General features: G+C 41.5%; 119 protein-coding genes, 1 other RNA gene, 1 pseudogene and 1 other annotated feature (2 of these 122 cut by a window edge). Of the genes and pseudogenes, 84 read left to right on the top strand and 37 right to left on the bottom strand.

Annotation, left to right across the window (positions count from 1 at the left end; translation table 11 throughout):
* The 4 genes from recJ to dtd all read left to right on the top strand — a co-directional run.
* Positions 1-2,299 carry the 3' portion of a single-stranded-DNA-specific exonuclease RecJ gene (gene recJ / locus KXZ66_RS14240; RefSeq protein WP_128740599.1) on the top strand. 62 nt of this gene lie to the left of the window's left edge, so the window shows 2,299 of its 2,361 coding nt (coding positions 63-2,361); its start codon lies beyond the left edge, outside the window; it ends in the stop codon at positions 2,297-2,299.
* Between the two features lie 5 nt (positions 2,300-2,304).
* On the top strand, positions 2,305-2,817 hold the full coding sequence (locus tag KXZ66_RS14235; protein ID WP_003229745.1) for an adenine phosphoribosyltransferase: 513 nt from the start codon (positions 2,305-2,307) through the stop codon (positions 2,815-2,817).
* 167 nt (positions 2,818-2,984) lie between these two features.
* Positions 2,985-5,189, top strand: coding sequence for a GTP diphosphokinase (gene relA / locus KXZ66_RS14230; protein WP_003229747.1), 2,205 nt, complete (start codon positions 2,985-2,987; stop codon positions 5,187-5,189).
* A 12-nt stretch (positions 5,190-5,201) separates the two neighbouring features.
* Positions 5,202-5,642, top strand: a complete 441-nt coding sequence (gene dtd, locus KXZ66_RS14225) for a D-aminoacyl-tRNA deacylase (RefSeq protein WP_004398689.1) — start codon at positions 5,202-5,204, stop codon at positions 5,640-5,642.
* Between the two features lie 27 nt (positions 5,643-5,669).
* Here dtd and KXZ66_RS14220 read toward each other — a convergent pair whose 3' ends face one another.
* Complete coding sequence (locus KXZ66_RS14220) at positions 5,670-7,226, bottom strand: N-acetylmuramoyl-L-alanine amidase family protein (protein ID WP_029727135.1); 1,557 nt, start codon at positions 7,224-7,226, stop codon at positions 5,670-5,672.
* Between the two features lie 132 nt (positions 7,227-7,358).
* Here KXZ66_RS14220 and KXZ66_RS14215 point away from each other — a divergent pair, with 132 nt between their 5' ends.
* From KXZ66_RS14215 to KXZ66_RS14195, 5 genes are all read left to right on the top strand, one after another.
* Complete coding sequence (locus tag KXZ66_RS14215) at positions 7,359-7,529, top strand: YrzK family protein (RefSeq protein ID WP_004399157.1); 171 nt, start codon at positions 7,359-7,361, stop codon at positions 7,527-7,529.
* 59 nt (positions 7,530-7,588) lie between these two features.
* Positions 7,589-7,821: a binding site (T-box leader), on the top strand.
* Between the two features lie 89 nt (positions 7,822-7,910).
* Positions 7,911-9,185, top strand: a complete 1,275-nt coding sequence (gene hisS / locus KXZ66_RS14210; protein ID WP_038829644.1) for a histidine--tRNA ligase — start codon at positions 7,911-7,913, stop codon at positions 9,183-9,185.
* A 13-nt stretch (positions 9,186-9,198) separates the two neighbouring features.
* Positions 9,199-10,977, top strand: a complete 1,779-nt coding sequence (aspS, locus tag KXZ66_RS14205) for an aspartate--tRNA ligase (protein ID WP_015714438.1) — start codon at positions 9,199-9,201, stop codon at positions 10,975-10,977.
* A 60-nt stretch (positions 10,978-11,037) separates the two neighbouring features.
* A non-coding RNA gene (ssrS, locus tag KXZ66_RS14200) (6S RNA) lies at positions 11,038-11,230 on the top strand.
* 81 nt (positions 11,231-11,311) lie between these two features.
* Complete coding sequence (locus KXZ66_RS14195; RefSeq protein WP_014480428.1) at positions 11,312-12,076, top strand: tRNA threonylcarbamoyladenosine dehydratase; 765 nt, start codon at positions 11,312-11,314, stop codon at positions 12,074-12,076.
* 39 nt (positions 12,077-12,115) lie between these two features.
* Here KXZ66_RS14195 and KXZ66_RS14190 read toward each other — a convergent pair whose 3' ends face one another.
* Positions 12,116-13,381, bottom strand: coding sequence for a replication-associated recombination protein A (locus KXZ66_RS14190; protein WP_014480427.1), 1,266 nt, complete (start codon positions 13,379-13,381; stop codon positions 12,116-12,118).
* 202 nt (positions 13,382-13,583) lie between these two features.
* Between KXZ66_RS14190 and cymR the strand changes: the two genes are divergently transcribed.
* From cymR to KXZ66_RS14150, 8 genes are all read left to right on the top strand, one after another.
* Positions 13,584-14,000: a cysteine metabolism transcriptional regulator CymR gene (cymR, locus tag KXZ66_RS14185; RefSeq protein ID WP_003225879.1), complete on the top strand. Its 417-nt coding sequence runs from the start codon at positions 13,584-13,586 to the stop codon at positions 13,998-14,000.
* 18 nt (positions 14,001-14,018) lie between these two features.
* Positions 14,019-15,158, top strand: a complete 1,140-nt coding sequence (locus KXZ66_RS14180; RefSeq protein WP_014480425.1) for a cysteine desulfurase family protein — start codon at positions 14,019-14,021, stop codon at positions 15,156-15,158.
* A 30-nt stretch (positions 15,159-15,188) separates the two neighbouring features.
* On the top strand, positions 15,189-16,304 hold the full coding sequence (gene mnmA / locus KXZ66_RS14175) for a tRNA 2-thiouridine(34) synthase MnmA (protein ID WP_004398509.1): 1,116 nt from the start codon (positions 15,189-15,191) through the stop codon (positions 16,302-16,304).
* 85 nt (positions 16,305-16,389) lie between these two features.
* Positions 16,390-17,010: a tetratricopeptide repeat protein gene (locus KXZ66_RS14170; RefSeq protein WP_202926392.1), complete on the top strand. Its 621-nt coding sequence runs from the start codon at positions 16,390-16,392 to the stop codon at positions 17,008-17,010.
* Positions 17,011-17,034: 24 nt separating this feature from the next.
* Positions 17,035-19,431, top strand: coding sequence for an SF1B family DNA helicase RecD2 (locus tag KXZ66_RS14165; protein ID WP_014477509.1), 2,397 nt, complete (start codon positions 17,035-17,037; stop codon positions 19,429-19,431).
* A gap of 55 nt (positions 19,432-19,486) precedes the next feature.
* The gene (locus tag KXZ66_RS14160) at positions 19,487-20,011 is read left to right on the top strand and encodes a PRC-barrel domain-containing protein (protein ID WP_072173323.1); all 525 of its coding nucleotides are present in this window, start codon (positions 19,487-19,489) and stop codon (positions 20,009-20,011) included.
* Between the two features lie 11 nt (positions 20,012-20,022).
* Positions 20,023-20,214 carry a hypothetical protein gene (locus KXZ66_RS14155; RefSeq protein WP_003225893.1) on the top strand — a complete coding sequence of 64 codons (192 nt, stop codon included), beginning with the start codon at positions 20,023-20,025 and terminating at the stop codon, positions 20,212-20,214.
* A 21-nt stretch (positions 20,215-20,235) separates the two neighbouring features.
* On the top strand, positions 20,236-20,367 hold the full coding sequence (locus KXZ66_RS14150; RefSeq protein WP_003229780.1) for a YrzQ family protein: 132 nt from the start codon (positions 20,236-20,238) through the stop codon (positions 20,365-20,367).
* A 34-nt stretch (positions 20,368-20,401) separates the two neighbouring features.
* Here the strand turns inward: KXZ66_RS14150 and KXZ66_RS14145 are convergent, their stop codons facing one another.
* The 4 genes from KXZ66_RS14145 to KXZ66_RS14130 are packed head-to-tail and all read right to left on the bottom strand — an operon-like array spanning position 20,402 to position 23,356.
* Positions 20,402-21,058 (bottom strand): amino acid ABC transporter permease, encoded by a 657-nt coding sequence (locus tag KXZ66_RS14145; RefSeq protein ID WP_003229784.1) that lies wholly within the window; start codon positions 21,056-21,058, stop codon positions 20,402-20,404.
* A gap of 16 nt (positions 21,059-21,074) precedes the next feature.
* Complete coding sequence (locus KXZ66_RS14140) at positions 21,075-21,725, bottom strand: amino acid ABC transporter permease (protein WP_038829647.1); 651 nt, start codon at positions 21,723-21,725, stop codon at positions 21,075-21,077.
* Positions 21,726-21,785: 60 nt separating this feature from the next.
* Entirely contained in the window at positions 21,786-22,607 is an 822-nt protein-coding gene (gene glnH, locus KXZ66_RS14135) for a glutamine ABC transporter substrate-binding protein GlnH (RefSeq protein WP_049141079.1), read from the bottom strand.
* Positions 22,608-22,627: 20 nt separating this feature from the next.
* On the bottom strand, positions 22,628-23,356 hold the full coding sequence (locus KXZ66_RS14130; protein ID WP_032726290.1) for an amino acid ABC transporter ATP-binding protein: 729 nt from the start codon (positions 23,354-23,356) through the stop codon (positions 22,628-22,630).
* A gap of 155 nt (positions 23,357-23,511) precedes the next feature.
* Between KXZ66_RS14130 and KXZ66_RS14125 the strand changes: the two genes are divergently transcribed.
* The 13 genes from KXZ66_RS14125 to KXZ66_RS14065 all read left to right on the top strand — a co-directional run bounded on the left by KXZ66_RS14125 (position 23,512) and on the right by KXZ66_RS14065 (position 36,794).
* On the top strand, positions 23,512-24,573 hold the full coding sequence (locus tag KXZ66_RS14125; protein WP_033881628.1) for an AI-2E family transporter: 1,062 nt from the start codon (positions 23,512-23,514) through the stop codon (positions 24,571-24,573).
* Positions 24,574-24,903: 330 nt separating this feature from the next.
* Positions 24,904-27,540: an alanine--tRNA ligase gene (alaS, locus tag KXZ66_RS14120; protein WP_015714431.1), complete on the top strand. Its 2,637-nt coding sequence runs from the start codon at positions 24,904-24,906 to the stop codon at positions 27,538-27,540.
* Between the two features lie 84 nt (positions 27,541-27,624).
* On the top strand, positions 27,625-27,891 hold the full coding sequence (locus KXZ66_RS14115) for an IreB family regulatory phosphoprotein (RefSeq protein ID WP_003225903.1): 267 nt from the start codon (positions 27,625-27,627) through the stop codon (positions 27,889-27,891).
* Between the two features lie 7 nt (positions 27,892-27,898).
* The gene (ruvX, locus tag KXZ66_RS14110; protein WP_003229795.1) at positions 27,899-28,315 is read left to right on the top strand and encodes a Holliday junction resolvase RuvX; all 417 of its coding nucleotides are present in this window, start codon (positions 27,899-27,901) and stop codon (positions 28,313-28,315) included.
* Between the two features lie 17 nt (positions 28,316-28,332).
* The gene (locus KXZ66_RS14105; protein WP_003246199.1) at positions 28,333-28,614 is read left to right on the top strand and encodes a DUF1292 domain-containing protein; all 282 of its coding nucleotides are present in this window, start codon (positions 28,333-28,335) and stop codon (positions 28,612-28,614) included.
* Positions 28,615-28,744: 130 nt separating this feature from the next.
* A complete protein-coding gene (gene mltG / locus KXZ66_RS14100; protein ID WP_049141080.1) occupies positions 28,745-29,827 on the top strand; it encodes an endolytic transglycosylase MltG in 1,083 nt (360 codons plus the stop codon).
* A 151-nt stretch (positions 29,828-29,978) separates the two neighbouring features.
* Positions 29,979-30,632 carry an O-methyltransferase gene (locus KXZ66_RS14095; RefSeq protein ID WP_014480416.1) on the top strand — a complete coding sequence of 218 codons (654 nt, stop codon included), beginning with the start codon at positions 29,979-29,981 and terminating at the stop codon, positions 30,630-30,632.
* Positions 30,633-30,637: 5 nt separating this feature from the next.
* Positions 30,638-31,567: a peptidase U32 family protein gene (locus KXZ66_RS14090; protein WP_046160679.1), complete on the top strand. Its 930-nt coding sequence runs from the start codon at positions 30,638-30,640 to the stop codon at positions 31,565-31,567.
* An 18-nt stretch (positions 31,568-31,585) separates the two neighbouring features.
* Positions 31,586-32,854, top strand: a complete 1,269-nt coding sequence (locus KXZ66_RS14085; RefSeq protein ID WP_003229802.1) for a peptidase U32 family protein — start codon at positions 31,586-31,588, stop codon at positions 32,852-32,854.
* Positions 32,855-32,860: 6 nt separating this feature from the next.
* On the top strand, positions 32,861-33,496 hold the full coding sequence (gene udk / locus KXZ66_RS14080; RefSeq protein ID WP_003225916.1) for a uridine kinase: 636 nt from the start codon (positions 32,861-32,863) through the stop codon (positions 33,494-33,496).
* Positions 33,497-33,746: 250 nt separating this feature from the next.
* Positions 33,747-34,220, top strand: coding sequence for a transcription elongation factor GreA (gene greA, locus KXZ66_RS14075; RefSeq protein ID WP_004399078.1), 474 nt, complete (start codon positions 33,747-33,749; stop codon positions 34,218-34,220).
* A 53-nt stretch (positions 34,221-34,273) separates the two neighbouring features.
* Positions 34,274-36,028: a peptidoglycan D,D-transpeptidase FtsI family protein gene (locus KXZ66_RS14070; RefSeq protein ID WP_024572771.1), complete on the top strand. Its 1,755-nt coding sequence runs from the start codon at positions 34,274-34,276 to the stop codon at positions 36,026-36,028.
* A gap of 64 nt (positions 36,029-36,092) precedes the next feature.
* Complete coding sequence (locus KXZ66_RS14065) at positions 36,093-36,794, top strand: YrrS family protein (protein WP_038829651.1); 702 nt, start codon at positions 36,093-36,095, stop codon at positions 36,792-36,794.
* A 36-nt stretch (positions 36,795-36,830) separates the two neighbouring features.
* On the opposite strand, the gene KXZ66_RS14060 is transcribed toward KXZ66_RS14065, so the two are convergent.
* On the bottom strand, positions 36,831-37,034 hold the full coding sequence (locus KXZ66_RS14060; RefSeq protein WP_014477495.1) for a YrzA family protein: 204 nt from the start codon (positions 37,032-37,034) through the stop codon (positions 36,831-36,833).
* 192 nt (positions 37,035-37,226) lie between these two features.
* On the opposite strand from KXZ66_RS14060, the gene KXZ66_RS14055 reads away from it, so the two are divergent.
* The 5 genes from KXZ66_RS14055 to KXZ66_RS14035 all read left to right on the top strand — a co-directional run bounded on the left by KXZ66_RS14055 (position 37,227) and on the right by KXZ66_RS14035 (position 41,026).
* Entirely contained in the window at positions 37,227-37,868 is a 642-nt protein-coding gene (locus KXZ66_RS14055; protein WP_219144596.1) for a class I SAM-dependent DNA methyltransferase, read from the top strand.
* A 20-nt stretch (positions 37,869-37,888) separates the two neighbouring features.
* Positions 37,889-38,584 carry a 5'-methylthioadenosine/S-adenosylhomocysteine nucleosidase gene (gene mtnN / locus KXZ66_RS14050; RefSeq protein ID WP_009967881.1) on the top strand — a complete coding sequence of 232 codons (696 nt, stop codon included), beginning with the start codon at positions 37,889-37,891 and terminating at the stop codon, positions 38,582-38,584.
* Positions 38,585-38,648: 64 nt separating this feature from the next.
* Positions 38,649-39,572 (top strand): O-acetylserine dependent cystathionine beta-synthase, encoded by a 924-nt coding sequence (locus tag KXZ66_RS14045; protein ID WP_219144594.1) that lies wholly within the window; start codon positions 38,649-38,651, stop codon positions 39,570-39,572.
* A 1-nt stretch (position 39,573) separates the two neighbouring features.
* Positions 39,574-40,713, top strand: coding sequence for a bifunctional cystathionine gamma-lyase/homocysteine desulfhydrase (locus KXZ66_RS14040; RefSeq protein ID WP_072175890.1), 1,140 nt, complete (start codon positions 39,574-39,576; stop codon positions 40,711-40,713).
* A gap of 82 nt (positions 40,714-40,795) precedes the next feature.
* Positions 40,796-41,026, top strand: a complete 231-nt coding sequence (locus KXZ66_RS14035; RefSeq protein WP_003237358.1) for a YrhC family protein — start codon at positions 40,796-40,798, stop codon at positions 41,024-41,026.
* 36 nt (positions 41,027-41,062) lie between these two features.
* Here the strand turns inward: KXZ66_RS14035 and KXZ66_RS14030 are convergent, their stop codons facing one another.
* Entirely contained in the window at positions 41,063-41,545 is a 483-nt protein-coding gene (locus tag KXZ66_RS14030) for a helical membrane plugin domain-containing protein (RefSeq protein ID WP_003229812.1), read from the bottom strand.
* Between the two features lie 18 nt (positions 41,546-41,563).
* A complete protein-coding gene (fdhF, locus tag KXZ66_RS14025; protein ID WP_080481283.1) occupies positions 41,564-44,506 on the bottom strand; it encodes a formate dehydrogenase subunit alpha in 2,943 nt (980 codons plus the stop codon).
* 315 nt (positions 44,507-44,821) lie between these two features.
* Between fdhF and KXZ66_RS14020 the strand changes: the two genes are divergently transcribed.
* From KXZ66_RS14020 to cypB, 7 genes are all read left to right on the top strand, one after another.
* Complete coding sequence (locus KXZ66_RS14020; RefSeq protein WP_003229814.1) at positions 44,822-45,190, top strand: Na-translocating system protein MpsC family protein; 369 nt, start codon at positions 44,822-44,824, stop codon at positions 45,188-45,190.
* A gap of 262 nt (positions 45,191-45,452) precedes the next feature.
* Positions 45,453-46,253: a formate/nitrite transporter family protein gene (locus KXZ66_RS14015; protein ID WP_003229815.1), complete on the top strand. Its 801-nt coding sequence runs from the start codon at positions 45,453-45,455 to the stop codon at positions 46,251-46,253.
* A gap of 388 nt (positions 46,254-46,641) precedes the next feature.
* On the top strand, positions 46,642-46,791 hold the full coding sequence (locus KXZ66_RS14010) for a YrzI family small protein (RefSeq protein ID WP_004399102.1): 150 nt from the start codon (positions 46,642-46,644) through the stop codon (positions 46,789-46,791).
* Positions 46,792-46,947: 156 nt separating this feature from the next.
* A complete protein-coding gene (locus KXZ66_RS14005) occupies positions 46,948-47,106 on the top strand; it encodes a hypothetical protein (RefSeq protein ID WP_003229817.1) in 159 nt (52 codons plus the stop codon).
* 187 nt (positions 47,107-47,293) lie between these two features.
* Positions 47,294-47,836 carry a class I SAM-dependent methyltransferase gene (locus KXZ66_RS14000; RefSeq protein WP_014477486.1) on the top strand — a complete coding sequence of 181 codons (543 nt, stop codon included), beginning with the start codon at positions 47,294-47,296 and terminating at the stop codon, positions 47,834-47,836.
* A gap of 221 nt (positions 47,837-48,057) precedes the next feature.
* Positions 48,058-48,642 carry a transcriptional regulator FatR gene (fatR, locus tag KXZ66_RS13995; protein WP_021480200.1) on the top strand — a complete coding sequence of 195 codons (585 nt, stop codon included), beginning with the start codon at positions 48,058-48,060 and terminating at the stop codon, positions 48,640-48,642.
* A 15-nt stretch (positions 48,643-48,657) separates the two neighbouring features.
* A complete protein-coding gene (gene cypB, locus KXZ66_RS13990) occupies positions 48,658-51,822 on the top strand; it encodes a bifunctional cytochrome P450/NADPH--P450 reductase CypB (RefSeq protein WP_128738069.1) in 3,165 nt (1,054 codons plus the stop codon).
* A 243-nt stretch (positions 51,823-52,065) separates the two neighbouring features.
* Here the strand turns inward: cypB and KXZ66_RS13985 are convergent, their stop codons facing one another.
* The 5 genes from KXZ66_RS13985 to KXZ66_RS13965 form a co-directional block, all read right to left on the bottom strand.
* On the bottom strand, positions 52,066-52,356 hold the full coding sequence (locus KXZ66_RS13985) for a YrhK family protein (protein ID WP_087614863.1): 291 nt from the start codon (positions 52,354-52,356) through the stop codon (positions 52,066-52,068).
* A 133-nt stretch (positions 52,357-52,489) separates the two neighbouring features.
* Entirely contained in the window at positions 52,490-54,394 is a 1,905-nt protein-coding gene (gene oatA, locus KXZ66_RS13980; RefSeq protein WP_021480198.1) for a peptidoglycan O-acetyltransferase OatA, read from the bottom strand.
* A 111-nt stretch (positions 54,395-54,505) separates the two neighbouring features.
* The gene (rsiV, locus tag KXZ66_RS13975) at positions 54,506-55,363 is read right to left on the bottom strand and encodes an anti-sigma-V factor RsiV (protein ID WP_049141086.1); all 858 of its coding nucleotides are present in this window, start codon (positions 55,361-55,363) and stop codon (positions 54,506-54,508) included.
* Positions 55,363-55,863, bottom strand: coding sequence for an RNA polymerase sigma factor SigV (sigV, locus tag KXZ66_RS13970; protein WP_049141087.1), 501 nt, complete (start codon positions 55,861-55,863; stop codon positions 55,363-55,365). The genes rsiV and sigV overlap by 1 nt, the downstream gene beginning before the upstream one ends.
* Positions 55,864-56,056: 193 nt before the next feature.
* Positions 56,057-56,884 carry a TrmB family transcriptional regulator gene (locus tag KXZ66_RS13965; protein WP_004398526.1) on the bottom strand — a complete coding sequence of 276 codons (828 nt, stop codon included), beginning with the start codon at positions 56,882-56,884 and terminating at the stop codon, positions 56,057-56,059.
* Between the two features lie 154 nt (positions 56,885-57,038).
* Between KXZ66_RS13965 and KXZ66_RS13960 the strand changes: the two genes are divergently transcribed.
* Positions 57,039-57,671, top strand: coding sequence for a LysE family transporter (locus KXZ66_RS13960; RefSeq protein ID WP_049141088.1), 633 nt, complete (start codon positions 57,039-57,041; stop codon positions 57,669-57,671).
* Positions 57,672-57,764: 93 nt separating this feature from the next.
* On the opposite strand, the gene KXZ66_RS13955 is transcribed toward KXZ66_RS13960, so the two are convergent.
* The gene (locus KXZ66_RS13955) at positions 57,765-59,153 is read right to left on the bottom strand and encodes an amino acid permease (RefSeq protein WP_049141089.1); all 1,389 of its coding nucleotides are present in this window, start codon (positions 59,151-59,153) and stop codon (positions 57,765-57,767) included.
* Between the two features lie 38 nt (positions 59,154-59,191).
* Entirely contained in the window at positions 59,192-59,332 is a 141-nt protein-coding gene (locus KXZ66_RS13950) for a hypothetical protein (protein ID WP_121517033.1), read from the bottom strand.
* Positions 59,333-59,888: 556 nt separating this feature from the next.
* On the opposite strand from KXZ66_RS13950, the gene levR reads away from it, so the two are divergent.
* From levR to sacC, 7 genes are all read left to right on the top strand, one after another.
* Positions 59,889-62,696, top strand: a complete 2,808-nt coding sequence (levR, locus tag KXZ66_RS13945; RefSeq protein WP_049141090.1) for a transcriptional regulator LevR — start codon at positions 59,889-59,891, stop codon at positions 62,694-62,696.
* Between the two features lie 180 nt (positions 62,697-62,876).
* Positions 62,877-63,317 carry a PTS fructose transporter subunit IIA gene (gene levD / locus KXZ66_RS13940; RefSeq protein WP_049141091.1) on the top strand — a complete coding sequence of 147 codons (441 nt, stop codon included), beginning with the start codon at positions 62,877-62,879 and terminating at the stop codon, positions 63,315-63,317.
* On the top strand, positions 63,317-63,805 hold the full coding sequence (gene levE, locus KXZ66_RS13935; RefSeq protein WP_049141123.1) for a PTS fructose transporter subunit IIB: 489 nt from the start codon (positions 63,317-63,319) through the stop codon (positions 63,803-63,805). The genes levD and levE overlap by 1 nt, the downstream gene beginning before the upstream one ends.
* A gap of 16 nt (positions 63,806-63,821) precedes the next feature.
* Positions 63,822-64,628, top strand: coding sequence for a PTS fructose transporter subunit IIC (levF, locus tag KXZ66_RS13930; protein WP_014477476.1), 807 nt, complete (start codon positions 63,822-63,824; stop codon positions 64,626-64,628).
* Positions 64,629-64,649: 21 nt separating this feature from the next.
* On the top strand, positions 64,650-65,477 hold the full coding sequence (gene levG / locus KXZ66_RS13925) for a PTS fructose transporter subunit IID (RefSeq protein WP_003229834.1): 828 nt from the start codon (positions 64,650-64,652) through the stop codon (positions 65,475-65,477).
* Positions 65,478-65,593: 116 nt separating this feature from the next.
* Positions 65,594-65,725 (top strand): hypothetical protein, encoded by a 132-nt coding sequence (locus KXZ66_RS22625; RefSeq protein WP_223497671.1) that lies wholly within the window; start codon positions 65,594-65,596, stop codon positions 65,723-65,725.
* Complete coding sequence (gene sacC, locus KXZ66_RS13920) at positions 65,664-67,667, top strand: levanase (RefSeq protein WP_250540493.1); 2,004 nt, start codon at positions 65,664-65,666, stop codon at positions 67,665-67,667. Before KXZ66_RS22625 ends, sacC begins: the two co-directional genes overlap by 62 nt.
* A 43-nt stretch (positions 67,668-67,710) precedes the next feature.
* Here sacC and yraA read toward each other — a convergent pair whose 3' ends face one another.
* The 3 genes from yraA to KXZ66_RS13905 all read right to left on the bottom strand — a co-directional run bounded on the left by yraA (position 67,711) and on the right by KXZ66_RS13905 (position 69,729).
* A complete protein-coding gene (gene yraA, locus KXZ66_RS13915) occupies positions 67,711-68,220 on the bottom strand; it encodes a cysteine protease YraA (protein ID WP_003229836.1) in 510 nt (169 codons plus the stop codon).
* A gap of 134 nt (positions 68,221-68,354) precedes the next feature.
* Positions 68,355-69,404, bottom strand: a complete 1,050-nt coding sequence (gene adhA / locus KXZ66_RS13910; protein ID WP_049141093.1) for an NAD(P)-dependent alcohol dehydrogenase — start codon at positions 69,402-69,404, stop codon at positions 68,355-68,357.
* A gap of 130 nt (positions 69,405-69,534) precedes the next feature.
* A complete protein-coding gene (locus KXZ66_RS13905) occupies positions 69,535-69,729 on the bottom strand; it encodes a carboxymuconolactone decarboxylase family protein (RefSeq protein ID WP_041850119.1) in 195 nt (64 codons plus the stop codon).
* Between the two features lie 182 nt (positions 69,730-69,911).
* On the opposite strand from KXZ66_RS13905, the gene adhR reads away from it, so the two are divergent.
* On the top strand, positions 69,912-70,334 hold the full coding sequence (adhR, locus tag KXZ66_RS13900; protein WP_004398725.1) for an aldehyde stress transcriptional regulator AdhR: 423 nt from the start codon (positions 69,912-69,914) through the stop codon (positions 70,332-70,334).
* A gap of 261 nt (positions 70,335-70,595) precedes the next feature.
* Here the strand turns inward: adhR and KXZ66_RS13895 are convergent, their stop codons facing one another.
* The 5 genes from KXZ66_RS13895 to KXZ66_RS13875 are packed head-to-tail and all read right to left on the bottom strand — an operon-like array spanning position 70,596 to position 72,913.
* Positions 70,596-70,895 carry a spore coat protein gene (locus KXZ66_RS13895; protein ID WP_003246006.1) on the bottom strand — a complete coding sequence of 100 codons (300 nt, stop codon included), beginning with the start codon at positions 70,893-70,895 and terminating at the stop codon, positions 70,596-70,598.
* A gap of 15 nt (positions 70,896-70,910) precedes the next feature.
* Positions 70,911-71,108 (bottom strand): hypothetical protein, encoded by a 198-nt coding sequence (locus KXZ66_RS13890; protein WP_021480190.1) that lies wholly within the window; start codon positions 71,106-71,108, stop codon positions 70,911-70,913.
* A gap of 18 nt (positions 71,109-71,126) precedes the next feature.
* Positions 71,127-72,263 (bottom strand): zinc-dependent alcohol dehydrogenase, encoded by a 1,137-nt coding sequence (locus KXZ66_RS13885; protein WP_014477471.1) that lies wholly within the window; start codon positions 72,261-72,263, stop codon positions 71,127-71,129.
* An 18-nt stretch (positions 72,264-72,281) separates the two neighbouring features.
* A complete protein-coding gene (locus KXZ66_RS13880; protein ID WP_009967868.1) occupies positions 72,282-72,650 on the bottom strand; it encodes a spore coat protein in 369 nt (122 codons plus the stop codon).
* A gap of 17 nt (positions 72,651-72,667) precedes the next feature.
* Positions 72,668-72,913 carry a spore coat protein F-like protein YraG gene (locus KXZ66_RS13875; RefSeq protein ID WP_003229845.1) on the bottom strand — a complete coding sequence of 82 codons (246 nt, stop codon included), beginning with the start codon at positions 72,911-72,913 and terminating at the stop codon, positions 72,668-72,670.
* 248 nt (positions 72,914-73,161) lie between these two features.
* Between KXZ66_RS13875 and KXZ66_RS13870 the strand changes: the two genes are divergently transcribed.
* The 4 genes from KXZ66_RS13870 (at position 73,162) to KXZ66_RS13855 (ending at position 74,832) form a co-directional block, all read left to right on the top strand.
* Positions 73,162-73,548 carry a VOC family protein gene (locus KXZ66_RS13870; protein ID WP_004398984.1) on the top strand — a complete coding sequence of 129 codons (387 nt, stop codon included), beginning with the start codon at positions 73,162-73,164 and terminating at the stop codon, positions 73,546-73,548.
* A gap of 142 nt (positions 73,549-73,690) precedes the next feature.
* Complete coding sequence (locus KXZ66_RS13865; protein ID WP_119123071.1) at positions 73,691-73,792, top strand: hypothetical protein; 102 nt, start codon at positions 73,691-73,693, stop codon at positions 73,790-73,792.
* A 271-nt stretch (positions 73,793-74,063) separates the two neighbouring features.
* Complete coding sequence (locus KXZ66_RS13860) at positions 74,064-74,423, top strand: SH3 domain-containing protein (RefSeq protein WP_151870133.1); 360 nt, start codon at positions 74,064-74,066, stop codon at positions 74,421-74,423.
* Positions 74,424-74,475: 52 nt separating this feature from the next.
* Positions 74,476-74,832 (top strand): SH3 domain-containing protein, encoded by a 357-nt coding sequence (locus KXZ66_RS13855; protein ID WP_004398671.1) that lies wholly within the window; start codon positions 74,476-74,478, stop codon positions 74,830-74,832.
* A gap of 406 nt (positions 74,833-75,238) precedes the next feature.
* Here the strand turns inward: KXZ66_RS13855 and KXZ66_RS13850 are convergent, their stop codons facing one another.
* Together KXZ66_RS13850 and KXZ66_RS13845 are read right to left on the bottom strand one after the other, a co-directional pair.
* Positions 75,239-76,054 carry an alpha/beta hydrolase gene (locus KXZ66_RS13850; RefSeq protein ID WP_070547575.1) on the bottom strand — a complete coding sequence of 272 codons (816 nt, stop codon included), beginning with the start codon at positions 76,052-76,054 and terminating at the stop codon, positions 75,239-75,241.
* A gap of 136 nt (positions 76,055-76,190) precedes the next feature.
* Entirely contained in the window at positions 76,191-76,454 is a 264-nt protein-coding gene (locus KXZ66_RS13845) for a CD3324 family protein (RefSeq protein ID WP_032726262.1), read from the bottom strand.
* Between the two features lie 442 nt (positions 76,455-76,896).
* Here KXZ66_RS13845 and csn point away from each other — a divergent pair, with 442 nt between their 5' ends.
* A complete protein-coding gene (gene csn / locus KXZ66_RS13840) occupies positions 76,897-77,712 on the top strand; it encodes a chitosanase (RefSeq protein ID WP_151870134.1) in 816 nt (271 codons plus the stop codon).
* Positions 77,713-77,993: 281 nt separating this feature from the next.
* Here csn and KXZ66_RS13835 read toward each other — a convergent pair whose 3' ends face one another.
* Complete coding sequence (locus KXZ66_RS13835) at positions 77,994-79,097, bottom strand: 2-methylaconitate cis-trans isomerase PrpF family protein (protein WP_015714391.1); 1,104 nt, start codon at positions 79,095-79,097, stop codon at positions 77,994-77,996.
* A 143-nt stretch (positions 79,098-79,240) separates the two neighbouring features.
* Here KXZ66_RS13835 and KXZ66_RS13830 point away from each other — a divergent pair, with 143 nt between their 5' ends.
* Both KXZ66_RS13830 and KXZ66_RS13825 read left to right on the top strand, forming a co-directional pair.
* The gene (locus KXZ66_RS13830) at positions 79,241-80,110 is read left to right on the top strand and encodes a LysR family transcriptional regulator (protein WP_015714390.1); all 870 of its coding nucleotides are present in this window, start codon (positions 79,241-79,243) and stop codon (positions 80,108-80,110) included.
* A gap of 114 nt (positions 80,111-80,224) precedes the next feature.
* Positions 80,225-81,541 (top strand): citrate:proton symporter, encoded by a 1,317-nt coding sequence (locus tag KXZ66_RS13825; RefSeq protein ID WP_151870135.1) that lies wholly within the window; start codon positions 80,225-80,227, stop codon positions 81,539-81,541.
* Positions 81,542-81,816: 275 nt separating this feature from the next.
* On the opposite strand, the gene KXZ66_RS13820 is transcribed toward KXZ66_RS13825, so the two are convergent.
* On the bottom strand, positions 81,817-82,797 hold the full coding sequence (locus KXZ66_RS13820) for an aldo/keto reductase (protein ID WP_049141098.1): 981 nt from the start codon (positions 82,795-82,797) through the stop codon (positions 81,817-81,819).
* Between the two features lie 135 nt (positions 82,798-82,932).
* Here KXZ66_RS13820 and sigZ point away from each other — a divergent pair, with 135 nt between their 5' ends.
* The 9 genes from sigZ (at position 82,933) to KXZ66_RS13775 (ending at position 91,709) form a co-directional block, all read left to right on the top strand.
* Positions 82,933-83,463, top strand: coding sequence for an RNA polymerase sigma factor SigZ (gene sigZ, locus KXZ66_RS13815; RefSeq protein WP_021480181.1), 531 nt, complete (start codon positions 82,933-82,935; stop codon positions 83,461-83,463).
* Positions 83,464-83,596: 133 nt separating this feature from the next.
* Positions 83,597-84,352 carry a metal-binding protein ZinT gene (locus tag KXZ66_RS13810; RefSeq protein WP_049141099.1) on the top strand — a complete coding sequence of 252 codons (756 nt, stop codon included), beginning with the start codon at positions 83,597-83,599 and terminating at the stop codon, positions 84,350-84,352.
* A 306-nt stretch (positions 84,353-84,658) separates the two neighbouring features.
* On the top strand, positions 84,659-85,126 hold the full coding sequence (locus KXZ66_RS13805) for a MarR family winged helix-turn-helix transcriptional regulator (RefSeq protein WP_049141100.1): 468 nt from the start codon (positions 84,659-84,661) through the stop codon (positions 85,124-85,126).
* A gap of 151 nt (positions 85,127-85,277) precedes the next feature.
* Positions 85,278-86,687 carry an MDR family MFS transporter gene (locus KXZ66_RS13800; protein WP_049141101.1) on the top strand — a complete coding sequence of 470 codons (1,410 nt, stop codon included), beginning with the start codon at positions 85,278-85,280 and terminating at the stop codon, positions 86,685-86,687.
* 520 nt (positions 86,688-87,207) lie between these two features.
* Complete coding sequence (locus KXZ66_RS13795) at positions 87,208-88,044, top strand: transketolase (RefSeq protein WP_014664745.1); 837 nt, start codon at positions 87,208-87,210, stop codon at positions 88,042-88,044.
* Entirely contained in the window at positions 88,041-88,994 is a 954-nt protein-coding gene (locus tag KXZ66_RS13790) for a transketolase family protein (RefSeq protein WP_049141103.1), read from the top strand. The genes KXZ66_RS13795 and KXZ66_RS13790 overlap by 4 nt, the downstream gene beginning before the upstream one ends.
* A 22-nt stretch (positions 88,995-89,016) precedes the next feature.
* Positions 89,017-89,775, top strand: coding sequence for an SDR family NAD(P)-dependent oxidoreductase (locus KXZ66_RS13785; protein ID WP_049141104.1), 759 nt, complete (start codon positions 89,017-89,019; stop codon positions 89,773-89,775).
* Positions 89,776-89,965: 190 nt separating this feature from the next.
* Positions 89,966-91,306 carry an MFS transporter gene (locus KXZ66_RS13780; RefSeq protein WP_014664742.1) on the top strand — a complete coding sequence of 447 codons (1,341 nt, stop codon included), beginning with the start codon at positions 89,966-89,968 and terminating at the stop codon, positions 91,304-91,306.
* A gap of 253 nt (positions 91,307-91,559) precedes the next feature.
* Positions 91,560-91,709, top strand: coding sequence for a GapA-binding peptide SR1P (locus KXZ66_RS13775; RefSeq protein ID WP_106610757.1), 150 nt, complete (start codon positions 91,560-91,562; stop codon positions 91,707-91,709).
* Positions 91,710-91,795: 86 nt separating this feature from the next.
* Here the strand turns inward: KXZ66_RS13775 and KXZ66_RS13770 are convergent, their stop codons facing one another.
* The 4 genes from KXZ66_RS13770 to KXZ66_RS13755 form a co-directional block, all read right to left on the bottom strand.
* On the bottom strand, positions 91,796-92,497 hold the full coding sequence (locus tag KXZ66_RS13770) for a FadR/GntR family transcriptional regulator (RefSeq protein WP_049141124.1): 702 nt from the start codon (positions 92,495-92,497) through the stop codon (positions 91,796-91,798).
* 512 nt (positions 92,498-93,009) lie between these two features.
* Complete coding sequence (locus KXZ66_RS13765; RefSeq protein ID WP_032726255.1) at positions 93,010-93,717, bottom strand: YrpD family protein; 708 nt, start codon at positions 93,715-93,717, stop codon at positions 93,010-93,012.
* Positions 93,718-94,175: 458 nt separating this feature from the next.
* Complete coding sequence (gene murI / locus KXZ66_RS13760; RefSeq protein WP_128740591.1) at positions 94,176-94,973, bottom strand: glutamate racemase; 798 nt, start codon at positions 94,971-94,973, stop codon at positions 94,176-94,178.
* A gap of 346 nt (positions 94,974-95,319) precedes the next feature.
* On the bottom strand, positions 95,320-96,363 hold the full coding sequence (locus KXZ66_RS13755; RefSeq protein WP_049141106.1) for a nitronate monooxygenase: 1,044 nt from the start codon (positions 96,361-96,363) through the stop codon (positions 95,320-95,322).
* 392 nt (positions 96,364-96,755) lie between these two features.
* Between KXZ66_RS13755 and aadK the strand changes: the two genes are divergently transcribed.
* Positions 96,756-97,619 carry an aminoglycoside 6-adenylyltransferase AadK gene (gene aadK / locus KXZ66_RS13750; RefSeq protein WP_049141107.1) on the top strand — a complete coding sequence of 288 codons (864 nt, stop codon included), beginning with the start codon at positions 96,756-96,758 and terminating at the stop codon, positions 97,617-97,619.
* Positions 97,620-97,834: 215 nt separating this feature from the next.
* Positions 97,835-98,338 carry a DinB family protein gene (locus tag KXZ66_RS13745; protein ID WP_049141108.1) on the top strand — a complete coding sequence of 168 codons (504 nt, stop codon included), beginning with the start codon at positions 97,835-97,837 and terminating at the stop codon, positions 98,336-98,338.
* 489 nt (positions 98,339-98,827) lie between these two features.
* On the opposite strand, the gene KXZ66_RS13740 is transcribed toward KXZ66_RS13745, so the two are convergent.
* Positions 98,828-99,094 carry a hypothetical protein gene (locus KXZ66_RS13740; protein WP_049141109.1) on the bottom strand — a complete coding sequence of 89 codons (267 nt, stop codon included), beginning with the start codon at positions 99,092-99,094 and terminating at the stop codon, positions 98,828-98,830.
* A 25-nt stretch (positions 99,095-99,119) separates the two neighbouring features.
* The gene (locus tag KXZ66_RS13735; protein WP_049141110.1) at positions 99,120-99,917 is read right to left on the bottom strand and encodes a hypothetical protein; all 798 of its coding nucleotides are present in this window, start codon (positions 99,915-99,917) and stop codon (positions 99,120-99,122) included.
* Positions 99,918-100,600: 683 nt separating this feature from the next.
* Here KXZ66_RS13735 and KXZ66_RS13730 point away from each other — a divergent pair.
* The 12 genes and pseudogenes from KXZ66_RS13730 to KXZ66_RS13675 all read left to right on the top strand — a co-directional run bounded on the left by KXZ66_RS13730 (position 100,601) and on the right by KXZ66_RS13675 (position 110,356).
* Positions 100,601-100,972 (top strand): YrdB family protein, encoded by a 372-nt coding sequence (locus tag KXZ66_RS13730; protein ID WP_072174161.1) that lies wholly within the window; start codon positions 100,601-100,603, stop codon positions 100,970-100,972.
* 230 nt (positions 100,973-101,202) lie between these two features.
* Positions 101,203-101,769 (top strand): cysteine hydrolase family protein, encoded by a 567-nt coding sequence (locus tag KXZ66_RS13725; protein ID WP_041850108.1) that lies wholly within the window; start codon positions 101,203-101,205, stop codon positions 101,767-101,769.
* A gap of 222 nt (positions 101,770-101,991) precedes the next feature.
* Positions 101,992-102,183 carry a hypothetical protein gene (locus KXZ66_RS13720; protein WP_162531634.1) on the top strand — a complete coding sequence of 64 codons (192 nt, stop codon included), beginning with the start codon at positions 101,992-101,994 and terminating at the stop codon, positions 102,181-102,183.
* 255 nt (positions 102,184-102,438) lie between these two features.
* Positions 102,439-103,671, top strand: coding sequence for a cytochrome P450 family protein (locus tag KXZ66_RS13715; protein ID WP_151870137.1), 1,233 nt, complete (start codon positions 102,439-102,441; stop codon positions 103,669-103,671).
* Between the two features lie 269 nt (positions 103,672-103,940).
* Positions 103,941-104,216 (top strand): barstar family protein, encoded by a 276-nt coding sequence (locus KXZ66_RS13710; RefSeq protein ID WP_017697606.1) that lies wholly within the window; start codon positions 103,941-103,943, stop codon positions 104,214-104,216.
* Between the two features lie 323 nt (positions 104,217-104,539).
* A complete protein-coding gene (gene azlB, locus KXZ66_RS13705) occupies positions 104,540-105,013 on the top strand; it encodes an azlBCD operon transcriptional regulator AzlB (RefSeq protein ID WP_021480168.1) in 474 nt (157 codons plus the stop codon).
* A 12-nt stretch (positions 105,014-105,025) separates the two neighbouring features.
* Entirely contained in the window at positions 105,026-105,790 is a 765-nt protein-coding gene (azlC, locus tag KXZ66_RS13700) for an azaleucine resistance protein AzlC (RefSeq protein ID WP_038829683.1), read from the top strand.
* Positions 105,787-106,119, top strand: coding sequence for a branched-chain amino acid transporter AzlD (azlD, locus tag KXZ66_RS13695; protein WP_003245988.1), 333 nt, complete (start codon positions 105,787-105,789; stop codon positions 106,117-106,119). The genes azlC and azlD overlap by 4 nt, the downstream gene beginning before the upstream one ends.
* Positions 106,120-106,283: 164 nt before the next feature.
* Positions 106,284-107,606: a branched-chain amino acid transport system II carrier protein gene (gene brnQ / locus KXZ66_RS13690; protein ID WP_021480166.1), complete on the top strand. Its 1,323-nt coding sequence runs from the start codon at positions 106,284-106,286 to the stop codon at positions 107,604-107,606.
* Between the two features lie 196 nt (positions 107,607-107,802).
* Positions 107,803-107,997: pseudogene (locus tag KXZ66_RS13685) on the top strand (tautomerase family protein); the annotation flags it as partial.
* Positions 107,998-108,283: 286 nt separating this feature from the next.
* Complete coding sequence (czcD, locus tag KXZ66_RS13680; protein WP_021480165.1) at positions 108,284-109,231, top strand: CDF family zinc transporter CzcD; 948 nt, start codon at positions 108,284-108,286, stop codon at positions 109,229-109,231.
* Between the two features lie 87 nt (positions 109,232-109,318).
* Positions 109,319-110,356 carry a flavin-containing monooxygenase gene (locus KXZ66_RS13675; protein WP_029318140.1) on the top strand — a complete coding sequence of 346 codons (1,038 nt, stop codon included), beginning with the start codon at positions 109,319-109,321 and terminating at the stop codon, positions 110,354-110,356.
* A gap of 119 nt (positions 110,357-110,475) precedes the next feature.
* On the opposite strand, the gene czcR is transcribed toward KXZ66_RS13675, so the two are convergent.
* Positions 110,476-111,342 (bottom strand): LysR family transcriptional regulator CzcR, encoded by an 867-nt coding sequence (gene czcR, locus KXZ66_RS13670; RefSeq protein ID WP_032726237.1) that lies wholly within the window; start codon positions 111,340-111,342, stop codon positions 110,476-110,478.
* 125 nt (positions 111,343-111,467) lie between these two features.
* Between czcR and KXZ66_RS13665 the strand changes: the two genes are divergently transcribed.
* The 3 genes from KXZ66_RS13665 to KXZ66_RS13655 all read left to right on the top strand — a co-directional run bounded on the left by KXZ66_RS13665 (position 111,468) and on the right by KXZ66_RS13655 (position 114,179).
* Positions 111,468-112,433, top strand: coding sequence for a DMT family transporter (locus KXZ66_RS13665; protein WP_038829688.1), 966 nt, complete (start codon positions 111,468-111,470; stop codon positions 112,431-112,433).
* A gap of 17 nt (positions 112,434-112,450) precedes the next feature.
* Positions 112,451-112,594 (top strand): YrzO family protein, encoded by a 144-nt coding sequence (locus tag KXZ66_RS13660; RefSeq protein WP_017697705.1) that lies wholly within the window; start codon positions 112,451-112,453, stop codon positions 112,592-112,594.
* Positions 112,595-112,874: 280 nt separating this feature from the next.
* Positions 112,875-114,179, top strand: a complete 1,305-nt coding sequence (locus KXZ66_RS13655; RefSeq protein ID WP_049141112.1) for a hemolysin family protein — start codon at positions 112,875-112,877, stop codon at positions 114,177-114,179.
* 156 nt (positions 114,180-114,335) lie between these two features.
* Here the strand turns inward: KXZ66_RS13655 and bltD are convergent, their stop codons facing one another.
* A complete protein-coding gene (bltD, locus tag KXZ66_RS13650; protein WP_041850101.1) occupies positions 114,336-114,794 on the bottom strand; it encodes a spermine/spermidine acetyltransferase in 459 nt (152 codons plus the stop codon).
* A 199-nt stretch (positions 114,795-114,993) separates the two neighbouring features.
* Positions 114,994-115,343 carry the end of a multidrug efflux MFS transporter Blt gene (gene blt / locus KXZ66_RS13645; RefSeq protein ID WP_151870138.1) on the bottom strand. 853 nt of this gene lie beyond the right edge of the window, so only the last 350 of its 1,203 coding nucleotides appear in the window; the start codon falls outside the window, past its right edge; the stop codon is at positions 114,994-114,996.

Genomic DNA, 115,343 nt, shown 5'->3' with positions numbered 1-115,343 from the left:
CACAGAACAATTGCATATAACACCTCTTGTTGCGTCCCTGCTTGTAAAAAGAGGCTTTGATACGGCAGAAAGCGCTAGGCTGTTTTTACATACAAAGGATGCCGATTTTTATGATCCTTTTGAAATGAAAGGCATGAAAGAAGCGGCAGATCGAATAAAACAGGCGATTTCACAACAAGAAAAGATTATGATATATGGCGATTATGACGCCGATGGGGTTACAAGTACGTCAGTGATGCTTCACACGCTGCAAAAACTGTCGGCTCAAGTTGATTTTTATATACCTGACCGTTTTAAAGAAGGATATGGACCTAATGAACAGGCGTTTCGTTCGATTAAAGATCGGGGCTTCTCTTTGATCATTACGGTTGATACAGGAATTGCCGCTGTGCATGAAGCGAAGGTGGCAAAGGAACTCGGACTGGATGTCATCATTACCGATCATCATGAACCGGGACCGGTGCTTCCGGATGTCCATGCGATCGTCCACCCGAAGCAGCCTGGCTGCACTTACCCGTTTAAAGAGCTTGCCGGGGTTGGAGTCGCGTTTAAGCTTGCCCACGCTTTATTGGGTGAACTTCCTGATGAACTGCTTGACCTGGCGGCTATCGGCACCATTGCTGATCTAGTCCCGCTGCATGACGAAAACAGATTAATTGCAACACTAGGACTTGAAAGGCTTCGACGGACAAATCGGCTCGGCTTAAAAGAGCTAATTAAGCTGTCAGGCGGAGACATCGGAGAAGCGAACGAAGAAACAGTCGGATTTCAGCTCGCACCAAGGCTGAATGCCGTCGGAAGAATCGAACAGGCGGATCCCGCTGTTCATTTGCTTATGTCAGAGGATTCGTTTGAAGCGGAAGAGCTTGCCGCAGAAATTGACCAGCTGAACAAAGAGCGCCAAAAAATGGTCAGCAAAATGACGGATGAAGCGATTGAAATGGTTGAACAGCAAGGGCTCGATCAAACTGCAATTGTCGTGGCCAAAGCCGGATGGAACCCGGGAGTCGTCGGGATTGTGGCTTCAAAGCTTGTGGACCGCTTCTACCGACCGGCCATTGTTCTTGGCATTGATGAAGAAAAGGGAATCGCTAAAGGTTCGGCCCGAAGCATCAGAGGCTTTAATTTATTTGAGAGCCTTTCTGAATGCAGAGATATTCTTCCTCATTTCGGCGGCCATCCAATGGCTGCGGGGATGACGCTGAAAGCCGAAGATGTGCCGGATTTGCGAAGCAGGCTGAATGAAATAGCGGACAATACGCTTACGGAAGAGGATTTTATTCCCGTACAGGAAGTCGACCTTGTCTGCAGCGTCGAAGACATTACAGTTGAAAGCATCGCAGAAATGAACATGCTGTCTCCTTTTGGCATGCTTAACCCGAAACCGCACGTTCTCGTAGAAAACGCAGTACTGGAAGATGTCCGCAAGATAGGGGCAAATAAAACTCATGTCAAAATGACGATCAGAAACGAGTCGTCCCAGCTTGATTGCGTCGGTTTTAATAAAGGCGAGCTTCAAGAAGGCATCGTACCGGGTTCAAGAATTTCCATTGTCGGTGAGATGTCAATCAACGAATGGAACAATCGAAAAAAGCCGCAGCTTATGATAAAGGATGCCGCTGTTTCTGAATGGCAGCTGTTTGATTTAAGGGGAAAACGGACGTGGGAAGACACAGTTTCCGCCCTTCCATCTGCTAAACGGGCCATTGTCTCTTTCAAAGAAGACTCAACAACATTACTTCAAACTGAAGACCTTCGCCGAGAAGTGCACGTCATCAGTTCTAAAGATCAAGCAAAGGCGTTTGACCTCGATGGTGCATATATTGTATTACTGGATCCGCCGCCTTCGCTGGACATGCTCGCCCGTTTGCTGGAAGGCAAGGCGCCTGAGCGGATATATTTTATTTTTCTCAATCATGAGGACCACTTTTTATCAACTTTTCCCGCAAGAGACCACTTTAAATGGTATTATGCGTTCTTGCTGAAAAGAGGCGCTTTTGACGTGAAAAAACACGGTTCAGAGCTTGCAAAACATAAAGGCTGGTCCGTTGAAACAATCAATTTCATGACAAAGGTGTTTTTTGATCTCGGTTTTGTTAAAATAGAGAATGGTGTGCTGTCTGTTGTGAGCGGAGCAAAGAAACGCGACTTAACAGACTCACAAACATATCAGGCGAAACAGCAGCTGATGGAACTGGATCAAAAGCTGAATTATTCTTCTGCTGAAGAGCTGAAGGAATGGCTGAATAAGCTGATGAAACAAGATTCAGAGGCTTATGAAAGTACGAGGAGGACATAAAACAGATGGATTTAAAACAATACGTAACAATTGTACCGGATTACCCGAAAGAGGGCGTGCAATTTAAAGATATTACGACACTGATGGATAAAGGCGATGTATACCGCTATGCCACAGATCAAATTGTTGAATATGCGAAAGAAAAGCAAATTGATTTGGTCGTTGGCCCTGAAGCGCGCGGCTTTATTATCGGCTGTCCCGTTGCTTACGCGCTTGGCGTAGGTTTTGCGCCGGTCCGCAAAGAAGGCAAGTTGCCTCGTGAAGTAATCAAAGTGGATTATGGCTTGGAATACGGAAAAGACGTATTAACGATCCACAAAGATGCGATTAAGCCTGGTCAGCGTGTGCTTATTACGGATGACCTGCTTGCGACAGGCGGCACAATTGAAGCGACAATCAAACTTGTTGAAGAACTTGGCGGCGTTGTTGCTGGTATCGCTTTCTTAATCGAGCTTTCTTACCTTGACGGCAGAAATAAGCTCGAAGATTACGACATCTTAACATTGATGAAATACTAAGGATAACCGCATAACGAAAAAGCACTCCATGTCAGGGTGCTTTTTTCCTATTGTTTTGCATTTATTTTATATAATATTTGGCTATTTGAACTTCTGCTCTTTACATCTTTCGTTTTTTTCTTGATAATAAACTACAATACAGTTTACATTTTAAAAAAGGTGATTCCATGGCGAACGAACAAGTATTGACTGCCGAGCAAGTTATAGATAAAGCGCGCAGCTATCTATCTGATGAGCATATCGCATTTGTCGAAAAAGCATATCTGTACGCTGAAGATGCTCATCGCGAGCAATACCGCAAATCGGGCGAGCCATATATTATTCATCCGATTCAGGTTGCGGGGATTCTCGTCGATCTTGAAATGGACCCTTCCACAATCGCGGGCGGATTTTTGCACGATGTCGTGGAAGATACAGATGTGACGCTCGATGACCTGAAAGAAGCATTTTCCGAAGAAGTGGCAATGCTTGTAGACGGCGTAACGAAACTCGGCAAAATTAAATATAAATCTCAAGAGGAACAGCAGGCGGAAAATCATCGCAAAATGTTTGTCGCTATGGCTCAAGATATCAGGGTCATATTGATCAAGCTGGCGGATCGTCTTCACAATATGCGGACACTGAAACATCTGCCTCAGGAAAAACAGCGGAGAATCTCCAATGAAACGCTGGAAATTTTTGCTCCTTTGGCGCATCGTCTCGGGATTTCAAAAATTAAGTGGGAATTGGAAGATACGGCGCTCCGTTATTTGAACCCTCAACAATATTACAGAATTGTCAACCTCATGAAGAAGAAACGTGCAGAACGTGAGCTTTATGTTGATGAGGTTGTCAATGAAGTGAAGAAACGTGTCGAAGAAGTAAATATCAAGGCTGACTTCTCGGGACGCCCGAAACATATTTACAGCATTTATCGAAAAATGGTGCTGCAAAATAAGCAATTCAATGAAATTTACGATTTGCTGGCTGTCCGTATTCTTGTGAACAGCATAAAGGACTGCTACGCGGTGCTTGGCATCATTCACACATGCTGGAAACCGATGCCCGGCAGATTCAAAGATTATATCGCAATGCCGAAGCCGAATATGTATCAATCGCTTCATACAACGGTTATTGGGCCTAAAGGCGATCCGCTTGAAGTGCAGATCCGCACCTTTGAAATGCATGAAATAGCGGAATACGGGGTTGCGGCTCACTGGGCTTATAAAGAAGGAAAAGCAGCCAATGAAGGTGCAACCTTTGAGAAAAAGCTTTCTTGGTTCCGTGAAATTTTAGAATTTCAAAATGAATCGACAGATGCAGAAGAATTTATGGAATCGCTCAAAATTGATTTGTTCTCTGATATGGTGTATGTCTTTACGCCAAAAGGAGATGTAATCGAGCTTCCGTCCGGTTCTGTTCCGATTGATTTTTCTTACCGGATTCACTCTGAAATCGGCAATAAAACAATCGGTGCCAAAGTAAACGGAAAAATGGTTACGCTTGACCATAAGCTTCGGACAGGTGATATCGTTGAAATTCTCACCTCTAAGCATTCCTACGGTCCGAGCCAGGATTGGGTGAAGCTTGCCCAAACATCCCAAGCGAAGCATAAAATCCGTCAATTCTTTAAGAAACAGCGGCGTGAAGAAAATGTCGAAAAAGGCCGTGAGTTGGTCGAAAAAGAAATTAAAAACCTGGATTTTGAATTGAAGGATGTTTTAACGCCGGAGAATATTCAAAAGGTTGCTGACAAATTTAATTTCTCAAATGAAGAGGATATGTACGCGGCGGTCGGTTACAACGGCATTACGGCTCTGCAGGTGGCGAACCGCCTAACAGAAAAAGAGAGAAAGCAGCGCGATCAGGAAGAACAGGAAAAGATCGTTCAGGAAGTTACTGGGGAACCTAAGCCGTACCCGCAAGGAAGAAAACGGGAAGCTGGCGTTCGTGTCAAGGGCATCGACAACCTCCTTGTCCGTTTATCAAAATGCTGCAATCCTGTGCCAGGTGATGATATTGTCGGCTTTATCACAAAAGGCAGAGGGGTTTCGGTCCATCGCGAAGACTGTCCGAATGTCAAAACGAATGAAGCCCAAGAGCGGCTGATCCCGGTAGAGTGGGAGCATGAGTCACAGGTTCAAAAGCGCAAGGAATACAATGTTGAGATAGAGATTCTTGGGTATGACCGCCGCGGATTGCTGAACGAGGTGCTGCAGGCAGTGAATGAAACGAAAACAAATATTTCATCTGTCTCTGGCAAATCGGATCGCAATAAAGTGGCAACCATTCATATGGCGATTTTTATTCAGAATATCAATCACTTGCACAAAGTCGTCGAGCGTATTAAACAGATTAGAGATATCTACTCTGTGCGCCGCGTCATGAACTAAAGGGGTTAGAAAATGAGATTAGTTGTTCAGCGAGTAACAGAAGCAAGCGTTACAGTGGACGAAGAGGTCGTCGGCCAAATTGGACAAGGCCTCATGGTGCTGGTCGGCATCACTCATGATGATACAGAAGATGATGCAGCTTATTTAGCCGATAAAGTTGTCAATCTCCGTATTTTCGATGACAGTGAAGGAAAAATGAATCTGTCTCTTGTAGATATAGGAGGAGAGATTTTATCCGTCTCACAGTTTACGCTTTATGGAGATACGAAAAAAGGGCGCCGGCCGAACTACATGAACGCGGCCAAACCTGATAAAGCTTTAGGTCTTTATGAAAAATGGAATGACCTGCTTCGTGAAAAAGGAATCAAAGTGGAGACCGGAACGTTTGGAGCAATGATGGATGTTCAGCTTACAAACTCCGGACCGGTTACGCTCATTATGGATTCAAAATAAAAAAAAGCTGCCAAAAGGCAGCTTTTTTTATTGGAAGTATTTCTCTAATCCGCTTTCGATCCCATCTGTTACTTTTTCTTGGTATGAATTGCTATGTACAATGGCTTCTTCCTGCGGATGGCTTACATATCCCAGCTCGTACAGCATAGCGGGCTGTCTGTTTTCCCGGAGCACATAATAATCTCCGAATAATACGCCGCGGTCTGGAATGGAAGAACGCTTCACCACTTCTGAGTGGACATCTGATGCGAGTTCCTGATCTTTGGCAGGACTGTAGTAATATGCTGTACTGCCTCTTGTAGAGGTATCCGCATAGCTGTCATAATGAATGCTGATAAAGGCGTCAGCGTTACGGTAGTGAGAGGTAGAGACCCGTGACTGCAGGCTGACAAAGGTATCATCCTGGCGTGTCACATATACATCCGCTCCAGCCGATCTAAGTTTGCTGGCGAGCAGTTTTGCCGTTTTGATCGTCAGGTTTTTCTCGAATTTCCCCGAATACCCGATCGTTCCGCTGTCTTTTCCTCCATGTCCCGGGTCAACAATAATCGTTTTATTGTTTAGAGAGCCGTTTCCAGACGGGGAATCAGAGACTGGCGGTTCACCTGCTTCTTCTGCGCTTTTAGACGTTTGGACCACCCAATTGGCTACATAAGCAGTTTGCCCGTTATCAAGCTTTATTTCATACCAGCTTCCCTTTGAACCGGTAATGGTGTATGAATCTCCTTTGGCAGCACGCTCAACGATTGAAGCTGATGTTGACGCATCACTTCTTAGATTCGTTCCTCCGTACATGATATAGGCTTTTTTAGCGGAGGATGAACTGCCGGCATTTGCTGAATCATCAGCTGGAACAGAACTAGTCAAAAGGTAATGGCTTGCAACCCAGCCTTTTAGCCCGTTCACCTCAATGTGAGCCCAGCCATTTTTCTCGTTGAGAACCGTCAGTTTCGTTCCGCGATCAAGTTTTGTTATAATTGCCGCGTCATGTGAGGCGGAGGCTCTTACATTTAGCGAAGAAACACCGACTGTGCCCGTCGTTGACGCACCGGAATCCTCGGTTTGGTCACTCTCATCAGACGCTGAACTGCTGCCTCCTGATGTGACATATTCAGATGATACCCACCCGGTGGCACTGTGATAGGATATCTTGATCCAGCCCGAATCTTTATCAATGACAGATGCTTGGCTGCCTTGCGGGAATTTGCCGATGACTTCGTAGGAAGTGCCCGGGCCGCTTCTCATCCGCAGATCGGGGTCTGTTGATGTCACAGTGTCACTGCTTCCTGAGGAGCTTGTGCTGGCCTGGTCTTCCTTTGTAATAAGCCAGGAGACTACCCAGCCCTTTTCTCCGGAACCAAGCTGTATCTGCACCCAGTCTCCATCTTCCTTTAAAATCGGATAGCGTTCTCCCTTTTTTACTTCCGCTGTAATGCCGTAGCTAAGCCCAGGGCCGCTTCTGACGTTCATTTCATCTGTTGCGATGACCGCTTCTCCTTGAGCAGCTGTAACGGATGAAAAGGTCGGGAATAGCGCTGCGGTGAAAATAATACATACAATAAGGACAAAGTATTTCTTGTTCATTGTGTCCTCCTTTCTGATGATCATTAAAAAAGCATTCTTGTTTAATATCGTAAAGTCCTTTCTGATTTTTAAATAAAAATAAAATGATTTGTTTATACTAAGCGTAAATACAATCAAAAAGGTGTGCAAATCATGAAATATCATCCAAAAATGGGACGTGCATTTCACGACGGTGAAGCGAATCTGCATTACAGCGATCACGCAGATCCCGATACGACTGGTTATCTTACGGAAACAGCATCTGAATTTGGTCTTATGTCCAAAGAAGCAGCGCTGAGGAAAAACAACCGGAATAAAGCTTGACAGAGAACCCCAATCCCATTATTATAATAGAAATTGAGTACATAGCAAATGATGAAAGATTTGAACCAATAATGGAGAAGAGTAGGTCAGATTGCATGATTAGAGAGGAACCCGCCCCAGGCTGAAAGCGGATCCCATTGCGTCTTTCTCGAAACAACACTCCGGAGGTTTCCTGCTGAACGCGTGAATAACGCCATTAGGCAGTGAACGTGAACCTGCGTTAAAGGATCGAGCGGGAATATGAACGTATTCCAACTAGGGTGGCACCACGGGTATAACTCTCGTCCCTACTATCATGTATAGTAGGGGCGAGAGTTTTTTTCATTTTCATCATTAACGATCATTGGATATTTTATAAGGAATACATAAGGAGGTCTACCTATGGGATATAACATTCCGAGAGGAACACAGGATATTCTGCCTGGAGAATCAGATCGCTGGCAGTATGTTGAACAAATTATGAGAGACACTTGCCGCACTTATCAATATAAAGAAATCCGCACACCGATTTTTGAGCATACAGAACTGTTTGCCAGAGGCGTCGGAGAATCAACGGATATCGTACAAAAAGAAATGTATACCTTCGAGGACCGCAAAGGCAGAAGCCTGACGCTTCGTCCGGAGGGAACAGCTGCTGCGGTTCGCGCTTTTAATGAAAACAAGCTGTTCGCAAATCCTGTACAGCCGACAAAGCTTTATTATGTCGGGCCGATGTTCCGTTATGAACGTCCTCAGACGGGCCGTTACCGCCAGTTTTATCAGTTTGGAATTGAAGCGATTGGTTCGAAAGACCCTGCAATCGACGCTGAAGTAATGGCGCTTGCGATGAGTATTTATGAAAAAGCAGGTTTAGAAAACGTTAAGCTTGTCATAAACAGTCTCGGCGATCAAGATAGCCGCAAAAGCTACAGAGAAGCGCTCGTGAAACACTTCGAGCCTCGCATCGAAGAATTTTGTTCAGACTGCCAGTCCCGTCTGCACACGAACCCGCTTAGAATCTTGGACTGCAAAAAAGACCGAGATCATGAGCTGATGAAATCGGCACCTTCGATTTTGACATATTTAAATGAAGAATCAGCCGCTTATTTTGACAAAGTGAAACAATACTTAAATGATCTTGGCATTTCGTATGAAATCGATCCGAACCTTGTGAGAGGGCTGGATTATTACAACCACACCGCATTTGAAATTATGAGCAATGCGGAAGGCTTTGGCGCGATTACGACACTTGCCGGCGGCGGACGCTACGACGGGCTTGTCGAACAGATCGGCGGACCTGAAGCACCGGGCATCGGATTTGCGATGAGCATCGAACGCTTGCTTGCCGCAATTGATGCTGAAAAAAGAGAGCTGCCTGTTGATAAGGGAATCGACTGCTATATCGTCACACTCGGCGAAAAAGCAAAGGATTATTCTGTTTCATTGGTGTACAAACTGAGAGAAGCAGGCATTTCCAGTGAAATCGATTATGAAAATAAGAAAATGAAAGGCCAGTTTAAAACAGCTGATCGCTTAAAGGCCAGATTTATTGCGATTTTGGGTGAAGATGAGCTTGCCCAAAACAAAATCAATGTAAAGGATGCACAGACGGGCGAACAGATTGAAGTGGCACTTGATGAATTTATACATGTGATGAAGGCAAACCAAAAGGGATAAGGAGTGAAACGCATTGTTTGGAAGAACATATTATTGCGGTGATATAACTGAAAAAGCAATTGGCGAATCTGTAACGCTGAAAGGCTGGGTCCAAAAAAGACGAGACCTCGGCGGATTGATTTTTATTGACTTGCGTGACCGTACGGGAATTGTTCAAGTCGTTTTCAACCCTGATGTGTCAAAAGAAGCGCTTGCTGTTGCGGAAGGCATCAGAAATGAATACGTGCTTGATGTTCAAGGAAAAGTAGTGGCGCGGGAAGAAGGAACAGTCAATCCGAATTTGAAGACAGGTGCGATCGAAATTCACGCTGACGGAGTGACAGTACTAAGTGCTGCAAAGACGCCTCCATTTGCGATTTCTGATCAAGCAGAAGAAGTGTCAGAGGACGTTCGTTTAAAACACCGTTACTTAGATTTGCGCAGACCGGCTATGTTTCAAACGATGCAGATGCGTCATAATGTGACGAAAGCTGTCCGCAGCTTTTTAGATGAAAACGGGTTTCTTGATATTGAAACGCCGATTTTAACAAAAAGCACGCCTGAAGGCGCACGTGACTACTTGGTGCCGAGCCGTGTGCACGAAGGTGAGTTCTACGCGCTGCCGCAGTCTCCGCAGCTATTTAAACAGCTTCTGATGGTATCAGGCATTGAACGGTATTATCAGATTGCCCGCTGTTTCCGTGATGAAGACTTGCGTGCGGACCGCCAGCCTGAGTTCACGCAAATTGATATTGAAATGTCCTTTATGAGCCAGGAAGACATTATGTCATTGGCTGAGGATATGATGGCAAAGATTATGCGTGAAACAAAAGGCGTGGAAATTAAGCTTCCTCTTCCTCGAATGACGTATGACGAAGCAATGAACAAGTACGGTTCTGATAAACCGGATACGCGTTTTGACATGCTTTTGACAGATGTGTCTGACATTGTGAAGGATACGGAATTTAAAGTATTCTCATCAGCTGTAGCAAACGGCGGTGTGGTCAAAGCCATCAACGTAAAAGGCGGTGCCGGAGATTACTCCAGAAAAGACATCGATGCTCTTGGCGCTTTTGCTGCAAACTATGGGGCGAAAGGACTTGCCTGGGTGAAAGTTGAAGCAGACGGAGTGAAAGGACCGATCGCTAAATTCTTTGATGAAGAAAAGCAGTCTAAGCTGATTGAAGCACTTGATGCTGCTGAAGGTGATTTGTTGCTGTTCGGAGCGGATCAATTTGAAGTTGTGGCCGCATCACTCGGCGCGCTGCGTTTAAAGCTTGGGAAAGAGCGTGGGCTGATTGACGAAAACCTGTTCAATTTCTTATGGGTCATTGACTGGCCGCTATTAGAGCATGATCCGGAAGAAGGCCGTTTCTACGCAGCGCACCATCCGTTCACAATGCCTGTCCGGGAAGACCTTGAGCTGATTGAAACAGCGCCTGAAGACATGAAAGCACAAGCTTATGACCTCGTCTTAAACGGCTATGAGCTTGGCGGCGGTTCAATCCGTATTTTCGAAAAGGATATTCAGGAAAAAATGTTTGCGCTTCTCGGCTTCTCACCAGAAGAAGCGGCTGAACAGTTCGGATTCCTGCTGGAAGCATTTGAATACGGCGCTCCTCCGCACGGCGGAATCGCACTTGGCTTAGACCGTCTCGTTATGCTTCTCGCAGGACGTACGAACCTGAGAGATACGATTGCATTCCCGAAAACGGCAAGTGCAAGCTGCCTGATGACAGAGGCGCCTGGAGAAGTAAGTGACGCTCAGCTTGACGAGCTTCATCTTTCTATCAAGAAAAAAGTTAAGAACTGAATGTGCAGTTCGATTCTTGAAAATCAAAATCGTCTGTGATATGATTTTGACAAGTTAAATAAAGTCCTGATGTGTTAGTTGTACACCTAGTTTTGACCGAACATTTTTTTGATTTGGGAGCCCGCATTTTTAAATGGCGTACATGCCTCTTTTCATTCGGTAAAGAGGACTTACAAGATTTAAAAGAGGGCACCCACCTGCTGAGAGCGGGTTCAAAACAAAGGAAAGCTGCAACGGCACTATTGGGACTTTATTTTTTGTGCGCAGAAAAACGGCTGCTCATGGATCAGCCATTTTATAGATGAAACCAGAATACGAATGTGGAGTGAGGTTCTTGTTACACCAGTTTTCACGCAATGAATTAGCTATCGGAAAAGAAGGCCTTGAAACGCTGAAAAACAGCACAGTTGCTGTGCTTGGAGTCGGAGGAGTTGGGTCGTTCGCGGCGGAAGCGCTCGCGCGGTCAGGCGTCGGCCGCATTCTGCTTGTCGACAAAGATGATGTCGACATTACAAATGTAAACCGTCAGCTTCACGCGCTGCTTTCAACTGTCGGACAGCCGAAAGTTGATTTAATGAAGGCGCGGATCGCAGACATTAACCCGGAGTGTGAAGTAATCTCGTTAAAAATGTTCTATACGGAGGAAACGTATGAGCAGTTTTTTGACTATGATCTTGACTATGTCATTGATGCGTCAGACACCATTTGTTATAAAATTCATTTAATGAAAGAATGTCTAAAACGGGATATTCCGCTCATCTCCAGCATGGGTGCTGCAAATAAAACGGATCCGACACGCTTCCAAATCGCTGATATCTCAAAAACGCACACTGATCCAATTGCGAAGGTCGTCCGTACGAAATTACGCAAAGAGGGGATCAAAAAAGGCGTCCAAGTGATTTTCTCTGATGAAAGCCCGATTGTCATTCGGGAAGATGTCAGAAAAGAAGTGGGAAATGACGAAGCGAAAATCCGTAAAGCAAAAATGCCGCCTTCCTCTAATGCTTTTGTGCCGTCAGTTGCAGGTTTGATTATGGGCGGACATGTTGTCATGGATCTTTTGAAAGACATAGAAATCAAACGTGTGAAGGATAAATAATGTATAAAAACAGCCTTGATGATCAAGGCTGTTTTTGTTTTATTTTCTTTTCATTAATTTATCATACACCTGCTTTAAGGCGGATTCGAATTTTCCTGTCTGTTTCGGCTTATAGTATTGCTTATTTTTCAGAGAATCAGGGAGGTATTGTTGTTCGACCCAACCGCTGTCGTAATTGTGCGGGTATTTATAGTCGATTCCTCTTCCTAATTCCTGAGCTCCTTTATAATGCGCGTCTTTTAAATGCTTCGGGACATCACCAATTTTTCCGGCTCTGATATCTGCCAGGGCCTCATCGATTGCCAGAATGGCAGAGTTTGATTTCGGTGAGAGGCAAAGCTCAATAACTGCGTTGGCCAGCGGGATTCGCGCTTCAGGAAACCCGACTCGCTCAGCGGTCTGAATAGCGTTCAGCACTCTAGGGCCGGCTTGCGGGCTTGCTAAACCGATATCTTCATAGGCGATAACAAGCAATCGTCTTGCGATGCTCTCCAGATCACCGGCTTCAATTAATCTAGCCAAATAGTGAAGAGCAGCGTTGGCATCAGAGCCGCGGATCGATTTTTGAAAAGCGGACAGTACATCATAATGCGCGTCACCATCTTTATCGTGAGAAAAGCTTTTTTTCTGCAAGCATTCTTCCGCGGTTTCTAATGTAATGTGAATTTCACCGTCTGCTGACTCCTTCGTTGACAACACGGCAAGCTCAAGCGCATTTAAAGCGGAGCGGACATCTCCTCCGCATCCGTGGGCAAAATGCTCCATCGCCTGATCATCAATGGATACAGAATAGGTGCCAAGGCCCCGATGCTCATCATGGAGCGCACGTTCCAGTGCCTGTTTAATCAAATCAGGTGTTAACGGTTCAAGCTCAAAAATCTGGGTCCGGCTTCTGATCGCCGGATTAATGGCATGATACGGGTTAGCCGTCGTTGCTCCGATCAAAATAATCATCCCGTTTTCTAAATAGGGTAATAGAAAATCCTGTTTTCCTTTATCCAGTCTGTGGACTTCATCCAGAATCAAAATCACTTGGCCGGACATCTTGGCTTCCTGAGCTACGATTTCCATATCTTTTTTATTGTTAATGACAGCATTCAGCTTTCGAAAAGCAATACTTGTTGAACCGGCGATTGCTGTTGCGATTGATGTTTTTCCAATTCCGGGCGGCCCGTACAAAATCATGGATGACAAATGTTTTGCCTGGACCATTCTGCCAATAATTTTATCTTCAGCCACCAGATGCTGCTGGCCGATAATATCCTCTATTTTTGTCGGACGCATCCGATATGCCAATGGCTTCATCTATCATCTCTCCTTACTTAATTACAGGGTAACGGAAAACCGTACATTAGAAAAGGGTAAAGGCCCCTTTCCTTCTGCCTCAATGAAAATTCGCTGAAGGTATGTTATAATAACAGTTGGTCTATAAGATAATAAACGGACGAAACATATAGAAATTACCATTATAAATGTGGAAAATCATGAAATAACAGAGGTGTTCATGTTGAAAATATCAACTAAGGGAAGATACGGGCTCACCATTATGATCGAGCTTGCAAAAAAGCACGGTGAAGGCCCGACTTCATTAAAAAGCATCGCACAGACGAATAATTTGTCCGAGCATTATTTGGAGCAGCTGGTATCGCCGCTCAGAAATGCCGGTTTAGTGAAAAGCATCAGAGGCGCATATGGCGGATATGTATTAGGCAGTGAGCCGGATGCTATTACCGCGGGAGATATTATCCGTGTGCTTGAGGGGCCGATCAGCCCTGTTGAAGTGCTGGAAGATGAGGAGCCTGCCAAGCGTGAGCTCTGGATTCGCATCCGGGATGCTGTAAAAGAGGTTTTAGACAGTACAACATTAGAGGATCTTGCCAGCTATACAGACGGAGAGCAAGAAGCTTATATGTTCTATATTTAGATCAGAGGTGTAAACATAATGGAACGGATTTATTTAGATCATGCCGCAACGTCTCCGATGGATGAGCGCGTGCTGGAAAAAATGATACCGCACTTCTCCGGCAGTTTCGGTAATCCCTCCAGTATTCATTCATTTGGCAGAGAATCTCGAAAATGGGTGGATGAAGCAAGAGCGCAGATCGCAGCAGAAATCGGAGCGGCAGAGCAGGAGATCATTTTTACAAGCGGGGGAACGGAAGCTGATAACTTGGCGATCATGGGAACCGCACTTGCAAGAAAAGATCTTGGCAGACATATCATCACAACAAAAATTGAGCATCACGCCGTGCTTCACACATGTGAAAAACTTGAGGAAGACGGATTTGACATAACGTATCTGGACGTTGACCAAAATGGAAGAGTCAGTGCAAAACAGGTGAAAGAAGCACTGCGTGATGATACAATCCTTGTGACAGTGATGTATGGAAATAATGAAGTTGGAACAGTGCAGCCGATCGAAGAAATCGGTGAGCTGTTAAAGGAACACAAAGCTTATTTTCATACCGATGCTGTTCAGGCATTCGGGTTGCTGCCAATTGACGTGAAAAACAGCCATATTGACCTTCTGTCTGTTTCCGGGCACAAGCTCAACGGGCCAAAAGGGACAGGCTTTTTATATGCTAGTAAAGATGTGAAGCTTTCACCGCTTTTATTCGGAGGAGAGCAAGAAAGAAAACGCCGTGCCGGAACCGAAAATGTTCCAGGCATTGTCGGGCTGAAAGAAGCGATCAAGCTGTCAAGTGAAGAACGGGACGAAAAAAACGAGAAGTATCAATCGTTTAAAGCAATCTTTGCCGACACGCTTAGAGATGCAGGTGTGGCATTCGAGATCAACGGGGACAAAGAGCATAGTCTGCCGCATGTTCTGAATCTTTATTTCCCCGGTGTGTCAGTGGAAGCGCTGCTGGTTAATCTTGATATGGCTGGTGTCGCTGTCTCCAGCGGTTCAGCGTGCACGGCCGGTTCAGTCCTGCCGTCACATGTTCTGACTGCTATGTTCGGCGAAGAGAGTGACCGGCTGACGTCCTCTATTCGAATCAGCTTCGGCCTCGGCAATACGGCTGAGCAAGTGAAAACTGCTGCCAAACATGTGGCCGACGTTGTCAAACGGCTGACATAATAAGGCGGCGTAGTAATTGGAGTGAATGAAATGGAAAAACGGCCGGAGGATACAAGAGTCGTCGTCGGCATGTCCGGCGGAGTAGACTCATCTGTGGCGGCCCTGCTGTTAAAAGAACAGGGCTATGATGTAATCGGAATCTTTATGAAAAACTGGGATGATACGGACGAAAACGGTTTTTGCACGGCGACAGAGGATTATGAAGATGTGATCCGCGTCTGCAACCAAATCGGAATTCCGTATTATGCCGTAAACTTTGAAAAGCAATATTATGAGAAGGTATTTCAATACTTCCTTGATGAATATAAAGCAGGCAGAACACCAAACCCGGATGTACTGTGCAACAAAGAAATTAAATTCAAGGCCTTTTTGGAGCATGCATTGTCACTTGGCGCCGACTATTTAGCGACTGGCCACTATGCAAGAGTAGACAGAAGCGGCGGAAAAGTCAGAATGCTGCGCGGCATTGATGAAAACAAGGATCAAACGTACTTCTTGAATCAGCTGACAGAAGATACGCTGAGCAAAGTCATGTTCCCGATCGGTGAACTTCAAAAAAGCCGTGTGCGTGAAATCGCCAAAGAAGCAGAACTTGCAACAGCGACGAAAAAAGACAGTACAGGCATCTGCTTTATCGGCGAACGCAACTTCAAAACGTTTCTCAGCCAATATCTCCCTGCACAGCCGGGCGATATGATGACGATGGACGGCGAAGTAAAAGGCCGCCACGACGGGTTGATGTACTATACGATCGGACAGCGTCACGGCCTTGGCATCGGCGGAAGCGGCGAGCCGTGGTTTGCGGTAGGGAAAGATCTTGAAAAGAACATCCTCTACGTAGATCAAGGGTTCCATAACCCTCTTTTATATTCCGACAAAATCACAGCAACAAATATCAGCTGGGTACGTTCGGATATCATGAAGGGCGAAGAGATTTCCTGCACGGCTAAATTCCGTTACCGCCAAGAGGATCATAAAGTAACGGTGCGCATGACTGGCGAGGGTGAAGCGGAAGTCATCTTTGATGAACAAGTCCGCGCTGTAACGCCTGGACAAGCCGTTGTCTTCTATGACGGCGAAGAATGCCTTGGCGGCGGGACAATTGATGATGTGTACAAAGACGGAACAAAATTGTGGTACGTATAAAAGATGAAAAACCTCAACACTGAGTTGGGGTTTTTTAATGAAAGGAAGATGATCGGTGGATTATAATCAACTCGGTATAGAGGCGATGCAGGAAGGCGATTACGAGAAAGCGGCAGAGGCATTTACAAAAGCGATTGAAGAAAATAAAGAAGACGCGATTCCGTATATCAATTTTGCCAACCTGCTTTCATCCGTAAACGAGCTGGAACGTGCGCTTGCGTTTTATGATAAAGCGCTTGAATTAGACAATAGCGCAGCCACTGCTTATTATGGAGCAGGAAATGTCTATGTTGTAAAAGAAATGTACAAAGAAGCGAAAGACATGTTTGAAAAAGCGCTTCGTGCGGGGATGGAAAACGGCGACCTGTTTTACATGCTCGGAACGGTACTTGTCAAGCTCGAACAGCCTAAGCTTGCACTGCCATATTTACAAAGAGCGGTCGAACTGAATGAAAACGATACGGAAGCGCGTTTTCAATTCGGGATGTGCTTAGCCAACGAGGGCATGCTGGACGAAGCGCTCAGCCAATTCGCAGCTGTGACAGAGCAAGACCCGGGGCATGCAGATGCATTTTATAATGCCGGTGTCGCTTATGCTTATAAAGAAAACCGAGAAAAAGCGCTGGAAATGCTGGACAAGGCAATCGATATCCAGCCAGATCATATGCTTGCGCTTCATGCTAAAAAACTGATTGATCCATCATAACAGGCACAGGAGGAGGGACAGCTCGTGCAGCAGCATCCGGATCAGCTTAAACTGGAGGAAGAGCCCTATTTAAAAGGGACAGTCAACACAGTCATCTATCATAATGACACCAATTTATATACGGTTCTGAAAGTGAAAGTCACAGAGACCTCCGAAGCCATTGAAGATAAAGCCGTATCCGTGACGGGCTACTTCCCTGCGCTTCAAGAAGAAGAGACCTACACGTTTTACGGAAAGATCGTAACCCATCCAAAGTTCGGGCTCCAATTTCAGGCGGAGCATTTCAAAAAGGAGATTCCAACGACTAAGGAAGGCATCATTCAATATTTATCGAGTGATTTATTCGAGGGAATCGGCAAAAAAACTGCTGAAGAAATTGTGAAAAAGCTGGGCGACAGCGCCATTAATAAAATATTGGCTGACGCTTCAGTGCTTTATGATGTTCCCAGACTCTCAAAAAAGAAAGCAGACACGCTGGCTGGCGCATTGCAGCGGCATCAGGGACTGGAGCAAATCATGATTTCCTTGAATCAGTTTGGCTTTGGCCCGCAGCTGTCTATGAAAATTTATCAAGCCTATGAATCCGAGACGCTTGAAAAAATTCAGGAAAATCCTTATCAGCTTGTGAAGGATGTAGAAGGCATCGGGTTTGGAAAAGCGGATGAGCTGGGCAGCAGAATGGGTCTTTCGGGTAATCATCCTGAGCGGGTAAAAGCTGCTATTTTGTACACGCTTGAAACGACTTGTCTGTCAGAGGGGCACACGTACATAGAAACGGAACAGCTGATCATCGACACTCAATCACTGTTAAACCAGTCAGCAAGGGAAGGGCAGCGCATCACAGAAATGGATGCCGCTAACGCGATTATTGCCCTTGGAGAAAATAAAGACATTGTCATAGAAGATGGCCGCTGTTATTTTCCTTCGCTGTTTTACGCAGAACAAAACGTTGCAAAGCGTGTGAAACATATCGCTAGTCAAACCGAATATGAGAACCAGTTTCCCGAATCAGAGTTTTTGCTCGCGTTGGGAGAACTGGAAGAACGGATGAACGTTCAGTATGCCCCCAGCCAGAAGGAAGCGATTCAAAAAGCCCTTTCCTCGCCGATGCTTCTTTTAACAGGCGGCCCGGGAACAGGGAAAACGACGGTAATCAGAGGGATTGTCGAGCTCTACGGAGAGCTTCACGGTGTGTCACTAGATCCGTCAGCTTATAAAAAGGATGAAGCTTTTCCGATTGTTTTGGCCGCTCCGACAGGGAGAGCAGCAAAACGGATGAGTGAATCAACGGGACTCCCTGCAGTCACGATACACAGGCTGCTTGGCTGGAACGGTGCTGAAGGCTTTACTCATACAGAGGATCAGCCGATCGAAGGGAAGCTGTTAATTATCGATGAAGCCAGTATGCTTGATATATGGCTGGCGAATCATTTGTTCAAGGCGATCCCTGATCATATACAAATCATCATTGTCGGAGACGAAGACCAGCTGCCTTCTGTCGGTCCGGGACAAGTGCTCAGAGACTTGCTGGCATCCCAGGTGATTCCGACTGTGAGACTGACAGACATCTATCGCCAGGCGGAGGGGTCATCAATCGTCGAGCTTGCCCACCAGATGAAAAATGGATTGCTGCCGAACAATTTGACTGCCCCGACAAAGGACCGTTCCTTTATTCGCTGCGGCGGGTCGCAAATCAAAGAAGTAGTTGAGAAGGTTGTCGCCAATGCATTGAAAAAAGGCTATACAGCAAAGGACATTCAGGTCCTCGCTCCGATGTACAGAGGAAAAGCCGGCATTAATGAATTGAATGTGATGCTGCAGGACATTTTAAATCCTCCTAAAGAAAAACGGAGAGAATTGAAGTTCGGGGATGTTGTCTACAGAACCGGAGATAAAATTTTGCAGCTTGTCAATCAGCCGGAAAACAATGTATTCAACGGAGATATTGGCGAAATCACGTCGATATTTTATGCAAAGGAAAATACAGAAAAAGAAGACATGGCCGTTGTTTCTTTTGATGGCAATGAAATGACGTTTACGAAAAAAGATTTTAATCAATTTACCCATGCGTATTGCTGTTCTATTCATAAATCGCAGGGAAGTGAATTTCCGATTGTGGTTTTGCCTGTTGTGAAAGGCTATTATAGAATGCTCAGAAGAAACCTTCTTTATACCGCGATTACAAGAGCGAAGAAATTTCTCATTTTATGCGGTGAGGAGGAGGCGCTGGAGTGGGGCGTAAAAAATAATGATGCAACTGTCAGACAGACCTCTTTGAAAAACAGGCTGTCCGTACAGGTTGAGGAAATGGATGCCGAGCTTGAAGCTTTGCAAAAAGAGCTCCCGTTCAGCGTACACGACGCCAACATTGGCATGGAAGGCATTACACCATTCGATTTTATGAAAGAAGAACAGCAATAAAATGCTCCCGTGCAAGCGGGAGTTTTTTCATTTGCAGTGGAATTGATTTCATCGTATGAGTCTAAGGCGCAAAGCAAAACCTAAGCCTGTTCAACAAAAGGTGGTTGATCACACTTTGAGAACATGCCATGAAGTAGAAGGATTCCCAGTATACTCAGAACGAACTTCTAGTTATCTTGGGACAATTTCCGATATTTGTTTTTCTCTGAAAGGAGATTGTCTTGGGTTTATTCTTGCACAAAAACGCTTTTTGCATCATCATCATGCGCTATTACGGGCGTGTGATATCTCTTCCATTCTTGATGACCGCATATTGGCTTCGGTCAGTTCAGAACAGCTTTTGCCTCTTCCGAAATCATGCTTCACATACGAGCAGATGAAGATGAAGCTTGTGAAATCGCAAGAGGGCGATATATTGGGGATGCTGGAAGATGTATACTTTTGTTTGGACAGGGGCATAATCGTAGCATATGAACTCTCGGACGGTTTCTTTTCTGACCTGGCGGGAAGCAAGCGCCAGATCCAAAGAGCGGATTCGCTTGTCGAGGTGCGGAAAGACGAGATCGTTCTGAACGGATAGAGGTGTGAGGTATGCTTATATGCCCGAATTGCAAAAGTAAGGATATCGGCAAAATCGGCGTGAACCAATATTATTGCTGGGGCTGTTTTATTGAACTGACAGTGGCGAAAGGGAAGATTGCAACTCATCAGGTGGAAGAAGACGGAACGTTAAGCAGCTTGGATGATTTGTTTTCTGAGGATGAACGCAGCATCAATTTTTAATCATGAAAGGAGATGCGCAGGATGAATCGGACGATGACTTCTCTTTTGGCAATGGGAGCCGGAGCTCTCGTGTACCGAATGGCGACTCAATCTGACATGCTGAATAATCGAAGCATGAAGCGGATGAGAAGAAGAATTACGAAAATGTTTTAATGCAAAAAGGATACTCTCCAAAGAGTATCCTTTTCTATGTTTGCCGGACCTCGAGGCGTCTTGCTGCGAGTGAAAGGCTGTAGTTGACTGCGAAATACATAAGGGCCGCAAGTAAAAAGATCGGGAAAAAATAACTGCCGTCTGCGCTTTGGCCGTTAATAATTTGCGCGTTGTGAATCAGTTCAGGCAGGGCGATCACAACAGCGAGCGATGTATCTTTTAATAAAGAAATAAACTGGCTTACGATGGGCGGAACCATGCGGCGTAGCGCTTGCGGCATAACGATAAAGAACAGGGTCTGTGTATAGCTCAGCCCGGAGGAGCGCGCCGCTTCAATTTGTCCTTTGTCAATTGATTTCAGTCCGCTTCGGATAATTTCAGATAGCATAGCGGATTCAAAAATCGTTAGTGCTGTAATTGCAGCAGCTGTTATTTCAAGCTTAATACCAATTTCCGGAAGGGCAAAAAACGTAAAGAAAATAATTAACAGCAAGGGGAGGTTTCTGATCGTTTCAACGAGAACCGCAATCAATTGAGAAAGAACGGGAACTTTCGCATAACGCAGGGTGCCTGCGATTAAACCGAAGAAAAAGCTCAGAATGATGGAGATGAAAGCAACGTACAAGGTGACGAGAAAGCCATCCCATAAAAACGCTAAATGCTCCTGTGAATAAGCACCGATGAAATCCAATGTAACTCACTCCTTATCAATAGCTTTTTTCCAGCCGTTTTTCCAGATAGTTAACACCGATGCTAAGCGGAATCGTCAGCACTAAGTAAAAAAGCGCCACAAAAATATAAACATCAAATACAACGAGTGTGCTCGACGAAACTAAATCGGCTTGGTACATAAGATCCAATCCGGCCACAACCCCAAGAATCGAAGAGTTTTTGACTAAGTTTAAAAATTGATTGCCTAAAGGCGGAATGACGATTTTGATTGCCTGCGGCAAAATGATATGGAGCATGGCTTGGCTGTAGGTAAAGCCTGACGAGCGTGCCGCTTCCATCTGCCCTTTTGAAACAGACTGGATGCCTGCTCTGATGGCTTCAGCGATAAACGCAGAGGTATAAATGGTGAGAGCAACCGTTCCCGCTTGAAAACCGTCAAGCCGCAGGCCTGCGTTTGGAAGTCCGAAATAGAAAACAAAGGTAATTAAAAGAAGAGGGATGTTACGGATGAATTCTACATATGCGGTCCCTAGCCATTGCAGCGGCTTAAAGACTGTTATTCTCATAACCGCTACAGCGACGCCGAGGACAAAACTGCCGGCCAGCGCGATAACACTTGCGAGCAAGGTATGGTAAAAACCGTCCATATACATGCCGAAGTTATCGAAAAGAATTGACACATTCATCTGCCTATTCACTCCTTATCAAATTGGGATGAGCATCGCCTGCTCATCCCGGGATGGTTGTTATTCAGCTGGGTCTTCTTTGATCCATTTTTTATAAATTTCATCGTATCTGCCATCCGACTTCATCTTTTTAAGTGAAGCGTTGATTTCTTTCGCGAGAGCAGATTGCCCTTTTTTCACGGCGATCCCGTAAGGCTCATCTGTAAAAGGCTTTCCTGTTAATTGATAATTTTTATTTTCATCAGCCATTCCATATAAAATCGCATTATCTGTGGTGAGGGCATCGCCTTGCCCCGATTTAAGGGCTGTAAAGGCTTCTGCGTAGTTTTCAAATTCTAAAACAGATGCTTCAGGCGCCTTTTCACGAATGTTTTGAGAGGAGGTGGAGCCTTTTACTGCAAGAACTTTTGAGCCTTTGTCAAGATCCTCGACACTCTTGATTTTGCTGCCTTTTTTCACGAGAAGCGATTGCCCGGCCTCGAAATAGACATCAGAAAAGTCAACTTCCTTTTTTCGTTCTTCAGTGATCGTCATTGTGGCGACAATGGCGTCGATATCCCCGTTTTGCAGCATAGGAATCCTTGTTTTTGAGGTGACCTCTTTAAATTCAGCTTTTTTCTCATCACCTAAAATGTCTTTAGCGATTTGTTTGGCAATATCAATATCAAAACCCTCAATCTCACCTGAGCTTGGATTTTTAAGACCGAACAGTCGAGTGTCCGTTTTTACGCCGAAGACAATTTTGTCATTGTCTTTAATGGCGGCTAGCGTATCTTTTTTGCTCTCCTTTGAGGCTTCTCCGTTTGATCCCTTGCTGCCGCAAGCGGCAAGCAAGATGACAGCGAATAAAGAAATCAATGCTAAAGAAAAAATCTTTTTCATACAAGCTCCCCCATTCTGTTTTAATGATTTAAAATACGGCTTAAGAATAAGCGGGCCCGTTCTTCCTTTGGGTTCGCGTAAAACTCAGCCGGCATTGCTTCTTCTAAAATTTTTCCTCCGTCAATGAAGACAATTCGGTCGGCAACTTCTTTGGCAAACCCCATTTCGTGTGTCACGACAACCATAGTCATGCCTTCTTTTGCGAGTGTTTTCATGACATCTAGCACCTCACCGATCATTTCAGGATCAAGTGCTGATGTCGGCTCGTCAAACAGCATGACCTCCGGCTTCATCGCCAGTCCTCTTGCGATGGCAACACGCTGCTGCTGCCCGCCGGAAAGCTGGGAAGGATAGGCGTCAGCCTTGTCTGGGATGCCGACTTTTTCAAGATAGTACCGCGCCGTTTCCTTTGCTTGTTCAGGTGATTGTCTAAGCACTTTTACTGGAGCCAGCATGATGTTCTGCAGCACTGTTTTATGTGGATATAAATGAAAGTGCTGAAACACCATCCCGATATTTTGCCGCACTTTATTGATATCAGTTTTTCTGTCGTTAATGGCGGTGCCGTTTACTGTGAGCACTCCCTCATTGATCGTCTCAAGTCTGTTGATGCATCTGAGCAATGTGCTTTTACCGGAACCGGATGGGCCGATGATAACAACGACTTCACCTTTTTCGATTTGAAGATTAATTTGTTTTAACACGTGAAAATCTCCGTAATGCTTGTTTACATTTTGAAATGTGATCATCGCAATCCTCCTATCAGAAAATTTGACCAAAAAGTAAATGATCAAACTTTTCTGAAAATTAAATGTGAAAAAATGTCCATGACTTCTGACTGACTAAAGAAACATAAAGAATAATTCCGTGTAAACCTCAAAAGATATAGGTGAGGTGAAAGCAGATGCTCCAAAAACCGGTGCAGCTTTTGTTGTGGGTGGCTATTTGTTTGCTGGTTCTGTTAACAGTCTATGTCTTTTTTATGCTTGATATGTTATGGTCACCCTTTTGGCTCGTCATAAAAACGATCTTTATTCCCTTGATCATTTCTATTTTTATATCTTATTTATTGCTTCCGGTCACGGAATGGCTGCATGGCAAAGGATTGCCTAGGACTTTGAGCATCTTGGTCATTTATGTTCTTTTTTTTGGCGGGATTGGCTGGGCGTTGTATAAAGGGGTGCCTGTTTTAATCGTGCAGCTGACGGATTTGTCAGAAAATATACCCATGTTTGCCGAAACGTATAACGGGCTTCTTCTTCATGTGCATAACCATACGGATGACTGGCCTGATGGTATGCATCACCGTATAGATAAAATGATCCGCCAGACGGAGACGTTTTTTGCGGGAACGATCGAGGGTGCGATCAGCGGGATCCGCAATGTGCTTGATTACTTCTTAATTGCTGCAACAATCCCTTTTCTCGTGTTTTATATGGTGAAGGACATTGAGTTAATGAAAAAGACAGTATGGTACTTGACTCCGAAGTCGTGGAGAAAGCGGGGCAGCGCCTTTTTGCGGGATGTGGATGATTCGCTTGGCGATTATATCCGCGGCCAGCTTTTGGTCTGCTTGATTCTTGGCGTGATTGCAGGCATTTCGTTCTGGGTATTTGGGCTTCCGTACCCGCTGATACTTGGCCTTATCTCTGGAGTAACGAATGTCATCCCGTATTTTGGCCCTTTCATCGGAGCTGTTCCTGCGTTGTTAATTGCGATGACGATCTCAGTCAAAGCGGTTCTTGTTGTGGTGATTACGGTGTTTATTCTGCAGTTTATGGAAGGAAATATCCTCAGTCCGTTCATTGTCGGCAGAAGCCTTAAAATGCATCCGGTCGTTATCATGCTTGCACTCCTTGCCGGAGGGGAGCTTGCGGGAATCGTCGGGATGATTCTGGCTGTTCCTGCGACCGCTGTTTTAAAAGTAATGATGATCCATTTTTTGCGGATGAGGACGGAGCATTGACATCGGCGTGCCGCTTGTCTATAATTTCTCGTAGAATACATACGAATCTCGAGTGACGGATCTGAGTACGCCGAAGCCCTGTTAAAGAGAGAAGCTCCATAAGCTGAAAGGAGCTTTATCAGAAGATCGGAGGAAGCTAATCCTGAGTGCAGTTAATCACTGCCGCTTATCCTGCGTTACAGGGTTAAAGGTGACGGGCGCATGAATGCCCGTAATCAGGGTGGTACCGCGAGACAGCTCTCGTCCCTGTGTAAACGTTGGTTTGCATAGGGGGAGGGCTTTTTTGCTGTCACTGAAGAGAATTTCGATTTTTATAGAGGAGGAAATACAATGAAACACTTAACTTCTGCGGAAGTGCGTCAAATGTTTTTGGATTTCTTTAAAGAAAAAGGACATGCGGTAGAGCCAAGCGCGTCATTAGTGCCTCATGAGGATCCTTCACTGCTTTGGATCAACAGCGGTGTTGCGACGCTGAAAAAATATTTTGACGGCCGTGTCGTGCCGGAAAATCCAAGAATCGTAAACGCTCAAAAAGCGATCAGAACAAACGATATAGAAAATGTAGGTAAAACTGCGCGCCATCACACTTTCTTTGAAATGCTCGGAAACTTTTCCATCGGCGATTATTTCAAAGAAGAAGCCATTACATGGGCTTGGGAGTTTTTAACGAGCGACAAGTGGATTGGCTTCGACAAAGAGCTTCTCTCTGTTACGGTTCATCCTGAAGATGAAGAGGCATATGAGTTTTGGGCGAAAAAAATCGGTATTCCTGAAGAAAGAATTATCCGTCTGGAAGGGAACTTCTGGGATATCGGTGAAGGGCCGAGCGGACCGAATACGGAAATCTTTTACGACCGCGGTGAAGCATACGGTAATGATCCAGAAGATCCGGAGCTTTACCCAGGCGGGGAAAACGACCGTTACCTGGAAGTATGGAACCTTGTGTTCTCAGAGTTCAACCATAACCCTGACGGAACGTACACACCGCTTCCAAAGAAAAACATTGATACAGGCATGGGTCTTGAAAGAATGGTATCTGTCATCCAGAATGTTCCGACAAACTTTGACACCGATTTGTTTGTTCCGATCATTAAAGCAACAGAATCGATTTCTGGTGAAACATATGGCAAAGACAATGTGAAAGACACTGCGTTTAAAGTGATTGCTGACCATATCAGAACGGTTGCCTTTGCTGTCAGTGACGGTGCGCTGCCGTCAAATGAAGGCCGCGGCTATGTATTAAGACGCTTATTACGCCGTGCCGTGCGTTATGCCAAAACGATCAACATCCATCGTCCGTTCATGTTTGATTTAGTGCCGGTTGTCGCAGAAATCATGGCTGATTTCTATCCTGAAGTGAAAGAGAAAGCGGATTTCATCGCAAAAGTCATTAAAACCGAGGAAGAACGCTTCCATGAGACCCTTAATGAAGGGCTTGCGATCCTGTCAGAAATGATCAAAAAAGAAAAAGACAAGGGCAGCAGCGTTATCTCAGGTGCTGATGTGTTTAAACTGTATGATACGTATGGATTCCCGGTTGAATTGACTGAAGAATACGCAGAAGACGAGAACATGACGGTTGACCATGAGGGCTTTGAGGAGGAAATGAACCAGCAGCGTGAACGGGCAAGAAACGCCCGCCAGGATGTCGGCAGCATGCAGGTGCAGGGCGGCGCACTGCGCGACGTGACAGATGAAAGCACATTTGTCGGCTACTCTCAAACCCAAGCTGATGCCAATATCATTGTGCTTCTTCAGGACGGCCAATTAATCGAAGAGGCTCATGAAGGAGAAAGCGTTCAAATCATTCTTGATGAAACACCGTTCTATGCAGAAAGCGGCGGCCAAATTGGCGATAAAGGCTATCTCCGAAGCGAGCAGGCAGTTGTAAGAATTAAAGATGTTCAAAAAGCGCCGAACGGCCAGCATGTTCATGAAGGTGTTGTAGAGAGCGGTACTGTTCAAAAAGGCCTGCATGTTACGGCTGAAGTTGAAGACCATATGAGAAGCGGCGTCATTAAAAACCACACGGCAACGCATTTATTGCATCAGGCTCTAAAAGATGTTCTTGGAACTCATGTCAATCAGGCGGGCTCTCTTGTAACGGAAAACCGTCTTCGTTTTGACTTCTCGCACTTTGGCCAAGTGACAAAAGAAGAGCTCGAACAAATTGAAAGAATCGTAAACGAAAAGATCTGGGCGAGCATCCCGGTCAGCATTGATTTGAAACCGATCGCTGAAGCAAAAGAAATGGGTGCGATGGCACTGTTCGGCGAGAAATATGGCGATATTGTCCGTGTCGTTCAAGTTGGAGATTACAGCTTAGAGCTGTGCGGCGGTTGCCATGTCAGAAATACAGCAGAAATCGGCTTGTTTAAAATCGTTTCTGAATCCGGAATCGGAGCAGGCACAAGACGGATTGAAGCTGTAACGGGACAAGGCGCTTACGTCGAAATGAACAGCCAGATTTCTGTATTGAAGCAGACCGCTGACGAGCTGAAAACAAATATCAAAGAAGTGCCGAAACGGGTCGCGGCTCTGCAGGCTGAACTGAAGGATGCACAAAGAGAAAATGAATCTCTTCTTGCAAAACTAGGCAACGTGGAAGCAGGAGCAATCCTGTCGAAAGTAAAAGAAGTTGACGGCGTAAACGTGCTTGCGGCAAAAGTAAATGCAAAAGACATGAATCATCTCCGCACTATGGTCGATGAACTCAAAGCAAAGCTTGGCTCTGCGGTGATCGTGCTTGGTGCGGTACAAAACGATAAAGTTAATATCTCTGCCGGAGTCACAAAGGACCTCATTGAGAAAGGCCTTCACGCCGGCAAGCTGGTTAAACAAGCTGCGGAAGTTTGCGGCGGAGGCGGCGGAGGCCGTCCGGACATGGCGCAGGCAGGCGGTAAACAGCCGGAAAAATTAGAAGAAGCTTTAGCTTCTGTAGAAGATTGGGTGAAATCCGTTTTATAATTCGCCCATGTAGTGTAGAATGATGGTAAGATTAGGACCCCAGGCTGAACTTTGCCTGCGAATTTGGGAAAGAGGTGCAAAACGGTGAGCTCGTTTGATAAAACGATGAAATTTAATTTCTCCGATGATTCTGCTGAGACTAACGTAAATGAGGTGCTGATTACAGTGTATGACGCGCTTCAGGAAAAGGGCTACAATCCAATCAACCAGATTGTCGGATACTTGCTGTCAGGTGATCCCGCTTATATTCCTAGGCATCGTGACGCTCGCAATTTAATTCGCAAACTTGAAAGAGACGAATTAATCGAGGAATTGGTAAAGTCTTATTTAGAACAGCATAAAGAGGCGTAAATAAAGAATGAGAATATTAGGACTCGATTTAGGAACCAAAACACTCGGTGTAGCTCTGAGCGATGAAATGGGCTGGACTGCTCAAGGCATTGAGACCATAAAGATAAATGAAGCAGAAGGCGATTATGGTTTATCCCGTTTATCTGAACTGATAAAGGACTATACTATAGATAAAATCGTGCTCGGCTTTCCTAAGAACATGAACGGAACAGTCGGCCCGAGAGGCGAAGCCAGCCAAACATTTGCGAAAGTGCTTGAAACAACGTACAATGTTCCTGTTGTGCTGTGGGACGAGCGTCTTACCACAATGGCGGCTGAAAAAATGCTGATTGCAGCTGACGTCAGCAGGCAAAAACGAAAAAAAGTCATTGATAAAATGGCGGCTGTTATGATTTTACAAGGATATCTTGACAGCTTAAATTAAAGCCAGAGGTGAAGAAAATGGAACACGGCGAAAAAAATATTACAATTGTTGACGATCAAGGAAATGAACAGCTTTGTGAAGTGCTGTTTACATTTGAAAACGAAGAGTTTGGCAAGTCTTATGTCTTGTACTATCCAATCGAATCAAAAGATGACGAAGAAGTAGAAATTCTTGCTTCCAGCTTCACGCCAAACGAAGACGGTGAAAACGGTGAGCTATTCCCGATTGAAACTGACGAAGAATGGGATATGATCGAAGAAACATTAAACACATTCTTAGCGGACGAAGACGAAGAGTAAAACATCGCGCCAAACCAAAGCCGGAGCTATACTGCTCCGGCTTTTTTCTGCTTTATGCAGGCCTCTTTTTGTAATAAATTGCCGAAATACAATGAATCATGTAGTATAAGAGCTGATGGGAGGAGACCTAATGTATATCAATCAGCAAAAAAAATCGTTTTTTAATAAAAAAAGAATCATACTGTCTTCCATTGTTGTGCTGTTTCTCATCATTGGCGGGGCATTTTTATATGGGAAATCATTGCTTGAACCTGTTGAAAAAGACAGTAAAACGACAGTTAATATTAACATTCCGAGCGGTTCGTCTGTTTCAGCCATCGCATCGATATTAAAGAAAAATGATGTCATAAAAAGCGAGAAGGCGTTTCAGTACTATGTGAAATATAAAGGTGCTTCCGGGTTTCAGGCCGGATTCTACCATCTGAATAAAGGTATGGATTTAGATGCCATTATTCAGAAGCTGACAAGCGGGGCTACAGGTTACGCTTTTCAAATCACAGTGACTGAGGGAGCACAGCTGACCCAAATCGCGGCTGCTATTGCTGATGAAACAAAATACTCTAAAAAACAAGTCATAGCGAAGCTGGACGATGAAACATTTATCAATCAGCTGAAGAAAGAATTTCCGGACACTGTGACAAATGATGTTTTCAATAAAAACATTAAGCACCCGCTTGAAGGGTACCTATTCCCGGCTACATACCCTTTTAACGATCCGGACACATCACTTGAAGACATTATCAAGGCAATGATTAAGCAGACAAATTCTTATGTGGAAACATATAAATCAGAAATGAAGAAAAACAAAGTTTCTGTGCATAAGCTGCTGACAATTGCTTCTTTGATAGAAGAAGAAGCGACTGAAAAAGCCGACCGCCATAAAATTGCGAGCGTCTTTTATAACCGCCTGAAAAAGAAAATGCCGCTCCAAACAGATCCGACCGTCCTGTACGCGGCAGGCAAGCATAAAGATCGGGTTCTTTATAAGGATCTGGAAATCGATTCACCATACAATACGTATAAAAACACAGGGCTGACGCCAGGGCCGATTGCCAATGCCGGCATGTCATCATGGGAAGCGGCGCTGCATCCGGATAAAACGGACTATCTGTATTTCTTGGCCAAATCAAATGGTGAGGTCGTATTTACAAAAACGCTAAAAGAGCATAATAAAGCAAAAGAAAAATACATTTCCTCAAAAAACGAGAAATAAAAGGAGAGCAAAAAGCTCTCCTTTTGTTCGCTTTCCGCAAGGTTTTATGATAAAATATATCGGGTTGTTTACCGATGTATCATGATGTATTCAGAGAGTGTCCTGCGCATAAGACTGGGGCACTCCTTTTTAGAACGGGAGGCTGTTTGTAGTGACTGACCGGTATGAACAAATAAATGACTATATAGAAGCATTATTAAAGCCTCGGCCGGATAACGTGAAGAAGCTTGAAGCATATGCAGAAGAACATCATGTCCCGATTATGGAAAAAGCGGGCATGGAGGTGCTGCTTCAAATTTTGTCTGTGAAACAGCCGAAAAAAATACTAGAAATCGGAACGGCCATTGGTTATTCAGCTATTCGGATGGCGCTGGAGCTGCCGTCTGCTGAAATATATACAATTGAACGCAATGAGAAGCGGCATGAAGAAGCGGTAAACAATATCAAGGAATTTCAGCTTGATGACCGGATTCATGTTTTTTACGGAGATGCGCTTGAATTAGCCGACGCCGTTCATGTAACCGCGCCTTACGATGTCATTTTTATTGACGCTGCAAAAGGTCAGTATCAAAACTTTTTTCATTTATATGAACCGATGCTTTCACCGGACGGGGTGATTATAACAGACAACGTGCTGTTTAAAGGTCTGGTGGCAGAGGATTACAGCAAAATAGAACCGAAGAGAAGGCGCAGGCTTGTAGCAAAAATTGATGAATATAATCATTGGCTGATGAATCATCCGGATTATCAAACTGCGATTATTCCTGTCGGGGACGGACTTGCGATTAGTAAAAAGAAGAGGTGAACGTCATGAAAAAACCAGAGCTCTTAGTGACGCCGACGAGTACAGCGGACATTTTGCCGCTCATACAGGCTGGGGCAACTGCGTTTTTAGTTGGGGAACAGAGATACGGCTTGAGATTAGCCGGAGAATTTTCTCGTGAAGATGTAACAAAAGCCGTAGAGATTGCTCACAAAGAAGGGGCAAAAATATACGTTGCTGTAAATGCAATTTTCCATAACGATAAAGTGGGTGAGCTTGGCGAATATCTGGCTTTCTTAGCAGAAGCCGGTGTCGATGCAGCGGTATTCGGCGATCCTGCCGTGCTGATGGCTGCCCGTGAATCTGCGCCTGATCTGAAGCTTCATTGGAGCACAGAAACGACAGGCACCAACTATTATACATGCAACTACTGGGGACGCAAGGGTGCGGCGCGTTCTGTGCTTGCCAGAGAATTAAACATGGACAGCATTGTTGAGATTAAAGAAAATGCTGAAGTCGAAATTGAAATCCAGGTGCATGGAATGACGTGCATGTTCCAATCGAAGCGTTCTTTGATTGGAAACTATTTTGAATATCAGGGCAAAGTCATGGACATTGAAAGAAAGAAAAAAGAATCAGGCATGTTTTTACACGATAAAGAACGCGATAATAAATATCCGATTTTCGAAGATGAAAACGGCACTCACATCATGAGCCCGAACGATGTGTGCATCATTGATGAGCTCGAGGAATTGATAGATGCCGGAATTGATTCTTTCAAAATCGATGGTGTTTTGAAAACGCCTGAATACCTAATAGAAGTCACCAAAATGTACAGAGAAGCAATTGATTTGTGCGTGGAAAACCGTGACGAATACGAAGCGAAAAAAGAAGACTGGATCGAACACATTGAAAGCATCCAGCCAGTAAACAGAAAAATTGATACCGGATTCTTCTTCAAGGAAACGGTTTATTAATCAAAAGGAGGTTAAGCTATGACTGCCGTAAATGATAAAATATCCACAATCGTTAATGGAAAGCGTGTGATTACGAAAAAGCCGGAGCTTCTCGCACCTGCGGGTAATCTTGAAAAGCTGAAAATCGCTGTTCATTACGGAGCGGACGCGGTCTTTATCGGGGGACAGGAATACGGGCTGCGCTCGAATGCCGATAACTTTACGATCGAAGAAATTGCAGAAGGCGTTGAATTCGCAAAGAAATATGGCGCGAAGATCTACGTAACAACGAATATTTTCGCCCATAATGAAAATATGGACGGGCTTGAAGACTATTTAAAAGCACTTGGAGACGCCAACGTTGCCGGTATCATTGTGGCAGATCCGCTTATTATCGAAACATGCCGCAGAGTGGCGCCGAATGTTGAGGTTCACTTGAGCACACAGCAGTCTCTTTCGAACTGGAAGGCTGTCCAATTCTGGAAGGAAGAAGGTCTCGACCGCGTCGTGCTGGCACGTGAAACTAGCGCTCTTGAAATCAGAGAAATGAAAGAAAAGGTAGATATCGAAATCGAATCCTTCATTCATGGCGCAATGTGTATTGCATATTCCGGCCGCTGCGTGCTGAGCAATCACATGACAGCGCGGGATTCCAATCGCGGAGGCTGCTGCCAGTCATGCCGCTGGGATTATGATCTCTACCAAACAGACGGTGCCAACGCTGTTGCTTTGTATGGTGAAGAAGATGCACCATTTGCGATGAGCCCGAAAGATTTGAAGCTGATTGAATCCATTCCAAAAATGATTGAAATGGGGATCGACAGCTTAAAGATTGAAGGCCGCATGAAATCCATTCACTATGTAGCAACTGTTGTCAGCGTATACCGCAAAGTAATCGATGCTTATTGCGCTGATCCAGAGAACTTTGTGATTCAAAAAGAATGGCTTGAAGAGCTTGATAAGTGCGCCAACAGGGACACTGCGACAGCTTTCTTTGAAGGAACGCCAGGCTATGAAGAGCAAATGTTCGGCGAACACGCCAAGAAAACGACATATGATTTTGTCGGCTTAGTGCTGAATTATGATGAAGATACACAAATGGTCACGCTTCAGCAGCGCAATTTCTTCAAAAAAGGCGACGAAGTGGAATTTTTCGGACCAGAAATCGAAAACTTTACACATACGATTGAAACCATTTGGGACGAAGACGGAAATGAGCTAGATGCTGCCCGCCATCCCCTGCAAATTGTCAAATTCAAACTAGACAAAAAGATTTATCCGAGCAACATGATGAGAAAGGGGAAGTAACAGCCCATGGGTAAGAATCCAGTAGTCATTGGAATCGCAGGAGGTTCCGGTTCAGGAAAAACGAGTGTCACACGGTCCATTTATGAACAGTTTAAAGGACACTCAATTTTAATGATCCAGCAGGACCTTTATTATAAAGACCAAAGCCATCTTCCGTTTGAAGAAAGGCTGAACACAAACTATGATCATCCGCTTGCGTTTGATAATGACTATTTAATCGAGCATATTCAGGATCTATTGAATTACCGCCCGATTGAAAAGCCGATTTATGACTATAAGCTTCACACACGTTCAGAAGAAACGGTTCACGTAGAGCCAAAGGATGTTATTATCCTTGAAGGCATTCTTGTTCTTGAAGACAAAAGGCTTCGTGATCTGATGGATATCAAGCTTTATGTTGATACGGACGCTGACTTGCGTATCATCAGACGGATTATGAGAGATATTAATGAGCGCGGACGCTCTATTGATTCTGTCATTGAACAATATGTGTCAGTGGTCCGTCCGATGCATAACCAATTCGTCGAGCCGACGAAACGATACGCTGATATTATTATCCCGGAAGGCGGTCAGAATCACGTCGCAATTGATCTGATGGTCACAAAAATTCAAACCATTCTTGAACAAAACGCGATTTTGTAATACCATAGCATAGACATAAATAACTCTGACCATATTATGTATAGGCAGGAAGGGAATGTGCGAATTCCCTTCTTTCCCTGTTTATAAACGCGAAATATTTGCAGAACGACACGATTCAGTTTAAGATAAACAGTACCTATATGGGAGAGAAGAACGAGGACTGCCCTGTGTTCTCATTCTTGTATTTTTTAGTTTATGCTCTCATACATAATCGAAGATGTTGAGGGACAACCAGAAGGAGTGAAGGGACATGGCACAAGAGAAAGTATTTCCTATGACTGCAGAAGGAAAACAAAAACTTGAACAAGAATTAGAATATTTGAAAACGGTTAAACGAAAAGAAGTAGTAGAGCGAATCAAAATTGCGAGAAGCTTCGGAGACCTTTCCGAGAACTCTGAATACGATTCAGCGAAAGAAGAGCAGGCATTTGTAGAGGGCCGCGTGACGACTCTTGAAAATATGATTCGCAATGCGAAAATCATTGAAGATGACGGCGGCTCTAACGTTGTCGGTTTGGGTAAAACCGTCACTTTCGTCGAACTGCCTGACGGTGATGAAGAATCATATACGATCGTCGGAAGCGCGGAAGCTGACCCGTTTGAAGGGAAAATCTCAAACGACTCACCGATCGCAAAAAGCCTCTTGGGCAAAAAAGTAGATGAAGAAGTCACAGTACAAACACCGGGCGGAGAAATGCTCGTGAAAATTGTGAAAATTTCATAATATTTGTTTAGCAGCGAAACACCTCGTCCACAATGTGGGTGAGGTGTTTTTTTATGAAGATATCGAAACGAATGAAGCTGGCAGTCATCGCATTTTTGATTGTATTTTTTCTGCTTCTGCTTAGGCTTGCAGAAATCCAGCTGTTTTTCACAGAATCATTTTCTAAAAAGAAAATTAATTTGATTCAAGAAAGCGTGAAACAGCGGACGGAGGAAGTGCTCATTTCAGATGGAAGAGGCTCTTTTTTAGATCGAAACGGGCGGGCGCTGACAGGACAAAGCGAGCCTGCGGTTGTTTTGTTCCCTTTTCTGCTGACGCAGGATTGGCCGATCAAAAAAGTTGCGGACATCCTCGGCATGTCTGAAGATGATTTGCGCCAGACACTAGGTAAGGCAAAAAAACCGGTCATTTTGCAGCAAAAGAAAATCAAAACACTTTCAAAACAATCTATCACAAAAATCAATTCTTTGAAATATCCCGGCATTTACGGCGTATATATGGAGAATGAAGACAAGCCCAGCCTTGCTTCACATACGATAGGGAGCACGAACCAAGATCCGGCGCTGCTTCGCAAGAAATATCCTGACAAGGAGAGCCTTCCGATTACAACAGAAATCGGAACAACCGGTTTAGAACGGACATTTGACGAGTTTTTGCTTCCGGAACAAGACACAAAGCTTTTATATCATGTGGACGGAAAAGGAAACCCTTTGTTTGGCATGGACGTCAAATATACAGCTGAAGCCAATACATTTTATCCGCTCCAGGTCAAAACAACGATCGATCAAAGCATTCAAAAAGCGATGGAGGAGGTATTGGATGAACAGGGGCTGAAAAAGGGAGGAGCTGTGCTGCTGGACATCGAAAATAGCAGTGTTCTGGGAATTGTAAGCAAACCAGATGCGGATGTGTCCCGGCAAAACACACTTCAAAATTATATGCTGACGCCAATCTATCCCGGATCAGTTTTTAAAACAGTCATTGCCGCAGCTGCAATCGAAAATAATATGGTGAAGCCTAGTCAAACCTTTAATTGCAATTTAAACCTGTACGGGGAACCGGGGGACGACAAAGGAACCTTGTCTTTTGATGAAAGTTTTGCACAAAGCTGTAATTACACATTTACGAGTCTTGCAGAACAATTAATGAAAAAAGACAGCTCGGTTATTGAAGATATGTCCGAGAAGCTGGCTCTCACTGATCGGGCAGGCTGGGAGGGAAAACTGTACCACGAAACCGATTTCCGCCAGCTGTATAACGAAAAAAGCGGCGTGATTTGGGGGGATGAAAAAGACAAATCAGTCAAAAAAGCCATTGCGCAAACCGCAATTGGGCAGAAAAATGTAAAGGTAACCCCGCTGGAGGTAGCCAATATGATGGCGACAATCGCCCGCGGCGGAGAAAAACGGCAGGTGAAAATTGCCGAACAAATTGAGTATAAGAACGGCACAACGCTCGTTACGTTTAAAGATCAGAAGCTCAAAGGGGAAACGATAGACAAATATACGTCACAGCAGCTTCAAAAAATACTGCGGCGGGTGGTAGAATCTCCTTCCGGAACGGGCAGAAGGTTTCAAGATCTTCCGTATACTGTAGCAGGGAAGTCGGGCACAGCCCAGACAGGCAAGCTTTCAAAAGAGAAGGAAACGCTCTATGAAAAATGGTTTGCCGGATATTTTCCCGCGGATAAGCCGAAATACGCTCTGGTTGTTTTACACATGGATACACCGGGAGATAAGGCTCTGACAAATTCGGTGTTTTATGATATTGTTAAAAAAGTACACGAAATTGAAATCAATCAGAAATAGAACAACTTCTCAGCACATGTTAAAATATATGCTGAGCCAAGAGGGATAAAGGAGTGCAGAATTATTGAGCAATAATCAATCTCGTTATGAAAATCGTGATAAACGCAGAAAAGCCAATTTAGTGCTTAACATTTTAATCGCAATCGTATCCATACTAATTGTCGTAGTAGCAGCGAATCTCTTCATTAACAGTCCTTCTAGCAAAGATGTCAGCAAGGATTCTGAAACGGCGCAAAAACAGGAATCTCCGGCTTCAGGAAAGACGGAAAAGAAATCGGATGAGGATATAAAAGACAGCAAGAAAGATACATCTGACAGCGAAAAGGATTCTGAGAAGTCTTCTGACTCTGATTCCAAAAAAGATGATTCTTCTTCTAAAAAAGATGACTCTGATTCAGATTCAAGCTCAGATTCAGCCGGTAACGGGCTTAAAGATGCAAAAGTAACAGAAGGCGGCTCATCGAGCGATGTGGAAAAAACGTATGAAAATCCTGACTGGAAAGCAGTCGGAACTGAGCAGACTGGCGAGCATGCCGCTACTTATGATTCAAGCTCACAAGACTGGGCTGAGATGCTGAAAGCCATTTCGTACGCAACTGGTGTCTCAACAGATAACATGACGGTGCTCTGGCTCGGAAATAACGGGAGCCCTCAGGATGCCAAAGGCAAAATTTTGGACAAGGCGACTGGGAATAAATATCAAGTCACGATTACATGGGTCGATGAAAAAGGCTGGAAGCCGACAAAAGTAGAAAAGCTAAAATAAACAAAAGCAGCCGGGTTACAACCGGCTGCTTTTGTTTTAGGCTTCAGCTGCGAAATGAACCACCGCGCTGTACAATATTCTTCCTTCTGCCACAGCAGTTTGGTGTGAAACAGATTTCACCCGGAGCATGATGGCTTTATTGTTTTCAATTTGTGTATTGATTTTCTTTTCAAGCTCCTGCAATGAAGCGGCTTCAAAAAATTCCACTTTGTCTTTAATCAGATCTAATTGAAAATTCATGTCTTGACCCTCCAGCTTTCACAAGTCATATGAAGTATAAGCTTTTTTGCGGTCAATGCGCAATATGAGATGGCATAAAATACACAAAGTGTTTTAGTACCTGCTTTTCAGAAGATGTGGTATTATAGGAACTGTTCCATCATTAATTCATAGTATGCTTATAGGAATTATTAAATATGGAGTGTGACAAATATGGGACGTGAATTTATCCCTCTCTTTGAAGATTGGGCAGCAACTTATGATCAAACAGTACAAGGTTTAGATATTCAGTATAAAGAAGCATTCAGAGGCTACGATCATATCCTTGATGCCATCGTCAGCAAATCTGGAACGCATGTGTTAGAATTTGGCCCGGGGACAGGGAATTTGACGGCTAAGCTGCTCGATGCAGGCAAAACTGTATTTGGAATCGAACCTTCTCCAGCAATGCGTAAACTGGCTTCTGACAAGCTTTCAGGCAGGTCGGAAATCGTTGATGGAGACTTCCTGACATTCCCTGAGCCGCCATTTCAGGCTGATACAATTGTCAGTTCATATGCTTTTCATCATTTGACTGACGAAGAAAAGCGGGCTGCCATAAAGCAATATGGCAAATACCTTCACTTGCATGATAAAATAGTGTTTGCCGATACCGTCTTTGAAAATGCGCAAGCGTATCAACAGGCTATCGATAAAGCTCGTACTCAAGGCTTTTATCAGCTTGCAAATGATTTAGAGACAGAGCATTATCCTACATTGGATGCGTTGAAAGAAATGTTTACAGCTGAAGGTTTTGCGGTCCGATTCACTCAGCAAAACGACTTCGTGTGGATAATGGAGGCGATCAAACGGTAAAGTGAAGGGAATGTGAATAGATGAGACTAGCAGTCATCGGAGCAATGGAAGAGGAAGTTACCATCTTAAGAAACAAACTTGAAAATGCAAAAACAGAAACGATCGCACACTGTGAATTTACAACAGGCGAATACGAAGGAACTGAAGTGATTCTTTTAAAATCAGGAATTGGAAAAGTAAATGCTGCTATCAGCACGACGCTTCTGCTTGACCGTTACAAGCCTGATTATGTCATTAACACAGGCTCAGCCGGCGGATTTCATCATACATTGAATGTAGGGGATGTCGTTATTTCCACTGACGTTCGTCACCACGATGTAGACGTAACGGCTTTTGACTATGAATACGGCCAAGTGCCGGGTCTTCCGGCTGCTTATGCAGCGGATGAAAAGCTGATTAGCATCACTGAAGAAGCGGTATCTGAACTCGACGGCATTCAGGTTGCAAAAGGAACGATTGCAACAGGCGATTCTTTCATGAACGATCCGAAGCGGGTTGAAGAGGTGCGTGCGAGATTTTCTGATCTGTACGCGGTTGAAATGGAGGCTGCGGCAGTGGCTCAAGTGTGCCATCAATTTAAAACGCCGTTTGTCGTCATCAGAGCGCTATCTGATATCGCAGGAAAAGAATCACATGTTTCATTTGACCAATTTTTAGAGCAGGCGGCTGTCCATTCAACAGAGCTTGTGTTAAAGGTGATCAAACGAATTCATTAAAACGGGGAGGACGTTCTCCTCCGTTTTTCTCTAAAAACAACCTCTAATTAGGAGGAGGACATATATGACAGTGATTACGGACATTACCGAGCTGATTGGGAATACACCGCTTCTCCGCTTGAAGAACTTTGATGTTCGAGAAGGAGTCGCGGTGTATGCCAAGCTTGAAATGATGAATCCAGGGGGAAGCATCAAAGACAGACTGGGAGATATGCTGATTCGTGACACGCTCGATTCAGGCAAGGTGAAACCCGGCGGAGTGATTATAGAAGCTACGGCAGGCAATACAGGGATCGGCCTTGCGTTAAGTGCTAGAAAATATGGGCTGAAAGCGATTTTCTGTGTCCCTGAACATTTCAGCAGAGAGAAACAGCAAATTATGCAAGCGCTTGGCGCATCAATCATTCATACACCGCGTCAAGACGGAATGCAGGGAGCCATTCAAAAAGCCATTCAGCTGGAGACTGAAATTGAAAATTCTTATTGCGTCTTGCAATTCAAAAACCAAGTAAATCCATCGACTTACTATAAGACGCTTGGACCTGAAATGTGGGAAGCGCTTGACGGGAATATTCATACGTTTGTCGCAGGGGCAGGATCAGGGGGCACGTTCGCAGGAACAGCTTCCTTCTTAAAAGAAAAAAATCCAACAGTCAAAACGGTGATTGTTGAACCGGAGGGCTCGATTTTAAACGGAGGAGAGCCTCACGCTCATAAAACAGAAGGCATCGGCATGGAGTTTATCCCCGATTATATGGATAAGAGCCATTTTGACGAGATCTACACCGTAACAGATGAGAATGCGTTTAGACTTGTGAAAGAAGCGGCAGAAAAAGAAGGCCTGCTGATCGGAAGCTCTTCAGGTGCAGCGCTTTATGCGGCATTGGAGGAAGCGAAAAAAGCATCCGCTGGAACTAACATTGTCACAGTATTTCCTGACAGCAGCGATCGATATATCAGCAAACAAATATACGAAGGAGGCATCTGATATGAAGAAAAAAACATTGATGATACATGGCGGAATCACAGGTGATGAGAAAACAGGCGCAGTTTCCGTGCCCATTTATCAAGTCAGCACGTACAAGCAGCCGAAAGCAGGACAGCATACAGGCTACGAGTATTCAAGAACGGCCAATCCGACTCGAACCGCTCTCGAAGCACTTGTGACAGAACTGGAAAGCGGGGAAGCAGGCTATGCGTTCAGCTCAGGAATGGCTGCCATTACAGCGGTTATGATGCTGTTTAACAGCGGAGATCATGTCGTGTTGACTGATGATGTGTACGGCGGAACATATCGCGTGATGACAAAGGTGCTTAACCGTCTTGGCATTGAATCAACATTTGTTGATACGAGCAGCAAGGAAGAAGTTGAAAAAGCGATTCGCCCTAATACAAAAGCCATTTATATTGAAACACCGACAAACCCGTTGCTCAAAATCACCGACCTGACGCTCATGGCTGATATCGCAAAAAAAGCGGGTGTTCTGCTTATTGTAGACAATACCTTTAACACTCCTTATTTTCAGCAGCCGCTTACTTTAGGCGCTGATATCGTACTTCACAGTGCGACAAAATATCTTGGCGGACACAGTGATGTCGTCGGAGGTTTAGTTGTGACAGCTTCGAAAGAGCTTGGAGAAGAGCTGCATTTTGTGCAAAACTCCACAGGCGGCGTGCTTGGCCCTCAAGATTCCTGGCTGTTAATGAGAGGAATCAAAACGTTGGGACTCAGAATGGAAGCGATCGATCAAAATGCGCGGAAAATCGCAAGCTTTCTTGAGAATCACCCTGCTGTCCAAACGTTATATTACCCTGGTTCTTCAAATCATCCCGGACATGAGCTTGCAAAAACGCAAGGATCGGGCTTCGGCGGCATGATCTCCTTTGATATTGGCAGTGAAGAACGGGTTGATGCGTTTTTAGGAAATCTGAAACTGTTTACCATTGCTGAAAGCCTGGGGGCGGTTGAAAGCTTAATTTCTGTTCCTTCAAGAATGACACATGCCTCTATTCCGAGAGAACGCCGGCTTGAGCTCGGCATTACGGACGGCTTGATCAGAATTTCTGTAGGAATTGAAGATGCGGAAGACTTGTTGGAAGATATCGGCCAAGCGCTTGAAAATATATAACAAATGGATAGAATTACTTTCTCTGTAAGCCGCCGGATTATATTATAATAGTCGTATACTATGAATCTGGCAGGTGATTCTTTTGAACAAAAATAGAATGAAATCTTTAAAAGAAGACTACAAGCATTTTGCTTTTACATTGCTTGCAGTCAGCACTTTTTTATATATAGGCGCAGTTCTCCCTGATCAAGGCTTAACATTAGGCCAGAAATCGACGATGTTTTTAGCGGATTGCGTATTTTTAGCCGGTGCCTTCTTTTGCGCTGACCGTTCACTTATTTACAAGAAGCGTTTGGAAGAAGCCGACGAATAAAAAAACAGCCATCATCAAGCGATGGCTGTTTTTCTGTTATTGTTCTCGAAGTTCTTTTCCCATGCCTTTTAAAAACTGAAGGCCGAAGCCGACGGCTCTGTTGATGTCAGGGTCGTTCATTGCTTTTAACAGGTCGAGAACCCCGACTTTCTTGTCTTCTTTTAAAAAGCTTTGTGCCTGTTCAGTCCCAGCCATTACGCTTTCTAAAAGCTTTGCTGTAAACTCAGGATCGGCTTTTGTCAATGCGCCTCCGGCGGCCATCATCGTGTTGATGAGGTTGGTGACAGGCTCGCGGGAAACTTGGCCAAGCGCAATCTTGGCAATGTCTTCCTTCGCTCTGAGCATGCTTGTTGCCGCATCAAAAATTCCAAGATCATTGAGTTCATTCATTAACGTCATCGTTTTAGAGACGGCGTCCTCATTTTCCGCCAGCAGCTCTTTCAGTTCTTCTATTTTTTCAAGCTTAATTTGCTCAGCTGTTTTTGTTTCTTTTTTGATCGTCGTAATCGGAGTGGCCATTCGTTTTCCTCCTATCGTTTAATCAGTCAGATGGACATAGCCAGGGCGGTTCCATTTTCTTTCCGCTTCGACTCCGTTTTGCGGATGCCGTTTTTTGTTGCGCGGATTTGTTTTTGGAAGCGGCGCTGTTTCACAGCCGCCAAGCACTTCCATGCGGACCTTTGTCTGTTTATAAGCAGGCGTGTTCGTCCGTTTATCAGCTGCAGGGCCCGTCAAGAAGTTAATCGCTGACTCCTTGTCTGTCGAGTTCATTGGCAGATAGAGTTCATTTTTCCGTACCCGATCTGTGATCAGCGCGTTCAATTTGACTGCTCCGAACGGAGAAACGAGCCGTACAAGCGAACCGTCACAAACACCTCGCTCTTGTGCAAGCTCAGGTGAGATCTCAACGAATACATTCGGCACTTTCGCTTGGATGCCTTTCGATTTATTTGTCATGTTTCCTTCGTGGAAATGCTCCAGCATCCGGCCGTTATTGATATGAAGGTCATATTCCTCCGGAAATGCCGCTGGCTCGGTCCAATCAGAAAGGGCAAAACGGGCTTTTTTGTCAGGGAAATTAAATCCGTCTTCATACAGAAGCGGTGTGCTTTCACCTGTGAAGCTGCCCCATAGGAAGCTGTTCCAGCCTTCAAGCACCTCATAGCTTGCTTTGGCAAACAGAGGAGAAAGACTCGCCATTTCAGAGAAAATGTCACTCGGATGGCTGTAATTCCAATTCGCTCCTAAACGGTTTGCCACCTCTTGAATAATCCACCAGTCCGGTTTTGCGTCACCAAGCGTCGGAAGCGCCTGGTACAATCGCTGGACACGGCGTTCTGTGTTGGTAAATGTTCCGTCTTTTTCAAGTGAAGGAGTGGCCGGCAAGACGACATCAGCATATTGAGCTGTTCTTGACAGGAAGATGTCCTGTACCACGAAGAAATCAAGGCTTGATAAAATATCATGCACATGGTTCGCGTTTGAATCGACCAGTGCCATATCTTCACCGACAAGATACATAGCTTTCATTTTTCCTTCTTCAATGGCATGAAGCATTTGAATATTATCTAAACCAGGCTTTCCATCAATCTCGACACCATATGCCTCTTCAAATTTAGCGCGTGCTTTGTCATCTGTAATATGCTGATATCCCGGCAGCCAGCCTGGCAATGTTCCCATATCACATGCGCCTTGCACGTTATTGTGTCCGCGCAGAGGATAAGCGCCGGCACCTGGACGGCGATAGTTGCCCGTAGCGAGAAGCAGGTTTGAAATGGCTGCTGATGTATCAGAACCGCCTGTATTTTGTGTGACACCCATTCCCCAAAGGACACAAGTGCCGTCAGCATCACGAATCATTTCAGCAATATGAATGATGTTTTCTTTTGAAAGGCCTGTGATGCGTTCTGCATAATCAAGCGTATACGTTTTAAGGGTTTCTTTATAATCTTCAAAGTAATTGACGTTCTCATCAATAAACGCCTGATCGTGCCAGCCTTGGTCGATCATATATTTCGTAACAGCCATCAGCCAAACTTGGTCTGTGCCTTGTTTAGGGCTGATGAACAGATCGGATCGCTCAGCCATCTCATTTTTACGCAGGTCAGCAACAATCAGTTTTTGACCGTGGAGCTTGTGTGCCCGTTTGACGCGTGTTGCGAGCACTGGGTGTCCTTCCGCCGGATTGGCACCGACAATGATGACGAGACCTGCTTTGGCAATATCTTTAATCGTGCCGGCGTCACCGCCCATGCCGACAGTGCGGAACAATCCGTCTGTAGCAGGAGACTGGCAGTAGCGTGAGCAGTTATCGACGTTGTTTGTTTCAAATACCTGACGCGCTAGTTTTTGAATGACGTAGTTTTCTTCATTCGTAATTTTAGAAGAAGAAATAAACCCGACAGAGCCTTTACCGTACTGCTCTTTAATTGATCCTAATCTGCTTGCGACAAGATCGAGGGCCTCTTCCCAAGAAGATTCCACAAAGGCTCCGTTTTTACGGATTAAAGGCTTTGTGATCCGCTCTTTTGAATTGACAAAATCCCAGCCGAATTTCCCTTTGACACATGTGGAAATCGCGTTAACCGGAGCATCAGAAACAGGCTGGATCTTTAAAATATCCCGTCCTTTTGTCCATACTTCAAATGAACACCCGACACCGCAGAACGTACATACAGTTTTCGTTTTTTTCGTTCTTGTTTCACGCATTGCCGCTTCGACTTCAGAAATGGCAAAAATGCTGCCATACCCCGGTTCAACATTTTTCACGAGATCAATCATCGGTTCCATGACGTCCTCTTTAATGCCTGTCATAAAACCAGCCTGCCCGAGCATTGATTTTTCCATCAGTGCATTACATGGACATACTGTTACACACTGACCGCAGCTGACACAGGAAGATTCATTGATCGGAACTCCCTCATCCCAAATGACGCGAGGGCGTTCGCGTTCCCAGTCGATTGAGAGTGTTTCATTTACCTGAAGGTTTTGACAGACCTCAACACACTGGCCGCAGGCAATACATTGGTTTGGATCATAGCGGTAAAAAGGGTGAGACATATCAACCGCGCAAGAAGGATCTTCTTTTGGCGTGTATGGGTATTTTTGATGCTCGATCCCCATCATTTCCGCTGTATTATGCAGCGTACAGTTGCCATTGTTGTTATCGCAAACTGTACAATACAGCAAATGATTTTCAAGAAGGCGGTCCATCGCTTCGGTTTGCGCTTCTTTCACTCGATTTCCTGAAAGATCAATAGACATCCCGTTTTCTGCAACCGTCGCGCATGAACGAACCAGCTTGCCGTTTGCCTCTACTATGCAAGTATCACAAGTTTGAATCGGGTCAACCTCTGGTACGTGGCAAATCTGCGGGTACTCAATTCCGTTTTCATTTAAAATATCTAAAATTGTGGCCCCTGCTCGTGCTTGAATTTCTGTTCCGTCTACACGGACACTGATCGACTTAACGTCCATCATATTCATATTCCCCTCCATCTTTCTTTCAAGAAGTCAAAAAAAGCCATGTATAGATACACCTGCCCTTAATTCTAAGAAGGTGTAAACACACATGGCGGAATAGTTCACTAGCAAGTCTTACTAACAGACCAATCCTTGATTTTTATAAAACGATAGACTCATAACAAGATCCTATTACAAATCCATCAACACTGCTTTTATTATAATGTGATATTTATTATAATACAATATGGCAGGAAAATTTTAACCAAGTGAAATGTCCTGAGGGGAACCGGGAAAAGCCTTTATAAGGCAATATCGGAAGGGGTAATCAGCATGTCTAAAAAAATTCATGAATTCAATGATATTATTCGAAAACTTCGCAAAGAATTGTTCGGAAAAGGGCCTGAGAGAATTCATACTGTATTTGTAGAAAACATGGCAGTTTCAACACTATACGGAAATCTGAGTGCAAGCGAGCAGTTTATCGCCCGCACGCCTGAAGGAAGAGAGATGGTACATGCGGCCCGGACAAGCCTAATTCAAGACCTTTATTCCAAACAAACACCGGAAGGAATGGAGGAACTCATGGGAGCTAAGCTAGTCCATTTATTTTCTGATATTAAAATTGAGGAAAACATCGCTGTATCTGTATTTGTTTTTGACCGAAAAATAGATGAGCAAAAAGAAGTTCTGCAAAGCTAGTATATTTGTCATTGACACAAATTTGTCACATTTGATATGATGTTGCTACAGTTATAGAAGGCTAAAGCAATGGAATGTATGCACGAACTGTATATATTCTCTTTCAATATCTTATATACTGCTTGATATTGTTGTATGGGTATGCATACAAGTTAGGCAGCATTCAAACGCCTGGTTTGACACAGGTTATTTGAGTGCTGCCTTTTTTATTGCCTTTCTTGCATAACTGTGAGAAAAGAAGAAGTAATGGAGGCGTTTTATTATGGCTTTTCGAAAACCGGATGAAATAGCGGAAGCAGCAATTGAAGCAGGGATGAAAAAAATAAAGCTCCCGCTGCCGTCACTGCTTGTGCTGGGGTTTTTAGGCGGTGCATTTATCGCGCTTGGGTATTTGCTTGATATCAGGGTAATCGGCGATCTTCCGAAAGAATGGGGGAGCCTGTCCAGTTTGATTGGTGCAGCAGTATTTCCAGTCGGCCTGATCCTTGTCGTTCTCGCTGGCGCTGAACTGATCACAGGCAATATGATGTCAGTTGCGATGGCGTTATTTTCGAGAAAAATATCAGTAAAAGAGTTAGCGATTAACTGGGGAATCGTCACAATTATGAACTTAATCGGCGCATTGTTTGTTGCTTACTTTTTCGGGCATTTGGTTGGATTGACTGAAACAGGTCCTTATTTAGAAAAAACGATTGCCGTTGCCCAAGGAAAGCTTGATATGAGCTTTGGCAAGGTTCTCATTTCCGCCATCGGCTGTAACTGGCTTGTATGTCTTGCAGTGTGGCTTTCTTTCGGCGCCCAAGACGCAGCAGGAAAAATCCTTGGCATCTGGTTCCCAATCATGGCTTTTGTGGCTATCGGATTTCAGCACGTTGTCGCCAACATGTTTGTGATTCCTGCTGCCATTTTTGCAGGCTCATTCACGTGGGGGCAGTTCATCGGAAACATCATTCCGGCTTTTATCGGTAATGTCATCGGCGGAGCTGTATTTGTCGGTCTCATTTATTTTATTGCATATCATAAGAAAGACCGCTCCAGAAAAGAAATGAAGCAGGTGTCATGACCAACGGGCAAATCCATTCGATAATTTGCACAATTTCCGTCCATTTTTAGAAAAAGTTGTTTACAAAATGGAATTTGGTGGATATACTTACAAAGTAAGAAAAAAAGCAAAGGAGGCTGAACCAAAATGACAATGAGAAAACGACGTCAACCTGTACGTGATACACATGTAAAAGTTCATGGTTTATTCAGCCTGTGGAAGAGTTCGTGTCCTTCCTTAACCGATGCTTATCGCACGCATTAAATTCGGAATAGTCGGACATACGCAACTCCCCGCAGGCAGTAGAGGCATTGGTGTCTTCTTTTGTCTGCGGTTTTTATTTGCCCGCAGCAGAAGAGTGTGCCGCGGGTTATTTCGCTTGTGCGGACTTTGAAAGGGGGTGAGCGATATGACGATTAACCTATTCTTTTTAACGTTAACGATTAAAAAACGGTTTAAAAGCCTGGAAGAATTCGAACGAGAACAGCAGATTGAGCAGATTTATGATGAAATGAAAGAGTCTCAGTTAAAGCATCTTTATTTAACAAACTGGCGCTAAAAGCAATGAAAAAAACTGAAGGGGGAATGGCATATGCTTAGAATGGAACTATTGATGCATTATACTATGGAGAAGGACCAAGTTTAGCGAAGCAGCTGTCAAGAAAATGCCTGCCTGCATACAATAAATCAACGTTACTGTGAGGCAGGTGATGGCATGATGAACGATTATCAAAAAAGACTGCCGTCGATTGGCCATGGTTATGCGTCCATGCCGCATTCCTTCAAACATGGTTATGGAAATCCATTCCGACAGCAGAGGCTGATGGCAATGCAGCAGCAAAGGCTGTATGTATTCCCTTATCATTGGCATTAGAGAGAGGGCAGAAAACATTTTGTTTTCTGCTTTTTTTGCGGAAAAAAATGAAAAAGTTTAGTTCTGTTGAAACATTTTTCAATCCATTGCCGTCTAGTTGGTACCTTCCTTCACTTTTAGAAATGAAGATGATGTTTATTTTTTTAAGATAATAATAAACATAGGAAACCAAAAGCAGGTGTTTAAATTGCTAGAAAATAGACTCTATAAACGATCAAATTTTTGGAAATTATTTTCTCGGAAATATAAGCTAACCAAAACAATTGAGCATATGATGATTGACTCTATAGATATACAAGAAAATGACAGAATTTTAGAAATTGGAATCGGAAATGGCACTGTCTTTAAAAGCATAACCAAGAAACTAGAAAAGGGAAGCCTAAAAAGCATTGATCCTTCAAAGCGAAAGGTAAGACAGATATCACGTGCGAATCGAAAGAATATGGGGAACGGGGAGGTTTTTCATGGCTATCCAGAAGACATTCCCTTTGATGACCGTACCTTTAATAAAGTCTTTTCTTTACATACAGTTCAGAGCTGCACCGATATTAGGCTTGCATTAAGAGAAATTTACAGGGTGCTTCAAATTGACGGCCGGTTTTATATCAGTATTGACACAAATACCGGTGAAAAAGAGAAAACGTATATTCAACTGCTGAAAGACCAGCATTTCAGGGATCTTTCTGTTATCAGGCGTGATTCCTGTCTATGTATTGTGGCTGTTAAATAAAAAATTTCTCGGGAAATATATCCAAGATCCTTACATTTGGATTTGGGTATATTTTCTTAATTTTTTATTTTTTGCATATACTTTATATTAAAAAAAGTTTTTTTCATTTAAACTTATAACAGAAGAGAGAACAAAGAGGTGATTTCAGACAGGGCAGACATTCTTTGTGAACAAAGGGAATGAATATTCATTCCGCAACGAATCGGAGGTTGTAACATTATATGCTATCCGCATCCAGCAGTAAATACGACATGATTATGAAAGCGTCGGTCTCACTTTTTACGGAAAGGGGTTTTGACGCTACCACTATTCCTATGATAGCTGAACGTGCTCATGTAGGGACAGGAACGATCTATCGTTATTTTGACAGCAAAGAAACACTCGTAAACGTGCTGTTTCAAGAAAGCATCCAGCGATTTACGGAAAAACTGAAGCAAGACGTTTCAGAATTGCCTGTCAGAGAAGGCTTTCACCACGTATTTTGCTGTCTCGTTCAGTTTACGAAAGAGAGCGACTATGCGCTTTTTTTTCTTGAAACCAAAAAAGATGCTCATTACTTAAATCATACAAGCAAAAAAATGATAGAAAATCTGACTCAAATGCTTGATGACTATTTTAATAAGGGAAAAGCGGAAGGCGTGATTCGCAGCCTGCCCTCTAATGTGTTAATTGCGATTGTATTAGGGGCGTTTCTCAAGATATATCAGCTCGTTCAAACAGGTGATATAGAGATGGACACTGATTTAATTACTGAATTGGAACAATGCTGCTGGGACGCCATTAAGCTTCATTCATCACAAAAATAGGAAAGGGAGATGTTAATGAAACAGGCAAGCGCAATACCTCAGCCCAAAACATACGGACCTTTAAAAAATCTTCCGCATCTTGAAAAAGAACAGCTTTCTCAATCCTTATGGCGGATAGCTGATGAATTGGGGCCGATTTTCCGTTTTGATTTTCCGGGAGTATCCAGTGTTTTTGTATCGGGCCACAATCTTGTGGCTGAAGTGTGTGATGAAAGCCGCTTTGACAAGAACCTTGGCAAAGGCTTGCAAAAGGTGCGCGAATTCGGGGGAGATGGCTTATTTACAAGCTGGACGCACGAACCGAACTGGCAAAAAGCCCACCGCATTTTGCTGCCGAGTTTTAGTCAAAAAGCGATGAAAGGCTACCATTCTATGATGCTGGATATCGCAACCCAGCTGATTCAAAAATGGAGCCGGTTAAACCCTAATGAAGAAATTGATGTAGCAGACGATATGACACGTCTGACGCTTGATACGATTGGGTTATGCGGATTTAACTATCGATTCAACAGCTTTTACCGTGATTCACAGCATCCGTTTATCACCAGTATGCTCCGTGCCTTAAAAGAGGCGATGAATCAATCAAAAAGACTGGGCCTGCAAGATAAGATGATGGTGAAAACGAAGCTGCAGTTTCAAAAGGATATAGAAGTCATGAACTCCCTGGTTGATAGAATGATAGCGGAGCGAAAGGCGAATCCGGATGATAACATCAAGGATCTCTTGTCTCTCATGCTTTATGCCAAAGATCCAGTAACCGGTGAAACGCTGGATGATGAAAACATAAGGTATCAAATCATCACATTTTTAATTGCTGGACATGAGACAACAAGCGGTTTGCTTTCCTTTGCGATTTATTGTCTGCTTACACATCCAGAAAAACTGAAAAAAGCTCAGGAGGAAGCGGATCGCGTGTTAACGGATGACACGCCTGAATATAAACAAATCCAGCAGCTCAAATACACTCGGATGGTTTTAAATGAAACCCTCAGACTGTATCCAACAGCTCCGGCTTTTTCTCTATATGCGAAGGAGGATACTGTTCTAGGCGGGGAATATCCGATCAGCAAAGGGCAGCCAGTCACTGTTTTAATTCCAAAACTGCACCGGGACCAAAACGCTTGGGGGCCGGATGCGGAAGATTTCCGTCCGGAACGGTTTGAGGATCCTTCAAGTATCCCTCACCATGCGTATAAGCCGTTTGGAAACGGACAGCGCGCTTGTATTGGCATGCAGTTTGCTCTTCAAGAAGCGACAATGGTTCTCGGTCTTGTATTAAAGCATTTTGAATTGATTAACCATACTGGCTACGAACTAAAAATCAAAGAAGCATTAACGATCAAGCCGGATGATTTTAAAATTACTGTGAAACCGCGGAAAACAGCGGCAATCAATGTACAGAGAAAAGAACAGGCAGAAATCAAAGCAGAAACAAAGCCAAAAGAAACCAAACCTAAACACGGCACACCTTTACTCGTTCTTTACGGTTCAAACCTTGGGACAGCTGAGGGAATAGCCGGTGAATTGGCTTCTCAAGGCCGCCAGATGGGCTTTACAGCTGAAACGGCTCCGCTTGATGATTATATCGGCAAGCTCCCTGAAGAAGGGGCAGTCGTCATTGTAACGGCTTCTTATAATGGGTCGCCGCCTGATAATGCTGCCGGCTTTGTAGAGTGGCTGAAAGAGCTTGAGGAAGGCCAATTGAAAGGTGTTTCCTATGCGGTATTCGGCTGCGGAAACCGGAGCTGGGCCAGCACGTATCAGCGGATTCCCCGCCTGATTGATGACATGATGAAAGCAAAGGGGGCATCGCGTTTAACAGCGATTGGGGAAGGTGACGCCGCCGATGATTTTGAAAGCCATCGCGAGTCTTGGGAAAACCGCTTCTGGAAGGAAACGATGGACGCATTTGATATTAACGAAATAGCCCAGAAAGAAGACAGGCCTTCATTATCGATTACTTTTCTCAGTGAAGCGACGGAAACGCCGGTTGCTAAAGCATATGGCGCGTTTGAAGGGATTGTGTTAGGGAATCGAGAACTCCAGACAGCTGCCAGCACGCGTTCAACCCGCCATATTGAATTGGAAATTCCGGCTGATAAAACATATAAAGAAGGCGATCATATCGGAATCCTGCCAAAGAACAGCAGGGAGCTTGTTCAGCGGGTTCTCAGCCGATTCGGTTTGCAGTCCAATCATGTGATAAAAGTAAGCGGAAGCGCTCATATGGCTCATCTGCCGATGGATCGGCCGATCAAAGTAGTGGATTTATTGTCGTCCTATGTAGAGCTGCAGGAACCGGCATCAAGGCTTCAGCTTCGGGAGCTGGCCTCTTATACAGTTTGTCCGCCGCATCAAAAAGAGCTGGAACAGCTCGTTTCAGATGATGGCATTTACAAAGAGCAGGTACTTGCAAAACGTCTTACCATGCTTGATTTTTTAGAGGATTATCCTGCTTGCGAAATGCCGTTTGAACGGTTTTTAGCACTTTTGCCATCACTAAAACCGAGATACTATTCCATTTCAAGCTCACCGAAAGTTCATGCAAATATCGTGAGCATGACGGTAGGAGTTGTGAAAGCCTCAGCATGGAGCGGCCGAGGTGAATACCGGGGTGTCGCCTCTAATTATTTAGCAGAGTTGAATACAGGTGATGCAGCAGCCTGCTTCATTCGTACGCCGCAGTCCGGATTCCAGATGCCGGATGAGCCTGAAACGCCTATGATTATGGTCGGGCCGGGCACAGGAATTGCGCCATTCAGGGGCTTTATTCAGGCAAGATCGGTTTTGAAGAAGGAAGGAAGCACCCTTGGTGAAGCACTTTTATACTTCGGCTGCCGCCGCCCAGACCATGACGACCTTTACAGAGAAGAGCTGGATCAAGCGGAACAGGACGGTTTGGTCACAATCCGCCGATGCTACTCGCGCGTCGAAAACGAACCAAAAGAATATGTCCAGCACTTGCTCAAGCAAGATACGCAGAAATTGATGACACTCATTGAAAAAGGGGCTTATATTTACGTATGCGGTGATGGATCGCAAATGGCTCCTGATGTAGAGAAAACTTTGCGATTGGCGTATGAAGCTGAAAAAGGAGCAAGCCAGGAAGAATCAGCTGAATGGCTGCAAAAGCTGCAAGACCAAAAACGTTATGTAAAAGACGTTTGGACAGGAATGTAAAATATAAAATCCCGCCAATCTGATTGGCGGGATTGCTTTGCATATGAGAAAACCGGCACGATAATGAAATCTACTGAAAAGGATGTTATAGGGAGTATCGCGCCGGCCTTATTATTCATATCGGCATGCAGAGGCAAAAGTTTAGTTCTTTTTACCTTATTTTTAAAAATAAATAGTCTAAAAGTCTTGTTTTTGATTTTCAACTCAGGCTTTTGGCATTTTGTTCTTGCTTATTCCTTAAGATCAGTCATCTGTTGAAGATTGATGCTTGAATTGCTGTTCCACATGCTTACGGTAATGAAAGTCATGAATCAGCCGAATGGTCGGCCTGATTAACAGCAGCAAACTTCCGATCGCAAACAGCCATATCCCTGCCGACATTAATCGGTCATAAAAAAAGAAAAAGCTCCCGACGAGAAACAAAGCACCAATGATAAAATCGTTTACTGTATAAAGAATCTTATATCGTTTTTTGAAAAAAAGTTCATATCGTTTCAGCTCTTTTTGGAAGTCATGTTCTTCATTTACTGTCACCATCATCCCTCCATTCTATTTTGGCTTACCCTTACGTAAACGGAATGTAAACATAAGGGCAGCCTTGCTGAAAGGAGACATAATCAACGATCAGAAACTAAAGTGAAAAAGTGATCCGCATAGGATCTCTTTTTTATGATTTCATCGCCTGAACAATAAGAGCGGTCAAAGCTTTTGCCCCTTTAGGAACCAAGTGAACACCATCAGGGGTAAAATATTCCGGATGCTGAAGGGCTTCTGTATGCCAGTCAACTAACGTAACATTTTGATGTGCGCTTGCCTGGTGCTGTAAAGATTCATTAACCTTGCTTTCCCATTGGCGGGGAACCCGTGTATTGACAAGATAGATATGGGCTTTTGAGAAAGATTGAAGCAGTTGTTCGATTTGGCTGTTTGTAAAGTAGCCATTGGTTCCAAGCTCAATGATGACAGCCTTGTTCGGCTGATTAAAAGACTTGTACTCCCTTGCGAGTTCCAAAGCTTGAGACATTTGTCTTCCTACCTTTCCATCAATCGTCACATGTGAAAGTGACTGACGCAGGTGTGAAGAAATATCAAGCATGACGGAATCTCCTATAGCTAACACCTCTTTCGCAGTATCTGCGGGTTCTTTCGTCTGTTGAGATTGCGTGTCTTTCTTTTTATGAGTCTCTTGCCCACTATCTTTGTTTTCCTTTTGACCCTGAATGGAATCTGTTGTTTTTTGTTCAGGATTGTGTTTTTTATCTGCTGCAGCGTTCTTTTTATCCCCAGAAGCCTGGCTGGTGTCAGCATTTGTTTCTTGTGAGCTATAGGTCCATTTGGTAGGGTGCTTTTGCTCTCCGGCTAACCCAGACAGCCCTCCTGCAAAAATAAGTATAGCGAAAATGACGAAACCAATTGACAGTTTGCTGATGACAGATGTCGTTTTCCATTCCTTGATTCTATGTATAAAAACACGGCGGAAAAATGACCTAAATCCCTGTGTCCGTATCGGCTTCTCAATAAAATGATAGGAAAGCTCGGCAAGTATACATGTCACAATGACCTTTAGCACGATATGCCAAAGAACAGGGTTTCCGATTTCTTGAACTGGCGTGCTTAACACAATAACAGGGTAGTGCCAAAGATAAATTCCGTAAGACCTCGTTCCAAGCCACCGAAGCGGCCTCCATGAAAGCAGATTGCCTAAAAAGCTGCTCGGATGGCAAACACATGCAATAAGGATTGCGGCAGTCACGCTAATGAATAGCATTCCGCCTCTGTAAAGAAAAGGCTCGTATTCATCTGTGAAATAGACACACAACACTAAAATACAAAATGCCAAAAATTCAGTGGCGTGCAAAGTGTGCTTCAGTTTGCTTGGCAGCCTGTTGGAAGACAGCCTTTTCATTGGCCATACCAAAGCCAAGGCACATCCGATGAGAAGTTCAAACGAACGAGTGTCTGTGCCATAGTAAACGCGGCTCGGATCTCCGCCAGGTTCATACAGTACGCTCATCATCACGGCTGAACAAAGCGCAAGCAATGATATCACCGCAGCCAATCTGGCGCGGCTTTTCATTATGTACATTCCAACAACTAAAAACATCGGCCATATGATATAAAATTGTTCTTCAATCGCCAGCGACCAAAGGTTTTTTAGAGGTGATGGGGAACCGAAACTATCAAAATATGATAGCTTGTGAAAAATAAACCACCAATTGCTCATATAAAAGAGAGAAGAGATCGCATCTCCACGTACAGTGTGCAATAGTTCTCGATCAAACAATACGACCCACACAACAGTGGAAAAGATCATAAGGTACGCTGCCGGCAGAAGCCGCCGAATGCGGCGCACCCAAAAGTCCCGAAAATCAAGATTGATATCATTTCCATATGCCGGTAATAGAATGGATGTAATCAAATATCCGGATAAAACAAAAAAGATATCAACTCCGATAAAACCACCGTTAGCCCAATTGAAATTTAGGTGATAAGCGATAACTGAAAGGACGGCAAAAGCGCGAAGGCCATCAAGTCCAGGGATGTATCGATGATGCTGTGTCTTGTGATACATGGGTATTCCTCCAATAGTATGCAAATATTCTCGTTGTTTTTGATAGCGAGGTTACGACCTCGAATAGAGAAGAGAGAAAACATCCATAATCTTTAGATGGATGTTTTTATTTTATCGAATATAACGTTCTCCCACGAGCAAGTTTGAAATGACGCTGGTTGGAATTGTAAACTCGGTAACGCCCATATAGCCGGGGGCGACTTCATATTCGTCAAATGAGATCACAAGTTTATGGTCTTCAGTAATGTAAAACGTCTGATCAGGAAGAATCGTTTTGAACGGTTCTGCATCCTCGTCAGTGAGCCAATATATTTTATTTGGATCTTCCTTCATTTGCTGTTTCATTTGCTCTCTAATATTTTGACTGATGACTTTAATATAGCGCTCATCTTTGAATAAGCTTTTTAATGTAAGTAAAATATCATTCTTTTTGTCAATTGTAATATAACGGCTTTGTGTGTAGGAAGATGCTTGTGTTTTTTCAATATTGCGCCGGATCGAGAGTAAATCTGGCGTGTCTGTGACCGTCTCGTAATCACTGTAGATGCTGAGATGCCCTTTTTTGTTTTTGGATGTGGACTGTATAAACTCTTTATACAGCTGCTGGCTTTCTTTCAAGTATTTTTGGTTAATGCTGTTTTCCAGCTCTTTATTAGAAAGCCCGGACAAAGCAGGTGTTTTGACATCAATGCTTGATTGGTCTTTTTCCTCTTTGATTTCAATAAAGGTGATCGCTTTGACGATTTTGCCGATGACAGGGATCTTTGACATAGCCTGAGCAGCGTCAGGGTTGATATTAACAAGCGCAGTGAATAAAATAGCTGCAGCGATTGCTGCTGATGTCGGCCACATGACGATTCTTTTCTTTTTTGGTTCTTGCTGAAGGGCTTTTTCAACAATGATATCCAATTCTTTAGGAATCGGAACATTTTTATATTCTTCTCTTAATTGCTGTAATCTCTTATCCATTAAGAAAGATCCTCCTTCGTCAGCTGAATGCGCATCAGCTTCAATGCTCTGTATAGGCGCGTTTTGACGGTATTCGTGTTTTCTCCTGTAATTTCCGCAATTTCTTCTAATTTGAGGTCTTCAAAAAAGCGTAAAATAATAATGGTTTTATAGCGGTACGGCAATTCGTCAAGCGCTTCATGGAGAGCAGTATCCTTGTAATGGTCTTCCTTTCCTTTGCTTAAAAATTCTATCGTTTCGTCGTCCATCACTCTTATCTTTTTTTGTTTGCGCAAAAAATCAATGGCTGTCCGCACTAAAATTTTATAAAACCAGCTTTTTATCGTCTCAGGGTTCCTGACCGTTTCAACTGAGCTCAGCGCTTTTTTTATCGATTCCTGAACAATATCTAATGCGTCATCTTGATTTTTCACATAACTGAAAGCCAACCTGTAGAAATCTTGCTTATGGTCAGTTATGCATGTGACAAGCAACGCTTTTGTTGTTTGTTTTTTCTTCATTGCAATAAAGGGCTCCTTTTTGAATATACGTATATCGTAGGCTGTTACCTAGGATAGACGCGGCAGGCTGAAAAATAGTTTGCGCAGAATCACATTTTTTTAAAAGAGAGAAGTAAATCAGCATGGGGGGTTTATGCATAAAAAAACAAGGCTTGTTTTGTACAAGCCTTGTTTTGGTTAAGCGATGCGAATATTATTCCAAATAATGTTTTTTGAAATCTGAATGGATAGAAAATTTACGGCGCAACTGGATGAGATTTTTCCCGAAGCTCTCTTCTAAAAGCTCTCTATGCTTTTTCAGAATTTCCATGAGGTACAGATCATGAATGATCACTTCAGTAATAGGCATGACTAAACCTACATGCATCGTCCATGCAGCACGGCTGTCGTTGCCAAGTGAGACAATGCCTGCTACGACTTCTGAATCATCTCCGCTATAGACAAGCCACCGTCCGTCATACTCTTCTGTAATTTCACTGCTCATATCATGAAGATAAACATTGGCAAAATCAGATACGATGTCTCCGTACGCAATAATGGTGACAATAACGCCTTGTTCTGCCGCCTGTTTGAGCTCTGCTTCTATCTCCTTAAAATCCTCTTTCCATATTTCTAAGAGGATTCTTTTTTTGGCAGATAAGATACAAGCCTTCACCTTTTCAAGAATTTCACTGCGGCCGGTGATATTCCAGATGTTTTCCCGGTCATTAGCAGTCTGCTCGAACTTTTCAAAATATTTCTCAGCCTGATCAAAATGCTCTTCCGCTTTGAGCCGGCGGTTTTTAATCAGTTCTTTTGCGGGGACAGGAACATACTGAGGCGTATTTCCATGACTGACAAAAACATCTCCCCTTATGACAAGGCTTTCCAAGACTTCATAAATTTTAGAACGGGGAACTCCGGATTTTTTGGCAACTGCATAGCCTGTTAAAGGTGATTCTTGCAATAATGCCAAATACGCTTTCGATTCATATTCTGTAAAATTGAGGTTTTTTAAAATGTCTAACATATTTTCTTTCATATATCCTCCAATATAAAGAGCAATCGCTGCCTTAGTAATCGCTATTTTAACAAACCATATTGATTTATTCCAAACACATTGATACACTTTTTATAAGTAGTTACTTTTGTAGTCACTATATGATTAAGGGGATTTTTTAAAGGGGGAGAGAACAATGCACAGCTTACTCGCATACATACCGATCGCTGCCATGATGGTTATCATACCGGGGGCAGATACGATGCTTGTGATGAAAAATACGCTTAGGTATGGCCCGAAAGCCGGCCGTTATAACATTCTCGGATTGGCAACAGGACTTTCCTTTTGGACGGTGATTGCCATTTTAGGATTATCAGTGGTGATCGCAAAGTCAGTGATTCTTTTCACGACGATCAAATATTTGGGAGCGGCATACTTAATTTATTTAGGTGTAAAAAGTTTTTTTGCTAAAAGTATGTTTTCGTTAGATGACATGCAATCCCAAGCAAAAAATATGGCAAGTTCTCCGAAACGTTATTATAAAACTTCCTTTATGCAGGGATCACTCAGTAACATTCTCAATCCTAAAACTGTTTTGGTGTATGTTACAATCATGCCCCAATTTATCAATTTGAACGGAAATATAAACCAGCAGCTCATTATTTTAGCTTCAATCCTAACCTTATTAGCGGTGTTGTGGTTCCTGTTTCTTGTTTATATTATTAATTACGCAAAAAAATGGATGAAAAACTCGAAGTTCCAGAAAGTGTTTCAAAAAATAACCGGAATAATATTAGTAGGTTTCGGCATCAAAACTGGTTTGAGTTAACACTTAAATGAAGTGAATGAAATTTGAAACCAAAGTTTAATTTGTGTTTGACCCATAAAAAAGACAAGGGAGTGAGTATCCCTTGTCTTTTTTTTATTTCATCTTATGTCCTCTGCGGGTTTGCACCTTATACAAAATAATCAATAAAACAAACCAGACCGGGGTGACAAACAAAGCAATACGTGTATCATTCGCCAGTGCCAATATGACAAGAATGAACGCGAGAAATGCAAGTGTTAAATAGTTGGATAATGGGTAAAAAGGCATTTTAAATTTGTTTGCTTTCGCTTCATGCTGCCTTGTTTTTCGATATTTCAAATGGCAAATCACCGTGATGCCCCAAATAAAAATGAAGCATATTGTAGAAACACTTGTAATCAGTGTGAAGACTTGCTCGGGCATTAAATAATTCAGACTAACGCCAATCAGAATGGCGATGGATGAAAAGAACAGCGCATTGCTTGGCACGTTAGAAGAAGTCAATTTCTTTAATAGTCCAGGTGCGTGATGATCCTTTGCAAGTGAATAGACCATTCGGCTTGTGCTGAATAAAGCGCTATTTGCAGCTGATGCGGCTGATGTTAATACAACAAAATTGATCAAACTGGCAGCCACAACGATGCCTACTGCAGAGAAGACCTGAACAAATGGGCTTTCGTTTGGATTCAACACATTCCAAGGATAGATACACATAATCACGAAAAGTGCGCCAACATAAAAAAGTAAAATCCGGACAGGGATTTGATTGATGGCTTTAGGGATCACTTTTTGGGGATTTTCTGTTTCACCTGCTGTCAGTCCGACAAGTTCAATACCCACGAAAGCGAAGACGACCATTTGGAAAGATAGGATAAACCCATGCCATCCATTTGGGAACATGCCGCCGTGGCTCCAAAGGTTGGTGAGGCTGGCAGGGCCGGAAGCTGCCGAAAAACCTTTTGCAATCAGGAAAATGCCAGTTACGATCAGAGCCAGTATGGCAATGACTTTGATCAATGCAAACCAAAATTCTAATTCTCCGAAAAGTTTAACGGTGGCAAGGTTCATGATCAGCAGGATAATAAGCGCAAGAAGACCCGGCAGCCATTGAGGCACATCGGGAAGCCAATATTGCGTATAAATGCCGACCGCCGTTAAATCAGCCATCGCGAGGGAAATCCAACAGAACCAGTAGGTCCACCCAGTGATAAATGCTGCCATGTTTCCTAAATAGTCCCTTACAAAATCAACAAAAGAGTGGTATCCCGCATTTGATAAGAGCAGTTCTCCGAGCGAACGCATAATGAAAAAACAAAATACGCCGGTGATCAAGTAAGCAAATAAAATGGATGGTCCTGCAAAATGGATGGATTTACCTGAACCTAAAAATAAACCTGTACCGATTGCACCTCCAATCGCCATTAATTGTATATGCCTGTTTTTAAGGCCTCTAGACAATTTCTGTTGCTGGCCAAAATTGTCTTTGCTAGAATTGCCTATCAATTTTATTTTCCTCCAGTAATAAAAAGATGAGTAAAGTTTTATCGGATATTATAACATTTAAAAGAATAGATACTTTTATTTTTAAATTTTAAAACTATTTTAAGTGCTGTTACATGTCTTCTGGCTCTATTTTTCACTCGTGATTCTACCTGAATAGCAGAGTAAAACAGGAAAGTCATTTGGACAATCTGACAGGCTAGTTTGAATCGGTAACGATTTGTATAATTGCATACCCACTATGTTTGAGACCTGCAGGGGGGATCAAATCGAGAGAATCGGAGATAAAGTTTTTAAGCTTACAGATTTCTTAACCTTCAAAGTGGATTGCAAAAATGACGAAGTTTTGCAAATTGTAATACTGTGGCGGTCACATATTGTGTCCGTCTTTTTAGTTGTGAGCGAACTTAAGGGGTTATATTTGGGTAATTTGTCATGATCTATAAGATTCATTTTTTGTCATTGATGATTTTGACATCATTACATTCTCCGAGAATGATAAACTGTTTACTGATTATTACTTTTGAAGGGGACTGGCCCTCCAGAACTGAGCATCTATCATACTAATATGAGATGCAAATGATTCAACATGTAAACATATACGCATAAAAGCCAGTTTTGTCAATCTGCTATAGAGACCTTTTTAAACGTGTATCAGCAGATAATCTCAACGCGGACTATAAAGTTTCGAAATATTCTAGTTAATGGCTTATCTAATAAGGACAAAGGATGATAGACGTGAGAAGAATAGATAAAATATACCATCAGCTCAAGCATAATTTTCATGATTCAACCTTAGATCATCTTTTAAAAATACAAGGGAATTCAGCAAAGGAGATTGCCGAGCAGCTGAAAATGGAGCGGTCCAATGTCAGCTTTGAATTGAACAATCTCGTCCGGTCCAAAAAGGTCATCAAAATTAAAACGTTTCCTGTAAGATACATCCCAGTCGAGATAGCAGAAAAATTATTCAACAAGAAATGGGATACAGAGATGATGGAAGTGAAAGACCTTCAGGCGTTTTCCGGAAATTCAAAGCAAAATCATCAACACATTTCCACGAATCCCCTAGAGCTTATGATAGGGGCAAAAGGGAGTTTGAAGAAAGCGATCTCCCAGGCAAAAGCAGCTGTCTTTTATCCGCCGAACGGTCTGCATATGCTCCTCCTAGGGCCGACTGGTTCCGGTAAATCCCTTTTTGCGAACCGAATTTACCAGTTTGCCATTTACTCTGACATATTGAAGGCCGGCGCACCATTTATTACATTTAACTGTGCAGACTACTACAACAATCCTCAATTATTGCTTTCTCAATTATTCGGACACAAAAAAGGTTCATTTACAGGTGCTGCCGAGGATAAGGCGGGTTTAGTCGAACAGGCCAATGGGGGCATTCTTTTTATGGATGAAATCCACCGTCTCCCTCCCGAGGGACAAGAAATGCTGTTTTATTTTATTGACAGCGGTTCTTATAACAGGCTTGGAGAATCTGAACATAAACGAACATCGAACGTATTGTTTATTTGTGCGACTACAGAAAATCCGAGTTCTGCACTATTGAAAACGTTTTTGCGAAGAATCCCAATGACCATTCATATTCCTTCGCTTGAAGAACGATCGCTTAAAGAAAGAGTGGATCTGACGACGTTTTTATTAGGGAAAGAAGCAGAGCGAATTAAGAAGAATCTGAGTGTGCATATCGATGTCTATAATGCGCTTATTCACTCTGCGAAATTTGGGAATGTCGGACAGCTGAAATCAAATGTCCAGTTAGTTTGCGCACACGGATTTTTGCATAACCTTGACAGAAATGAAGTTATTGAACTGACTGTTCGCGATCTGCCTGATGAAATCAAGCAAGAATGGATGTCCAGCAGCAAAAACATGCAAAGAAGCAAAGCCATTTCTGAATATGTCAATATTACAACGATTATCTCTCCGATTGTAGAAGATGAAACAACAAAAATTGACGAAGACCTCTCATTTAACTTATATCATTTGATTGAGGAAAAAGTGAAAACGCTTATGAAAGAAGGTTTATCCAAAAAGGATATTAACCAGTACATCTTGACTGATGTCCATTTGCATGTCAGAAGTTTTTTTCATCATCAAGCTTTTCAAAAAGACAACCTGCTGACATTCGTTGAAGATGATGTGATTCAAATGACAAAACAGTTAAAAGAAATAGCTGAACATGAGCTGGATTGCACATTTGACCGTAAGTTTATTTATTTCTTGAGTATGCATATTGACGCATTTTTAAAGCGAGGAAAGCAAATTGATGTTTTGAATACACAGGAGACAGATGAAATTCGTGATACTCATGTGAAAGAATATCGGGTGGCGATGATTTTTAAAGATAAAATTCAGGAATATTTTAAAGTGGCTATTCCTGAAATAGAAGTCATCTACTTAACGATGTTAATTCATTCCATCAAATCGTTAAAGGAGAACAAAAGAGTCGGTATTATCGTGGCTGCTCATGGAAACAGCACGGCGAGTTCAATGGTTGAAGTCGCGACAGAACTGCTGGGGAGTACGCCGATTGCAGCAGTTGACATGCCGCTTTCTGTTTCACCTTCGGACATTTTTGAATGCGTAGCAGAAAAAATGAAACAGGTTGATGAAGGCGAAGGTGTTTTAATGCTGGTAGATATGGGGTCGCTTGCAATGCTGGAAAGCAGGCTGGAGGAAAAGACAGGCATTTCTATTAAAACGATCAGCAATGTTACGACTTCAATGGTGCTGGATGCTGTCAGAAAGGTCAACTATTTGAATTTAAATTTGCATGCGATCTATCAATCGGTCACGAAGGATTTTATCGAGTTGTGGGAGCGTCAGCCAGCGGCACCCGGCAAAAAGAAGGCATTGGTATCCATCTGCACCACGGGCAGCGGGACGGCCAAAAAGCTGGAAGACATTCTAACCACGATCGTAAACAAGGCCTCCGATACACCGATTCACATATTGACCGTATCATCGATTAAGCTGGCCAACAGCATAAAAGAAATCGAAAAAGAGTATGAAATCCTTGCGACAGTCGGAACGAAAGACCCTAAAATCAATGCTCCGCATGTATCTTTAGAAGTGTTAATTGAAGGGGAGGGAGAGAAGCTGATTCAACAGGCGATTACAAAAGGAAGCATCCCCTTGAGCAATGGATTGAACGAAGCAAATATGATTGTCAGGGAGCTTTGCGAGGATAGCCTGAAAAAATACCTTGTCTTCTTGAATCCCCATCATGTGATCGAAATGTTATTGGAGTGGCTGCAAACCGTTCAAGATGAGCTGGGGGTCATTTTCAATAATGCGGTTTTGATCAAAGTCATTATGCACACGGCTTTCGCCTTTGAAAGGGTAATTAAGCAAAATCCGATCGCTTTCTCAGAGGAAGAAGAGATCAATGATCAGCTGAAGGAAATGGTGTACGTGACAGAGCGAACATTAGCCCCTTATGAAGAAAAGCTCAGCCTTCGCATAAGTGATGATGAAAAATTATTTATAGCCGCCATATTTGCTGAAGAGGTGCATGGCCAGCTGTTTTGAAAACATATGAACCTGTATTAAATGGAACACCATTTTAATACAGGTTTATTTTTTTCGTTTAACGTGTTTCAACAACAAATTGCGATTGGCTGAAATAACAATGAAAACGCTTAACACAACTTTGTTGGCACGATCCTTGCATTATATATGGATGTACAAAACAGGAAAGGAGCAATAGATATGATTTCAGTTATTATCAGCGGTCATGGAGATTTTCCCATAGCATTAAAAGAGTCTTCAGGGATGATATTCGGTGAAGAAAATAACCTGATTGCAGTGCCGTTTTTTAAAGGGGAAGGAATACAAACGCTGCAAGAAAAATATCATCAGGCGCTCAAGGATATCCCGGAAGAACATGAAGTGCTTTTTTTAGTCGATATTTTTGGAGGGACGCCATATAACGCGGCAGCTTCCTTTATTGCTGAGGATCAAAGAATGGATATGGCAGCCGGCGTAAACCTGCCGATTCTGCTGGAGGTATTAAGCCTGAGAGAACATCTGGCTCTCAAAGATTTACTGAACAACTTAAAAGCAATGAGTCAGCAAAGCTTTCAAGTGTGCAGTGAACATTTAGAAAAATTAAAAACAGCCAATCAAGATACAAGAGAGGATGAATTATGATGAACATTGTGTTAGCAAGAATTGATGACCGCTTTATTCACGGCCAAATCCTGACAAGGTGGATAAAAGTCCATGCAGCCGACCGAATCATCGTTGTCTCCGACGATATTGCTCAGGACGAAATGAGAAAAACGCTGATCCTTTCTGTTGCGCCTTCAAATGTAAAGGCGAGTGCCGTCTCGGTTTCTAAAATGGCAAAAGCATTTTATAGTCCGCGCTACGAAGGGGTAACGGCAATGCTCTTGTTTGAAAATCCGTCCGATATTGTATCTCTTATAGAAGCAGGTGTACCGATCAAAACCGTAAACGTCGGGGGAATGCGTTTTGAAAATCACCGCAGGCAAATCACAAAATCAGTCAGTGTCACAGAACAAGATATAAAGGCATTTGAAACATTAAGTGACAAGGGCGTGAAACTGGAATTGAGGCAGCTGCCTTCAGATGCCAGTGAGGATTTTGTACAGATTTTACGGAACGTAACAAAATAATCAAGGGGATGAGAATATGTCTTCATTACAAATTATTTTGTTGTTAATCATTGCAGCAATCACCGGAATCGCAAGTGTATTGGATGAAGGGCAGACACACCGTCCGCTTGTGGCCTGTACGTTGGTTGGCTTGGTGCTCGGGGACTTAAAAACGGGAATTATTCTTGGAGGCACACTGGAGCTGATGGCGCTCGGCTGGATGAACGTCGGGCTTGCCATGGCACCTGATACAGCGATCGCCTCTGTCATCTCAACCATTTTAGTTATTACCGCTGATCAAGGAATTGGCGAAGGGATTGCTGTCGCTGTTGCTTTAGCAGCTGCGGGTCAGGCGCTGACGATTTTTGTTCGGACGATCACTGTCTTTTTCATCCACCGCGCTGATCAATATGCGAAAGCGGGAAATATAAAAGGAATTGAAATTATGCATATTACCGCGATGGTGTTTCAAGCTTTGCGCGTCATGATTCCTACATTGATTGTTGCTTTAATTAGTGTCAGCGCTGTTCAGGCGTTCCTGGGAAATATTCCTGATGTCATTACAAAAGGACTGCAAATAGGCGGAGGCATTATTGTGGTTGTCGGGTATGCCATGGTGATCAATATGATGAATATTCCTTATTTAAAGCCATTTTTCTATATTGGTTTCTTATTAGCGGCGTTTACCGATTTTAACTTAGTGGGATTTGGAGCCCTTGGTCTCTGTCTGGCGCTTTTATACCAGCAGGTGATGCAAAAACAAAGCGCTCACGGAGCAGTCGCGGCCGCATCAGACAGTGGCAGTGTTGCTGTTTATGATGACGATGATGATCTTGATGCCTAAACGATGAGGGGGGAAGAAAAAATGGAGAAAGAAAAACGATTAACGAAAAAAGAAATTTTCAGCATGTTTATTCGTTCAAATTTTTTACTCGGTTCCTTTAACTTCGAACGTGTGCAGGCAATGGGATATTGTTATGTCATGATACCGGCGATCAAAAAATTGTACGGTCCCGGAGCGAAAAGAAACGAAGCCTTGCAGCGGCATTTGGAATGGTTTAATACACATCCGTGGCTGACAGCGCCTATATTTGGCGTGACGGCAGCCATGGAAGAAGAAATGGCGAACAATAAAGGAATTGACGGAAAAGCGATAAGCGGAATGAAAATCGGTTTGATGGGACCAATAGCGGGCGTAGGCGACCCGATTTTCTGGGGAACGATTCGTCCTGTCTTAGCTGCGCTAGGAGCCTCCCTTGCTTTAGGAGGAAACATTGCCGGCCCTTTGCTATTCTTTTTCTTGCTGAATGCCATAAGATTAAGCACAAAATATTATGGATTAAAGTATGGCTATGTGAAAGGAATGGAGATTCTTCAGGATTTAGCGGGGAATCGCATTCAAAAGCTTACAGAGGGCGCTTCGATTCTCGGGTTATTTGTTATGGGGGCTCTCGTGTCCAAATGGACCACCATCAACATTCCAATCGTTGTATCCAGGATTAAGGATGAAAGCGGAAAAGTAGATGTTCAAACTGTACAAAACGTGTTAGACAGCATTATGCCGGGTGCGCTGCCTCTCGGATTAACATTATTGGTGGCATGGATGCTTCGCAAAGGGGTGAATCCTCTTCTCATTATTTGCGGCATCTTTGTCATCGGGATTCTCGGGTATTGGGCTGGATTCTTAGCATAAGGTGTGTGAAGGAAAAAGAGAGAAACTGCAGCAGTCTTTTCATATATAAATCATTCGGATAACAGCGAAACAGAGGAGAATTGCCAGAAACGGACCAGCTTGCTTAGCAGTCTCTCTTGAAAGTGTTCAAACATGAAGAGAGGAGCGAAGGAACAAATGAAAAAGAGACTTATTCAAGTCATGATCATGTTCACCCTGCTGTTGACTATGGCATTTTCGGCAGATGCAGCCGATTCAAGCTACTATGATGAGGATTACCGTCCTCAATACCACTTCACACCGGAGGCAAACTGGATGAATGACCCAAACGGAATGGTATATTATGCCGGGGAATATCACTTGTTCTATCAATACCATCCATACGGGCTTCAGTGGGGGCCCATGCATTGGGGGCATGCCGTCAGCAAAGATTTGGTTACATGGGAACACCTTCCTGTTGCGCTGTATCCGGATGAAAAAGGCACGATCTTTTCTGGAAGCGCAGTTGTAGATAAAAATAACACAAGCGGTTTTCAAACAGGCAAAGAGAAGCCGCTTGTGGCCATTTATACACAGGATCGGGAAGGCCATCAAGTGCAAAGTATTGCCTATAGCAACGACAAAGGAAGAACATGGACGAAATACGCTGGCAACCCTGTCATTCCAAACCCGGGTAAAAAAGATTTTCGCGATCCAAAAGTCTTTTGGTATGAAAAAGAAAAAAAGTGGGTAATGGTGCTTGCGGCCGGTGACCGTATCCTCATTTATACATCAAAAAATCTGAAGCAGTGGACGTATGCAAGTGAATTTGGCCAGGATCAAGGAAGCCACGGGGGAGTATGGGAATGCCCGGATTTATTTGAGCTTCCGGTAGACGGCAATCCGAATCAAAAGAAATGGGTCATGCAGGTCAGTGTCGGAAACGGAGCGGTCTCGGGAGGATCAGGCATGCAATATTTTGTAGGGGACTTTGATGGAACTCATTTTAAAAATGAAAACCCGTCAAACAAAGTTCTCTGGACGGATTACGGCAGAGACTTTTATGCGGCTGTATCCTGGTCCGATATTCCATCAACAGACAGCCGCCGGCTATGGTTAGGGTGGATGAGCAATTGGCAATATGCGAATGATGTTCCGACATCCCCATGGAGAAGTGCAACGTCCATTCCAAGAGAGTTAAAATTGAAAGCGTTTACTGAAGGGGTTAGAGTGGTCCAAACACCAGTGAAAGAGCTGGAAACCATTCGCGGGATCTCTAAGAAGTGGAAGAATCTGACCATATCGCCTGCAAGTCATAATGTGTTAGCAGGGCAATCTGGAGATGCCTATGAAATAAATGCAGAATTTAAAGTAAGCCCTGGTTCAGCTGCTGAATTTGGTTTTAAGGTCCGAACAGGTGAAAATCAATTTACGAAGGTCGGCTATGACCGAAGGAACGCCAAATTGTTCGTTGACCGGAGCGAGTCAGGCAACAATACCTTTAATCCGGCCTTTAACACCGGAAAAGAAACAGCCCCATTGAAGCCGGTAAATGGGAAGGTTAAGATGCGCATTTTTGTTGACCGCTCTTCGGTTGAAGTATTTGGGAATGACGGAAAGCAGGTCATAACGGATATTATTCTCCCAGACCGATCAAGCAAAGGGCTTGAATTATATGCTGCAAATGGCGGTGTAAAGGTAAAATCTTTAACGATACACCCTTTGAAAAAGGTATGGGGAACGTCACCTTTTATGTCCAATTTGACTGGCTGGACGACTGTAAATGGCACATGGGCCGACACAATTGAGGGGAAACAAGGGAGGTCGGACGGCGATTCCTTTATCTTGTCTTCAGCATCCGGGTCAGACTTCACTTATGAATCTGATATCACCATTAAGGATGGAAACGGAAGAGGGGCAGGAGCACTTATGTTTCGCTCTGACAAAGATGCCAAAAACGGTTACCTTGCCAATGTGGATGCGAAGCATGATCTAGTGAAATTCTTTAAATTTGAGAACGGTGCTGCTTCTGTCATTGCTGAATACAAAACACCGATAGACGTTAATAAAAAGTATCATCTGAAAACAGAGGCCGAGGGCGATCGCTTTAAAATCTATTTAGATGATCGTCTTGTGATTGATGCACATGATTCCGCATTTTCAGAAGGCCAATTTGGCTTGAATGTGTGGGACGCGACTGCTGTCTTTCAGAATGTAACGAAGGAGTCTTAATTTTAAAAAAGGCACAGACCTGAACAGTCTGTGCCTTCTCGTTTTATTTTAACAAATTTAATGATTCGCGGTTAAATGCTTCCAAATCATCAGGTGTTCTGCTTGTGACAATGTTGTGGCTGACGACTACTTCTGCATCTTTGTAGTTTGCACCGGCATTGATTAAATCTTTGCGGATGCTGCGGTAGCCTGTGATATCTTTGCCTTTTAGAAGATCCGTATCAATCAGTACTTGCGGGCCGTGGCAAATTGCGAAAACAGGTTTTTTGTTTTCGACAAATGCTTTTGCGAATTCACCCGGACGGTCATCTGCACGAAGCAAATCCGGAGAGAATCCCCCAGGAATTAAAAGTGCATCAAAGTCACTTGCATCCACATCAGAGATGGCTTTGTCAATCTTTACTTTCTCGCCATGCTTACCGGTAACTTCTTTGCCGGCTTCCAAATCGATAGCCACAACACTGTAGCCAGCTTCTTCGTATGCTTTTACCGGACTTGTATATTCGATGTCTTCGAATTGGTCTGTAACAAGAACTGCAATTTTTTTGCTCATAAAAAAACCCTCCTAATAACTCTCTATTCATAGAATAACAGGAAGATTGACCGACCTTCAAAATATTTGCTTAACGAGATCGTTTTTCGTGAGTTTCAATAAAAGCGGGTCAGCCCCATATAAGGACTAACCTATTACAATGTGGAAATATCAATCACAAATCGATAACGGACATCGCTTCGGAGGATACGTTCGTATGCTTCGTCCACTTGGTCAGCTCCGATGACTTCGATTTTAGGTTCGATGCCATGCTCAGCTGCGAAATCCAGCATCTCTTGAGTTTCTTGAATTCCGCCGACTAGAGAACCTGCAATGCTGCGGCGCCCCATGATTAGGGAAAACACACTGTATGTGTCCGGCTTGGCAGGAGCTCCAACGTTTACAAGTGTCCCGTCTATACGAAGCAATGATAAATAGGCATCTACATCGAGATTTGCCGATACCGTATTTAAGATCACGTCAAAACGCCCGGCCAATGCAGTGAATGTGGCTGGGTCACTTGTTGCAAAGTAATGATTTGCCCCGAGTTCCAGAGCTTCCTCTTTCTTATTCATGGAGCGGCTCAGAACGGTTACCTCTGCACCCATCGCATGTGCAAATTGAATCGCCAAATGTCCAAGGCCACCCACGCCTACAATCGCAACCTTTTTACCAGGGCCAACATTCCAGTGTTTCAGCGGAGAATATGTTGTGATACCTGCACACAACAGCGGACTGGCAACATCCATTTCCAAACGATCTGGGATTCGAACAACAAATCTGTCAGTGACAACGATTTTTTGGCTGTACCCGCCATAAGTGGGGTTTCCGTCGTAGTCTACTGAGTTATACGTTTGAACAACACCCTTCGTGCAGAATTGTTCCTCTCCGTTGAGACAGTATTCGCATTCTCCGCAAGAGTCAACAAAACAGCCGACACCAACGCGGTCTCCGACAGCAAACTTGGTGACTTCTGTTCCAACGGCTGTTACAACACCGGCTATTTCATGTCCAGGCACCATTGGGAAGATGCCACCGCCCCATTCATCAAAAGCACTATGAATGTCTGAATGGCAAATACCGCTGAATTTAATATCGATTAAGACATCGTGCGGCCGTAATTCTCTTCGCTCAATCGTCGTTTGTTCAAATTTGGCTTTTGCATGTGACACGCTTAATACACGGGTTTGATGTTGATTACACATATGAACCTATCCTTTCTTCATCATAAGTGTTGTAAATAAAAACATGCACTTATTTATGTTTTATGGTGTCTTCAACATAACGATAAACCTTAAAGTCTGCTTTAAGGCAAGGGTTTTTTTAAAAAACCATTTAAAATGAACCTGATTTATAAGGTGAGATACAGTCAGCAATTAATGCAGAAGCTGTAATCATGCTGCGATCCCGGGGTGAAAGTTGTTCCTCTCTTGCCCAAATGCCACCGAATAGAACATCATCATGAAGTTCAGCAAACTTTGGCGTAAATTCTCCTAATTGTTCTCTTCCGGCAGTTTGTTTATTTGCCATTCAGCAATCCCTCCATCTAACCTGTTTTTATTGCATGGAGAAGTATAGAGTTTAAAGTGTGCTTTAAGGCAAGTCCCGAATATATAAACCCAGATTCAGCAGCTAACCACTTGTTTTGAGCTTGACTTAAAGTTAACTTTAAGTGTTACCTTCACAACATACAGGATAGAGAGGTGAAGATCATGAATATTGCTCAGGTGGCAAAGCAGTTTGGCCTGACAGCCGCAACACTCCGATATTACGAACGTGTAGGATTAATCCCGCCTGTAAAACGAAAAGACAGCGGCATTCGCGACTATGATGAAGAAGATATCAAATGGATTGAATTCATTAAATGCATGCGAAATGCGGGACTATCGATAGAAGCGCTAATTGAATATACAACATTATTTACCGAAGGTGACCGTACAGTAGAAGCTCGAAAAAATATCCTGGCTGACGAACGACAGCGGCTGATAGAGAAGCGGAAAGAAATTGATGAAACAATTAAAAGATTAGACACAAAAATTAAAGATTATGATGGGAAATTGCGCGAAAACGAGGCAAAGCTCAAAAGCAGGCCTAAAACGGAAAGTCTTCACGGATCAGTGGAGCAAAGAAGGTAGCATTCCTTGCGTTTGAAGAGAGCAGGTTAAAACGAAGGATTTTGATTCTGGCCTGTTTTCTCCATCAAGAGATCGCATAAAAAGAGGTGGTTACGATTCCTTATTTGGATTGGAGAATTTGCAAACATTATCGGAGATCAGATGGAGAAAAGCGGTTAATCTATTTACGGTCATAGGACCCGAACAAACAGTGCTCATTTTGAAGCTGAGGAACAGTTGTGGCCAATCAATACTGTTCCTCAGCAAATCAGTCATTGTATGTTAAAGGGTTGGCAATTGAATGGCTGTATCAATATTTTTTAAATTCAGCTTGACTTGTTCGTCAGGGTTCCAAGGATGGTACCAGCCTTTTTCCATCATATAGCTCGAGAGTTGTTCGTGCATATCGAGTGCTTCTTCCAAATGGCGGATAAGGACTTCTTTTACTTCAGGCGTTCCGGCTTCAGTGGCTGCCATCGCATAATTTCTGACTCCGTTTTTTGCTGAAATTAATAAGTCCATAGCAATGATTTGGTCTGTTAGAACATTCATGCCAGTCAGATATTCTATGATAGGATTCATGATTTATTCATCTCCTCATTCGTGCTTTGCATTAGATAAAATAGAGGCAAATTCCTGCAGCTGGCGTGTGGTGATATCAACATCTTGCTGCATGATTTCTTTCAGCTTCGGATCAGATACCAGTGCTTTCATTGTTTTAGATTTCGTCAAACAAAGTGTCTTAAATGAAGTCATTTCCTGAACCTCAAGCACTTCGTGTAAGGCGTATTCCATTTCTGTAACCTCCGTTTTTTAAGGCTTTAACACAACTTTGATACAATCATCCATTTTTGAATCAAAAATGTCATAGCCATGCTTGGCTTCACTAAGCGGCAGGACATGGCTGACAACATCTCCCGGGTCAATTTTGCCCGTTGATACTAGTTCAAACATGTACGGCATATAGTGGATCACAGGAGCCTGTCCAGAGCGTATATTGATGTTTCGCTGCATGATATCTCCTAGCGGAAAACCGTTATATCTGCCTCCGTACACACCTGTAATTTGTATGGTTCCTCCTTTGCGTACAGCTTGAGAGGCAATGACCAATGCACTCATAGTTCCGCCATGAAGTTTTAATCCGCTGGCAAGGAACTCGAGATCGCTCATTTTACCATCCATCCCAACAGCGTCAATGACTACATCCGCTCCGCCTTTCGTGATTTCCTTTAAATAATTCCCTGTATTCTCATGGTCTTCAAAATTAACGATTTCTACTTTGTTTGTACGTTTCGCATGCTGTAAGCGATAGTTTACATAGTCAACTGCTATGACGCGTTTTGCGCCTTTTAGCCAACAAAACTTTTGAGCAAACAGGCCGACTGGTCCGCAGCCGAGAACGATAACTGTATCGCCTTTTTTTACGCCGGCATTATCCACACTCCAAAAGCCGGTGGTCATGGCATCGGCAATCACGCTTAATTTCTCATCGGGTTCCTCACAAGATTCAGGGATTTTAAAATGGGTAAAATTCGCAAACGGCACTCTTAAATATTCCGCTTGCCCGCCTGGATAACCGCCAGTTTGCCCTGAATAGCCGAAATAAGCACCCATTTCCCCATTGTCATTAGACTGATCACATTGGCTTTCCAGTTGGTTTTTACAAAAAAAACATTCACCGCAGGCGATCGTAAAAGGGATAATGACGCGGTCACCTTTTTTGACCTTTGTAACCCCTGGCCCAACTTCTTCAACAATACCCATCGGTTCATGGCCGATGACATAGTCTTCATGGAGATTAGGAATCAATCCATGGATTAAGTGTAAATCTGATCCGCAAATGGCTGTACTGGTGACTTTGATAATCATGTCATCGGATTTTTCAATCTTTGGATCGGGGACATCTTTGACAACAACATTTTTAATGCCTTGATACGTTACTGCCTTCATGCTGTAAAACCTCCAGTGTTAGTGTTCATCAGGTGTCCGGTCAAACATCCCTTTGCGATTTGTTTCATCAGGAAAGAGGTTCATATTGCCGACCATGATCGTGTTTTTTGCAGAGAGCTGATCCAGCTTATACTGTTCGCTCAGCTCATATGGATGGAACCACTTTTTGCTGATCATCAGTTCCGTAATCTCTTGGTGCATCGCAATTCCTTGCATCAGCTGTTTCCGAAGCAGTGCTCTTACATCTGGTGAAGCGGTTTCTGTCAAAGCTACAGCAGTATTCCTTACGCCTTCCTTAGCTCGTATAAGAAAATCCATCGCGAATGTAGTGTCTGCTAGTTCAGGCACATTCAGCGAATTAATGGGGTCTAAATGATCATTATTCAAAGAGGCTTACCTTCCTTTCAATTGATGATTGGCGTTGGGCGGCTTTGAGGGACAGGGGCCTGAAATGAGGCACGCTCATAAACCGCTTGTAATTCAGTAAGGTCTTGAATGGATTGCTGTACATCTTTTTCCATCAAGTCCTTCAGTTCTTGGTCAAACACAAGCCCTTGCATTAACTTTGATTTCGCTATACAAAGTGTTTTAAAGTTCACGATTTCATGTAAGTCAACAGCCTCATGAGCTGCCAATGTTTGATGATCCATATTGATGTAACCTCCTTTTATCAACGTTACATTTCCCGAAATGAAGTTGAAGCATACAGAAAATACACTCGGTGTCATTTTTTGTTTTAAGAATCGCTGTTTTTGCTCGTTCTTATGACATGGACTAAACTGCACTTAAATCTGAAATAAGGGTGAAGTATGGAAACTTGACATAGTGCTGTCAGGTTTCTTTGGTATCATTAAATTGGATGACCAGTAAAAGTATGGTTTTATAGGAGGCACTCGATATGAAGCTGTTACAAATTAGACTGTTGGTGAATGATTTTAAGAAAAGCGTCGAGTTTTATAAAGATTCATTAGGACTTCCAATAAGTTGGTTAGAGAATGAAATGGAATATGCACTCTTTGATAATGGGGAAACGAAAATAGAGCTTTTATCTCGAGAAACGATGGCTGAAATCGTTGGAGAGGAAAAAAAGTCCTTGGAAGGAGAAGCTCAATCAAAATTTTTGCTTCAGTTTAAGGTAGAAGATGTTGATAAAACGTATGACGATTTACACGAAAAAGGAGTTAAATGTGAGAATAAACCGCATGATCGCAAGGAATGGAGTGCCCGAGTTGCTCACTTCAGAGATCCAGATCATAATCTAATTGAAATATATAAAATGTTATGATTTTTCGACTCGCAAAATCATAGAATAACGTTTGATAACGTACCTAATCATTTTTATACGCCCTGGTAAAAGAAAGCAAAGTCATAATAGGTTGCGGACACTGAACTTGCAGCATTTACGCTGATTTGTATGGTGTCCGTTTTTGATTGGTGAAAAAGGTGGAGTATCTATGAATCGAGAAGAAGCGTGGATACAAGGAAGCAGTACACTGATTGAGTTAATTGGTGGAAACGAAGCCGCTTGATCCATGTCCTTTTTCCTGATTGTCAATCGTGATTACCGACTGGACAAATGATTAAGAGCCAAATGTAACACACCATCAATATCAAGCCTGACTACCATTTATTTTGTATCCTTAATTGTCGAAAACATAGGAATAATTCCACTTTTGAAAGATCTAGTTTATGGTACATTGATAAATATATGGGAGGGGAGGGGGCATGGTATCTGAAAGTAAATCCTTAACTGGATGTAAGAAAGTCAAATGTACGGCATTTATAAGGGGAGGGTATAAGGTGAATAAGTTAAAGAGGCTAAGTATGCTAACGGTGATGATTGCATCTGTGTTCATTTTTTCTAACCATGCACTTGCGGCTCAGTATTATACGGTTTCAACAAGCAGCGGTGCTCCTGTCAACATGCGCAGCGGCCCAGGTACAAGTTGGGGAATTGTAACGACCATTCCGAGCGGAACCCGCATCCCGATCTATTGCTACAAAACCGGTACAACTGTAACTGGAAAGTATGGAACGAGTAATATTTGGAATTACACAGAGCGGACGCTTGCCAGCGGGGAGATCGTTCCTGGATTTGTCTCTGATACATATATGTATACAGGCTCAGACGGTCCGGTTGTTCCTAAATGCAGCTGGTAGCCTATGTTCTATCGTTTTTTAAAATGAAGGAATTGAAGAAAGAGGGATGACATTGACTAAACTGAAAATGCTGAGTATGTTAACCGTTATGATTGCATCATTATTTATTTTTTCCAGTCAGGCACTTGCCGTTCAATACTTTACTGTCTCAACAAGCAGCGGTGCGCCTGTCAATATGCGCAGCGGTCCTGGTACAAATTATCCTATTATGCTTTCCATTCCGAGCGGCTCCCGTGTTCCTTATTATTGTTACGCTTATGGAACGACTGTTACAGGGAAGTATGGAACGAGTAATATCTGGGACCAAATCCAGTGGAAAGATTCCCGGGGTGTCGTGAATATTGGATATGTGTCTGACACATATGTGTACACAGGATCAGACGGCCCTGTCGGTTACAAATGCAATTAGCTAAATACTCCGTACAATAGAATCTCTTCTTAAGGGCCTATCTAGGACGAACCATACCAACTATTGTTGTTGGTATGGTTTTTGTTGCGATGAAGTCTTCCATATCTGCATTTGTGGTGATTTTCAAAAGAGATTCATGATGTTAGACACTGGTTGTTGTTGAGGACAAAATAACGAGCCGCTTTAGAGTTGTATCTAATGGTATAAATACGGAATTAAGATAGGAAATAATCAATAGGAGAACGTAATGTACAAACCTATTTTTCGATGAAATTCCTAATATCACTTTGGTTAAACATCTCACATTGCGTTCTCGTTAGTGAAAAGTTCTTTTTACGCTTCGTGAAATCTTCTCTAATTCCATAGTTAGTTTTACCTGTCCTATTATGAAAATTTTAATTAATCCTTAACACGTATGTTTCTTTTCTTTTTCTAACATGTCGTGTAACCTCTCAGAAAATTCTTTATGGTATATTGTGTACCCCGTATGATTTCCGGGGAATTCAACCAATTCTGTTTTCAATTGTTCCGCTAGGGCGTTCGCGCAACGATAAGGAAAAAGCTCCCGAGAAGCACTTCCGCCAGCTGGGAGTACCTTCATCGGTGAAGATGTAAACACTGTTTTTAATGCTTCGAAATCTAATGTATAGTTGAGAATTCCTTGAATTTCATACTCAGTGAAATACGTTGAATTGCCGAGAAGCCGCTTTGTCAGCACAGCATTTGATTGTTCGTCTGTCTCTAATCTTGACATTAACTTAATGACTTCACTTCGATGATTTTTCTTAAGGTCTTCCATAAATTGCTCGGCTTGTTTCAGCTCATTTCCATGCAGAAGCTGCAATAAGATTGGTTCGTGTGGGATCATGACATGTACTTGTTCGGGATGGCGTATGCACAGATCAAGCCCGATAACAGCCCCGGAGCTGCTTCCAAATACGTATGCCGGCTTATTGGTGATTTTGGCTAGAAGACGGTGAGCATCGTCACTGTGTGTTTCCACACGGTAATCCTCAATCTGATTGGCGAGATTGCTGCGGGAATGGCCGCGGCGATCATAAGTAACAACCGTGTACCTGTTAGCCAGATGATTGGCAATATGATGGAACTTGTCGGCATCACCGCCTCCGCCGTGGACCAAAAGAATGATGGGACCTGAGCCACGCACTTTATAGTGGATGTTCGCTCCAGGTACTTGCAACGTTCCATTGTTTATCGTCATTTGTAGGACCTTCCTTTCTTCTCATCTCCTTTAACTTTACACAATTGGCCAAAATGTTCATATGCAGGAAATAACTAAGAAACAAACTCGCCATAAAAAAAGCACTGATTATATTTCATCAGTGCTTCCGTTTTGTTTATTTAGAGTAGACAATTTTTTTTATTGTTTCAATAGAGAGGTGATATTCATCAGATAAATTATGAATGGTTTTGCCGTTTTTAAATGCTTTTTTAATAGAAGCGTTTCTGTCATCGATCAGCTTTCTTGTTCCTGAACACGCACCCCATTTTTGATGAGAGGATTCAGATTTAGGGATATATATTGTTTTTCCTTGAACATACTTTTGAATTTCCGATATCAGCTTTTCAGGTAAAATAGCGGTTGCTTTTACATATGCCATTTCTGCCAGCTCCTTATTTTTTATGTTAAATAAGGTGCAAAGCCACTATATCAGAAAAGCTTACTAGGGCGATCTTTTAGAAAGTCTACCCCATGCAAAGTATCGCCTTCCCAATAATAGGCTTTGCATGGGACGTTGCGGAATCTGGCATTCTCACCTTGCTTGCCATTTACATCACCTCCCTAACGATTTTCGATGATCACTTCCATTATAAAATAGAGTAAAGCCTTATGGCATCTTGTTAATGAAAGTTGAAGCAGTATGAAAATCAAGGGACCTTCCCAGTGAGAGGGGCTAAGGCTGATTGGCAATGAAAAGAGTAAGATTCAAGCTATATTACTTTAGATTCAAAATATTGACAAATTGATGTATTTTCAACAATAGGGCAGTCTCTTCATGTATACTGAGTTTGTATTTACAATATTTAGAAAGGGGAAGTGCAATGAAAATCAGTATGCAAAAAGCAGCGATCTCATTACTTGTTTTCACTATGTTTTTTACCCTGATGATGAGCGAAACGGTTTTTGCGGCGGGACTGAATAAAGATCAAAAGCGCCGGGCGGAACAGCTGACAAGTATCTTTGAAAACGGCACAACGGAGATCCAATATGGATATGTAGAGCGATTGGATGACGGGCGAGGCTATACATGCGGACGGGCAGGCTTTACAACGGCTACCGGGGATGCATTGGAAGTAGTGGAAGTATACACAAAGGCAGTTCCGAATAACAAACTGAAAAAGTATCTGCCTGAATTGCGCCGTCTGGCCAAGGAAGAAAGCGATGATACAAGCAATCTCAAGGGATTCGCTTCTGCCTGGAAGTCGCTTGCAAATGATAAGGAATTTCGCGCCGCTCAAGACAAAGTAAATGACCATTTGTATTATCAGCCTGCTATGAAACGATCGGACAATGCCGGACTAAAAACAGCATTGGCTAGAGCTGTGATGTACGATACGGTTATTCAACATGGCGATGGTGATGACCCTGACTCTTTTTATGCCTTGATTAAACGTACGAACAAAAAAGCGGGCGGATCACCTAAAGACGGAATAGAAGAGAAGAAGTGGTTAAATAAATTCTTGGACGTACGCTATGACGATCTGATGAATCCGGCCAATCATGACACCAGTGACGAATGGAGAGAATCAGTTGCCCGTGTGGACGTGCTTCGATCTATCGCCAAGGAGAACAACTACAATTTAAACGGACCGATTCATGTTCGTTCAAACGAGTACGGTAATTTCGTAATCAAATAAGCAGTAAGGACAAGAAACCGCTGCGGATTGAACTCAATCTAAAAGATACCAATGATGTATGTTGGTATCTTTTTATTTGCAGTAAAAAGTATTCAATTCTCTATAATGATTAGGTCAGGCTTGAGGCAGATACCTTAAAGGACATTGGCGATTTCATGTAAAACAATAACAATATAGAGGCTTTTTTTAAAGCCATGCCGGATTACAATGGATCTGTGCAAGAAGGCGCCTTCAATCCATCTATTAACGATGGAAAGGGAGAGGCTTTTTGCACAGTCCATCTACATCATTTGATAGTCTCCATGCGTATAAACTGTTCCGTCCATAATACGTCGTGCGGTACGGACGATCTTTATACCAGTGGGCTCCACCATTGTTTCAATAATACCAGAAGAATGAGCTAGCCGAACCTTTGTAGAGTGGTTTTTTGCTATTCTTGCAGGGATTGCACCTTCCACTGAAAGGGCTCTTGTTGTACATATCGCTCCAGTGACAGCCAGTGCTTGATGTGGCTTTTGCATGGACATCATCCTGATGTGTAAGTCCATCTCAACGTTTGAATGCCAAGCACCTGTACTATCCTTATATTTCTCTGGTTTTGATACTATAGCCAGTTTGGGGACAGCCGGCGATAACTTTGTAGCTGAAAATCGACTGGCAAAGCCGCATTTCTCTGCCGCAATGGATCTTAATTCTTCAAATTGAGCCAACTGGAGATCAGTAAATTCTTCTGCAAGTTCCGTTCCATCCAGGCCGATACTGCTCGCTTCCACAAAAACTAATGGATTTGCATAGTCGATAATAGACACCTCTATTTGGCCTTGACTTGTATCTAAAAACTCCGAACTATTTCCAGTAGGCAATAAATGACCGGTAACTGAACCAGCGGCATCATGAAAGTTTAAATAGATTGGAGATCCAGATCCAGGTACTCCAGATATCGTAACATCTCCGTCATATTTGACCTGACCGTCTTCCACTTGCACTTCCGCAATGATCATTTTATTCGTATTGGTATTCAGGATCCTTACCGCAGTCATTGGTTCTGTCGCTTTTACAAGTCCTTCTTCGATAGCAAATGGCCCAACAGCAGCGGAGATATTTCCGCAGTTCCCCTTAAAGTCCACTTTTTCTTCTGAAATGCTGACTTGACCGAAAGTATAGTGAACATCAATATCCGAGGTATGTGCTTTCTTGATTATCGCCACTTTGCTAGTAAGAGAATTGCCGCCACCCAAACCATCTATTTGTCTTTTATCAGGACTTCCCATGATATCAAGCAAAAAGGGCTCCCATTCGTTTTTATTGTTAGGCATGGCTGATTCATGGAAAAAAATTCCCTTGCTTGTTCCGCCTCTCATGATTGTTACATTCGTCTTGACCATCGTCATCATCCTCATCTGAAAGGTAGTGTTTTATGTTTTTCAGTGTAGAAGGTAAAAAAATAAAAATAAAATATAAGTTTTCTTAATATTCAATAAAAAAACTTTTATAATTGTCAAAAAAAGGACTAGAAAGGAAGATGAAAATGGATGAGAAAGATTGGATTTTATTGAAAATTCTTCGCGAAGAACAAAGTGTAACAAAAACAGCAGAACGATTATTTACATCACAGCCTTCCATCACTTATCGGTTGAATAAGATTGAGGAGATTTTCGGAATTGAATTATTCACCAAAAGGCATAAAGGAATTACCTTTACTGCGGAAGGAGAACACTTGGTTGCTTATGCAAGAAGAATGCTACAGGAACTTCAAGATACCAAAGATCATATTTCTAATCTAAGCAAAGAGGTGCAAGGACATCTAAGGCTGGGGGTATCAAGCAATTTCGCTCAATATAAGCTCCCTAAGTTATTAAGGGAATTTTCCACTATGTATCCTAATGTCCAATATAGTGTACAAACAGGCTGGAGCACAGATGTCATGAAATTATTAGATGCTGGTATTGTACAAGTCGGTATACTGAGAGGAAGCCATCGCTGGAAAGGGGTGGAGGAACGGCTGACACGGGAAAAATTACATATCATCTCAAAAAAACCAATAACGATAGAGCAGCTTCCTTTTTTACCTTTTATCAAATATAAAACTGATGCTTCTTTAAAAACGATTATAGAAGATTGGATGCATACGAATCTAAAACAAGCCCCCATTATTGCAATGGAAGTGGATCGACAAGAGACTTGCAAAGAGATGGTAAAGCATGGTCTTGGTTACTCCATAGCACCAGAAATTTGCCTGCAGGAATCTGATCATTTGTACACAATGGAACTGTATAATGCTAAGGGTAAGCCTCTAATGAGAGATACTTGGCTAATGTACGATCAAAAATCATTAGGAATCAAACTCGTTAAAGCATTCATTGATTTTTTAAAGGGTGAACAAATGGTAACCATTTAAAGTTATGATAGAATTTTTTTTGGAACACAGTAAAAAAATATTTATTTAACTTATTACACCGTATAAGATATGTTAATCAAAAGTCATTTGAAAGCGCATTCTTGGAGGTGTAATATGCTTACTATTTTAGGTTTTTCGATGGTAACTGTTTTTACAATATTAATAATGACAAAGAAAGTCTCGCCAATTGTTGCCTTGACCATCACTCCCATTGTTTTTGCTCTTATTGGAGGTTTTGGTAAGGATATTGGCGACATGATTTTAGAAGGAATTCAAACAGTTGCAAGTTCAGCGGCATTGCTATTGTTTGCTATTCTTTTTTTCGGAATTTTAATTGATGCAGGTTTATTTGATCCGCTAATAGAAAAAATTTTATCTATAGTAAAGGGAGACCCTGTGAAAATAGCGATAGGGTCTGCCGTCTTGGCAATGCTTATCGCTTTAGATGGGGACGGTACAACAACCTATATGATAACAGTCTCAGCAATGTTACCTTTGTATAAAAGAATTGGTATGAATCCCATGGTTATGGCGACATTAGCAATGCTGTCGTTGAGTATCGTTAGCGGAATGACTCCATGGGGCGGACCAGCTACAAGAGCGATTTCAGTGCTGGGTTTGGATCCTTCAGATTTCTTTGTGCCATTACTTCCGACCATGCTTGGAGGTATTGCTTGTGTGATATTTCTGGCTTTTCTAATGGGAAGGAAAGAGAGGAATCGAATAGGCATCGTTCAATTAGAGCCTAGTTATATAACAAAGGACAGCTCTCAATCTTATATGGCTGCTACTTTGGAGAGCGAACAATTGAAAAGGCCACGCTTAATATATCTTAATTTATTCCTCGTTATAAGTATCATGGTGTTTATTGTGCTTGGAACTAAGCATCCGTCAGTTTTATTTTTAATTGGTTTTGTTCTTGCCCTTACTATAAATTATCCGAATGTAAAAATGCAGAAGGAGCGAATCGCCGAGCATTCTGGTAATGCCATAACCGTGGTATTATTGGTATTTTCAGCAGGAGTATTTGCTGGTATATTATCCGGGACAAAGATGGTGGATGCCATAGCAGGATCATTGGTATCCATCATCCCCTCATCAATGGGAGAGTTTTTCCCCATTATTGTAGCACTCACTAGCATTCCGTTTACTTTTGTTTTATCAAATGATGCATATTACTTTGGTATGGTACCTATCTTTGCAGAAGCTGCCTCAGCATATGGTATAGAACCAGTAGAAATAGCAAGGGCTTCTATAATGGGGCAGCCGGTTCATCTGATGAGTCCATTAGTTGCGTCAACACTACTGTTAGTAAGCATGCTTAAAATTGACTTGGGATCATTTCAAAGGTTTGCCGTTAAGTGGGCTGTAATTACATCATTAGTTATTACGTTGTTAGCAATAATTACAGGGGCTATTACTATTTTGTAAAGAAACAATAATAATATTTAGACTGCCAATGAATCATTAGTTTGATTGATTTAAATACAGCTGAAAGGGGTCCCAAGCTGATCAAGCCAGTTGTCTTTCCAGTTACTCTATTGTTTAGGGTTCTTTTTTAGAAGCGGCAGCGTTTTTGTCGATGTTTAGCCAGCATTTTCAGCATGATGTGGAAAAGACAAGAGACAAACAAGCTCTTGTCTTTCCTAATATGATAGTTCAGTATAAATATATAAGAAAAATGTCAGTATTGAGTAATGAATGTATCACCAGGCGTATGCCTCAGGTGTCTCTCCTCCAGGTCCGGGAAAGATATCATTTAACATGCGGAGAATCTCCTTATCCAGACTGATTTCAACGGCTTTTATCGTATCACGCAGCTGCTCAACCGTTCGTGGTCCAATGATCGGCGCAGTTAAAACTGGATTCGCCAGCACCCATGCCAAAGCCACATTTGCTTCTTTTTCTCCTAGTTCTTTGCATAAATCTGAAAATTTCTCGAGTTGCAAACGATGTTTTTCAATTAAATCTGCTCTTTTTGCTGTACGAATTCCGGCATTGCTTTTCAATGCCTTCCCGCCAAGAAGCCCTCCTGCAAGGGGACTCCACGCCACTACTCCTAAACCAAGATCCCGTGCAGCCGGCAGCACTTCCATCTCAGCTGTTCGTTCTAATAAACTATACTTATGCTGTTCAGTGACGAGTCCCATGAATCGCCGTTTTTCAGCTTCAGCTTGCGCTTTAACTAAATGCCAGCCTGCAAAATTACTGGATCCAATATAGTCTACTTTGCCGGAGCGAACCTGAGTCTGAAAAGCTTCCCATATCTCATCCCACGGTGTCCGCCTATCGATATGATGCATTTGGTACAATTCGATATGATCTGTCTGAAGCCGCTTCAGTGATCCTTCCAGATGACGTCTGATTTTGTATAGAGACAAGCCCCTCATATCATTTGGTCCGTCATTCGGATCAGAAATCGGTTCATATACTTTTGTCGCCAGAACAACTTTCTCGCGGCGCTGTCCTCCTTGTGCAAACCATTTTCCAATGATGCTCTCTGTCAATCCTGCGTTTTTGCCCCAGCCGTAAATATTGGCAGTATCAAAAAATTGAATGCCGTTATCAAGCGCTTCATCCATGATACGGAACGCAGTCTTTTCGTCTGTATCAACTCCAAAATTCATCGTGCCTAAACATAAACGGCTCACCCGCAATCCTGTTCTCCCTAAATAGGTATACTCCACAACAAACCTCTCCTTTATCATTATTTTTTGCAACAGCTGCAATACAATTGATTCAACAATTGTTTCGCTCTTTGTTACGATTAAAAAGACGAAGCAAATGTAAAGCAGACGCAAAATTATAGGAGGTTTTTTCAAATGAATATAGAGGATCTATGGGATCAATTTCATCAGCCGTTAAAAACATATATTTCACATAGGGTTAACGATCAATCTATCGTTGATGACCTCTTGCAAATCGTATTTATGAAAATACAAGTGCATCTCCCAAATCTGATCGATGAACAAAAGATCGACAGCTGGATTTATCGGATCACTAGAAATACGATTATTGATTTTTACCGTACAAAAAAAACAAGCGAAATATTGCCTGATGTTCTACATTTTAATGACAGTGCAGAGGAAGAAAATTTCACCAAGGAAGCAACTGTGTGTATTCGATCGACCATCAAACGGTTGCCTGAAAAGTATCGAGAGGCTCTCGAGTTAACTGAATTCCAGGGGTTATCACAAAAAGAGTTGAGTGAAAAGCTCGGCATTTCTTACTCGGGAGCAAAATCAAGGGTACAACGCGGACGGAGAAAATTAAAACAGCTGCTTGAGGGGTGCTGTCATATTGAAGCGGATCGATATGGAAATATCGTAGACTTTCGTATTTTAAAGGAATAACTGATGAACAAAGTCAGTTATTCCTTTAAAATAGGCCATCCGCATGAAGAGCATTTTCCCTTTGATGTTTGTAAGAGATGTATGTATAATATAAATCGTAACGTTTTCGATTTAATAAAAAAGGAGTGTTGGAATGAACATTTTATTTTCAAAGCCGCTAGGCATATTAACGATTGGTTCATTACTAGTTTTGGCAGGATGTCAGACTTCCGGTTCTTCTGCAGGTGAGTCTAATCAAACAACATCCTCCTCAGCAGTTGAAGAAGACTCTTCCAAAACGCAAGAGCAAACATCTGACAGGCATATACACGAACATTCTCACGATCATAGTCATGCGCATGATGAAGAAACAGAAAAAATATATGAAGGCTATTTTAAAAACAGCCAAGTAAAGGATCGCTTACTTTCTGATTGGGAAGGAGATTGGCAATCTGTATATCCATACCTGCAAGATGGTACTCTTGACGAAGTGTTTTCATATAAATCAGAACACGAAGGCGGCAAGACAGCTGAAGAATATAAAGAGTATTATAAAAAGGGCTATCAAACAGATGTTGACCGTATTGTAATCCAGAAAGATACTGTAACGTTCTTCAAAAATGGAAAAGAATATTCTGGTAAGTATACGTATGACGGATACGAAATTCTAACCTATGATGCGGGCAATAGAGGGGTAAGATACATATTCAAACTAGCTAAAAAAGCAGAAGGGCTGCCTCAGTATATTCAGTTTAGTGATCATAGTATTTACCCGACTAAAGCTAGTCATTACCATCTCTATTGGGGGGACGACCGTGAAGCTTTACTTGATGAAGTCAAAAACTGGCCTACCTACTACCCGTCAAAAATGGGTGGACATGATATTGCCCATGAGATGATGGCTCATTAAATGAGGATTATTCTATGAAGTATGGTGCTTTTTTATCATAAAGTATGGAATGAAATGTTTATATGCCCCTGTATTAGCTGCTGACCCTTCGCCAGCAGCTTTTTGTCCTCTTTAGTTTTTTGCGTTTCTTCTCTCCGCCGACGGTGAGTTCTAACAAAATAAAGGTGGTCTATAAGCCCGACAGCATCCAATTAAAAGTCAAGGGACTGCCCTGATGTTACTAGTTATGATTTTCTCATTTTGTTGAAATAGAAACAAAAAATGAATATAATATGGCTAGTGCACCAACTGGTGGGAGGGCAGGCCATGAACAAAGAAGAACAACTCATATTGAATTTCAGAGACTTATTTAACAAGATGGTGTTGCTTAATAAGTCTAAGATGGAAGAAAGTTTGAAGGGGTACAAACCTTCTGAAGTACATTGTATTGAATCCATTGGGAAAAATGCTGATAGCAATGTGAGAAAACTTGCGGAGTCCCTTTATATGACGAGAGGTGCCATAAGTAAATTAACTAAGAAACTGATAAAAAAAGATCTTATTGAAAGCTACCAGAAGCCGGATAATAAAAAAGAAATTTATTTTAAGCTTACTGCGCAAGGAAAAGTAATTTATAACATCCATGAGGAACTCCATAAAGAGTTTCGAGAACGGGACAAAGTCGTTTTTGAACAAGTTACCGAGGAACAATTTGACAGTATGCTTAGCTTCGTGGAAAAGTACAGCAGGCATTTGGATACTGAAATAAAGAAACAGGGAATAGCTGTTAATTAGATCGGAAAAATAGAATACAGAAATCATAGACAGCCCAACTCTATTGTGAATGAGCTGTCTTTTTTTATTCTTATTTTTGTTGACAAGGAAACAATATGATGATATCTTTTTGTTGACAAGGAAACTAAATGGTTTCTGAGAGGAGAATAATATGTCAAAAGATCAAATAAAGAAATCAGGCTTATCGAAAGAAATTCTCTCGGCTGCCTGGGCAATTGCACTTGGAGCAATTGCCCCAATGCTTGATTCAACTATGGTAAACATCGCCATTGACAAATTAAATAAAGATTTCAGCACGACGTTGGATACCATTCAATGGTCCATTACAGGTTATGTTTTAGCCCTTGCTATTGCAGTTCCTGTATCCGGATGGCTTATGAACAAATTTAACGGAAAGAAAATCTTAATCGGTGCAGTCATCGCCTTTGGTGTAACTTCTGTTTTCGCTGGGGTTAGTTGGAATATTTCTAGCTTTATCTTATTCCGTTTACTTCAAGGGTTTAGCGCTGGAATTATTACCCCGCTTATGTCAACGCTATTGGTTAAAACAGCAGGCCGAGAACATATAGGAAAGGTGATGGCTATTGTCAGCACACCAATGATTTTGGGCCCAATCTTAGGACCTGTAATCGGGGGCTTCATCGTCCAAGCTACATCATGGCATTGGATTTTCTTCATCAACGTGTTCATCGTTTTGATTGCTGCACCACTGATGATGAAAACTCTTCCAGACTTTGAGCCATTCAACAAAAATAGCAAACTTGATATTTTTGGAATTATCAATTTATCCTTAATGAGTGCAGCAATGATATACGGAATTACGAAAGCAGCGGACCATGCATCATTTAACAATAGCGAAACAATCCTATGGGCGGGCATCGGCCTCGCTTTAGCTGTAATTTACATCGTATATAACCGAATCAGAAAAAATCAAACCGTACTCCCCATAAATTTGTTTGCACACAAAAACTTCTTAGCATCCAGCGTCGGGTTATTATTAGCGAATATTGCCGTCATGGGACCCATGTTAATACTTCCATTGTTCTTTCAAAACTTCCGTCATTTCACGGCAATCGAAGCCGCGCTAGCATTAATCCCCCAAGGAGTCGGGATGCTTGTTACTCGGCCAATGATTGGAAAAATGATTGATCGGATCGGTGCGAAATACGTCGTTATGGCCAGTCTTGTTCTTTCGCTTATCGGGTCTATTCCACTTATCTTTATCACCGATAAAACGAGTATGATTTGGATTTCCATCATATTATTCATCCGTGGGACCAGTTTTGGAGGAATTATGCTTCCATTGACGAGTGATGCTTATACAGGACTTGGCAGCAAACAACTTCCAGAAGCAGGTGTTGGTATTCATATTATTGAAAATCTCGGTTCGAGCTTTGGTACGGCTGTTATCGCCACTGTAGTCGCAACTGTCATGCAAGGGTTACAACCAACGATTGCGAATGACTTAAAAGGTTACCATGCCGGGTTCTTAGTTTCTGCAGTTATCCTTGCCACCATCTTCATTCCAAGTCTATTCCTCACACATAAAAAAGCTAAATAGAGAAATGGAAATTGTTGGATTGGTGTGTTTGTATCATATTTAATGTGCTGGAAGCGTTTATGAGACTGAATAATCTTTCGCGGTAAGAGGTTAGCAGAAGCAGCGCCGTTACCCAGCCCAAGATACAAAGAAAAAAGAGGCCTGGTTATAGACATTCCAAGCCTCTTCATACTTTTACTCCCTTCACATGTAACATCTCATCTTTTCCGATTTAGTACATTGATCTAGCTATTTTGATATGAGGGTGTGGTTCTTTCTATTAATTGAGTGGATTTGCTCAAAAAAGATCTTAAGGGTAATAACCAGTTGACACTGGCGTAGTGTGCTTATGACAATCTGAAATGGAACCAAGCTAGATGTTAAGTATTTGAGCTTTAATCCATTTAATTTTAAATTTTCAAAAAACGGTAGACAAACGCTTTCAGGAGTTGTATAGTGTTCTCATAAGTTACTTGTAATACAAGTGAACAAGTAACTGAGTATTCGTGTTTCTATCTTAATAATGACTGAGGTGATCGGAGTGAAAGAAATAAGTATTGCGGAACTCCAAGAGAAAGCCATTGAGCTTAGGAAAACAGCGGTAACAATGATTTACGAAGCGCAGTCCGGGCATCCAGGAGGTTCATTATCTGCTGCTGATATCATCACAGCCCTTTATTTTAAAGAAATGAAAATAGATCCCAAAAATCCCAAGTGGGAAGACCGGGACCGTTTTGTCTTATCGAAAGGCCATGTGGCGCCTATTCAATACGCTGCTTTAGCGCTGCGAGGCTTTGTCCCTTATGAAAGCGTATACAAATTAAGGCAGTACGGCTCGCCTTTTCAAGGGCATCCTGATATGAAGAAATGTCCAGGGATCGATATTTCAACTGGCTCACTAGGCCAAGGGCTTTCCTGCGGTGTCGGTATGGCGCTTGCAGGAAAACGGGACGACAAAGATTACCGGGTGTTCGCTATGGTAGGTGACGGAGAATGCCAAGAAGGACAAATTTGGGAAGCGGTTCAAACAGCAGTGAAATACAGCCTTGATAACTTAATTGTTTTTGTCGACAATAACCGTCTGCAAATTGATGGATTCTGTGATGAAGTAATGCCACTTCAAGACATCGAGAAAAAGTTCGAAGTATTTGGTTTTGAAACAAAGCGAATTGATGGACACTCGATGGAAGAGATTGTAGAGACTTTAGACATCGTAACAAAAACGAAAAATGGAAAGCCGAAATGCATTGTAGCAGACACGATTAAAGGCAAAGGCGTGTCTTACATGGAAAATATCTGCTCATGGCACGGAGTAGCGCCAAAGGAGAAAGAATACGAACAAGCATTAGAGGAACTGGCAGGAGGTTTAAGATCATGAGCCAAACCGAAAAAGCATTAATCACGAAAAAAGCGACGCGGGAAGCTTTCGGTGATGAAATCGTTCATTTGGGAAAAGAAAATAAAAATATTTACGTAATCGATATCGATATCGGCAAGTCATGCAAAACAGGAGAATTCATAAAACAGCTCCCCCATCAGCATGTGAACGTCGGGATTGCGGAACAGAACGGCGCCGGCCTGGCAGCAGGTTTGGCGACAACAGGTAAAATCCCATTTGTAAGCACTTATGCCGTCTTCGGTTCGCTGCGCATGGCGGAACAAATTCGCCAAGAAGTTTGCTATCCAAATTTGAATGTGAAAATCGCCTGCTCACACGGCGGACTAACGCCGGGAAACGATGGCGGGAGCCACCAGGCGATTGAGGATATGGGCGTCTTAAGATCATTCCCAAATATGACTGTGATCATGGGTGCTGACTACCACTCAACTAGAAAACTGATCAGGCGGGCAGCGAATACGTACGGCCCAATGTATCTGCGTTTTACTCGAGACGCAGTGCCGGTTATTTACGACGAAAATGAAGAATTTATCATTGGAAAAGCCAAACGATTAAAGCACGGAAAAGATATCGCAATCATTGCGAATGGCGATACAGTATATCTTGCCTTAGAAGCGGTCAAACAGCTGGAAGAGCAAGGGATTTATGCAACACTTTTAGACATGCATACAATCAAGCCTTTGGATAGAGAAGCCGTGGTAGAGTGTCTGGATATCGGCAATATCGTGACTGTAGAGGATCACAACATCCTGAATGGACTGGGAAGTGCTATATGTGAAGTAGCAGCGGAAGAAGGGAGGGGCCGAGTCAAACGAATCGGAGTGCAGGACCGGTTTGGAGAATCAGCTCCTTATGAGAAGCTGCTGGAAATCAACGGCATTACCATCGAAAACATTATAAAAACGGCCAAGGATATGCTTAGAAGATAAAATATGAAAGTGGGAGAACGCCATGTTTACATTAAATGATCAGGTAGCTATCGTGACAGGAAGTGGGTCTGAAAAAGGAATCGGCAGAACCATTGCATTAACTCTTGCCAAACAGGGAGCTTCAATTGTAGTAGCAGATATGAATCAGACAGGTATTCTAAAAACAGTAGAAGCTATCACAGAAAGCGGAGGGAGAGCGGTTGGTGTAGAAGTTAATGTAACGAATAAAGAATCAGTTGACCATATGATAGCCAAAACACTTGAAGAGTTCGGGCGCATTGATATTTTAGTGAATAACGCAGGAATTTCTCAAAAAGTAACGGTACAGGATATGACATTGGAAGATATGACAAGAGTATTCAACGTCAATATGTTTGGACTGTTCTTGTGCACACAAGCCGTTTTAGAAACAATGAAAAAGCAGCAATATGGCCGTATTATCAATCTTTCTTCTGTATCTGCAAAAAGGGGCGGCGGCGTTTTTGGCGGTGCCCATTACTCCGCTTCCAAAGCAGCCGTATTAGGCTTTTCTAAAAACCTTGCCCGTGAAGTAGGGAAGGATGGTATAACTGTGAATTGCGTAGCGCCTGGCCTTATCAATACCGACATTTGGAAATCACTTTCTGAAGAAGATGCGAAAAAAGTCATTGATAATATCCCCATGGGTCGCCCGGGTGAAACAGAAGAAATTGCCTCCGCAATTACATTTTTGGCTACTAAGGAAGCAGCCTACATCACAGGGGAAGAAATTGATATTAATGGCGGTTCACACATGGACTAGTGGATCTATGCAGAGCAGGTATGTTAAGCATGCCTGACCCTCTTCTATCAAAGACGAAACAAAACAAGAGAAAAATGTAAGCGTTTAACAAAAAGAGGAGAACTTTCTGTTTTTGAAGAAAATGTGATGTTTTTATCTTTGGACAGGGCAGCACCTAGAAGGACAAAACTAGGGTTAAGGGGGAGTCTTTTTGGATCAATTAGCATTAGAGCGTTCAACTACTCGTAAAGTAACAATCCGGTTAATTCCATTTTTATTCTTATGTTTTATTATCGCGATTTTAGACCGAGTTAATATCGGTTTTGCAGCTCTCCAGATGAATGAGGATCTAGGGTTTTCAAATGCTGTATTTGGACTGGGAGCAGGGATCTTCTTTCTTGGTTATTTCATTTTAGAAGTTCCGGGTAGTGCTATCATGACAAAAATCGGGGCGAGAAAATGGATTAGCCGGATTATGATCACTTGGGCCATCATCGCGATATTAATGGCTTTTGTACAAGAACCATGGCAGTTTTATACTGCGCGGTTTTTATTAGGTGCTGCGGAAGCTAGTTTTTATCCATGTATGGTCTTTTATTTGAGTGGATTTTATCAAACGAAACACCATGCTAAAGCAATTGCTGGATTTATGCTGGCCATCCCCGGGGCGAATGCATTGGGTTCTCCGCTTTCTACATTTCTCTTAGGAATTGAATGGCTTGATATATCTGGATGGCAGTGGCTGTTTATTTTAGAAGCGATTCCTGCACTTATACTTGGTGTAATTGCATTTTTTTACCTAGATGACAAAATCGAAGATGTGAAATGGCTGAATAAAGATGAAAAGCGGTGGCTTATTAACGTAACAACAAAAGAAAGGATGGAAAAAGAACAGGTAAAGCACTATACATTTGCTCAAGCCTTAAAAGATCGGGATGTGTTAATTCTATCGATCGGCTATTTTTGCTGGATGATTGGATATTACGGCATTAATATGTTCTTGCCGACGATCTCACAAGGATTATCTGAAACGATTTCCCTAAGCACACAGGGGATGGGCTGGCTGTTAGGCGTTATGTATTTCTGCGCTATGGTGGTTATGATTTTCGTTGGAAATCATTCTGACAAGAAAAACGAAAGACTCTGGCACGTAGCTGCTTGTTTAACTGTCAGTGCTGTTGCAATGGTCATTAGCAGCTATGTAGCAAATTCAAGTGTTATATTAGCATTTGTATTTTTAACAATTGCGTTATGCGGCGCTTTTGGTGCCTATTCTCCTTTTTGGGCAATTCCGCCTTCTTTCTTAACAGGAGCTGCAGCGGGTGGTGCGATAGCATTAATCAACAGTATCGGAAATCTTGGCGGATTTTTCGGTCCATACATTGTCGGTTATATTAAGGATATGACAGGTTCTTTTAATATAAGTATGATTTTCTTAGGCTTAAGCATGATCCTAGCTTCTCTAATTCTTGTATTTCTGGTGAAACAGTCTGGAAAAGCGCTTAAAGTAAAAAATGACACATATAAATCCAGCATTGAAAAGTCTAGTTGAAAAGGTTTGTGTTTAAGAGCCAATGGGTGATGTTCATAACGACAGTCATTTTTTGAATATAGAAAACTCAAAATCTTGCAAAGTGTCCATAAAAATTTAAGGCTAATCAGCGAAAGGATGATCCAGGAATGAACTGTGGTCACAGTCGCGAATCACTATTACTATCGTGCCAGACGTTGTGGGGAAGCGGCCATCAAGCCCTTGATTTGATGAGGGCATTTGTGAAATAAAAATGATTGGAGGCAATAAAACCATGGTACAGAAATCAAAAGTGCAACAAGATACGATTGTATGCCAGGTGTGTGAAAAAGTGATCGATACAGTTTATAGTTCTGAAGGTGTTAAAGTGTTATATGGTATTTGTCAAAGATGTTTAGGATCAGAAGACCAAAAAGGAGAATAGGTAGGTAAAGGCGTATAGAAATGGAGGTCATATTATAGCCACTATACGCCAGATTTTTTTAAATAAAGGGCTTCTTCTAACAGAGTTTAGCTTTTCCAATATCGTTCATATAAGTTCTGCATGTGGGCAGTCATTCGCTCAACAGCTTCTTTTTCGTTACGGTCTTCAATTGCTTTAATAATCAGTTTATGTTCCTGAAAATTCACTTCGCGGTATTCTGAACGAGTAACGGTTCGGTCACGAATAAACCGCCACATTTCCTGCTGCTTCATAGCATTTGTGATAGCGGACATGAAGGTAATAAATAAATCATTATGTGATGCTTTCGCAATCCCCATATGCAATTGTTCGTCAGTTTCAGGAACGTACACACCAGACATCGTTTCTTCTTCCATTTTTTTTATTGTCTTCCTAAGCTCCTGAATATCATCGTCAGTCGCTCTCAAAGCCGCAAATTTTATAATTAAAGGCTCAAAGTGCATTCTTGCCTCCACAATATCTTCCGGAGATGCTGACTCCATGGAAGCAGAAATCCCATTGGTTATTGTGGTATTCTTAACAAACACACCTTCTCCCTGGCGAGAATAAATGACCCCATTCATTTCCAAGGCACTCAAAGCCTGCCTAACCGGCGCGCGGCTGACACCAAACTGCTCACATAATTCCCTTTCTGAAGGCAGTTTATCACCTACTTTAAAAGAACCTAACTGAATTTCCGAAAGGATCTGATTATAAATTTGTATGTATAATTTTTTATTGGAAACAGGATTGAATTTAATAAAAATCATTCCTTTCAATTGTCATACAAGTATATTTATTATATACCTTTCAGATTTGAAGGGCAAAATAATTATTCCTCAAAATGTTCCTGTAATCGGGAACTAAAAGCCTCTGTGCTTACTAATCCTACGGAAATCAGAGGGGAATGAAAGCAAAAGAAGATTGATTAGAAGAGATGCCCGTCCAATGACTTTTATCCCTTAAGAGAGTGGTATGCATAGTAGACAACTGTAAAAAACAAATGAAGAGAATGTAAAGGGGAACCTTAATTTTTTCCGCGCTTATCACGTAGTATGTAGCTGAAAAGAAGGTGAACACAGACAAGTGATTCGTTTTAAAAAGAACCGCCTTCGACCATAATAAGTGTTAGCGGGTTTCCCGTACAATCAGCTGGCTGTCTAGCTGCCGGCAGGCTGCTTCTTAGACGGCATGAACCAAAGCTAACTGTTAAATCGAAATGAAAAAAGGGCCTTTTAAAGCCCCTTTTAAGCCAATTGCCGCACTGGTTGCTCAACATGTTTTAATTTTTCACAACGGACAAACTGACACTGTTGCCTGAGACTGTTACTTTAGCGAAGTCTTGTGTATCAATTACAGGTGTTATTGCTTTGTTGTCGATGGTGATGTTTGTAAAAGATGTTGAAAAATTTGATTTGATAGATTGGCGTGACCCTGTTGTTGCAACTGTAGCGAGCGCTTTCCATTTTGAGATGGAGCCGACATTTGTTTTGCTGATTTCTGAGATGAGACGGCCGTTGTATCCGGCATTGTTCGTGCCCCAGTATGTAGCGCGGGTATTGCCGTTAAGGTTTTTGTAAATGGTAAGTTGTACGGTGCTGCCGGGACGGAAGCCTTTCGTATTCGTGAATTGGCTTCCTCCTTCGAGGTACTGAACCTGATCCTGTCCTTTTGAACCAACTTTCATATATGGTTTCCATACATTATATTTATCACTGTACTGAAGCCCAATATCGGATTCTGTGCCTCCGCTAAAACCAGAGTAGATGTAGGCTGTCCCATTTGAAACCTGAGTGGAGCTAGGAAGCTGGATTTTCGTAACAAGAATGGCACCATTACTGTTCAAGTAAGCCCTCCCGCCGATTCCATCAGTTAGCTGTGATGCAGCTTCTGCGGTTTTTGGACTAATAATACCCGGCACATCTACTGCACATGTGCCAAAAAGCACGGTTGCCGTAAGCGCACCCGCAAGCAGACCTTTTTTCATCATCATTATTTCCCCCTATCATTATAATTAGAAAACGCTATCATCTTGTATTATAAAACATTATGAAAATAATTCCATAATAAACATGCACATAGATACAGAATTTACACATTATGACTTTGTGCATCTGGCAAACGGTCGATTTCTAATCTCGAAAAATGTCCTGTGAAGTGTAAATGTTACGATAACTTTTCAATCGAGACTTGTGTTTTATTGAAATAGAAAAGCTATAGAGAGGGGGTAGAAATAAGAGGGGAAAGAGAGAAAACACTGTAATCAGATATGTGTGTATAACTCAATTGTTTGTTAGAAAAAAAGTGGGCTTTTTAAGCCCGCTTCTTAGTTCATGTTTCTCTTCAGGAGATTGTCTTTTTCATTTACATTGGATAACAAACCCGAATTCATACTTCTCCCTTTTGTAAATTTACTGAAAAATTGTTTATAACCAGAGCCCCTTACATTCAATGTCCAACATGACTCCTTTGATTTTCATCTAATATTTCAAACAATCTTTTGTACTTTGATATGACTTCTTGGTCCACAATTTTATGGCCAGAATTGAAAAAGGTGATTGAGCCCGATCCTTTACCAAGCTGATTACGATCTGTAAGAACTTTTTTCAACTGTTTTGCAGTACCGACACTGCCTGAAATAATATCAACTTTTATCCCAAACAGTTTTTCAAAACTGTTTTTGAAAAAGGGAAAATGTGTGCATCCTAACACAATCGTTCCATATTGTTTCAAATCAAAAGAAGCTAGTTCGTTCTCTAGATATTTAATGATCTTGTCTTCACCAAAATCAAAGTTCTCAGCAAATTCAACTAGTCCTGGAAGCGCTAAGTAATCAACAAGGTCATGGTGATCAATTTCTTTAACTAGATGATGAAATTTCTCTTCTTTAAGCGTCAAATGAGTAGCAACTACCAGAACTCTTTTTCTTTCCTCTGTACATTTATTTATAGCAGGCTTTACAGCGGGTTCGATTCCGATTATCGGAAAGTCGAAATTTCTCCGAAGATCCTCTATCGCAATGCTAGTAGCGGTATTACACGCAATAACAAGAGCTTTGATATTTTGACTGGCCAAAAATTCAGCTGCATTAAAAATATATTCTTTAACTTTTCCCTTTGATTTTTCACCGTATGGAACGTTTACCGTATCTGCATAAAAAATGTAATCTTCATTAGGAAGAACTTTTATGGCCTCATACAATACAGTCATGCCACCAATTCCAGAATCAAAAAATCCTATTTTCATCACTTCTCACGCTTTCTGTCTCATTCTTTTTTTATCATATGACTTTATATCATCTGAATCAAACGAAAAACAACCATTTTACTATTCGAATTTAATATGGGAGCTATCGATTTTTCGAATAGATAGCAAAACTTGAGAAGAGGAGATAAGATCGAAATGTTGGTGATGTATTGTGGTTGTGGTGAAATCATTAAGATCGCATCGTATCAATGGGATGATTGATAACCCGAATCAATTAGCTTTGAAAATGTAGGAGTATTTAGATTTCCAGAGTCAGAGGATGAAATTACGAAAAAAAGCAAACTGCCTGTCGAAGTTTGCTTTTTGCTCTATCAATGAGGTGCGCCTATATTTTTATATCCTCTTGGCAAAGCTGATTTAAAAGCTGCTTAACCGAAATTTCCTCAGTCAATGACCGTATCCCTTGACCTGCCCATAAAGACATCTGATCATGGTTATTTTGAAGTGAAGCCTTCTGTCTCATTGCCTTCGTTAGTGTATTTTGATAAGGGTACGGAAGGGTTTGTGTCTCAAACTGTTCTTTTTCTTCCATCCATTTATTTACGATTCCTCTGGCCTCTTTACCTGAAAATAATGTTGTAAGCTTTGTATCTGCTTCGTTTGCCTCTAGTATTTTCTGTTTATGCACTGGATGTGCGCTGCTCTCGTGACAAATTAAAAAGGCAGACCCAATTTGAACGCCTTGGGCTCCAAGAGTTAAAGCTGCTTTTACTCCTCTGTGGTCTATCATTCCCCCAGCAGCTATGACAGGTACACTCAATGCATCTGCTGCTTGTGGAATCAGAGCCATTAAACCTATGGCAGATTCACCTTTGGAAGGTAAAAATGCTCCGCGATGTCCACCGGCTTCGCTTCCTTGAAGGACGACGATATCCATTCCCCGTTCCTCCATTAACAATGCTTCTTCCACTGTTGAAGCGGTTCCAATTAAACAGCATCCAGCAGTTTTTAGCTCCTTGACTGCGTCTTCCGGCGGCAGATCAAAAGTGAATGAGCAAGCCTTTACCTTGTATCTTAAAATCATATCAATTTTTTGATAGAAATCATCCCACTCTTCTTGCACAGGTGTGAATTGATTTGCTTGATTCGCTAACGGTATGTTTGCTTTCCACTTTTTAACCTGGTCTTCTGGCGGCATTTCTAGACCTAGCGGAACAAACACATTAATTTGAAAAGGAGCGTCTGTCAGCTCAAACATTTCTTTTATTTGTTGTTCTAGCAGTTCTGGTTTAAGGTACCCCGATGCTAAACTACCAAGAGCCCCTTGATTTGAAACAGCAGATGCCAGTCGAGGCTTTGTAATGCCGCCAGCCATTGGAGCTTGAATAATCGGTTTTGTTAAGGAAAACTTCTTCATAAATTCATTCATACCGAATCCCCCCGTTAAGACATGACTTTTGAAAAAGTGTCATTTTTAAGTTTACTCAAAAACTCGTATTCGCTTAAATATATCGTTTTCCTTCTTTTTGTCAATCTCTCGTACCAGTTAACATGTCGATAAAGCAGGGGAGATTAAAGTGTGTCAAAGTTAGTGTCGTCCCATGGCGGCTCTACAAAAAACTGAATATTCATGTAGTCCCTCATAGTTGATATCTGATTTTGAGATGTCTTGCATCTTAATTTTGAATGATATATAGGAGAACATCATGTAAAATAAAGCTTAGAAGAATACATCACATTCAAGAGTGAAAAAATCTATAAGACGTACAGATCAATATTCGGTTTTACAGTTAGAATAAGGCTGAAACGGAAGTACATGCGATGCGAAGTGAGCAGGAAATGATGGACATTTTTTTGAACTTTGCTTTGAACGATGAGAGAATCCGATTGGTCACTTTGGAAGGGTCGCGTACAAACAGAAATATCCCTCCTGACAACTTCCAAGATTATGACATCTCGTATTTTGTAACTGATGTAGATTCTTTTAAAGAAAATGATCAGTGGCTCGAAATCTTTGGGAAGCGCATTATGATGCAAAAACCAGAAGATATGGAGCTTTTTCCTCCCGAATTAGGTAATTGGTTTTCATACATCATTCTTTTTGAGGATGGCAACAAATTAGATCTAACCCTTATTCCAATTCGTGAAGCAGAAGATTATTTTGCTAATAACGATGGTTTGGTTCAGGTCTTGCTCGATAAGGATTCGTTCATCAACTATAAAGTGACCCCAAATGATCGCCAATACTGGATGAAAAAGCCGACTGCAAGGGAATTTGATGATTGCTGTAATGAGTTCTGGATGGTTTCGACATACGTAGTAAAAGGACTAGCAAGAAATGAAATCCTTTTTGCCATTGATCATTTAAATGAAATTGTACGTCCTAATTTATTGAGAATGATGGCCTGGCATATCGCATCTCAGAAAGGGTATTCATTTAGTATGGGGAAGAACTATAAATTTATGAAACGGTACCTTTCAAATAAAGAATGGGAGGAACTCATGTCTACATATTCTGTGAATGGGTATCAGGAAATGTGGAAATCTTTATTTACTTGCTATGCATTATTTAGAAAGTATTCAAAAGCTGTATCAGAAGGTCTTGCATATCAGTATCCTGATTACGATGAAGGCATCACTAAGTATACGGAAGGTATTTATTGCTCAGTAAAGTTAAGAATATAGGATTGTCTTCATATGATATTTGATTCTCGCTGACGATGTAGACCAAGTCGTCACCATGTTTGTAAAAAGATGCGAAAATCGTAACGTTTAAGAATGTCTACGCACTTTACTATAGATTATTTTTGTCCGAAATTTTTGATATTTTTAACGAAACGAGGCATTATAATTAACCTATAAGCACATTGAAAAACAAAAGATTGAAAAGGAGGATTTTTGTGTTTCAGACCTTAGACCATTTTTTGAAATCTTGGGAGTTCGAAGCAGATGCTACACAGAAACTATTAAATAGTCTGACTGATGAATCACTTAAACAAGAAATAACTTCACAAAATTGGACTCTAGGCCGTATTGCTTGGCATACTGTTGCTGCCATTGGCATCATTACCTCAAACACAGACTTAACGTTCCAAGCCCCAGCTGAAGATTATCCTGTTCCAACTTCTGCTCAGTTTATAGCTGACAGCTATCATCAAGCCAGTAATGCATTTGTACAGGCATTAAAAACCCAATGGACTGACCATACACTTCAAGAACGTATCAACTTTATTGGACAACAAATGCCTAACGGCTCACTTTTGATGTTTTTGATTCAACATCAAAATCACCACCGAGGACAAATGACTGTTCTCATGAGACAAGCAGGTTTAACTGTTCCAGGTATTTATGGTCCAGCAAAAGAAGAATGGACCAAATTTGGTTTGGAAGCCCCGAAAATGTAATCAACCTTTTTATAAAAATGTTACGCTATGACAACATATTAGAAGATGTTTTGATCATTCTCTATTCAAAACATGTTCTTTTTTTGTGCGTTTACCAATGATAAGAACATATTCGAATCATTTTTATTCCAAACAAGAATGCCATCGCCATTTCAAACGAAACGGCACTATCAATGGCTAATATTAATTAATATTTGATTGCACCTTCAGCCCTTGAAGCTCCTGATTTCGCAAATGGCTTATTTATATCATCCTGTAACATAGGAACAACAATTGGTTCAGCTGTAGGCGGGTTATTTATATCAGAAATGGGTACAAAAAACGTCATATTGGTGGGAATTCTACCATTGATACTAAGTTGGGTAAGTATTTTTCTAAGAACTTATATGTTCTCTTCTGCACAACAACTTTCTAGACAGGGAATACATTTGCTTTAAAAACCCCGCTTTTAAAAGTGGGGTTTTTTTGAATTCGTTTTAAGGGTGTTAACTATTCTTCATCTTCAAAGAAACCAAATAGTTTTTCTTCATCATATTCATATTTACGTCCTAGATTATCTGTATCTCTTTCGTGCTGTAAAAGGACCTTATAGTTTTTTCCCTTTGAAGATTCGTCTTCAATAACACTTAGGACGGTTACTTTATCGTTCTCATATGTCTTTGCAAAAAGTCTAATTTCCTCAATTGTATCCTTTAAATCTGTCTCGTCACCATTAAAAAAGTCTAAAGAAACTTCAGTTGTATATTTTTCAATCATGGTTAGCTCCCCGCTAATGAATGTTTTAGTTCTTAAAGGATAACGGAAATTGTGTATTTTTACTACTGTCTGCTGTATTAATAATGACACGATGATGAGTCGTAGAAGTGTCTTTTGTGCTTATATTTTTATTAAATTGCTTTCTATAGAATGTCCGCCATGGACCACCTTTGTCACGAGAAGACCAAGCTTGATCGGGCTGTGTCATCGTTAATCTTCTCAGTTCAGCGACATCTACATCTTTTCCATATTGAGTTCTATTACTTGTAGATTTTCGGCTTGCGTCATACTTGTGTCTTTTATACGCATGTTCACTTATAAAATCTTTTTTAATTGTACCACCATTCTTTTTATATGGAACATCTTTAGTGATTTTTGGTTTTTTCGGCTTAGGCTTCGGTTTAGGTTTTGGCACCTTTCTAAGCATTTGAAACTGTGGCGATGCCTTTTCTTGATTTGTAACTGCTGTTGTAATTGTCGCTGATTGTTCTTCGGTATCTGTTAAAGATACTGAAGTTAATTTGTTGTTATGTACAACTAAATTTAACTTTAAAATGGTTGTTTTGTTATCAATATTAGTATAGAAATAATTTACTTGGTTTGTTGAATTTGGACTAAAATCGCTTGAATTAAATAATTCTAATAACTCTTCCTCAGTTATAAGTTTTTTGCCGTTTTTATCAACAATTTTATCTAAACCATTAATTGTTGATTTTTGGAGATGCGCACTTTCTACTTCTTTTGCTTTGACTTCACTGCCATCAATAGCAAATAAAGAAATAAGTAGACTGAAAGTAAGTATTGTCAATAAAACTTTCTTCATATTTTTTCCTCCTTTTTATCTGTTACTCAAGTATTATAACGCAACTAACAAGAAAAAAAAGTATTTTCATCATAAATTTTCAATTGATTGAAAAAAATGATAAAGAGGGATTGAGAGATATTCAATATATGAAAAGATGAATTGAGTAGATATTATTCACAACTTAGGAGAACCATATTATTGAGGTTCATCGATTGCGGAGGCTACTCTATGGTTCAGAAATTCCAATCAAACATTCAGGTGTTGCTCAATTTCGACTAGAAGCAGCTGCGCCAAAAGGAAGCCTATTGGAAGAGTCTAGCTAAGTTGCAACAAATGGATACAAGAGGGGAACGTTTTCTCAAAAGGGAAGGTAGTGTATTACTGTAATTCATACAATGAGTAAAGCCTCCCAGGTATAATCTTTACTTCGTTCGACAAATTCTGCAAATTGTAGACAACTTCCTGATTACTTGGATAATTAACTGGATAGGAGGGGAAAAGTTGTCATATTTCATTATACTTATCATCGTTCTATTATCGGAGCATTGGTAACAGCAGCAGTCGGTATCATCTCTTCAAAAGTAGAGGTAATCTCGCCGAAAACTACAATAAAATCTAAAGAGGAAGAACAGAAAAGTTTTTATACGCTGAAATAAAGCAGAGAAAGAGCATCTCCTACGGGGGTGTTTTTTATAGAGGAGTTGGAAAAACTGAATCAGACTAATTTACTTTTAAGATTCACCCTTGAAATCGCTGCACTAATCTCCTTAGGGGTGTTTGCTTGGATAAGCTTTAATGGTTATTTTAAATATGTTTTAACTTGGGTTTTACCTATTGCAGTTATGATTGTCTGGTCTGTATTTGCAGTACCTAATGATCCTAGTCGAAGTGGACAAACTGTAATAGCTGTAAACGGGGTAACAAGGTTAGTTATTGAATTATTGATCTTTGCAATGGCTGTTGCAGCGCTTTATTTTAGTCATTTAAAACCAGTTGGTATTGTCTTTTTATGTCTAATAATACTCCACTACATCTTTTCAGCTGAGCGTATCAAATGGCTTCTAAATCAATAGTTTTTCATATCGGCACTCGTTATTAGAGTGCTTTTTATCATTCTCTGTAGAGCCAGTGATTCTCAGATTAGATTATTGAAGGTTAACGGCTTGGGCACAGTTGCAGTTTAGAACGCATTTTCCAATAAAGAAGGCGGTCAGTTGAAATTCATCATTAAACAATTGTACAAAAGTAAAATTTGTATTTAGAATGTAGTAATAAATAGAAATTCTACATAGGAGGGTATCTTGTGGAAGAAAAGAAAAAAGCTTTAATCATTGTGGATGTACAAAAAGCCTTCGATGATAAAAAATGGGGGGAACGGAATAACGTAAAGGCGGAAGAAAACATTAGTAAAATACTAAAATTATGGAGAGAAAAAGGATGGACAGTCATACACATACAACACACTTCTGATAAACCTCATTCTTTATTCCATCCAAAGAATGAAGGGTTTGCGATAAAGGAAATAGTTAAGCCTATGGATGAAGAAGTCATTATAACCAAGACAGTAAATAGCAGCTTTATTGGTACGAATTTAGAAGAATTCTTAAAATTAAATGAAATAAACACTGTAGTCATAACTGGTTTAACCACGCCTCACTGTGTATCAACCACCACAAGAATGAGTGGTAATTTAGGGTTTGATACATACCTGATTTCAGATGCAACAGCAGCCTTCGGAATGAGAGACCAAAATGATACATATTATGATGCGGCGACTATTCATAATATATCTCTAGCTACATTGCATGATGAATTTGCCACAATATTGACAACTGATCAATTAATAAATGATTTTATAAAAACTCACTGATGAAAAACATTTTGGCACAGTAAAACGGCAGGCGCCTTTCCAATAGGAAGGGCGCTTTAATTCGATTTCCTGCTTTACTGCTCAGAGGAGATGTATCAATGTTTCTTTATCGACAAGCAAGGGCAGATGAATGAAGCAAAGTGGCAAAGCTACTCCATGAATTTTTCAATTAATATTCTTTTATGGATTTACTCGTAAAACGCGAAAAAAAAGATTTTTGAAATGCATAAAGTACTGACAAGAGCATATTTTAAAAAGCATTTCTTTTTTGTTGACATTCAGAATGGTGAAATGGTTGTTGCTGCTCTATTAAAACATTGTGATAAACCAGACATTAACTTGATCGATTATATAGCAGCAGGGGGGATAACAAAATGGGGGATCCTCAGTATTGAACATGTTGGCGGTGACTAATGAGGCTGAAAAATCTTCCAAATCTTTATAAGAGCCGGCATGGTATTTAGAAGTATTAGGAGTTTCGCCATCTTATCAGGGAAAGAGTTTGGGCAGCAAAATGATTAATGACTGTCTCATATCTTTTATTTCAAAATGCGGGGCGGCATCTTGGCCCTTATCACGAATGCTGGTCTCAATAGATCATTTTACAAATCGTATTGATTTTATATTTAAAGATTATCTTAACCTTTCATAAAGATGGAGGTCGAATGAATGTCTTCAAAAGAAAAAAATAGTGTAACCATTTTGACGGAAAGTCAATTGTCTTCGAGAGCATTTAAAGATGAAGCGTATGAATTTTATAAAGAATTGCGAAAATCACAGCCTCTCTACCCATTATCTTTAGGAGCTCTGGGGAAAGGCTGGCTCATATCGAGATATGATGATGCAATACATTTATTAAAGAATGAAAAATTAAAGAAAAACTATGAAAATGTATTTACCGCAAAAGAAAAACGTCCTGCTCTATTGAAGAATGAAGAGTCTTTAACAAAACATATGCTTAATTCAGATCCCCCTGATCACAACCGCTTGCGAACTCTTGTTCAAAAAGCATTTACGCATCGGATGATTTTGCAGTTGGAAGACAAAATCCAGCATATCGCAGATTCTTTATTGGATAAAGTGCAGCCCAACAAATTCATGAACCTAGTAGACGATTATGCGTTTCCTTTGCCGATTATCGTGATAAGTGAAATGCTCGGCATTCCCTTGGAAGATCGTCAAAAATTCAGAGTGTGGTCGCAAGCAATTATTGATTTTTCAGATGCCCCTGAAAGACTTCAGGAGAATGACCACTTGTTAGGGGAGTTTGTTGAATATCTGGAATCCTTAGTTCGCAAAAAAAGGAGAGAACCTGCAGGAGATTTAATCAGTGCATTAATTCAAGCGGAAAGTGAAGGCACACAATTAAGTACAGAAGAATTGTACTCGATGATTATGCTGCTTATCGTTGCAGGTCATGAAACAACCGTAAACTTAATCACCAATATGACATATGCTCTGATGTGTCACGGTGATCAATTTGAAAAGCTCCGCCAGCAGCCAGACTTGATGAATTCAGCCATAGAAGAAGCATTGCGGTTTCACAGCCCTGTTGAGCTAACGACAATTCGCTGGACGGCTGAACCGTTTATACTGCATGGACAGGAGATTAAACGGAAAGATGTGATCATCATTTCTTTAGCATCAGCAAACCGTGATGAGAAGATATTTCCAAATGCCGACATATTTGATATTGAAAGAAAGAACAACCGCCATATTGATTTTGGCCATGGCAATCATTTTTGCCTTGGTGCACAGTTAGCCCGCTTAGAAGCCAAGATTGCGATTTCCACCTTATTACGCCGCTGTCCAAATATACAGTTAAAAGGCGAAAAGGAACAAATGAAATGGAAAGGGAATTTTCTGATGAGAGCACTCGAAGAATTGCCGCTCAGTTTTTAATTTTTGGGGGATATGTGATTTTCAAACATACTCGTTTTACTCCTCAATTAGATTAAACGATAGTAAAGCTGTAACATAAAAATTTGATATGATAGCTTTTCAAAAACAAAGTTTAGCATTATTTATGCCTACCGGGCATGAAAATGTCTTGCAAACACCAATAGTTTCCCCCTATCGGTGTTTTTTATTTGTTTTCAGCCTCATTTGGACAAACAGCTGTTACATAGTAAACGTTTGTTAAGATAAAATAATGGAGGGCATTGTTTCTAATGAGAAAAATAATGATAGATGGAAGAGACTTTGAAAATATAGAAGTTTTACATGATGTTTTAAAAGATAAATTAGACTTCCCAAACTACTATGGGAGAAATTTAGACGCTTTATGGGATTGCCTGACAGGGTGGGTGGATTTGCCGCTCACTTTAGTCTTGATAAATTTTGAGTTTAGTAAAAAGTTTTTAGGTTCATACGCTGATGATGTATTAGAAGTTTTACTAGAGGCTCAAGAGGAATTAGAGGACGAGTTTAAAATAATAATAGAGTAGACTTTCTGTTTTGTGAATTTTAACAGTTTTCGTTCGCAGAAAAAGGCAATAGGGCACCACAAATTAAAATTTCGTTGAGACCGCAATAACTTTTTGGCTTCTGATAAGTTTCTTATGATGTTGGTATCAAGTCACACAAGTCCCATGACTTCTTTCTGATGTAAGTTAATTTAATTATGAGTTAATCTCGAGGATAATTTTATTCTGTGAATAATATTTTAAAAGGATTTAAATTTAAATAATATTTGATTAACGAATAAAAATTCGTTATTATTTAAATTGGATGAAATATAATTCTGTTAAGTTGTATTGGGGGTTATCAAATGAGTATTATGCTTGATGAAACTGATAAGGCCATTTTAAGAGAATTGCAGGAAGATGCTTCAATATCAAATTTAAATTTATCTAAGAAAATTGGGCTTTCACCATCAGCTTGCCTTGCAAGAACAAAGAACCTAGTAGAAGCAGGTATAATTAAAAAGTTTACGACTATTGTTGATGAGAAAAAACTTGGAATCGAAGTCACAGCACTAGCTCTCATCAACTTATCACCCTTAAATAGGGAGACAATTCATTCATTTTTAGAGGATATAAACAAATTCCCACAGGTTCAAGAATGCTACACACTTACAGGAAGCCATGACTATATGCTTAAGATTGTGGCGAAGGACATGGAGAGTTATCGGAATTTTATCATTGATTCATTAATGCAGAACCCTGCTATTAGTGGAGTTGACACAAGCATAGTCATGAGTACAGAAAAAAGAACTGTCAGTGTGCCAATTGATGAAATGTAGGAGGTTGTTGATTTGAATAAAAATAAAGAATCGTTACATTTAAGCTCTCCTGCTATAAACACTCATATGAATAAGAGAGGTCAAATATGGGCTGCATTTCGTTCTGCATTCCCATATACAATTCCGATTTTTGCGGGGTTTTTATTTTTGGGGATAGCTTATGGAATCTTTATGCATTCTTTGGGATTTAGCGCAATCTATCCAATCATCATGAGTTTTATGATATTTGCGGGCTCAATGGAGTTTGTTGCAGCGAATTTTTTACTTGGTGCGTTCAACCCTATGAATGCTCTTTTTTTGACGTTAATGGTCAATGCCCGGCATTTGTTTTATGGAATTTCCATGTTGGATAAGTACAGAGGGACTGGAAAGAAAAAGCTCTATCTGATTTTCGGAATGTGCGATGAATCATTTTCTATCAATTATACCGCTAATGTTCCGGCGAATGTTGACAAGGGCTGGTTTATGTTTTTTGTGACACTGCTTAATCATTTATATTGGGTCGCGGGGGCAGCGATAGGAGGTATTTTTGGGTCGTACGTGAAATTTAATACCGAAGGGCTTGATTTTGTGATGACTGCTCTGTTTATTGTGATATTCATAGAACAATGGATGAAAGAAAAAAAGCATTACAGTGCTCTCACAGGACTTGGACTTTCAGTAGCCTGTCTTATCATTTTTGGCGGAAACCAATTTATTATTCCTGCTATGCTCGCCATTTTAGGGGTACTGACTGTTCTGAGAAAACCATTGGAGAAAGCTGAGGTTTCCGTATGACGATGACGATGACGCAGCAAATGATCACCATTGCAATGGTCGTGCTTGGAACAATGCTGACAAGGTTCCTTCCATTCATGATTTTCCCGTCTGGCAAACCGACACCGAAATATGTACAGTATCTTGGTAAAGTGCTGCCATCAGCGGTAATCGGGCTTTTGGTCATTTATTGTTTAAAAGATGTGAGTCTGCTTTCTGGAAGTCATGGCATTCCTGAATTGGTTGGGGCAGCTGCAGTTGTACTGCTTCACTTGTGGAAGAAAAATATGCTTCTTTCCATAGCGGGGGGAACCGTTGTTTATATGGTTTTGGTGCAATTGGTTTTTTAACCGATATCGGAAACTATCAAAATGATCATGCTTTTATTGAACTTGATAAAAATATATAAAACTGACACAAACTTATTTTGGAATCAACACTGCGCCAGTGCAAATAGCATCTGTAATGTTTCCTGGCTATTCAAGAAGTGTCTACTTTAATCGGAGGCTATATAATGTCAAAAAAAGTGTCTGCTTCCTATATCATCATTATAGGATTAATGCTATTTGCATTGTTTTTTGGAGCAGGAAATCTCATTTTTCCGCCTATGCTTGGTCAAATGGCTGGAAAAAATGTATGGATCGCTAATGCAGGTTTCTTAGTGACCGGAGTTGGATTGCCATTACTGGCTATAACAGCATTTGTTTTTTCGGGTAAACAAAACTTACAGTCGTTAGCCAGCCGTGTTCACCCGGTGTTTGGCATTGTATTTACGACGATTCTCTATTTGGCAATCGGGCCTTTTTTCGCTATCCCGAGATCAGGAAACGTATCGTTTGAAATTGGGGTAAAACCTTTTTTATCAAATGATGCAGGCCCTGTCTCATTGATCATATTTACAATATTATTTTTCGGATTGGCATGCTTGTTATCACTTAATCCTTCAAAAATCATTGATATAGTTGGAAAATTTTTGACGCCAATTAAGCTGACATTTATCGGATTGCTTGTAGTGGTAGCTCTTATTCGCCCAATTGGAACCATTCAAGCACCATCAAAAGGGTACACATCACAAGCGTTTTTTAAAGGATTTCAGGAAGGATACCTTACTCTGGATGCTCTTGTAGCATTTGTTTTTGGAATTATCATCGTGAATGCATTGAAAGAACAAGGAGCTTCTACCAAAAAACAGCTGATGGGTGTTTGTGCAAAAGCAGCCGCGATTGCAGCTGTACTCTTAGCAGTTATGTATACAGCCCTTTCCTATATGGGGGCTTCCAGCGTTGAAGAACTGGGGATTTTAGAAAATGGAGCAGAGGTCTTGGCTAAGGTTTCATCCTATTATTTTGGATCTTATGGTTCAATCTTATTGGGCTTAATGATTACAGTGGCGTGTCTGACGACAAGTGTCGGACTGATCACAGCGTGTTCTTCATTTTTTCATGAATTATTTCCGAACATTTCTTATAAAAAAATTGCTGTCGTTTTATCAGTGTTTAGTACACTTGTCGCAAATATAGGATTAACCCAGCTCATTAAGGTGTCAATGCCTGTCTTACTGACGATGTATCCTATCGCGATTTCCTTAATATTTTTAACGTTTTTGCATCCTGTATTTAAAGGGAAGACAGAAGTGTATCAAGGCAGTTTATTATTCGCATTCATCATCAGCTTATTTGACGGTTTGAAGGAGGCGGGAATAAAAATTGAAGTTGTGAATCATATTTTCTCTCAGATTCTTCCTATGTATAACATAGGGCTGGGGTGGCTCATTCCAGCTATTACAGGGGGAATATGCGGCTATATACTGAGTATATTCCGAACAAAAACAAGTTGATCAATCAACAGCAATATCACTCAGATCTGCAGGAAGGACAAAGTGCTTGTTCGCCGGTTGCATTGCTTATTAAATGTGTTCAACCAAATTTACAATCATCCTTCCTCTTGCTTCGCCTCTTTGTAAGGTAGGAAGAACATCCGGTAATTGATCAAGAGTTCCTTCATTCTGCACGAAATTTTCTAAATTTGCCGGCTTAAGTTCACTTTCAGTTACAAGTAAATCCCGACCGGAAGAGAAGAAACAAAAATTTTACAGGCTGTTAGCCGAAAGACTGGAATCTGAGTGTGGTATCGCATCAACTGATTTAATTGTATCTATTGTTGAAAATGATAATGCTGACTGGAGTTTTGGACTTGGGGAGGCCCAATTTTTAACAGGTAAATTGTAGTTGAATACTACCCTCAAATGCTTGATTGAAGAAAAGGATAGAGAAACTAGGTTAGCGGAGCAAACCATGGGTTTGCTCCGCTTTTTTATGTTTATAAGAGAATAATTAAGGAGGTATTGTGGATTTCTATAAAAATATTTTGACATTTCAGTAAAGAGCAGATATATTTATATATGAACACATGCTCATATATAAATATTATTTACATCATGTTAGAATGCTTCATAACAGATTTGAAATAATAAATACATATGTATTAAAAACTTTAGTTAAGGAGGAGTTTTTTATGGGTCACAATCATAGTCACAATCATAATGAAGGAGCAAATAAAAAGGTTTTATTGATCTCTTTTATCATGATTACAGGTTATATGATTATAGAAGCTATAGGTGGATTTTTAACAAATAGTCTGGCGCTTTTATCTGATGCAGGCCATATGCTGAGTGATTCAATTTCATTAATGGTTGCCCTGATTGCTTTTACATTAGCTGAAAAAAAGGCAAATCACAATAAGACATTCGGCTATAAACGATTTGAGATTCTTGCAGCTGTGATAAACGGTGCTGCCTTAATTCTTATTTCTCTTTATATCATTTATGAAGCAATCGAACGCTTCTCTAATCCACCAGAAGTAGCAACAACCGGCATGCTTACAATTAGTATCATCGGGTTAGTTGTGAATCTATTGGTCGCTTGGATTATGATGAGTGGCGGAGATACAAAGAATAATCTGAATATAAGAGGAGCTTATTTACATGTAATAAGCGATATGCTCGGCTCTGTAGGTGCCATTTTAGCTGCCATACTTATCATCTTCTTTGGATGGGGCTGGGCAGATCCATTGGCTAGTATCATTGTGGCTATTCTTGTTCTAAGAAGCGGTTACAATGTGACTAAAGATTCCATTCACATCTTAATGGAAGGAACTCCAGAAAATATCGATGTCTCTGATATCATTCGTACAATTGAAGGGACAGAGGGAATTCAAAACATTCATGATTTACACATATGGTCTATCACAAGCGGATTGAATGCTCTTTCTTGCCATGCAGTTGTGGACGATCAACTGACCATTTCAGAAAGTGAAAATATTTTACGCAAAATTGAACATGAACTTGAGCATAAAGGCATTACGCACGTAACCATTCAAATGGAAACTGAAGCGCATAATCACGACAATGCGATCCTTTGTCAGCCCAAAATGGAGAAGCCGCGTGACCACCATCACCATTAAATTTTTTATCTAACTTTATAGTGAGGAGATCAACTAGCATTTTGCAGATTCTGTCTACTGACAATTTGAAATTGGCGGGGTGATAATGTGTACGACACTATCGTAATCGGGGCTGGTCAAGCAGGGATCTCGATAGGATATTATCTTAAGCAGTCCGATCAAAAGTTTATCATTTTGGATAAAAGTCATGAGGTGGGGGAGAGCTGGAAAGATCGGTATGACTCATTAGTTTTATTTACTTCTCGAATGTATAGCTCTTTGCCTGGAATGCATCTTGAAGGAGAAAAACATGGATTTCCTACAAAAAATGAAATTGTTGCTTATCTAAAGAAGTATGTTAAAAAATTTGAAATTCCAATCCAATTACGGACAGAAGTAATAAGTGTCCTAAAAATAAAGAATTATTTCTTAATAAAAACAAATCGGGAAGAATATCAAACGAAGAATCTTGTCATTGCTACAGGGCCTTTTCATACCCCTAGTATTCCATCAATATCAAAGGATTTAGCTGATCATATTAATCAACTACACTCATCACAATATAAGAATTCAAAACAATTGGCATATGGAAATGTACTAGTAGTTGGTGGTGGGAATAGTGGTGCTCAGATAGCTGTTGAATTATCCAAAGAAAGAGTTACATATTTAGCCTGTAGTAATAAACTAGTTTATTTCCCTTTAATGATCGGAAAAAGAAGCATCTTTTGGTGGTTTGATAAATTAGGAGTTTTACATGCAAGTCATACATCAATAGTAGGCAAATTCATTCAAAAGAAAGGTGATCCAGTATTTGGGCATGAATTAAAACATGCAATAAAACAGAAGGAGATCATCTTAAAAAAAAGAGTCATTGCCGCAAAGCAAAATGAAATCATTTTTAAAGATTCATCTACATTAGAAGTAAACAATATTATTTGGGCTACTGGTTTCAGGAATCCCTTATGTTGGATAAATATAAAAGGTGTTTTGGATCAAGAAGGTCGAATCATACATCATAGAGGTGTTTCACCTGTAGAAGGATTGTACTTTATAGGGTTGCCTTGGCAGCATAAGCGAGGTTCAGCGTTGCTTCAAGGCGTAGGAAATGATGCTGAATACATTGTAAAACAAATGAACGGTGGATAAACGAAGCAGAGCAGTAACTCACATGTTTACTGCTCTATTTTATTGTGAATAAGGGTAGCGAAGTGGAGATGCGCCTTCTCTTTTATTTAAGAAGTTAACATAGAAAGAGAAAAAGCTCTTTAAGACATACTCATATTTTTATGTTCAACAATGGTCTTAAGGAGGCTGCGCATTGAATTTGTCAGGTACGCATCTTTATGGCGTATAAAGATTGTTGAGATACAGCTATCTTTCTCAGGTAATGGGTGACAATAAACCTTACCTTGTGCAGCTAGATGCATAACAGCAGATTCCGGTACCACTGTTATACCGAGTCCAAGTGCAACACTATTTAAGATTGTCTCTAGGATGTTAAATTCCATCATTCTGTTTGGGAGCACACCTTCATCTTTGAGCCATTGTTCAAGCCTAGACCGATACCCGCACCCCTGATTAAAAACAAGAATCGGAGTCGTTGAAACATCCTCTATATTAAACGTTTTGTTACTGGTTACTAGAGTAAGTTTTTCAGTATAAACATCATACTGTTCTAGAATAGAATGTTTCAAAGGGCCTGAAATAAAAGCTCCGTCTAATTCGTGATTCATGACCTTTTTAATAAGTTCCTCTGTTAGACCAGCCTGCAATGATAAATCCACATTAGGATACTTTTTATAATAGGAAGCTATGATGGTCGGCAGTATCCTCACTGTTTCCACTGTACCGATTTTTAATATTCCAGATGGTATTTCAGTATCTAGAAAGACCTGCTCCAGTTCTTCAACATCTTTCAAAATTTTGTTAACGTATTCAATCATTTTTCGGCCCTCTGGGCTTAGTGAAACCCCTTTTTTATGGCGATTGAAAAGAGGTGTTTTGAGCTCATTCTCTAATTGCTTAATCCGCGCAGTTACATTAGATTGTACATAATTTAACTCTTTTGCAGCACCGGTAATACTCTTGTGATGGGCTACGCATTTGAAAATTTGTAAGTCTCGCAGTTCCATGAAGATCCCCCCTTCATTAAAGTATCATTATCAATGATGTTTTTCATCACTTTTGTTCATTTTACTTGATGCTTACTTCTTTTTATAATTCTCATTGTAATTTTTAAGAAAAGGAGGGGAATTCAATGAAAAAAAGTCAATTATTCATTGGTGCCCTTACATGTTTAGTGGCAAGTATGTCTTGGGGCGCGATGTTTCCAGTTGCAGATCATGCATTAGAATTTATTGATCCGTTTTATTTTTCATTTATTCGCTACGGTGTGGTAACAATTATGTTAGTGATTTTATTATTAGTGAGAGAAGGAAAAAAATCATTTCATTTAGAGGGTAAAGCAAAATGGATCATTTTATTTGGGGTGATGGCGTTTACTGTATACAATGTTCTTATTTTTTTAGGTCAAAGGTTGATGGGGAAGTCTGGAATTATGACAGCGTCCATTGCCGAGGCACTCATGCCGATGCTTTCAATTGTTATTCTATGGGGATATAAACATGTGAAACCTAAAAAATACACAATGATCAGTATATTGATTGCCTTTTTGGGGGCTTCGATGGTCATAACCAAAGGTAATATAAGTTTCTTTTTTTCATTAGGGGATCATCTATTCTCGCTACTCTTTATATTCATTGGTGTTTTAGGATGGGTTGTCTACACAATGGGGGGACAGTTATTCCAAGAGTGGTCCACACTTCGTTATTCAACATTGACATGTTTATTCGGCACAGCTATAACAGGAATCATGACAGCTATACTTACCGCGCAAGGTTACGTGTCGGTACCGAGTATTAAAGTAGTTGCAGCAATTAAGTATGATTTTTTATTTATGATTACTTTACCAGGTATCATAGCCCTCCTTAGTTGGAACTATGGCATTAAAATCCTATCATCCATTAACGGGATTTTATTTATTAACTTTGTCCCCATCACTACATTGTTAATCATGGTGATCAAAGGATATAACATAACTGCTTTTGATATAGTAGGAACACTGTTTGTCATTATTGGACTCATTTTAAATAACATATATCAGCGTAAGGAAGATTATAAGCAGGTATTGCAAAAAGAAAAAACACATTTGACTATCACTTAGACGGTGGGGGATTTAAAATGTTTGAAGGTCTATTGTTTTTCATTTCAGCTGGAATTGTCTGTGAACTTGCTGCAATTAATAGAAATGGCCGCAAAAATATAAAGCAACAGGCGGAATTGATTCAAATTTTAAGAGAAAACCTTAATAAAGACATCAAATAAATTAAGACGGTTGGGTATTATTGAAACACACCAGAAAATTCAGGTGTGTTTTTATTTTGCTTTCTTTTTTAAGCCTTAAAACGTCACCAATCGTTAGTTGAATACTATGGGAACCACTCTCCATACGGAAAAAGATGATTATTTACATCATTCAGAGTTGATTTTAGGTTCTTTTGAACTTATAATGTTATATATATTGTTTTTTGTTTATTCAGAAAAAAAGGTTAGAAAAATAAATATTTATATCGGAGGTGTACGCCTTACTAGGTAAGGCAAATCATTGACAACCATTAACCTTATAATCTTTACTATATTAATTGTCTTAACAGCATTTTTTGTTGCGACTGAATTTGCGATAGTAAAGATCAGGTCATCAAAAATTGACCAACTCATATTAGAGGGAAAAAAAGGTGCCGTATCAGCCAAAAAGGTCATTACTCATTTGGACGAGTATTTGTCAGCTTGTCAATTAGGGATCACGGTTACAGCGTTGGGAATTGGCTGGGTTGGAGAATCGACTTTTGAAGTGATTTTGCACCCCTTATTTGCTCATTTTCATGTAAGTGAAACAGTCTCACATGTATTGATCTTAGTGATTGCTTTTGTGATGGCGACTTTTTTGCACGTTGTAGTTGGAGAACTTGCTCCTAAAACACTCGCTATCCAAAAAGCGGAAACCATCACTCTTTTGACTGCAAAGCCAATTATTTGGTTTTACCGCATCCTGTTCCCTTTTATATGGTTTTTAAATGGTTCAGCCCGGTTTATAGTAGGACTCTTCGGTTTGAAACCTGCATCAGAACATGAACTTGCTCATTCTGAAGAAGAACTGCGCATCTTACTGTCTGAAAGCTATAAGAGCGGTGAAATCAATAAAAATGAGTTGAAATATGTAAATAATATTTTTGAATTTGATGAAAGAATTGCCAAAGAAATTATGATTCCGAGAAGAGAGATCGTAGCGATTTCTAGTGAGGATTCTTATGAAACTATTGTTAAGACCATTAAGACAGAGAGTTATACAAGGTACCCAGTCCTAAATGGAGATAAAGATTCAATCATTGGTTTTATCAATGCTAAAGAATTCTTGTCAGCTTATATTGACACAGACCAGAAGATAAAAGAGAATTTCAAGTTAGAAAATCATATCAACCCTGTTATCCATGTTATTGAATCCGTTCCAATTCATGATTTATTGGTAAAAATGCAAAAAGAGCGAACACATATCGCTATTCTTGTGGATGAATATGGCGGCACTTCAGGTTTAGTCACTGTTGAAGATATTCTTGAAGAAATTGTCGGGGATATCAGAGATGAATTTGATAAAGATGAAGTGTCTGATATTAGAAAAGTAAACGATAATCACTATATCATAGATTCGAAAGTGCTCATTGAGGATGTAAATGATTTATTGGGAACGACGTTAGCAAGTGATGAAGTGGATACGATAGGCGGCTGGTTTATGACTCAACAAATAGACGCTGCAGTTGGATCCGTTATAGAAGCCGATGGGTATATTTTCAAAGTGCACAAAACAGTTGGCCGGCATATTAATTATTTAGAAATTGTCCGGAAAAAAGAATAACATCTAGATAAAGCACATGAGATTTTGACTAATAAGATGCTTAAAGCCTGAGATGAAATTTTCATCCAGGCTTTTTTAAACAATGATCTTGCAGTTTAAGTAGGTAATCATTATCGAAGTTCAAACGTTTCTCAGCAAACAAGGAGGCTTGGATATCTATAGCTCTTTTACCATTACCTTCTCACCATTAAAGTCGAGTTCACCATTAAATCGAAAACCAAACCTTTGATAAAGGCGTATAGCATGAATATTATTTTCAAATATACTTAAATAAATTCTCTTGCATTTATATAGCTCAGCAAGGTGCTGAATGAGGGCTTTAAGCATTTTCTTCCCTAATCCTTTTCCCTGATAGCGTTCGTCAATAAAAAATCGGTCAAGCCAGACTCGTCCGTTTTTATTATCTTCATCATACTCGGGAAACAATCCATACATTGCAAAACCGACTAGATCTCCATCATAGTAAAGCCCGACAGGTTTATAATAGTGACATTCTTTTGCATCCTCTAAACATACTTTTGTAGATTCAATATATGATAATTGATTCTGGCTGACATGCAGATCAAGAATTGCAGCACGATTATCATCAGTTACTGCTTTTATGTTTATACTCATACTACATTCTCCTTTTTTCTTATCCCGGTTAGGCTGCGGCTTAAGGTGATGGCAGATGAAATCCTGATATTGCTAAAACTCAGCATAAACTATTTTCACATCAAGCAACATGTAGCCTATCAAATTAAGTACCTTTTCTTATTGTGCCTAACCAGAGGCATTCCCTGCATCCAAATGACTTGACTTTATAGAAAATGAATTAATTCAAAGCTGCAGCATCATTCTTTTTTTCTTTCCAAACCATTGTAAGACCAAGGCCGACAATCATAACGAAACCTGCAAAAAGGAAAGGATAATGAATGTTAAGATCAAATAGTATACCGCCTAAAGCAGGTCCAAATATATTTCCCAGGCTGGTGTATGTGGAGTTCATGCCTGCTACGAAACCCTGCTGGTTACCGGCCATATTGGATAAATGAGCGGTTAAGGCCGGACGTAGCAAATCGAACGCTAGAAAAATAAAACAAGTTACAAGCAAAACAGTTAAAAATCCTGACATAACAGTAGACACGAAAGCCAAGATCGCTCCGGTTATTAAGCACAGCTGAA

It is taken from the genome of Bacillus sp. LJBS17 (genome assembly GCF_019334685.1).
Lineage (GTDB): Bacteria > Bacillota > Bacilli > Bacillales > Bacillaceae > Bacillus > Bacillus subtilis.
Note: the sequence above shows the minus strand (reverse complement) of the source record. Positions and strands in the feature narration are given on the sequence as shown.

Coding starts and splice junctions, on each gene's coding strand:
- KXZ66_RS13710 (WP_017697606.1), top strand. CDS start 103,941: ATGAGAAAAATAATGATAGATGGAAGAGACTTTGAAAATATAGAAGTT.
- KXZ66_RS13790 (WP_049141103.1), top strand. CDS start 88,041: ATGAGCCAAACCGAAAAAGCATTAATCACGAAAAAAGCGACGCGGGAA.
- KXZ66_RS13770 (WP_049141124.1), bottom strand. CDS start 92,497: ATGATTTTTATTAAATTCAATCCTGTTTCCAATAAAAAATTATACATA.
- sigZ (WP_021480181.1), top strand. CDS start 82,933: ATGAATATAGAGGATCTATGGGATCAATTTCATCAGCCGTTAAAAACA.
- KXZ66_RS14045 (WP_219144594.1), top strand. CDS start 38,649: ATGACAGTGATTACGGACATTACCGAGCTGATTGGGAATACACCGCTT.
- KXZ66_RS14160 (WP_072173323.1), top strand. CDS start 19,487: ATGAGTCTAAGGCGCAAAGCAAAACCTAAGCCTGTTCAACAAAAGGTG.
- oatA (WP_021480198.1), bottom strand. CDS start 54,394: ATGTATCACAAGACACAGCATCATCGATACATCCCTGGACTTGATGGC.
- levE (WP_049141123.1), top strand. CDS start 63,317: ATGAACATTGTGTTAGCAAGAATTGATGACCGCTTTATTCACGGCCAA.
- KXZ66_RS13735 (WP_049141110.1), bottom strand. CDS start 99,917: ATGAAGAAAGTTTTATTGACAATACTTACTTTCAGTCTACTTATTTCT.
- KXZ66_RS13850 (WP_070547575.1), bottom strand. CDS start 76,054: ATGACGATAAACAATGGAACGTTGCAAGTACCTGGAGCGAACATCCAC.
- adhA (WP_049141093.1), bottom strand. CDS start 69,404: ATGTGTAATCAACATCAAACCCGTGTATTAAGCGTGTCACATGCAAAA.
- murI (WP_128740591.1), bottom strand. CDS start 94,973: ATGAAAATAGGATTTTTTGATTCTGGAATTGGTGGCATGACTGTATTG.
- KXZ66_RS14010 (WP_004399102.1), top strand. CDS start 46,642: ATGACGATTAACCTATTCTTTTTAACGTTAACGATTAAAAAACGGTTT.
- KXZ66_RS14040 (WP_072175890.1), top strand. CDS start 39,574: ATGAAGAAAAAAACATTGATGATACATGGCGGAATCACAGGTGATGAG.
- KXZ66_RS13665 (WP_038829688.1), top strand. CDS start 111,468: ATGAAAAAAAGTCAATTATTCATTGGTGCCCTTACATGTTTAGTGGCA.
- glnH (WP_049141079.1), bottom strand. CDS start 22,607: ATGAAAAAGATTTTTTCTTTAGCATTGATTTCTTTATTCGCTGTCATC.
- KXZ66_RS13905 (WP_041850119.1), bottom strand. CDS start 69,729: ATGGCAAATAAACAAACTGCCGGAAGAGAACAATTAGGAGAATTTACG.
- KXZ66_RS13890 (WP_021480190.1), bottom strand. CDS start 71,108: ATGGAATACGCCTTACACGAAGTGCTTGAGGTTCAGGAAATGACTTCA.
- bltD (WP_041850101.1), bottom strand. CDS start 114,794: ATGAGTATAAACATAAAAGCAGTAACTGATGATAATCGTGCTGCAATT.
- hisS (WP_038829644.1), top strand. CDS start 7,911: ATGGGATATAACATTCCGAGAGGAACACAGGATATTCTGCCTGGAGAA.
- KXZ66_RS13825 (WP_151870135.1), top strand. CDS start 80,225: ATGCTTACTATTTTAGGTTTTTCGATGGTAACTGTTTTTACAATATTA.
- relA (WP_003229747.1), top strand. CDS start 2,985: ATGGCGAACGAACAAGTATTGACTGCCGAGCAAGTTATAGATAAAGCG.
- KXZ66_RS13800 (WP_049141101.1), top strand. CDS start 85,278: ATGTCAAAAGATCAAATAAAGAAATCAGGCTTATCGAAAGAAATTCTC.
- KXZ66_RS13715 (WP_151870137.1), top strand. CDS start 102,439: ATGTCTTCAAAAGAAAAAAATAGTGTAACCATTTTGACGGAAAGTCAA.
- rsiV (WP_049141086.1), bottom strand. CDS start 55,363: ATGGATAAGAGATTACAGCAATTAAGAGAAGAATATAAAAATGTTCCG.
- levD (WP_049141091.1), top strand. CDS start 62,877: ATGATTTCAGTTATTATCAGCGGTCATGGAGATTTTCCCATAGCATTA.
- KXZ66_RS13965 (WP_004398526.1), bottom strand. CDS start 56,884: ATGAAAGAAAATATGTTAGACATTTTAAAAAACCTCAATTTTACAGAA.
- KXZ66_RS14060 (WP_014477495.1), bottom strand. CDS start 37,034: ATGAATTTTCAATTAGATCTGATTAAAGACAAAGTGGAATTTTTTGAA.
- KXZ66_RS13835 (WP_015714391.1), bottom strand. CDS start 79,097: ATGGTCAAGACGAATGTAACAATCATGAGAGGCGGAACAAGCAAGGGA.
- KXZ66_RS13805 (WP_049141100.1), top strand. CDS start 84,659: ATGAACAAAGAAGAACAACTCATATTGAATTTCAGAGACTTATTTAAC.
- greA (WP_004399078.1), top strand. CDS start 33,747: ATGGCACAAGAGAAAGTATTTCCTATGACTGCAGAAGGAAAACAAAAA.
- KXZ66_RS13720 (WP_162531634.1), top strand. CDS start 101,992: ATGCATAAAGTACTGACAAGAGCATATTTTAAAAAGCATTTCTTTTTT.
- ruvX (WP_003229795.1), top strand. CDS start 27,899: ATGAGAATATTAGGACTCGATTTAGGAACCAAAACACTCGGTGTAGCT.
- fdhF (WP_080481283.1), bottom strand. CDS start 44,506: ATGATGGACGTTAAGTCGATCAGTGTCCGTGTAGACGGAACAGAAATT.
- levG (WP_003229834.1), top strand. CDS start 64,650: ATGGAGAAAGAAAAACGATTAACGAAAAAAGAAATTTTCAGCATGTTT.
- KXZ66_RS13960 (WP_049141088.1), top strand. CDS start 57,039: ATGCACAGCTTACTCGCATACATACCGATCGCTGCCATGATGGTTATC.
- KXZ66_RS14170 (WP_202926392.1), top strand. CDS start 16,390: ATGCAGGAAGGCGATTACGAGAAAGCGGCAGAGGCATTTACAAAAGCG.
- levF (WP_014477476.1), top strand. CDS start 63,822: ATGTCTTCATTACAAATTATTTTGTTGTTAATCATTGCAGCAATCACC.
- czcR (WP_032726237.1), bottom strand. CDS start 111,342: ATGGAACTGCGAGACTTACAAATTTTCAAATGCGTAGCCCATCACAAG.
- yraA (WP_003229836.1), bottom strand. CDS start 68,220: ATGAGCAAAAAAATTGCAGTTCTTGTTACAGACCAATTCGAAGACATC.
- sacC (WP_250540493.1), top strand. CDS start 65,664: ATGTTCACCCTGCTGTTGACTATGGCATTTTCGGCAGATGCAGCCGAT.
- adhR (WP_004398725.1), top strand. CDS start 69,912: ATGAATATTGCTCAGGTGGCAAAGCAGTTTGGCCTGACAGCCGCAACA.
- KXZ66_RS14020 (WP_003229814.1), top strand. CDS start 44,822: ATGTCTAAAAAAATTCATGAATTCAATGATATTATTCGAAAACTTCGC.
- KXZ66_RS13775 (WP_106610757.1), top strand. CDS start 91,560: ATGGTACAGAAATCAAAAGTGCAACAAGATACGATTGTATGCCAGGTG.
- KXZ66_RS13845 (WP_032726262.1), bottom strand. CDS start 76,454: ATGGCATATGTAAAAGCAACCGCTATTTTACCTGAAAAGCTGATATCG.
- mnmA (WP_004398509.1), top strand. CDS start 15,189: ATGGAAAAACGGCCGGAGGATACAAGAGTCGTCGTCGGCATGTCCGGC.
- alaS (WP_015714431.1), top strand. CDS start 24,904: ATGAAACACTTAACTTCTGCGGAAGTGCGTCAAATGTTTTTGGATTTC.
- dtd (WP_004398689.1), top strand. CDS start 5,202: ATGAGATTAGTTGTTCAGCGAGTAACAGAAGCAAGCGTTACAGTGGAC.
- KXZ66_RS14090 (WP_046160679.1), top strand. CDS start 30,638: ATGAAAAAACCAGAGCTCTTAGTGACGCCGACGAGTACAGCGGACATT.
- KXZ66_RS13755 (WP_049141106.1), bottom strand. CDS start 96,363: ATGAATGAATTTATGAAGAAGTTTTCCTTAACAAAACCGATTATTCAA.
- brnQ (WP_021480166.1), top strand. CDS start 106,284: ATGTCAAAAAAAGTGTCTGCTTCCTATATCATCATTATAGGATTAATG.
- azlD (WP_003245988.1), top strand. CDS start 105,787: ATGACGATGACGATGACGCAGCAAATGATCACCATTGCAATGGTCGTG.
- czcD (WP_021480165.1), top strand. CDS start 108,284: ATGGGTCACAATCATAGTCACAATCATAATGAAGGAGCAAATAAAAAG.
- cypB (WP_128738069.1), top strand. CDS start 48,658: ATGAAACAGGCAAGCGCAATACCTCAGCCCAAAACATACGGACCTTTA.
- KXZ66_RS13950 (WP_121517033.1), bottom strand. CDS start 59,332: ATGACTTTCCTGTTTTACTCTGCTATTCAGGTAGAATCACGAGTGAAA.
- KXZ66_RS14130 (WP_032726290.1), bottom strand. CDS start 23,356: ATGATCACATTTCAAAATGTAAACAAGCATTACGGAGATTTTCACGTG.
- KXZ66_RS13870 (WP_004398984.1), top strand. CDS start 73,162: ATGAAGCTGTTACAAATTAGACTGTTGGTGAATGATTTTAAGAAAAGC.
- KXZ66_RS14085 (WP_003229802.1), top strand. CDS start 31,586: ATGACTGCCGTAAATGATAAAATATCCACAATCGTTAATGGAAAGCGT.
- KXZ66_RS14180 (WP_014480425.1), top strand. CDS start 14,019: ATGGAACGGATTTATTTAGATCATGCCGCAACGTCTCCGATGGATGAG.
- KXZ66_RS13895 (WP_003246006.1), bottom strand. CDS start 70,895: ATGAATCCTATCATAGAATATCTGACTGGCATGAATGTTCTAACAGAC.
- aadK (WP_049141107.1), top strand. CDS start 96,756: ATGCGAAGTGAGCAGGAAATGATGGACATTTTTTTGAACTTTGCTTTG.
- KXZ66_RS13875 (WP_003229845.1), bottom strand. CDS start 72,913: ATGGATCATCAAACATTGGCAGCTCATGAGGCTGTTGACTTACATGAA.
- KXZ66_RS14220 (WP_029727135.1), bottom strand. CDS start 7,226: ATGAACAAGAAATACTTTGTCCTTATTGTATGTATTATTTTCACCGCA.
- udk (WP_003225916.1), top strand. CDS start 32,861: ATGGGTAAGAATCCAGTAGTCATTGGAATCGCAGGAGGTTCCGGTTCA.
- KXZ66_RS13765 (WP_032726255.1), bottom strand. CDS start 93,717: ATGATGAAAAAAGGTCTGCTTGCGGGTGCGCTTACGGCAACCGTGCTT.
- KXZ66_RS14015 (WP_003229815.1), top strand. CDS start 45,453: ATGGCTTTTCGAAAACCGGATGAAATAGCGGAAGCAGCAATTGAAGCA.
- KXZ66_RS14140 (WP_038829647.1), bottom strand. CDS start 21,725: ATGAATGTGTCAATTCTTTTCGATAACTTCGGCATGTATATGGACGGT.
- KXZ66_RS13740 (WP_049141109.1), bottom strand. CDS start 99,094: ATGATTGAAAAATATACAACTGAAGTTTCTTTAGACTTTTTTAATGGT.
- KXZ66_RS14030 (WP_003229812.1), bottom strand. CDS start 41,545: ATGGCCACTCCGATTACGACGATCAAAAAAGAAACAAAAACAGCTGAG.
- KXZ66_RS13810 (WP_049141099.1), top strand. CDS start 83,597: ATGAACATTTTATTTTCAAAGCCGCTAGGCATATTAACGATTGGTTCA.
- azlB (WP_021480168.1), top strand. CDS start 104,540: ATGAGTATTATGCTTGATGAAACTGATAAGGCCATTTTAAGAGAATTG.
- csn (WP_151870134.1), top strand. CDS start 76,897: ATGAAAATCAGTATGCAAAAAGCAGCGATCTCATTACTTGTTTTCACT.
- sigV (WP_049141087.1), bottom strand. CDS start 55,863: ATGAAGAAAAAACAAACAACAAAAGCGTTGCTTGTCACATGCATAACT.
- mtnN (WP_009967881.1), top strand. CDS start 37,889: ATGAGACTAGCAGTCATCGGAGCAATGGAAGAGGAAGTTACCATCTTA.
- KXZ66_RS13830 (WP_015714390.1), top strand. CDS start 79,241: ATGGATGAGAAAGATTGGATTTTATTGAAAATTCTTCGCGAAGAACAA.
- KXZ66_RS13885 (WP_014477471.1), bottom strand. CDS start 72,263: ATGAAGGCAGTAACGTATCAAGGCATTAAAAATGTTGTTGTCAAAGAT.
- KXZ66_RS14105 (WP_003246199.1), top strand. CDS start 28,333: ATGGAACACGGCGAAAAAAATATTACAATTGTTGACGATCAAGGAAAT.
- KXZ66_RS14235 (WP_003229745.1), top strand. CDS start 2,305: ATGGATTTAAAACAATACGTAACAATTGTACCGGATTACCCGAAAGAG.
- KXZ66_RS14150 (WP_003229780.1), top strand. CDS start 20,236: ATGAATCGGACGATGACTTCTCTTTTGGCAATGGGAGCCGGAGCTCTC.
- KXZ66_RS14215 (WP_004399157.1), top strand. CDS start 7,359: ATGAAATATCATCCAAAAATGGGACGTGCATTTCACGACGGTGAAGCG.
- mltG (WP_049141080.1), top strand. CDS start 28,745: ATGTATATCAATCAGCAAAAAAAATCGTTTTTTAATAAAAAAAGAATC.
- KXZ66_RS14055 (WP_219144596.1), top strand. CDS start 37,227: ATGGGACGTGAATTTATCCCTCTCTTTGAAGATTGGGCAGCAACTTAT.
- KXZ66_RS14155 (WP_003225893.1), top strand. CDS start 20,023: ATGCTTATATGCCCGAATTGCAAAAGTAAGGATATCGGCAAAATCGGC.
- KXZ66_RS13660 (WP_017697705.1), top strand. CDS start 112,451: ATGTTTGAAGGTCTATTGTTTTTCATTTCAGCTGGAATTGTCTGTGAA.
- KXZ66_RS14005 (WP_003229817.1), top strand. CDS start 46,948: ATGATGAACGATTATCAAAAAAGACTGCCGTCGATTGGCCATGGTTAT.
- KXZ66_RS14190 (WP_014480427.1), bottom strand. CDS start 13,381: ATGAAGCCATTGGCATATCGGATGCGTCCGACAAAAATAGAGGATATT.
- fatR (WP_021480200.1), top strand. CDS start 48,058: ATGCTATCCGCATCCAGCAGTAAATACGACATGATTATGAAAGCGTCG.
- KXZ66_RS14125 (WP_033881628.1), top strand. CDS start 23,512: ATGCTCCAAAAACCGGTGCAGCTTTTGTTGTGGGTGGCTATTTGTTTG.
- KXZ66_RS14070 (WP_024572771.1), top strand. CDS start 34,274: ATGAAGATATCGAAACGAATGAAGCTGGCAGTCATCGCATTTTTGATT.
- KXZ66_RS13785 (WP_049141104.1), top strand. CDS start 89,017: ATGTTTACATTAAATGATCAGGTAGCTATCGTGACAGGAAGTGGGTCT.